Annotated in this window: 68 protein-coding genes, 3 tRNA genes and 2 pseudogenes (2 of these 73 only partly in view); 37 read left to right on the top strand and 36 right to left on the bottom strand. The window is 44.3% G+C overall.

Going from position 1 to position 115,343, the window contains the following annotated elements:
• The 7 genes and pseudogenes from P5V12_RS12705 to P5V12_RS12675 form a co-directional block, all read right to left on the bottom strand.
• Positions 1-54, bottom strand: a pseudogene (locus P5V12_RS12705) (IS481 family transposase); its annotated part reaches 99 nt to the left of the window's first position; the annotation flags it as partial.
• Complete coding sequence (locus P5V12_RS12700; RefSeq protein WP_316953462.1) at positions 54-1,103, bottom strand: acyltransferase; 1,050 nt, start codon at positions 1,101-1,103, stop codon at positions 54-56. The gene P5V12_RS12700 and the pseudogene P5V12_RS12705, both read right to left, overlap by 1 nt.
• Positions 1,104-1,238: 135 nt before the next feature.
• Positions 1,239-2,416 (bottom strand): IS3 family transposase gene (locus P5V12_RS12695; RefSeq protein ID WP_316953461.1). Its coding sequence is split into 2 segments (ribosomal slippage): positions 1,239-2,158 and positions 2,158-2,416, totalling 1,179 coding nucleotides; the frame shifts between segments, so codons are not numbered across the junction.
• 1,488 nt (positions 2,417-3,904) lie between these two features.
• Positions 3,905-3,980, bottom strand: a tRNA-Asn gene (locus P5V12_RS12690).
• 106 nt (positions 3,981-4,086) lie between these two features.
• Positions 4,087-4,163 (bottom strand) — tRNA-Val (locus tag P5V12_RS12685).
• A gap of 80 nt (positions 4,164-4,243) precedes the next feature.
• Positions 4,244-6,655 (bottom strand): SLBB domain-containing protein, encoded by a 2,412-nt coding sequence (locus P5V12_RS12680; protein WP_316953460.1) that lies wholly within the window; start codon positions 6,653-6,655, stop codon positions 4,244-4,246.
• A gap of 112 nt (positions 6,656-6,767) precedes the next feature.
• Positions 6,768-8,309, bottom strand: a complete 1,542-nt coding sequence (locus P5V12_RS12675; RefSeq protein WP_316953459.1) for a capsule assembly Wzi family protein — start codon at positions 8,307-8,309, stop codon at positions 6,768-6,770.
• A gap of 238 nt (positions 8,310-8,547) precedes the next feature.
• On the opposite strand from P5V12_RS12675, the gene thrS reads away from it, so the two are divergent.
• The 10 genes from thrS (at position 8,548) to P5V12_RS12625 (ending at position 17,758) form a co-directional block, all read left to right on the top strand.
• Positions 8,548-10,467: a threonine--tRNA ligase gene (gene thrS / locus P5V12_RS12670; protein WP_316953458.1), complete on the top strand. Its 1,920-nt coding sequence runs from the start codon at positions 8,548-8,550 to the stop codon at positions 10,465-10,467.
• 140 nt (positions 10,468-10,607) lie between these two features.
• Entirely contained in the window at positions 10,608-11,150 is a 543-nt protein-coding gene (gene infC, locus P5V12_RS12665) for a translation initiation factor IF-3 (protein WP_410483340.1), read from the top strand.
• Between the two features lie 151 nt (positions 11,151-11,301).
• The gene (gene rpmI, locus P5V12_RS12660) at positions 11,302-11,496 is read left to right on the top strand and encodes a 50S ribosomal protein L35 (RefSeq protein ID WP_316953457.1); all 195 of its coding nucleotides are present in this window, start codon (positions 11,302-11,304) and stop codon (positions 11,494-11,496) included.
• Between the two features lie 36 nt (positions 11,497-11,532).
• On the top strand, positions 11,533-11,892 hold the full coding sequence (gene rplT / locus P5V12_RS12655; RefSeq protein WP_316953456.1) for a 50S ribosomal protein L20: 360 nt from the start codon (positions 11,533-11,535) through the stop codon (positions 11,890-11,892).
• Positions 11,893-12,111: 219 nt separating this feature from the next.
• Positions 12,112-13,125: a phenylalanine--tRNA ligase subunit alpha gene (gene pheS, locus P5V12_RS12650; protein WP_316953455.1), complete on the top strand. Its 1,014-nt coding sequence runs from the start codon at positions 12,112-12,114 to the stop codon at positions 13,123-13,125.
• A 22-nt stretch (positions 13,126-13,147) separates the two neighbouring features.
• Positions 13,148-14,479, top strand: coding sequence for a UDP-glucose/GDP-mannose dehydrogenase family protein (locus P5V12_RS12645; protein ID WP_316953454.1), 1,332 nt, complete (start codon positions 13,148-13,150; stop codon positions 14,477-14,479).
• Between the two features lie 93 nt (positions 14,480-14,572).
• A complete protein-coding gene (gene pheT, locus P5V12_RS12640; RefSeq protein ID WP_316953453.1) occupies positions 14,573-16,963 on the top strand; it encodes a phenylalanine--tRNA ligase subunit beta in 2,391 nt (796 codons plus the stop codon).
• A 1-nt stretch (position 16,964) separates the two neighbouring features.
• Positions 16,965-17,270, top strand: a complete 306-nt coding sequence (gene ihfA, locus P5V12_RS12635; RefSeq protein WP_316953452.1) for an integration host factor subunit alpha — start codon at positions 16,965-16,967, stop codon at positions 17,268-17,270.
• Positions 17,254-17,610: a MerR family transcriptional regulator gene (locus tag P5V12_RS12630; RefSeq protein WP_316953451.1), complete on the top strand. Its 357-nt coding sequence runs from the start codon at positions 17,254-17,256 to the stop codon at positions 17,608-17,610. Before ihfA ends, P5V12_RS12630 begins: the two co-directional genes overlap by 17 nt.
• A 71-nt stretch (positions 17,611-17,681) precedes the next feature.
• Positions 17,682-17,758, top strand: a tRNA-Pro gene (locus P5V12_RS12625).
• Between the two features lie 523 nt (positions 17,759-18,281).
• Here the strand turns inward: P5V12_RS12625 and P5V12_RS12620 are convergent.
• Positions 18,282-19,220 carry an integron integrase gene (locus tag P5V12_RS12620; RefSeq protein WP_316953450.1) on the bottom strand — a complete coding sequence of 313 codons (939 nt, stop codon included), beginning with the start codon at positions 19,218-19,220 and terminating at the stop codon, positions 18,282-18,284.
• Between the two features lie 948 nt (positions 19,221-20,168).
• On the opposite strand from P5V12_RS12620, the gene P5V12_RS12615 reads away from it, so the two are divergent.
• Positions 20,169-20,474, top strand: coding sequence for a hypothetical protein (locus P5V12_RS12615; protein WP_316953449.1), 306 nt, complete (start codon positions 20,169-20,171; stop codon positions 20,472-20,474).
• 694 nt (positions 20,475-21,168) lie between these two features.
• On the opposite strand, the gene P5V12_RS12610 is transcribed toward P5V12_RS12615, so the two are convergent.
• Positions 21,169-22,137, bottom strand: coding sequence for an IS110 family transposase (locus P5V12_RS12610; protein WP_316953448.1), 969 nt, complete (start codon positions 22,135-22,137; stop codon positions 21,169-21,171).
• A 475-nt stretch (positions 22,138-22,612) separates the two neighbouring features.
• Between P5V12_RS12610 and P5V12_RS12605 the strand changes: the two genes are divergently transcribed.
• The 3 genes from P5V12_RS12605 (at position 22,613) to P5V12_RS12595 (ending at position 24,228) form a co-directional block, all read left to right on the top strand.
• Entirely contained in the window at positions 22,613-22,975 is a 363-nt protein-coding gene (locus tag P5V12_RS12605; protein WP_316953447.1) for a hypothetical protein, read from the top strand.
• Positions 22,976-23,288: 313 nt separating this feature from the next.
• The gene (locus P5V12_RS12600; protein ID WP_316953446.1) at positions 23,289-23,618 is read left to right on the top strand and encodes a hypothetical protein; all 330 of its coding nucleotides are present in this window, start codon (positions 23,289-23,291) and stop codon (positions 23,616-23,618) included.
• A 385-nt stretch (positions 23,619-24,003) separates the two neighbouring features.
• Entirely contained in the window at positions 24,004-24,228 is a 225-nt protein-coding gene (locus P5V12_RS12595) for a hypothetical protein (protein ID WP_316953445.1), read from the top strand.
• 70 nt (positions 24,229-24,298) lie between these two features.
• Here P5V12_RS12595 and lpxC read toward each other — a convergent pair whose 3' ends face one another.
• Complete coding sequence (gene lpxC / locus P5V12_RS12590) at positions 24,299-25,264, bottom strand: UDP-3-O-acyl-N-acetylglucosamine deacetylase (protein WP_316953444.1); 966 nt, start codon at positions 25,262-25,264, stop codon at positions 24,299-24,301.
• A gap of 144 nt (positions 25,265-25,408) precedes the next feature.
• Here lpxC and P5V12_RS12585 point away from each other — a divergent pair, with 144 nt between their 5' ends.
• From P5V12_RS12585 to P5V12_RS12575, 3 genes and pseudogenes are all read left to right on the top strand, one after another.
• Positions 25,409-26,452: an AraC family transcriptional regulator gene (locus P5V12_RS12585; RefSeq protein WP_316953443.1), complete on the top strand. Its 1,044-nt coding sequence runs from the start codon at positions 25,409-25,411 to the stop codon at positions 26,450-26,452.
• Between the two features lie 897 nt (positions 26,453-27,349).
• Complete coding sequence (locus tag P5V12_RS12580) at positions 27,350-29,116, top strand: ShlB/FhaC/HecB family hemolysin secretion/activation protein (RefSeq protein ID WP_316953442.1); 1,767 nt, start codon at positions 27,350-27,352, stop codon at positions 29,114-29,116.
• A 54-nt stretch (positions 29,117-29,170) separates the two neighbouring features.
• A pseudogene (locus P5V12_RS12575) lies at positions 29,171-51,778 on the top strand (YDG domain-containing protein); the annotation flags it as partial.
• A gap of 861 nt (positions 51,779-52,639) precedes the next feature.
• Here P5V12_RS12575 and P5V12_RS12570 read toward each other — a convergent pair.
• Positions 52,640-54,790 (bottom strand): glycosyl hydrolase family 18 protein, encoded by a 2,151-nt coding sequence (locus tag P5V12_RS12570; RefSeq protein ID WP_316953440.1) that lies wholly within the window; start codon positions 54,788-54,790, stop codon positions 52,640-52,642.
• A gap of 1,340 nt (positions 54,791-56,130) precedes the next feature.
• On the bottom strand, positions 56,131-56,739 hold the full coding sequence (locus tag P5V12_RS12565; RefSeq protein WP_316953439.1) for a PEP-CTERM sorting domain-containing protein: 609 nt from the start codon (positions 56,737-56,739) through the stop codon (positions 56,131-56,133).
• Between the two features lie 521 nt (positions 56,740-57,260).
• Between P5V12_RS12565 and P5V12_RS12560 the strand changes: the two genes are divergently transcribed.
• The 3 genes from P5V12_RS12560 to P5V12_RS12550 all read left to right on the top strand — a co-directional run bounded on the left by P5V12_RS12560 (position 57,261) and on the right by P5V12_RS12550 (position 60,351).
• Positions 57,261-57,836, top strand: a complete 576-nt coding sequence (locus tag P5V12_RS12560; RefSeq protein ID WP_316953438.1) for a hypothetical protein — start codon at positions 57,261-57,263, stop codon at positions 57,834-57,836.
• Between the two features lie 566 nt (positions 57,837-58,402).
• A complete protein-coding gene (locus P5V12_RS12555) occupies positions 58,403-58,744 on the top strand; it encodes a hypothetical protein (RefSeq protein WP_316953437.1) in 342 nt (113 codons plus the stop codon).
• Positions 58,745-59,214: 470 nt separating this feature from the next.
• A complete protein-coding gene (locus P5V12_RS12550; protein WP_316953436.1) occupies positions 59,215-60,351 on the top strand; it encodes a flavohemoglobin expression-modulating QEGLA motif protein in 1,137 nt (378 codons plus the stop codon).
• Positions 60,352-60,421: 70 nt separating this feature from the next.
• Here the strand turns inward: P5V12_RS12550 and P5V12_RS12545 are convergent, their stop codons facing one another.
• From P5V12_RS12545 to P5V12_RS12535, 3 genes are all read right to left on the bottom strand, one after another.
• Entirely contained in the window at positions 60,422-63,949 is a 3,528-nt protein-coding gene (locus P5V12_RS12545) for a translocation/assembly module TamB domain-containing protein (protein WP_316953435.1), read from the bottom strand.
• A gap of 11 nt (positions 63,950-63,960) precedes the next feature.
• Positions 63,961-65,709, bottom strand: coding sequence for an autotransporter assembly complex protein TamA (locus P5V12_RS12540; RefSeq protein ID WP_316953434.1), 1,749 nt, complete (start codon positions 65,707-65,709; stop codon positions 63,961-63,963).
• A gap of 208 nt (positions 65,710-65,917) precedes the next feature.
• Entirely contained in the window at positions 65,918-66,910 is a 993-nt protein-coding gene (locus P5V12_RS12535; protein WP_316957424.1) for a 2-hydroxyacid dehydrogenase, read from the bottom strand.
• A 307-nt stretch (positions 66,911-67,217) separates the two neighbouring features.
• Here P5V12_RS12535 and P5V12_RS12530 point away from each other — a divergent pair, with 307 nt between their 5' ends.
• On the top strand, positions 67,218-68,765 hold the full coding sequence (locus P5V12_RS12530; RefSeq protein ID WP_316953433.1) for a bifunctional GNAT family N-acetyltransferase/carbon-nitrogen hydrolase family protein: 1,548 nt from the start codon (positions 67,218-67,220) through the stop codon (positions 68,763-68,765).
• 85 nt (positions 68,766-68,850) lie between these two features.
• Here the strand turns inward: P5V12_RS12530 and P5V12_RS12525 are convergent, their stop codons facing one another.
• Positions 68,851-70,200, bottom strand: coding sequence for a mechanosensitive ion channel family protein (locus P5V12_RS12525; RefSeq protein ID WP_316953432.1), 1,350 nt, complete (start codon positions 70,198-70,200; stop codon positions 68,851-68,853).
• Between the two features lie 502 nt (positions 70,201-70,702).
• On the opposite strand from P5V12_RS12525, the gene P5V12_RS12520 reads away from it, so the two are divergent.
• The 5 genes from P5V12_RS12520 to P5V12_RS12500 all read left to right on the top strand — a co-directional run bounded on the left by P5V12_RS12520 (position 70,703) and on the right by P5V12_RS12500 (position 78,611).
• On the top strand, positions 70,703-72,547 hold the full coding sequence (locus P5V12_RS12520) for a sodium:proton antiporter (RefSeq protein WP_316953431.1): 1,845 nt from the start codon (positions 70,703-70,705) through the stop codon (positions 72,545-72,547).
• A 25-nt stretch (positions 72,548-72,572) separates the two neighbouring features.
• Positions 72,573-73,052, top strand: coding sequence for a hypothetical protein (locus P5V12_RS12515; protein ID WP_316953430.1), 480 nt, complete (start codon positions 72,573-72,575; stop codon positions 73,050-73,052).
• The gene (locus P5V12_RS12510) at positions 73,053-73,547 is read left to right on the top strand and encodes an ATP-binding protein (protein ID WP_316953429.1); all 495 of its coding nucleotides are present in this window, start codon (positions 73,053-73,055) and stop codon (positions 73,545-73,547) included.
• Between the two features lie 279 nt (positions 73,548-73,826).
• Positions 73,827-75,437 carry an autotransporter domain-containing protein gene (locus P5V12_RS12505; protein WP_316953428.1) on the top strand — a complete coding sequence of 537 codons (1,611 nt, stop codon included), beginning with the start codon at positions 73,827-73,829 and terminating at the stop codon, positions 75,435-75,437.
• A gap of 48 nt (positions 75,438-75,485) precedes the next feature.
• Positions 75,486-78,611, top strand: coding sequence for a Calx-beta domain-containing protein (locus P5V12_RS12500; RefSeq protein WP_316953427.1), 3,126 nt, complete (start codon positions 75,486-75,488; stop codon positions 78,609-78,611).
• Between the two features lie 115 nt (positions 78,612-78,726).
• Here the strand turns inward: P5V12_RS12500 and P5V12_RS12495 are convergent, their stop codons facing one another.
• On the bottom strand, positions 78,727-79,848 hold the full coding sequence (locus P5V12_RS12495; RefSeq protein WP_316953426.1) for a hypothetical protein: 1,122 nt from the start codon (positions 79,846-79,848) through the stop codon (positions 78,727-78,729).
• Positions 79,849-80,490: 642 nt separating this feature from the next.
• On the opposite strand from P5V12_RS12495, the gene P5V12_RS12490 reads away from it, so the two are divergent.
• The 3 genes from P5V12_RS12490 to P5V12_RS12480 are packed head-to-tail and all read left to right on the top strand — an operon-like array spanning position 80,491 to position 83,065.
• Complete coding sequence (locus P5V12_RS12490; protein WP_316953425.1) at positions 80,491-81,501, top strand: phosphotransferase; 1,011 nt, start codon at positions 80,491-80,493, stop codon at positions 81,499-81,501.
• A 48-nt stretch (positions 81,502-81,549) separates the two neighbouring features.
• Entirely contained in the window at positions 81,550-82,446 is an 897-nt protein-coding gene (locus P5V12_RS12485) for a 3'(2'),5'-bisphosphate nucleotidase CysQ (protein WP_316953424.1), read from the top strand.
• Between the two features lie 10 nt (positions 82,447-82,456).
• Positions 82,457-83,065 (top strand): sulfotransferase, encoded by a 609-nt coding sequence (locus P5V12_RS12480; RefSeq protein ID WP_316953423.1) that lies wholly within the window; start codon positions 82,457-82,459, stop codon positions 83,063-83,065.
• Positions 83,066-83,081: 16 nt separating this feature from the next.
• Here P5V12_RS12480 and P5V12_RS12475 read toward each other — a convergent pair whose 3' ends face one another.
• The 8 genes from P5V12_RS12475 to P5V12_RS12440 all read right to left on the bottom strand — a co-directional run bounded on the left by P5V12_RS12475 (position 83,082) and on the right by P5V12_RS12440 (position 91,296).
• Positions 83,082-84,629 carry an EAL domain-containing protein gene (locus P5V12_RS12475; protein ID WP_316953422.1) on the bottom strand — a complete coding sequence of 516 codons (1,548 nt, stop codon included), beginning with the start codon at positions 84,627-84,629 and terminating at the stop codon, positions 83,082-83,084.
• A gap of 304 nt (positions 84,630-84,933) precedes the next feature.
• Entirely contained in the window at positions 84,934-85,332 is a 399-nt protein-coding gene (locus tag P5V12_RS12470; RefSeq protein ID WP_316953421.1) for a RidA family protein, read from the bottom strand.
• Positions 85,333-85,529: 197 nt separating this feature from the next.
• A complete protein-coding gene (locus tag P5V12_RS12465) occupies positions 85,530-85,907 on the bottom strand; it encodes a hypothetical protein (protein ID WP_316953420.1) in 378 nt (125 codons plus the stop codon).
• Positions 85,908-85,948: 41 nt separating this feature from the next.
• Complete coding sequence (locus P5V12_RS12460; RefSeq protein WP_316953419.1) at positions 85,949-86,164, bottom strand: hypothetical protein; 216 nt, start codon at positions 86,162-86,164, stop codon at positions 85,949-85,951.
• A 59-nt stretch (positions 86,165-86,223) separates the two neighbouring features.
• Positions 86,224-87,600: a hypothetical protein gene (locus P5V12_RS12455; RefSeq protein WP_316953418.1), complete on the bottom strand. Its 1,377-nt coding sequence runs from the start codon at positions 87,598-87,600 to the stop codon at positions 86,224-86,226.
• Between the two features lie 58 nt (positions 87,601-87,658).
• Positions 87,659-87,982 carry a hypothetical protein gene (locus tag P5V12_RS12450; RefSeq protein ID WP_316953417.1) on the bottom strand — a complete coding sequence of 108 codons (324 nt, stop codon included), beginning with the start codon at positions 87,980-87,982 and terminating at the stop codon, positions 87,659-87,661.
• A 142-nt stretch (positions 87,983-88,124) separates the two neighbouring features.
• Complete coding sequence (locus P5V12_RS12445) at positions 88,125-89,462, bottom strand: DUF2130 domain-containing protein (RefSeq protein WP_316953416.1); 1,338 nt, start codon at positions 89,460-89,462, stop codon at positions 88,125-88,127.
• A gap of 64 nt (positions 89,463-89,526) precedes the next feature.
• Positions 89,527-91,296 (bottom strand): AAA family ATPase, encoded by a 1,770-nt coding sequence (locus P5V12_RS12440; RefSeq protein WP_316953415.1) that lies wholly within the window; start codon positions 91,294-91,296, stop codon positions 89,527-89,529.
• Between the two features lie 903 nt (positions 91,297-92,199).
• Between P5V12_RS12440 and P5V12_RS12435 the strand changes: the two genes are divergently transcribed.
• From P5V12_RS12435 to P5V12_RS12400, 8 genes are all read left to right on the top strand, one after another.
• Complete coding sequence (locus tag P5V12_RS12435; RefSeq protein WP_316953414.1) at positions 92,200-92,346, top strand: hypothetical protein; 147 nt, start codon at positions 92,200-92,202, stop codon at positions 92,344-92,346.
• Positions 92,347-93,259: 913 nt separating this feature from the next.
• The gene (locus tag P5V12_RS12430; protein ID WP_316953413.1) at positions 93,260-93,391 is read left to right on the top strand and encodes a hypothetical protein; all 132 of its coding nucleotides are present in this window, start codon (positions 93,260-93,262) and stop codon (positions 93,389-93,391) included.
• A 237-nt stretch (positions 93,392-93,628) separates the two neighbouring features.
• Complete coding sequence (locus P5V12_RS12425) at positions 93,629-94,888, top strand: HlyD family secretion protein (protein WP_316953412.1); 1,260 nt, start codon at positions 93,629-93,631, stop codon at positions 94,886-94,888.
• Positions 94,885-97,029 carry a peptidase domain-containing ABC transporter gene (locus P5V12_RS12420; RefSeq protein ID WP_316953411.1) on the top strand — a complete coding sequence of 715 codons (2,145 nt, stop codon included), beginning with the start codon at positions 94,885-94,887 and terminating at the stop codon, positions 97,027-97,029. The genes P5V12_RS12425 and P5V12_RS12420 overlap by 4 nt, the downstream gene beginning before the upstream one ends.
• Positions 97,030-97,097: 68 nt before the next feature.
• Positions 97,098-98,021: a glycosyltransferase gene (locus P5V12_RS12415; protein ID WP_316953410.1), complete on the top strand. Its 924-nt coding sequence runs from the start codon at positions 97,098-97,100 to the stop codon at positions 98,019-98,021.
• Positions 98,014-99,528, top strand: coding sequence for a hypothetical protein (locus P5V12_RS12410; protein ID WP_316953409.1), 1,515 nt, complete (start codon positions 98,014-98,016; stop codon positions 99,526-99,528). Before P5V12_RS12415 ends, P5V12_RS12410 begins: the two co-directional genes overlap by 8 nt.
• Positions 99,528-99,980, top strand: a complete 453-nt coding sequence (locus tag P5V12_RS12405; protein ID WP_316953408.1) for a hypothetical protein — start codon at positions 99,528-99,530, stop codon at positions 99,978-99,980. Before P5V12_RS12410 ends, P5V12_RS12405 begins: the two co-directional genes overlap by 1 nt.
• Before the next feature lie 153 nt (positions 99,981-100,133).
• Positions 100,134-101,024, top strand: a complete 891-nt coding sequence (locus P5V12_RS12400; RefSeq protein ID WP_316953407.1) for a bile acid:sodium symporter family protein — start codon at positions 100,134-100,136, stop codon at positions 101,022-101,024.
• Positions 101,025-101,127: 103 nt separating this feature from the next.
• On the opposite strand, the gene P5V12_RS12395 is transcribed toward P5V12_RS12400, so the two are convergent.
• The 11 genes from P5V12_RS12395 to P5V12_RS12345 form a co-directional block, all read right to left on the bottom strand.
• Complete coding sequence (locus tag P5V12_RS12395) at positions 101,128-102,633, bottom strand: alpha/beta hydrolase (RefSeq protein ID WP_316953406.1); 1,506 nt, start codon at positions 102,631-102,633, stop codon at positions 101,128-101,130.
• 363 nt (positions 102,634-102,996) lie between these two features.
• Positions 102,997-103,797 (bottom strand): transporter, encoded by an 801-nt coding sequence (locus tag P5V12_RS12390; protein WP_316953405.1) that lies wholly within the window; start codon positions 103,795-103,797, stop codon positions 102,997-102,999.
• 58 nt (positions 103,798-103,855) lie between these two features.
• On the bottom strand, positions 103,856-105,763 hold the full coding sequence (locus P5V12_RS12385) for an amidohydrolase (protein WP_316953404.1): 1,908 nt from the start codon (positions 105,761-105,763) through the stop codon (positions 103,856-103,858).
• 311 nt (positions 105,764-106,074) lie between these two features.
• Complete coding sequence (locus P5V12_RS12380; RefSeq protein WP_316953403.1) at positions 106,075-106,719, bottom strand: DUF488 domain-containing protein; 645 nt, start codon at positions 106,717-106,719, stop codon at positions 106,075-106,077.
• 128 nt (positions 106,720-106,847) lie between these two features.
• On the bottom strand, positions 106,848-107,684 hold the full coding sequence (locus P5V12_RS12375; protein WP_316953402.1) for a helix-turn-helix domain-containing protein: 837 nt from the start codon (positions 107,682-107,684) through the stop codon (positions 106,848-106,850).
• A gap of 45 nt (positions 107,685-107,729) precedes the next feature.
• Positions 107,730-108,725 (bottom strand): ketoacyl-ACP synthase III, encoded by a 996-nt coding sequence (locus P5V12_RS12370; RefSeq protein WP_316953401.1) that lies wholly within the window; start codon positions 108,723-108,725, stop codon positions 107,730-107,732.
• A 392-nt stretch (positions 108,726-109,117) separates the two neighbouring features.
• On the bottom strand, positions 109,118-109,675 hold the full coding sequence (locus P5V12_RS12365; protein ID WP_316953400.1) for a carboxymuconolactone decarboxylase family protein: 558 nt from the start codon (positions 109,673-109,675) through the stop codon (positions 109,118-109,120).
• 274 nt (positions 109,676-109,949) lie between these two features.
• Positions 109,950-111,896: a M14 family zinc carboxypeptidase gene (locus P5V12_RS12360; protein ID WP_316953399.1), complete on the bottom strand. Its 1,947-nt coding sequence runs from the start codon at positions 111,894-111,896 to the stop codon at positions 109,950-109,952.
• A gap of 309 nt (positions 111,897-112,205) precedes the next feature.
• Complete coding sequence (locus P5V12_RS12355; protein ID WP_316953398.1) at positions 112,206-113,141, bottom strand: helix-turn-helix domain-containing protein; 936 nt, start codon at positions 113,139-113,141, stop codon at positions 112,206-112,208.
• Complete coding sequence (locus P5V12_RS12350) at positions 113,114-114,112, bottom strand: ketoacyl-ACP synthase III (RefSeq protein WP_316953397.1); 999 nt, start codon at positions 114,110-114,112, stop codon at positions 113,114-113,116. The genes P5V12_RS12355 and P5V12_RS12350 overlap by 28 nt, the downstream gene beginning before the upstream one ends.
• Positions 114,113-114,662: 550 nt before the next feature.
• Positions 114,663-115,343, bottom strand: the 3' end of a protein-coding gene (locus tag P5V12_RS12345; RefSeq protein WP_316953396.1) for a diguanylate cyclase. The gene runs 714 nt beyond the window's last position; only the last 681 of its 1,395 coding nucleotides appear in the window; its start codon lies beyond the right edge, outside the window — the gene reads right to left on this strand; the stop codon is at positions 114,663-114,665.

Raw genomic sequence — 115,343 nt, 5'->3', positions numbered from 1 at the left:
CAAGATGCGCAGGATAGGAAGCTCTTGCTGTTCGAAAAAAGGAAGAGGGTAGTCTAAGTTATTTTGGGGTCGAATTTTTTGTCAGAAAAGCGCGCTAGTTCGCTCCGCAATGGGCTTGCTTGCCAGTAACCTCTAACTCTCTTCAGAGCCGGCTTTTCAATTAGTCTATACATTATAGTAGCAATACAAATACTTATCAGGGAAGGTGTTAATATAACACTTACACTATTTGCTAATTCATAATCTTCTAGTAGTTTTATTACTACATACCCAATATTTTGATGTGTCAAATACAAACTGTATGAAATGCTTCCCAAAAACACTAAGGGTTTAACAGCTATGAACTTAAGTAAGTTACAGGTAAAGAGAGTAAAGGTGGCATAAAAAGCGCAATGTAACCATATGCTTGTATCTCCGATATAGAGACCAATAATTAAGCTTAAGAAAGCGATAGATAATGAAATAAAGTTCTTTACTATCATAAACTTATAAAACATCATCCCTGCTATGAACAGGTAGCCGTGAGTGAGGAGCAGTGTTAGTTTGATTGCTTCATGTATAGTAACACCGGAGCGTGATTCTGCGGCGTACGCCGCAGTAATAAGTAGTAGCCATAGCAATGAAATCAGCTCTATTCTTTTTAACAAGTTTAACAAGTAGAGTGAAAACATAATCAAGTAAAACGCTAGTTCAATGGCCAGTGTCCAATAGACCCCGTCCACTGCGGGTATTCTTAACCACTTTTGTAGCATTGTCAGGTTTAATAGGGCATGCTCTATAGAAACCTCTCTTCCTGGAAGAGAAAAAATAGTCACAATACTAAAAGTCAATAAAACGGCTATCCAATAGGCTGGATAGAGTCTTGAGAGCCTGGATACTATGAAATCGAACGCACTTTTAGTTTTGTCGAGGGTTAAGAAAATCACAAAACCACTTACCATAAAAAATAGATGGACTCCGGTTTTTCCTAATTCGAAAGTAAATAACGGAATCGTTGTCGAATACCCTAGGGATTGGGCATGCCAAGTCGTGTAGTGGTAGAGAACAACCATTATTGCAGCTAACCCTCTAATCGCATCCAGCTCCGCGTATCTTTTTGTCATTATTTACCCGTCTTGTTATGAGTTAGGAGTCAACTGTATGTAAGGCTCAATAGATCAAAGTGTAAATGCTTTAACTTCAATTAAAAAGTGCTTATTCGTAAAGGATGTAGGTGGTTCTACTTCAATCTATAGTGGTCAAGTATTTTTGGCCACGGTTTTATAGTTAATCCAATACTGCTTTTCTTTTTCGTTCGGTGTCATTGTATTATTGTGTCTGTGAGGCCTTAGTTCATTGTAATACCGAGTGATATATTTGTTGATTGATTCTCTCACCTCTTCAAAAGATCGGTATCCATAGTTCGGAACCCACTCCGTTTTTAAACTTCTAAAGAAACGCTCCATCGGGCTGTTGTTCCAACAATTGCCTCTACGACTCATACTTTGTTCAATACGGTAGCGCCACAATAACTGTCTGAACTTTATGCTTGTGTAGTGACACCCTTGATCTGAATGGAAAAGAACACCACTCGGTTCGCCTCTAATTTGGTATGCCATCGACAAAGCCTTGCTCGTTAACTGGCTGTCTGGAGAAAGCGAGAATGACCAGCCAATGATTTTTCTTGAATACAAGTCAAGAACCACTGCCAAGTACGCCCAGCGTTTTCCAACCCATACATAAGTAACATCACCACACCAAAACACATTTGGCCGTTCCACACAAAACTTTCTATCCAGCGTGTTTGGTACTGTCAGATGCTCCTGGTTGGCCTTCCGATATCTGTGCTTGGGTGTTTGACAGCTGACTAGCGAAAGCTCTTTCATGAGCTTTCCAGCCAGGTAGCGACTCAAGCTGACTCCTTTAGCTGATACCATGCTCGCAATGGTTCTTGCGCCTGCTGACTGTCCGCTTTGGCCATGAGACTCCCGAACTAACGCTTTTAAATATACACGTTCTGGACGTTCGACCTGGGAACGGTGGCGCCAATATGTGTAGCTGCTTCGATGAACATCAAAGGTGTTGCACAAAAGCTTTACTGAATAACCCTCTCGTAAACGATCAACTAGCGCAAATTGTTCATCGAGTCTGACATCAAGAGAGCGGTAGCCTTTTTTAATATTTCATTTTCTGTTTCTTTGCGCTTGAGCTGCTGTTCAAGCTCACGAATCCTGCGTTGCTCTGGTGTCATTGGTGTAGCGGATGGTTTATAACCTGCGCGCTCATCTTTGAGCTGACGCACCCATTTATCCCTCGTGGATACCCCCACATTCATCGCCTGTGCTGCATCTCTTGTGCTGTAGCCTTTGTCTATGACTAACTCAGCCGCTTCTAACCGAAACTCCGGGGTAAATGTTCGACGGGTTTTCTTACTCATAGTGCTCAGCTTATTATCTCTGAAGTGATAATATCACCTCTAATCAGGTGGCCAATTTCACTATGCCACTACAGCTTCAGATGCACTGAGGTCACTGTCAAGGTGTATTCATGCAATATTTCTTGATAAGCGAGCGTCATGTTGGGCAATGGTGCTTGGCTGCTTCCTGTCTCGCGAATCGTAATCGCCGCCATGAGAAACCTGAAGCAAACGACATATCATTCTGACAGGAAAGGTATACGGCAGTGTTCGATAATGTGGTATTTCACTTGGGGTGCTTCGCGAAGTACGCTGTCGTTTCTCGTAAAAAATCCCGCTCTCGCTTTACTTCGGCTAACTCATACGAAGGTGAGTGACTTCCTCATCTCTTGGGTTGCCATTACTGGGGAACACGGTCTTAGTCGACCCTGAAAACTCTTTAACCCAATGCATGAGCAAGTTGTCATCAACGCCAAGACTATTGACTATATGGCTAATGCTTGTTTGGATTTATGTACAAGTACAATTGTTTCTTGTTTATACTCGCGAGTGTATTGTTTTCTTGTTCTTGTCATCTAACATCTCGTTAATGTGGATTATCCACTCTTAACCAAGTGTCTGTTATACCTGGGTAAAACCACCATTGATCGATTCCCAATGGTGCAAACCTTTTGTCCTTACTCTCCGTTATTTGTGTGCAGCAAAGAGCCTGATTACAAAAAAATAGGCACGTCGGTTCAATAATAGGTAATGGCCGCTTAAAGTGGGCCTTGCCAGAAGTGGCTACATTATTTATTCGAGGCAACGATTGCGCGAAAAAGTATTTGGAGAAATTGATAAACAAGTTTGGCTAGGGAAAGACGCTTTCTATTCTCGTGAATAAATTTGGGTGTGACGTGTACTATACTATATGATGAATCGAAACGATGTGTTTGAGATGAACCATTTCTTTCAAACAGAATAGGTTTTGAGTAGCATGTCAGAGCTTGCGTGTATAGCTGGTGGTACGGCGCTTAAAAATCCATAGGCAAAATCATCTGTCTAAGCCTTGAGCTCATTGTTTGCCTGATTTAAAAAGCAAATCCGTTCTGTTTTGATTAGACAATACACGCTACTCTCCTGACAACTAATTTGACTAACCCTTATCTGAGCAAGTGTATAACTGGATGCGTCAGTAAGCCCGAACCTGACCGAGAGTATCCCTGTAGTCATCCTACGGACAGCAAAGCGATCCAAATTCGTCCATCAAATTTGGATCGTAGCACTTAAACCTAAAAATGCCTAAGAAAACTGAGGTACAGACTCTCGGTAGATGTTTGGTGCCTAGCAGTCGAACTATTTTTATTAACTCTTGCCATGTGGGTGGGCGAGTGTTTTGAAAACCTATTAGTCTTTGACGGGTTCGGTTATATGGTGTTATGCCATTCCGGTGTTGGGGTTGCTAAAAAAGCTGGGGAAGCATTTTTCAAATACAAAAAACTACTTCAGGCAGTGATGTGGTTTTCTATTTGGCTCCGCCTGCTGGGCTCGAACCAGCGACCTAATGATTAACAGTCATTTGCTCTACCAACTGAGCTAAGGCGGAGTGATGTAAGGCTGTTGCCTTGAAAGAGCGCGTATACTAAACATCGTTTAGCTTGGTGTCAACCTTTTATTTCATTAGTTAACTCATTGATTTATAAAGAGTTAACTGGTAGAACCGGGCGGATTTGAACCGCCGACCCCTACCATGTCAAGGTAGTGCTCTAACCAACTGAGCTACGGTTCTAGCAAGCCTCTTATGCTGTGGCTATCATAAGAGGGCGCGTATTGTAATCATTCTTTTTTTTTCTGGCAACCTCTTATTAGTTATAGGCTAGCTATGGCTGCAACCCCAAGAGCAGCTTGGTACATAATGGTTGTTACACTGCTCCACATTGTTATAGGGTCGACCCTATCGGTGTCGACAGGAACAACAATAGTATCGCCGGGTTCTAAGTTATTGCCTTTTACTTTGAACCATGCTGAACTCTTGGGTAAAAACACCCTCCCATTTGCTTTTACTATGTATATTCTTTTTTTGTCTGCATTCTGTTTCGTTCCTCCGGAGCGTTCAACATAATCCATTGTGTTTAGCTTCCGATCAAAAAAATGGGATGTCGGATATTGTACTTCCCCTACTACCATTATTGAGGGTTTGTGTTTTGGGATTGTTAGCGAATCGCCGTCTTCAAGTGGGAAGTCGAAAGAGTTCGGTTCTGATAGAATTTTGGGAAGGTCAATTACCATACGACCGAGGGGTCTCACTTTACTTAGGTTTTCAATTATTTTTTGTGCTTCTTTGTCGTCGACTTTACCTGGCTTTAGGGAGCTTTCTGTTAAGTTTGTTGCGGCGATATCACTTTCTATCTTTGCTTTTAGATCTTGCAGTCTTTCTTCCTCTAGCTCCCTTAACTCAACTCTTGAAAAAACAGCCCCTGATGCATAGGCATGAGGTGTTAAGCCGCCGGAGCGATGTATTACGTCCATAAGAGTCTCCCCAGGAAGGATTGAGTAGGTTCCTGGATGCATGACTTCTCCTTGGAGGGTAATTGTTTCTTTTTCTTTCCACATCGGAACTTTTAGTATTCTTAGAGAGTCTCCTTCGACCAGCTGAGGGTTTTCTTGGAAAGGGTCAATTTTAAGGTGCATCACTGAGTTGTTTCGATTTTCGTCTAGTGTTCTTCGTGTGATTTCTGCTCTGGTTTCCAGTGCGTGCTCTAGAAGTCCTCCAGCAAGATGAATAAGGTCTTGAGCCTTCATGTTGTCCGCCAGGGGGTACTCCCCTTGAAATCGAACGCTGCCATCAACGCGGACTGTTTTTTCTCTTTCTTCAAAGCTTGCTTGAAGTTTCATTTGTGAAACTAGTTCTTTTAAAAGTTCGGTCCTGTCATCTTCGTAGTTGAAAAGAATTACTGAGTCTCGAGGGTGCAGAAGCGGGTTTTCCGCACTGCTGGGATTTCTAAATGCTTTTTTCGGAGAAAAGATGACAGTAGTTATTTTTCTAGTAAGCTTTTGTTCTCTTTTTATTAGGCCGATTTCTATGTCGGGGTTAGCGAGTAGCTCATCGACATCAGATACGATATCTGTGAATCTCATGTTTTGTCGCCAGGCAAATCCTCCTGGTCTTTTTACATGCCCGTCTAGCTTCACAATATCTCGCATTGTGTTGAGTGTAGAGAATATTTGTATTACATCTGCGTCTTTTAATTTAAAACTCTTTCCCTGAGGTGTTGATAGGTCTAAATTTACAAGGGTTTTTTCTCCTGCTTGAGTTATTCGTTCGATTCTTGATGCGGGCATATAGGCTGTAGGGAGTAATCCTCCAGCTAGTTTTAATGCATCTTCCACGCTCTTTTCACTTTTTAGTTCGTAGATCGCAGGCCGTTTTACGTCACCGGATAAGCCAACGGTTTTTCCTATTGGAGGGACAAATATTACGTCACCTGGTAATAGACGAGAGTCATCGCTAGTATCACCCCTAAGCAACAGGTCATATAGATCGAGGGTTGTAACAATTTTTCCGCTACGCTTTAGCTGTATATTACGTAGTGAACCTATTTTAGTAATGCCGCCGCTTGAAAATATTGCGTTGCTCATTGTCGATAGAGAGCCTATGACATAGGAGCCGGGGATTTGTACTTCACCTAAAACAAAGACGCGGATTGTACGTAATTCTGACATGGTTACGGAGCTGGTAACACCAATCATTTGTTTGGAGACGATTTCTTCAACTTTTTTTGATACTTGTGAGAAAGTTAAACCTGCAAGTGTTATTGGACCAATATCTGGCAGGAGTATGTTTCCTTCTCGGGTAATGCTAAGGGTTTCTGTTTGGTTTTTTTTGCCAAATAATTGGATAACAAGTGTGTCTCCGGGGCCAAGAACGTAATCTGAAGGGATGGGAATGTCTGTGGCTGGGGCAAAAGCTTCTCCTCCTAAATCAAATACGTTATACCCAAATAGTTCGATATCTTCGTCGGTAGTTTCGGGGCTTTCGTCTTCTTCAAGCGAAATGCCTTTTTCCAGATCCTTGAGCTGTTTTTCCAACTGTATTTTTTTTTGTTGTTGGATTCGATCTCCAGTGACTTTTTCTGTTGGAATGACTGAACTGGGGCTTGACCCACCACCTTCTAGCATGAATGCGTAGTCATCAAAATTGATACCAAGGCTCATGGCAAGTGCTTTTTGCTCCGCAGGTGGTAGTCGTTTGAACTTCTCAATTTGCTCTTTGCTTGGCATTTGTGCTTGCGTTGTTGTTGTAATACTGGCCAAGATTGCAGTGGCAAAAATAATACAAATTATCTGAGTGATTGTTCGAGTCATATGATTGCTGTTTTTATTTTGAGTAATATTAAAAACGAATGTTAAGTGAAGCGTGTACTTTTGATTCGGTAGCTTGATCCATTAAGCTGATTTTTTCGTCTACATAGCTGCCACCAACCCCAATTAGAGTGTTATCAGTAACGGGAAGCTTGAGTTCTATTTCGGCAAAATTATAGTCCACTCCAGTAGGGGAGAAGTTGCTGCCGCCTGGTGAGGCTCGATTTGAGTTGTCCCTATTGGATTCCACTTTTGCAAGCGTCCAGTATAGCGTTTGCCCCGACGATAATTCATGAAAACCGCTCAGGTTGATCATTCTTGAGTCGTTGTCAGTAGATGCGCCAATGGCTCTTCCATAGTGCCGGTATCCGCTTTTGTAGATACTATGCTCGTATACGACATTGCCTTTCCCTTCGCTTTTAAGTGCGTGAGTTGCGGTATCTGTGTATTCTACTGAAAACCGGTTGTTAGTGTGAGTGGTGGAAAAAGACACTTCGGTTCCCCAAAAGTCAATTGACTGAAATGGCATATAGTCTTTTTCATCGTCGCCAATACGTTGCTGGTATATTGCCCAGTTTACCCCGAAGAAGCTGAAATTATATCGCCAGTCATAACCAGCCAGCTGATTCCCTGGTTCGTTAGAGCCATCTTCATCTATGCCTGCTTCACCTTTATTGTCCTGCCCGACAGCGAGATTCCAAAGAGAATCAAGGTCTTGTGGTCGTCCTTTTCCACCCCATTGTGCCGTTCTAACGAGACCTACTTCAAACGATTTTAGAGGCTTTAAAGTTAGTCGTCCTCCAAGTAATTTTGCGTCTTTGATGTGTCGGTCGCTTTCCAACTGATTGCCGAATAGTTCAATGTCCCATGGGCCAAGCCATTTTAATACTGGCCAAGAGAAGGCTTTGCTTTGATTGCGTTTCAAAAAAAGCCCAGGGGCTGGACGTGCATTGTTGGATAGTATCAAGCTATTCTGCCATCCTGGGCCCCACCATCTATCAATTGCTCCCATGCCTAGAACCCAATTACCTGCGGTTACGGCAGCATAGGAACCGTCCATTCTGAACTTGTCGCTATCAGAGGGTTCTTGCACTGCATTACCCTGAATTTTTACCGCAAAATGATCGGTTAATCCTGTAGCAGATACGCTAATGATTGATTTTTCTCTGGAATCGGAAGAAAAGTTGGTAAGCGCAGGGTGGCTATTGCTGATATAGGTTGTTTTTTGAGCTGAGAGTTTTTTTTGGGCCCTTCTTAATTCATGCTTTATATATCGATATGACCACAGTTCCTGATCAGTCAGGTCCTCTATGCGCACTCTATCTAGAGCGGTGGCCACCCCAGACCACATCATAGGCCAAGTGGAGGTTGGCAGTTTTACTTTCCCTGAGTCTGCAAGCACTTGAATATGGTGCCGGGTTCTTTCATCCCCTGGCGATACCCAAGGATCCGCGAAGGTGTATTGTGCGGTTAATAGTGCAGTTAAGGTCACTATAAGCAGAGGTTTTAGCGGTTTTTTTTTCTTTGAGGACGCAAAAATAAGTGCTTTGTTGTGAAAGTGGTTATTTTCCATTCTGATCCTAAAAGCGGCGTGAAAAGCTGTGTAGAAGTATTATCCCCGAAGATGCAGCATCTTAGGCTATTTTCTCACTCAGTCAATGCTTTCGGGCTGATAGGAGTGTGACGAATTGTTACTGTGGCACATAAAGAGCGTGAGTTGTGAGTCGCTTACCTCTATAATCCGGCCCTTTTTAGCAGATATAACATTCAAGTGGCCTTTGGTAGGGGTCACCACTGATAAGGAGCCTTCTATGCCTAATATCACTCTTCCAGATGGATCAATACGTAATTTCTCTAATCCCGTGTCTATACTCGATGTTGCAACTGATATCGGGCCGGGGCTTGCCAAAGCTACATTGGCTGGCGTTGTGGATGGAAAACAGGTGGACGCATCCTATACGATTGAAAATGATTGCGAACTTTCCATCATTACGGAAAAGTCAGAAGAAGGTATTGAAGTAATACGTCATTCTACGGCTCACCTATTGGCTCAAGCCGTAAAGCAATTGTTTCCGGAAGCTCAGGTCACCATTGGTCCGGTGATTGAAAACGGCTTTTACTATGACTTTGCCTATTCGCGTGCATTTACGCCAGAAGATTTGCAAGCAATTGAACAGCGTATGTCGGACTTGAGCGATCAGGATATTCCTGTTTCCAGAAGAGTTTTGTCGCGCAATGATGCGGTGGATTATTTTAGGGGAATTGGTGAAGAGTATAAGGCTGAAATTATTGAGAGTATTCCTGTGGAAGAAGATCTATCGCTTTATAAGCAAGGCGATTTCGAAGATCTTTGCCGTGGACCCCATGTCCCTTCAACGGGTAAGTTGAAGTATTTTAAGTTGATGAAAGTAGCTGGGGCATATTGGCGTGGAGACTCGAACAATGAAATGTTGCAGCGTATATACGGAACGGCATGGGCGAGCAAAAAAGAACTCAAAGCCTATTTAAACCGCTTGGAAGAGGCTGAGAAGCGAGATCACCGCAAGCTGGGTAAGAAATTTGACTACTTCCATATCCAGGAAGAAGCGCCGGGCATGGTGTTTTGGCATCCTCGAGGGTGGACTATATATACAGCCGTTGAAGAGTACATGCGTAAAGTGCAGCGCGAAAACGGCTACAAAGAAATTAAAACGCCGCAAATCGTGGATCGATCCCTTTGGGAGAAATCCGGTCATTGGGATAAGTTCCGTGAGGGAATGTTCACTGTTGAATCTGAATCCCGTGATTATGCGGTCAAACCTATGAACTGCCCATGCCACATTCAGGTCTTTAATCAGGGATTGAAAAGTCATCGTGATCTTCCGCTTCGATTGGCTGAGTTTGGTTCATGTCATCGTAACGAGGCCTCGGGAACCTTAGCCGGGTTAATGCGTGTCCGTAACTTCGTACAAGATGATGCGCATATCTTTTGCTCTGAAGAGATGATTCAGGATGAGGTTTCGATTTTTACTGATCTCTTATTTGAGGTGTATCGGGACTTTGGTTTCAATGACGTGATTATCCGCCTATCAACACGCCCTGAGCAGCGAGTGGGAAGTGATGAGGTATGGGATAAATCAGAAAAAGCTTTAGCGGACGCCTTGAATGCGAAAGGCCTGGATTGGGAAGAGTTGCCTGGCGAAGGGGCTTTCTATGGTCCGAAAATTGAGTTTTCCTTGAAAGACTGCATTGGTCGAGTATGGCAGTGTGGTACGATTCAGGTGGATTTCTCAATGCCTGGTCGTTTGGATGCACAATTTGTAACCGAAGATGGCTCCCGTCAGACCCCAGTTATGCTGCATCGCGCAATCTTGGGTTCTTTTGAGCGTTTTATAGGCATTCTCATCGAAAACTACGAAGGGGCATTCCCTGCTTGGTTGGCTCCAGAGCAGGCTGTTGTGTTGAATATCACAGACAATCAGGCTGAATATGCACAAAAAGTCGAGAAAACCCTAAAAAACAAAGGCTTCCGGGTCGTTTCTGACTTGAGAAATGAGAAAATCGGTTTTAAAATTCGCGAGCACACCATTCAGAAGGTTCCATACCTGCTCGTAGTGGGTGACAAAGAGGTGGAGAACGGCACTATCGCTGTTCGAGCCCGTGGTGGTGAAGATCTTGGAACCCTTTCCGTTGACGACTTCGCTCAACACTTGGCTGATGATATTGCCAGGCGGGGGCGTAATAACGTCTAAACTCGTGTAAGTTAGGTCCTCACCCTAAGTTAGTGAATGGTAAGTTGGTTGCTGGCTTGAGCTGGATGCTCGTGAAAACTTCTAGTTGAGTGGGAGTGCCAAGTAATCAATTCAAAGAATTCGAATAGGAGAAAACAACTATCAATACCAGTGCAAATGCCAAAGGGCGTTCAAAAAAGCCGGCGATTAATGAGCAAATTGAAGCCAGTGAAGTACGCCTAATTGGAGCAGACGGTGCTCAAGTTGGAATAGTTACCATCGAAGAAGCCTTGTCACAGTCCAGAGCGGCCAGTCTAGATTTGGTTGCCATCGCCGTGGATGCAGATCCCGTTGTATGTAAAATCATGGATTACGGCAAGCATGTTTTCGAAGCCAAGAAAGCAAAAGCCGCTGCGCGGAAAAAGCAAAAGCAGCAGCAAGTAAAAGAAATGAAGTTCCGTCCAGGTACAGAAGAAGGGGACTATCAGGTCAAGCTGCGCAACCTCACACGTTTTATTGAGCATGGAGATAAGGCTAAGGTGTCATTACGATACCGCGGTCGGGAAATGGCTCACCAGGAACTCGGCATGGAGATGATGAAACGCATCGAGGTCGATTTAGAAGAAATTGCAACTGTTGAGCAGTATCCGAAAATGGAAGGTCGACAGTTGATTATGGTACTTGCGCCGAGAAAGCGTAAATAATCATAAACTGTTTGCAATGCCAGGCGATGAGTTTGGTATGCAAGCCAAAGACAGATGATGTTTTTGGTTCTGGGGCCGCCGGGCTTTTTAGCTGCCTAGGGGGCTTTCAAGTAACAACAGAGTGTTTCACTCGAAATTTTGGAGAAACAAAATGCCAAAAGCTAAAGTACACAGTGGTGCAGCCAAGCGGTTTAAAAAAACTGCTGCTGGCTATAAGCACAAACGCGCTTTCAAGAGCCATATCCTCACTAAAATGACAACCAAGCGTAAGCGTCAGCTTCGTGGTACCAGCGTTATGAATGCTGCAGATAAACCTGCAGTAGATCGTATGCTTCGTGCTAAGTAACCGTCAGTTTCTGTAAGAATTTAGAGAGGAAAAATCATGGCCCGTGTAAAACGTGGAGTTCAGGCGCGTCGTCGCCACAAGAAAGTTCTTAAGGCTGCTAAAGGTTACTATGGAGCGCGTTCTCGCGTATTTCGCGTAGCTAAGCAAGCTGTAATTAAAGCTGGTCAATACGCTTATCGCGACCGTCGCGTTAAAAAGCGCAACTTTAGAGCATTGTGGATTACGCGTATTAATGCGCAATCCCGTGCTGAAGGTTTAAGCTATAGCCGACTTATTGCTGGTTTGAAAAAAGCTGACGTTGCTCTAGACCGCCGAGTTCTTGCTGACTTGGCGATTCATGACAAAGTTGCTTTTGCTGCTATTGTGAATAAAGCCAAAGAGGCTCTTGCTGCTTAAGACTTTAACCGTAGGTTAAAATCTGCTTTAAACAATAGTTTAAGCAAATAAAAGGGGAGCGCCTCTTCTATCTAGAGGTTCTTCCCTTTTTTTATTTTCACGGTCATTGTGTTTTTATTTAAGCTGGCTCAATGCTGAATTAATACAATTGGGATAAAAGTGTCATAGGATTTTAAAAAACAAAATCTTCTGATTTAGAGCGAAAGAATAAGGTTCCTAATGGAAAATCTTGCAGAACTGACTCAAGAGGCTATAGACCTCGTAAAACAAGCTCAAGACTTATCTGGTCTGGATAAGGTCCGCGTCGATTACTTGGGGAAAAAAGGGCAAATTAGTGTTTTATTAAAAAACCTGGGCAAATTATCGGCTGAGGAACGACCAGCCGCTGGTGCGGAAATTAATAAAGCCAAAGTTGCTGTTCAGGATGAAATAAACCAACGTAAAATAGCGTTGGAAAATGAAGCGATTAGCAAAAAGCTTGAGCAAGAAAAAATTGATGTGACGCTTGGCGGGCGGAGTGGCGAAATAGGCGGTCGTCATCCCGTATCCAGAACATTACAGAGAATTGAAGCAATATTCTCTGCTGTTGGCTACAAAGTGGCGGAAGGTCCAGAAATTGAGGATGACTTCCACAATTTTGAAGCGCTGAATATTCCATCACACCATCCTGCAAGGGCAATGCATGACACCTTCTACGTAGATGAAAAACATGTTCTGCGTACACATACCTCTCCGGTTCAAATTCGTACTATGTTAAAGCAACAGCCGCCAATTCAGGTTGTGTGTCCGGGGCGAGTGTATCGCTGTGATTCTGATATCACTCATACGCCAATGTTCCACCAGGTTGAAGGCTTGGTGGTTGATAAAAATATCAGCTTTGCTGATTTAAAGGGGACGGTCGATCAGTTCCTGAAAGCATTTTTCGAAAAGGATGTGCCCGTACGCTTTCGCCCATCCTATTTTCCTTTTACAGAACCATCTGCTGAAGTTGATATTCAATGCTCGGGCTGCTCTGGTAAAGGCTGCAGAATCTGTAAAAATACCGGTTGGATTGAGGTCATGGGATGTGGCATGGTGCATCCGAATGTTTTTAAATCATGTGATTTGGACCCTGAGCAATATACCGGTTTTGCCTTTGGAATGGGGGTCGAGCGTCTGGCCATGATGCGCTATGGCGTAAATGACCTTAGATTGTTTTTTGAAAATGATTTGAGGTTTTTGCAACAGTTTTAATTTTTAACCATAGGAAAAATCTGTGAAAGTTTCTATTTTTGGTACAGGTTATGTGGGCCTTGTGACAGGCTCTTGTTTAGCTCACTCCGGTCATCAAGTGACATGTGTAGATGTCGATCAAGAAAAGGTTGCTCGTTTGACTGCCGGTGAAATACCAATCTATGAGCCAGGATTGGATAGCATTGTTAAGCAATCCGTTAAAGAAGGCCGCTTACATTTTTCTACCAGTGCTGAAGAAGCGGTTAATTTTGCAGAAGTCATTTTTATTGCTGTTGGAACCCCACCGGATGAGGATGGCGCTGCTGATCTACGTTATGTATTGCAGGTTGCTCAGTCTGTGGGTGAGCATATGCAGGACTATCGTCTTGTAATCAATAAATCTACGGTACCAGTTGGAAGTGCAGACAAGGTTAAAAACAAAATTGCGTCTGTATTACAAGAGCGTGGTGTGGATTACAAATATGATGTTGCATCCAATCCTGAGTTTTTAAAAGAGGGGGCTGCAGTTTCCGACTTTATGAAGCCGGATCGCATTATTGTTGGTACCGAGTCCGAGCGGGTGAAAAAGCTCATGCTCGAACTCTACGCGCCATTTAACCGTAACCGTGACAAACTGATGTTCATGACGGTTCGTTCAGCTGAGCTGACCAAATATGCTGCTAACGCGATGTTGGCTACAAAAATCAGCTTTATGAATGAGCTCTCTCGTGTGGCAGAAAAATTGGGTGCCGATATTGAGTTAGTACGTAAAGGTATTGGCTCAGACCCTCGTATCGGTTATAGCTTTATTTATCCTGGGTGTGGTTACGGTGGTTCCTGTTTTCCTAAGGATGTAAAAGCGCTGGTTCGTACAGCCAATTCCATTGGTGAACCTGCAGAGTTGTTAACAGCAGTAGAAAGTGTGAATGACTCACAAAAATTTGTTTTGGTGGAAAAGCTCAAAAAGCATTTCAATGGTGATTTGGCCGGTAAAACTATCGCCCTATGGGGATTAGCTTTTAAACCAAACACCGATGATATGCGCGAAGCGCCGAGTCGTGTGGTTATGGAAAGCTTATGGGAAATGGGCGCAAAGGTTCAAGCTTATGACCCGGAAGCAATGAAAGAAACCGGGCGGATTTATGGCGAACGAGACGACTTAGTCTTTTGTGAAAATGAGTATACAGCCTTGGAAAATGCAGACGCATTAGTGGTGTGTACCGAATGGTCTGCCTTCAGATCTCCAGATTGGGATACTGCTGCTCAAAAATTAAAATCGAAAGTTGTTTTTGATGGACGCAACTTATACGAACCTGACTTAATGGCGGATAGAGGTTACGTTCACTACGCGATTGGCCGACAACAAACCAACTAATAAATTACGCCTCCGTTGAAAGTGCTTTTGATATGGAAGCTACGTGAGGCATTTGACTTTGATATTAATAAAAACGACATTTGAAAAAGTACTATGAAATTTAGCGAAAAGTGGTTACGAGAATTAGTTAATCCAAAGGTCACAACACAAGAATTAGTAGACCAGCTGACAATGGCGGGTTTAGAAGTGGATGGTGTAGAAAATGTGGCCGGCGATTTCACTGGTGTCGTTGTAGGGGAAATTCTTTCCACGGAACAACATCCCGACGCGGATAAATTACGCGTATGCCAAGTCGCTGGTGGTGGCGATCAACTGTTGCAGGTGGTGTGTGGTGCGCCGAATGCGAGACCAGGGATAAAAATTCCGTTTGCACTTATTGGCGCAGAACTTCCTCCGGGAGATGACGGGAAGAAATTTAAAATAAAAAAAGCTAAGCTCCGGGGTGTTGAGTCCAATGGCATGTTGTGTGCGCAAACCGAATTGCAAGCTGGCGATGACGATGCCGGTTTGTGGGAGTTGGCGGATGATGCGCCTGTGGGCGAGGATTTGCGAACATATCTTGGCCTTGATGACAATGTCATTGAGGTGGATTTAACCCCAAACCGAAGTGACTGTTTTTCGTTGCGGGGGTTGGCTCGCGAAGTGGGTGTTTTAAATAGAGAGGACGTGAAACACGTTGATACTGCTCCGGTTAAAGCCGTAGCCTCTGATTCTTTTCCAGTAAGTTTGTCTGCGGGTGAGGCATGCTCGAGATATATCGGTAGAGTTATTCGCAATGTAGATATATCGAAACCAACGCCACTTTGGATGCAGGAAAAGCTTCGTAGGAGTGATGTCCGTTCTATTGATCCGGTTGTGGATGTGACCAACTATGTATTACTTGAGTTGGGACAGCCGATGCATGCATTTGACTTGGAGAAACTGAAAGGTGGAATAAATGTCCGCTTAGCATCAAGCGGTGAGAAAATTTCTCTACTGGACGGCCAGGAAATCGAACTGAATAACGATACGCTACTGATTACAGATGAGTCCGGTCCCATTGCGATGGCGGGTATTATGGGCGGGAGTAGCACAGCGGTATCGGAAGAGACAAAAGATATTTTCCTGGAAAGTGCGTTTTTCCATCCGGTGGCGATTGCAGGTAAAGCTCGTTCCTATGGTTTGCATACCGATTCTTCACACCGATTCGAGCGGGGCGTCGACTATGACCTTTGTAAATTGGCGATAGAGCGTGCTACGGAGCTCCTAATTGAAATTGTCGGTGGTACAGCAGGGCCGGTTATTTGTGAAGAGCTGGCTGATAAGCTGCCAGAAGAAAAAACTGTCGTATTAAACAAGGGCAAAATTGAATCTGGCCTTGGTTTTGCCATACCCGACAACGATGTTGTGGAAATACTGACCCGCTTGGGATTGACGTTACAGACTTCTGATAAAGACAGTTGGTCATTCAAGGTTCCGAGCTATCGTTTCGATATCGATATTGAGCAAGACTTGCTTGAAGAGCTGGCTCGTATATACGGATACAATAACCTGCCAACAACCGATATGCGCATACCTGCGCTGTTGCCAGTGAAAAGTGAAGCCGAGACGCCTGTTGAAGTGGTTACATCCATGCTTGTTGCTCGAGGCTATCAAGAGGCTATCACTTACAGCTTTATTGACCCAAAACTCCACAAGTTATTCGATGATGGGGAGGGGATCGCGTTGCTGAACCCCATCAGCGCTGATATGAGCGTTATGCGCACCAGTTTGCTTCCCGGGTTGGTAAGCACCTTGCAATACAACCTTAACCGGCAACAGCAGCGTGTGAGGCTATATGAGCATGGGTTAAAGTTTGTCCCAGGTAAAAAAGAAGGTGAAACCGAGCAAACTCCAATGTTGGCAGGTTTAATCTATGGTAGTCGTTATCCTGTTTCGTGGGCTGAGAAAGGGCAAGATGTTGATTTCTTTGACCTTAAAGGGGACTTAGAGGCAATCTTGGCTATTGGCGGAAAAGAGGTTCGATTCGAAGCTGCTCAATGCAAGTCTCTTCACCCCGGCCAAACCGCTAACGTATACGTAGATGGTGTGTTTGCGGGTTATATTGGTGCGTTGCATCCTCAGCTGGCGAAGAGTCTGGATATCGTCAAACCGGCTTATGTGTTCGAAGTTGACTTAAAAGCCGTGATCAAATCCAAAATTCCGAGTTTTGCGCCCTTATCCAAGTTTCCAGAAGTGAACCGGGATCTCGCTTTAGTTGTTGACAAACAGGTATCATCAGCCCAGCTTCAAGCAGAAATTGCTTTAGGCGCAGGCTCTTACCTCAAGAAGTTAAAGGTATTTGATGTCTATAGTGGCGAAGGCATTGATCCGCAAAGAAAAAGTGTCGCTTTTAGCTTGACGTTTCAGCATCCTTCGCGCACTCTTAAAGAGGAAGAAATCAGCGAGGCCGTGCAGAGTGTAGTAACCCGGCTAGAGGATGAATTTAATGCCAGTTTAAGGTGATATGACGTCAGATTCTTTAACCAAAGCGGATATAGCCGAAAAACTTTTCGAAGAATTGGGGTTCAACAAGCGTGAAGCAAAAGAGCTTGTCGAACTCTTTTTTGACGAAATCCGAATAGCCTTGGAGAATAATGAACAAGTTAAGCTCTCAGGCTTTGGTAACTTTGATCTAAGAGATAAGAAACAAAGGCCTGGTCGGAACCCTAAAACCGGTGAAGAGATTCCTATCACTGCCAGAAGGGTGGTAACATTCAGACCAGGTCAGAAACTGAAAGCACGCGTGGAAGCCTATGCTGGAACCGAGTAATAACGACGAATTACCCGTAATTCCCGGTAAACGTTACTTTACCATTGGTGAAGTTAGCGAACTGTGTGCTGTAAAGCCGCATGTTCTGCGCTACTGGGAGCAAGAATTTCCCCAGTTGAAGCCGGTAAAACGCCGTGGAAACCGTCGTTACTATCAACGTCAAGACGTATTAACCATCCGTCAAATACGCAGCCTACTGTATGATCAGGGCTTTACTATTGGTGGTGCTCGTCAGCAAATGAGTGGGGACGGGGCGAAATCCGAGATATCCAACTTCGACTCCCTTGTTGACCAGATGATCCAGGATTTAGAAGAAGTTCTGGCTGTACTGAAAACTTAAAAAATTGTAAATTTTTCTTGAAATAAGGCGCTCAATTCGTATGATGAGCGCCTTATTTGTTTCCACAAATACGGAGTGTAGCGCAGCCTGGTAGCGCACCACACTGGGGGTGTGGTGGTCGTCGGTTCAAATCCGGCCACTCCGACCACTTTCTTCTTTAAAATCAATAACTTATACGTGTCGTCTGTATTTGTTCCCCATAAGTTCCCCATAACTTCAGTACTCCTCCGAATCTATTAGTTTTTTAATGGTGTTAGAGAGATTTGTTTCCCAATCAATATGGGGAAAAATCTACATTTTTCAGTGAAAGACTTGCTGATACTTTTATCTACATGGTGAGATTGTCCATGTAACAGGCATCTCAGAGAACAATAAGCGTTTCAGACGTTATGAAATGGATTGGCTTGACATATCAATTTTATTCTTGATTGCGGTTAGTTCGGGGTGCTGAAATTGTTTCTCCACTCTTTCCCTCTAGAACCAGCAAGTGGGATATGGTGAAGATGCTAACTAGTACAGACTATTCTAATTGAATAGCACAAATATGTTTTTTTGGGAGCATGCTAACGACACAAAGCCGTCATTCAAAATAATCCAGTTTCAAAACGACTGAGCAGTAAAAGCAGACATTAATTTTTATAAACGCACATAAACAGATACAGTCAAAATAGCTATATCCGATCCATTGGACTTACCGTACCGGCTCTTCTTGATCCAATAACATGAGTATATATTTCTGTCGTCCGTAAATCCGAATGCCCCAATAGATCCTGGACGGTGCGAATATCTGTGCCGCTTAACAATAAGTTTGTCGCAAAACTATGTCGAAAAGTATGGGCTGTCACACGCTTGTGAATACCCGATTTTCTTACGGCAAGTCTCAGTTGTTTAGAATAGGCCGTATCATGAATATGGTGACGACACTCATACCCGTCATATGGGTGCACACACCGAGTGGTAGACGGAAATAAGTATTGCCATGAAAACTGTGATAAAGAGTGCTGATACTTTCGAAACAAAGCCGAAGGCACCGAAGAAAGGCCAAATCCCTCGGACAGATCAATAGCGTGAATGGATTTCACTTTTTCTATCTGTTTTTGAATTGGATTGATCAGAGATGTCGGAAGCAATGTGTATCTGTCTTTCTGTCCTTTTCCCCGAAAAACAAAAAGTGATTTATTGTCAAAGTCGATGTCTTTAATTCTGAGTCTCAGCGCCTCATTCACTCTTAGTCCGCAAACATAAAGGATCGCAGTAATAAGCCAATACTTACCTGATAAGCAAGAAAGGACTCCATTGACTTCCGAGTGAGATAACACCGTGGGTAAATTTCTTGGGGGTTTCGCATACTCATAATTTAATCCCTCAATCTCCTGGTTTATTACATGCCGATACATGAACACGAGGGCACATAGGGCTTGGTTTTGAGTGGCGGCTAAATAGTTTAAAAACCGTTCAATTTCTGAATTCCCCATATCTTTAGGATGCTTCTTGTTGTGGAAATGAATAAAAAATCGAACCCAGTAAAGATACGTTTTTTCGGTTTTCAAACTGTAATGGCGGGTACGTAGTTCAGTTCGAATACGCTCAAGAAAGGGTGAGGGTTTCATAATCGTTTCAATCCATTGATCTGTATGTATATACAGTTATATTGAAAAATAGACAATTTTTCAATAATGGGGTCTAATGAGAAACGAAAATGAATTCTGTGTTTTTCCAAGCGTTAGAAAGTAAGTTGTTGAAAACCAAGGAAAAACTGTCTCCTCATTGAGTGCATAGAAGACCCGGAAAGGTCTGTTATGTACTCAGGCAGCTTTTCCCCGGCCAAGAGCCTTCTTCAACCTAGATTTCAACTTGTTAACTCATTGAATTTAAATAAGAAATTTTATGGGTGAGAATTGTTCTTATCCGGGTATATACGGAATTCCGTATAATATACTGATACACGGCCTCGCTCGCTGCTCAATTTTTTGTCGCAGATAATTGTTCGCGCAGTGCCATTAATTGAGAGAGAATTAATTTTAAACTAAGAAGTGGTTGGCGAGAATAAGCGAGCGCGTCCGCCTATCAATCTGCTCCAAAAGTTCACTCCTGCGGGGTGACATTGAGCACCGACCCGTTAGGTGGGTATTCGAACTTGTGCATTAAAAGAGTCGGTGCCAAGTTAGGTTAGTGCCACATATTAGAAAGAGCGTGGCTCATAATCTGGGCAACACTTTTAAACATCACTGTAGTACTTGGCAAAAATGTGCTGAAGTTAGCAGTGAAGAATTAAGGGGGCAAGCAATGCTATTCCGTTCGCTCTTTTATGTGAGTTTCAGGTAGTTTGGCAGTAAATTTATAGTGGTTAGTTGCGTAGGGCAGGTTGGGTTTTATTCTTCAACTATTCTATAGCGCGCGGCCACCTAACAAGGCCATGTTGCCTCGCCAGCAAGCTGGCTGGACAAATTTTCCGTGGTTCGTTTTGCGCTTTAACGCTACGCAAGCACAAAACGCTCCACTCCAAATTTGCCGCAAATGGCGGCGTTAGATAAGTTCACGGTATAGGATAAGTAAATATGAAGGAAAGTGGATTTTTATATGATGGAGATCATTGGGAAGAACACAGAGGTTTCTTAGTGGGAGACGAGGTTGGATTGAGAAAGCTAAGAGATGCTATCGATATAGCATTAGTAAATGGCGAAAGTGAAATAGAGAATGTATCTAAATATATTGGAGTAAAAAACATGCACTCTAAATATTTTGATTCGAAAGTGAGGTATGACGAGATCGATATTGAAATCAATAGTGCTGTTTCATTCAGGTGGGTAATTTTATTCATATCGCTTTTAACTGCAGCTTTATTTAGCACGAAATTCTTTTAATGTGTTGCGTATCTAACAAAGCCATCTTGCTCCGCGCTTGCTGCACAAGCGCTGGACAAATTTTCCATGGCCCTTTTTTGTGGTTTAACGCTACGCTACCACAAAACGGTCCATTCCAAATTTGCCGCAAATGGCGGCGATACACGGCCTCGCTCGCTACGCGACCTCGGCCATGTATCGGGTCGGTGCTCAATTTTTTTTCGCAGATAGTTGTCTGCGCAGTGCCATAAATTGAGTAATAATTAAATTTAAATTATGAAGTGGTTGGCAAGAATAGGCGAGCGCGTCCGCCTATCAATCTGCTCCAAAAGTTCACCCCTTCGGGGTGGCATTGAGCACCGACCCGTAAGTCGCTTAATATGAAGAAAACTTGGAGTATATTTTTCGGTACGTTGTTCTGGTTTTTTGCCTGTTACCAATTATATAGGGCTTTAACAACTGGTACTCTAATATCAAGGGTATCAAATGCGAGTATCTCAGATTGGTCCACGCCGTTTTTTGTTATCATCTTTCTGTTGTGGTTAGGGGTTTTCCTGTTTCCGTTTTATTTGGCCGCAGTAAGGTTCCACAAAGCTGTAATGTCGTACGGTGGTACTTACAACAAAAACACCATAAAAAGAGTAATAGTGGGGCCTAGAAAGTAAATGCAACTAACAAGCGACTGTGGTAAAAATCAAGCCTAAACCAACGTATCTCATTTAATAAATTCGGCTTCTTGCCATGCTCTCCTATCGCGGATCATGGCATTTAAAATAGTCATCATTTTTCTCATGCATGCCGTTAACGCGACCTTTTTATGCTTGCCTTCAGCGACAAATCTGTCAAAAAATATTTTCATTACCGAGTTGCATTGTATGGCGCTCAGCATCGCCATATAGAGCACCGTTCTAATCGGTGCTCTTCCACCTTTTATTCGCCGTTTACCTTTCATGGCACCGCTGTCACGGTTGTAGGGTGCGAGTCCACATAAAGCAGCGACTTGTCGATTGGTTAAACTGCCTAGTTCAGGTAACTCACCAAGTAATGTGAAGGCGACTCCGTCACCAATGCCTGGTACAGATAATAAAATGTTGTAAGTCGCTTCCCATTCAGTGACCTCAGAAACCTTTTTAGCTAGCCGAATATTGACCCATTCAATCTCCTTGTTCAGAAATTTCAATATTCTGTTGAGGGTTGCTTGAAGACTTTTCTGTGCCTTTTGTTGGCGGTTTAGCTCCTGCGTTCTCATCTCCATAAGCTGGCGTTTTCGAGCCAATAAGTCTCTGATATGTCTCACTTTTTTACTGCTTATTGGTCGAATGTCTGGCTTCATAACTGCGCCAAATTGAGCAATTATTCGTGCATCAATTTTATCTGTTTTTGCCAATATCCCCTGAGCCTTTGCAAATTGGCGAATATTCATTGGCTGAACTACCACCACTGGCATTTGTGCACCTGCCAGGGCTTCCACAACCTTTCTCTCATATCCACCAGTGGCCTCAACAACAATGCGGGTGAGGTTGAAGCGTTTAAGGGTTTTTACCAGGTCATTAACCTCATCAGTGGTGTTGTGTATTTGCCAATGTCGATCCAGTTCAAGGACATGAATATCCAAGAAGGTCTTTCCTACATCGATACCGAAATTTCTTTGTTGTTTAATGTGCGCTTTGGTAGTTGTTTTCATGACTCACCCTTGCTACATTCGAGCTCGAGGCTCATTCGACTGTTCGAGTTAAAGTAGGATCAGCATAGCGCTCCAGCTTGTTAACGGACTCGGTTATATCGGTGCCTGTCAGTCATCGAGCTACTATGCTGAATGTCTGTTGCTGCAGACATGAGCCTCACCTTATCGCTTTTTAACGGAAAGGGAAATTTGTGTTAAATTAACCATACAAGTCAAGCAACACGGACGGCGATAAAGCCGCCGCCGGTTCTTGAGGCGATACACGGCCTCGCTCGCTGCGCGACCTCGGCCATGTATCGGGTCGGCGCTCAATTTTTTGTCGCAGATAGTTGTCCGCGCAGCGCGATTAATTGAGAGAGAATTAATTTTAAACTAAGCAGTGGTTGGCAAGAATAGGCGAGCGCGTCCGCCTATCAATCTGCTCCAAAAGTTCACCCCTGCGGGGTGACATTGAGCACCGACCCGTTATGCAACTATGAAACTACTAGCTATTGCTCTCATACTAATTTTATCTTCATGCGCTACGGTCAGTGGAGATAAGAAAATAATTGGTTACTGGAAAGATGGAGTCTGTAAGAATGAGATGGATCATCTATACGTAACCCGCTTCATCGATAGCGATGACAAATTGAAAGAAATACTCGACGAGGAAGCATTCAATAAAGAGCATGCCGATGGTCTATATCGAAAGCTAGTTGAGACAAAGCTCAGCCAAGGTGGCAGGTATGTAGAGATTTCTGCAACACGTAAAGCTTGGCAATCGTTGTATGGGGCTTGGGGGTTTGGTGTTGTTAAGAATCATTGTATTGTTGAGTTTTCTCCTTTTATAGTTAGCTAAATAATGCATAACAAAGCCAGCCAAAATCGTGCGCTACGCGAACTGGACTCGCAACAAGTTGCTCGCCTTTGCTGGCGGCGATACACGGCCTCGCTCGCTACGCGACCTCGGCCATGTATCGGGTCGGTGCTCATTTTTTTGTCGCAGATAGTTGTCCGCGCAGTGCTATAAATTGAGTAAGAATTAATTTTAAACTAAGAAGTGGTTGGCAAGAATAGGCGAGCGCGTCCGCCTATCAATCTGCTCCGAAAGTTCCCCCCTTCTGGGTGACCTTGAGCACCGACCTGTTAACTGTCCAGGGAGAAAAATAAATATGAGATCTAGTAAGGTCGCTTTCACTCTAATTCTATTCTTATTGGCCTCAAGAGGCTCTTTTGCCGAAGATATTGATGTCACTGTGTGTAAATTACAGGTGAATGATAATGGAAATGCATATATGTCCCCTTGTGAAGGTTGGACAACTAAAAATAACTGCCCATCAACAGCTCCTTGGATTACATGGAGTCTAGATAGCGTTGCGGGAAAAGTTATGTACAGTACTGCATTAGTAGGGTTGACCACCGGAATGAAAGTGACGGTTCGTGTAGATGGTTCCACGTGTAATGGTTACGATGTGACTTCAATTATCAAAGTGAGTAAGTAAGGGTTAACTAGTGTAGTCTTGCGATATTTTTTCTATTTCGCCTTCGGCTACATTACAAAAATACGTAAACTATAGGCGATACACGACCTCGCTCGCTGCGCGACCTCGGCCATGTATCGGGTCGGTGCTCAATGTTTTGTCGCAGATAGTTGTCCGCGCAGTGCGATTAATTGAGAGAAAATTAATTTTAAACTAAGAAGTGGTTGGCAAGAATAGGCGAGCGCGTCCGCCTATCAATCTGCTCCAAAAGTTCACCCCAGAGCGGGGTGATATTGAGCACCGACCCGTTAGTGCTCAATATGAATCTGCTACTTAAGTGGAAAATTTCGAGAATTGAAGCAGCTCTAAAGAACCTTGTGAGAGCTGAGGGATTCAAACTGATGGTTTGGTCTATATTGACCCGAAATACCTCGTATTTGTTGTGGGTGTGCCAAGCGATACCGCTAAAGAAACATTAAAGTCCAATAGCACTTTTACTGCATCAATGAAAGAGTTACTTGAAGCATTCAACTGGCCAATACAAGCAAAGTCAGAAGTAGTTTTTGATGTTGAGTCACAAGAAACAGTAGATAGAGAAAATAATGGTAACTGGTGGTATCACTACAAATAGCACCAACCGATTATGCATAAGTCATGAGACAGTACATTAATTAAAGGGCCCATAAAGTAGAGCCCGGCTCCTAATTCTGATAGCTAAATGGTACTGTGTCGTTTTCAGGTAAATACATAAGCCTAGACCAGTTTAAATAGGCATTTCTAACGGTGGTAAATACACGGGCTTCTTCATCAATCATAAGCTCATGCAAAATTGCATTATTTAGCTGATGCCCGCTAGCAACGCCTGTAAAGTGTCCTATGACTCGTGCGCCAGCCAGTGCCAAGTCTCCCACTGCGTCAAGATATTTATGGCGTACAAACTCATCTTTAAAGCGTAAACCTTCCTCATTTTTCACTTTGTCCCCGTCTACGAGTATGGCATTTTTAATAGAGCCTCCTTTACCGTAGCCTAGTGAAGCCAGGGTGTCTAAATGTTCTGAAAAGCCAAAAGTTCGAGCTTGGGCAATGTGCCGATGAAAATGTTCTCGGTTTAACGTCATTGATATATATTGAGTTCCAATCGCTTTGCTTTCGAATTGTATGCCGATTGAAAGCTTGGTATGTCTATGTGGTGAAAGTTGTACAAATTTGTGGCCGTCTCTTGCACTGATTTTTTTTCGGATAACGATCGCTCGTCGCTGCTGATTTTGCCTGCGTGTGCCGCTTTTCTTAATTAAGAAGGCAAAGTCTTTTGCGCTACCGTCCATTATTGGTACTTCCGGTCCATCTAAAACGATATGTGCATTATCAACACCACATGCGTACAGTGCGGCAAGAAGGTGTTCGACAGTACTGACTCTGACACCCAGGCTGTTGCCCACTGTCGTACATAGCTTAGTGTCGACAACGGTGTTCCATCTGGCAACGATCTTTGCTCGTGAGGGATGAATATCGCGTCTAACAAACACATAGCCTGTATCCGGTTCCCCGGGTAACACTGACATAATGGTCTTTATTCCTGTATGCAGTCCTCTTCCCATTACGGTGAATGATTCTTTTAGGGTATGTTGGTATAAGTAACTATTTGCTTCATCTGTATAATCCAGCATCACATTATCTCCTCTGCACGTTAGGAGCTAATTTAGCGCTGATAATGCTTTTGGGCTTTTCTTATGCCGACATTTGTTAATCGTATACTTGTCTTTTTCCGCCAAGCTTTTATCCTAAGGTCTCATTGCTAACAAGATGCAATTATGAGTGCCACTACGTTAACATCATGGGCTTTACTTATATGGCAATCCCTTCAGAACACAGGGGTTGATGCGCAAACATTATTCCAGGAGTCAGGGGTGGACCTGGAGCTTCTCGAAGACCCAGATGCACGATATCCAACCACGGCGATTCAAGAGCTATGGCGACGGTCAGTGAATGCTGTGGGAGACGACAATTTTGGTGTTGATGTAGGGATGCAATGGAGTCCAACCACTTTTCACGCGCTGGGTTTTGCTTGGTTGGCTAGCTCAAGTATGAAAGATGGTTTAACTCGCCTGGTTCGCTACTCATCCATGGTCAATGACTGTTTGCGGACATCATTTGGTACTTACCAAGGCGGCTATGTTATCAAATTGTCTCTCATGGGAGGGGAGGCGAAGCCTCATTATGCATCAACCGATGCTTCCATCGCGGCGTTGATAAAAATGATCCGTTTACTCGTGAGTGAAACCTATTCCCCGGAAAGTATTCGAATTCATGATACGCCTTCTCCGAGTAGGCTTGCATTAGAATCCTACGCTCGCTGTGCTATCGAGTATTCATACTCAAGCAGTATGCCTGTCGATACCTGTTGTGATGTTGAAATGATTGTCGATGCAAACACTGTGGAGCGAAAGCTTCCATATGGAAACCCAAGTTTGGTCGAAATCAACGAAGCTCTGGTGCTCAAGTACCTTCAGGCTCTTAACTTGGGAACGCTTGTTGAGCAGGTGTCCAATCAAATTGTAAGGTGTCTACCAGAAGGTTCATTTTCTGAGCGGGACATAGCAAAACAACTCAATATGAGTGAGCGAACACTCCAACGTAAGTTACTTGAGAGCGGGACAAGTTATAGTGTACTTCTGAACGATTTAAGAAAAGAGCTTTCCGTTAAGTACTTAGCTAACCTCAAATTTGCAATTGGAGAGATAGGCTATCTTTTAGGTTTCTCTGAGCAGGCAAATTTTAGTCGGGCATTTAAACGTTGGTACCAGCAGTCACCAACGGATTACCGGCAAAAAATAGCTGGCTTAGCAAAAGCCTAGTAGACAACTTCTGGTCGTTTTACAGTGCTAATCAGGGTGTAGTGATTCCATAGAAAGCAGACTCTGGTTCATTTTTATCAAATCTGTTGCTTTCTTTCCAGGTTCCATAGGTCATGCTCAATTGGCCATTCACAGTATTTCGAAGCAATAAATCCCCTTCCACATAGATTGAAGTTAGAGGGGGAGTGCATAACGCCATTATTGAAAACCACACATACATTTGTGAGAAATCCTCAAAGTACAAGAGTACATCTTTAAACCTGAGGTTATTGCCTATTGCTTTGTATGCAACCGCTTTTTTAGCGGCACTGTAGAAGTGAGTTTTTCAACGATCTATATTTTTAGATATTCCAACGGAATTTCGGTTTGTCTTTTGTCTTGATTTGAGGCAATTTATTGAAAGGGGGCGGTCTGTATAAGTTTTAAATAAAATGCCTAGTGAAAAATATGATTTTTTCCGGTTCTCTCCTAACTTACTAATTGGTGTTCTTTGTTTGATTTCTATACTATTTATGTCGGATGGCGTTATTTTAGGAGGGATATTTATTTAATACCGTCTAGTCTGTATAAAAATGTTAAAAAAACGCAATGTTTTATGCCTTCCCGAGTATTTTTTATTTGCCTGCCTATACTCAAATTAGCATTACTATCCGTATAAAAATAGATTTTTGATGCCTGAAATAGTGACGTCTTGGGATGTGAGATTTGAAGCGTGATTATTTGAGGTTTAATTTTAAGGAAGGATTATTCGGGCTATCTAATTGGGCATTTTTTGTTCATTTATTTTGCATCTTTGACAGGGGCGTATTTTTAAATTCATATCTAAATCATTTCAATTTCTGTACGGAAAGCATAGCTATAGTCGGTCATATCATAATTAGCTCGTAAGGGATGTGAATGTCTTCGTATAGAAAATACCGTATTCATCTGAGTAAACGTTTCTATTTTTTATCTAAACCTCTTTTTATCGGTCAGTATGTCAAGCATGCTTGGTGTAGTGTGTTGTTGGTCGTGTTGTTCTTTGGTTCTTTGGGGGCAGTAGCACAACAAGTTCCTGATGCTGGTGCGATTCAGAATGAAATTGAGGACGTTGAGAAACCCAAAAATGAAGAGATTCCTCCAGAAGAGGCACCATTGGCGGCACCAACTGAAGGTTCTGGCCCGAAGATCAGCGTAACCGAGATTTCTTTTCATGGAAATACACTGCTTACCGAAGAAGAATTGTTAGAGGTTGTCGAACCCTGGAAGAATAAACCGCTTAGTCTGGCAGAGTTAAAATATGTCGCAAATTTAGTCGCAGTTCGGTACCGCGAAGATAATCACTTGGTCCGTGTTTATTTACCTCAGCAGGATATACGAGACGGACACATTATTATAGCGATCGTTGAGGCCAAGTTCGGTCAAGTCGTGGTTCAAAATAGTCAAAAAATCCAGTCTGAAATTATTTCTCCCGATTTTGTAACTCGTGTTATGTCGTCTGACCAAAAACGTGGTGACACCCTTAATTTGAAAACGTTGGAGCGGGCGACTCTACTTCTGAACGACCTTTCCGGTATTAACGCTAAAAATGTCTTAGTCGCAGGGGAAAGGCAAGGGGAAACTGATGTGTCCGTGGATGTGGCATCTGAGCAGCGTTATGCAGGCTCGGTGACCATTGATAATTATGGTGTCGATTCCACGGGGGAAACTCGTGTAAAGCCTTCGTTTACTATTGCTAATCCCTTTCACAGAGGGGACAAAGCGCAATTAATTGGTTTGTTTTCTGAAGGGAATCAATATGCTCGAATGAGTTACACGCACCCATTAACTGCGAATGGTTTACAGGCTGATTACAACACCTCTTATTTGTCATATAGCCTGGGGGATGAATTTGAAGACCTTGATGCAGAAGGTGATTCTTTCACTGTGGGCACGGGTTTGACTTACCCGCTAGTTCGGCAGTTGAAACGGAACATAAATATTTCTGGTCGACTGGAACAGCGAGAATACGAAAACTCGCAACTGGGTGAGACCATTTCCGATAAATCCATCACGACATTACAACTAGGTTTAAATGGAAATTTGGTAGACAGCTTAGGTAAAGGTGGTGTGAGTTACTATGGAGCGAATTTAGTTTTTGGTGATCTGGACCTTTCTGGCAATAAAGAAAATGAAGCTCAGGATGCAGCTGGAGCTAAAACTGCGGGAAGTTATTCTGTCCTATCCTGGAACCTTGGCCGTTTACAACGCGTTACCGAAAAAACCACTATTTGGACATCCCTGATAGGCCAATTTACGGATGACAAGCTTGACTCTTCCGAGACGATTTCTTTAGGTGGTCCAAACGGTATTCGAGCTTACCCTGTTCTAGAGGCCACCGGTGATACCGGTGCCATTTTTACCTTTGAGTTACGATATCAATTCGATGACAGTATTTTGCTAACGGGTTTCCTGGAAGCCGGAGAGGTCGTTCAAAAACAAACTCAAGTACAAGCAGAAGACTCTCATAGCCTAAACGGTTTGGGTATGAGTTTAGCTTGGACTCATTCAAGTAATTTCTCTGCAACTATTGATATTGCCCGAAGAATTGGCAACAACCCTCTAAAAGACCCCGTTACTGGTAACGACAGTAATGGCTCAAAAACACTTTGGCCTATATGGATCCGAGTGTCCAAGAAATTTTAATCCCGAAAACGAGTTTCCGGCAGGTATACGACCGAGTATTGAGGTTTTTGAATTATGAAGCGAGCATCATTAAACCATGTATTTCGCTGTGTATGGAACGCAACATTAAGAATTTGGGTCGTCGCGTCGGAAAAAACCAAGGCGAAGAAAAAGCATTCCTTAAGTGCGGCCGTTGGTGTCGTCGCTTCGTCTATTATCGGGGGCGCTCAGGCAGAGGCACGGTATGGACCAAATATTCAAATTCCGCCTCCACCACCTGGTACGTCTACTTCACGGGCAATTGATTCTAGTACTTTGCCGACAGGAGGAAGTGTTCAGTATGGTTCAGTGTCGGTTTCGGAAAATGAAAATAGCTTAAACATAAAGCAATCATCAGACAGGGCAATATTAAATTGGGAATCCTTTAGTATTGGTAGTGATGCAAGTGTTAACTTTCTGCAAAATAGCGAGTCCTCCGTTGCGTTAAATAGAGTTTTGGGTAATGACCCTTCACTTATATATGGTTCATTAACTGCAAATGGCCAGGTGTTTTTATTAAATTCCAATGGCATCACTTTTGGTAAAGGCAGTCGTATTGACGTTGGTGGCCTGGTTGCCTCAACAAGTGAAATTAGTGATGAGGATTTTTTATCCGGGAATTATGAATTTTCCAGTAATGGCAATGATAAGGGAATATTAAATGAAGGGAGTATTGACGCAGAAGGGGGGTACGTTGCTTTATTAGCGCCTACGGTAGAAAACGAAGGCGTAATAAGTGCCATGTTAGGCACGGTTGCTTTAGCGGGCGGGGAAAAGGTCACATTAAATATTGTTGGCAATGATTTAATTTCTATCGCAGTGGACCCTGGTACAGTCAACCAGTTAATTGCTAACAGGCATTTAATCCGTGCCGAAGGCGGCAAAGTATTTATGCTGGCTTCTGCCGCGCAAAGCCTTATTGAAAGCGCAATTCCCATTGACCAAGCCGAAGCAGATATCCTCGTTGCAAACGAAGATGGTTCATTTAGCCTGACATCACAATCTGGTTCTATCGTCGCAGGGGAAGTAGAAATTTCCAGTGGTGCAGGTGGCGTAACCCGGATTTCTGGAATGATCGATGTTTCCAGTGATGCGATTGGTGGTCACGTAGAAATAACCGGCGGTGAAGTTACTTTAGAATCCACTACTCAAATTGATGCTTCCGGTCGTGATGGTGGTGGTTCAGTTTTAGTGGGTGGAGATTTTCAAGGTGCCAATGCCGATGTATTAAATGCAGATAATACTCTCGTTGAAAGTGGCGCAACAATTATCGCGGATGCGCAGGTAAGTGGTGATGGCGGGCGTGTTATTGTTTGGGCAAATGACCACACAGAATACGAAGGTGATATTTCTGTTCGAGGTGGTTCCGAATCTGGCGATGGTGGCTTTGTTGAAGTTTCCGGTAAAGAAACCTTGCGTTTTAATGGCATGGTGGATGCAGGTGCTGATAATGGTGAAGGTGGTTCATTACTGCTTGATCCAAAAAATATTACGGTTGCGTCTGGTGGCGGTGCAGCAAGTACCGATGTTGATCAGTTTACTGATACGCCCGCCGGTGATAGCACTATTGATCCGGACACAATCACAACGATCACCAATGCAGGAACCAGCATTACTTTACAAGCCAATAACGATATCACCATTGAAGATTCCATTCTCAGTAATAACATGGGCGGGAATGGAGGTACTTTAACTTTCCAGGCTGGGCGCAGTATCTCTGTGCAGGCAACAATTTATTCTGATAACGGTAATATTAATTTTATTGTTAACGATGACGCCGCTGATGGCGGAAACCGGGATGCGGGTAATGCGTCATTCCAAAACTTTGGTTTAATTAATGCGGGTGTTGGCTCGGTTACGATTACCGGAGATAACTCTGTAGCGAATGACCTGATAACGATTTCAACCGGTAGCGTAATTGCCGACAATTTAACAATTACCCATTCAGAAACAGATGCCGGTGGCAGTATTACTCTCGGTGGTATCACCATAGGTAATTCCGGTATATTTAATGCTTCAACGGGTAATGTCAATATTACCAATACCACATCTGACGGTGCGGTACGTATTCAAGGCGCAACGACAATAACGACCTCTGGTGATGTCGATATCCAGGGCGACAGTACAGATATCGAAACGCTTCAGGTCACAGCAAATAATGTGACACTTTATGATAAAAAATCCGTTCAGTTAGGGGCCTCAGTAATATCGGGAAACTTACTTCTTGATATCGTTGGGCCTATTGGTAATACCGGAATTGTTACCGTTGTTGGTGATGCCTTTATTACAACAACAGACGGTGGTTTCGGCATTTCTAATTCAGATATTAATCTGGGTAATTTTGCGAATGATTTTAATCGGGTAATTGTTGATCAGGATAGTACTGGAGCCGTTGCGACTTTTCGAGATGCCAATAACATAATTATTGGCGGTACGGTTGCCGATGATTTAACTATTACGACTGCTGGTGATATGAGAGATTTTACAGACGCAGAATTAGCTGCGTTTGTTGACCCGGTTTTTTCCAGTGGCCGCACTGTCGATGTAAGTGCTGTTGGCCCGTTGACGTCAATTTCCAATAGTATGTTTTTGACTTTAAATTCTGGTGCAACGGGAAATATTACATTTGACCATGCCAGTAACGATTTTGGTCAGATAACTATTAGTAATGCAAACAACGTCGTTATTAATGATGTTGATGATGTTGCGATATATAACACAAATGTTCAGGGAAGCTATAGCCTGACCGCCGGGAGTACAATTCGGTTTGATGATAGCGACACCATTGTTGTGGGTGCGGGTTTTACTGTACATAATACCTCAGGCAATATTTACTCAGATAACTATGTCGATTTTACGGTTGGTGGTAATTTTTCTATTACCTCAGATCTAGGCGCTTTTTACACTGGATATGATTCTGATATTACCGTTAACGACGGTAATTTAACTATTTCTGCCGCTTCAACAATTACCTTTGGTGAAGACGCCAATATTGATGTAAATGACGTAGATATATCTGGAACCGATGGCAATCTGGATTTTACTGCGGGCGGTACGATTTCTCAAAATGGTAGTGTTACTGATGATGGCACTATTACTGTAGATGGTACCTCTGACTTTACTGTTACAGCCGCAACAAGTGATTTGTTGGTCGGTGAAAATGGAAATAATTTTGCGGGTACAGTCACAATGGATGCGACTGGCTTGGGAACCTATCGCGATGTAAATTTCCGAAATGCCAATGCAGGTAATGCTGTTCTTTCTGGTTTGGAAAGTGCGGGCACTTTACGTAACGTGACGTTATATTTTGATAATGCCACGTCGTTAAATTTGCCCGGCATGACCATTACACAAAATTTAATCGTAGATGTTCCTAATGGCGCAGTAACACAAGCGAATGAGCTTGTTGTTGCGGGTGATACCTATTTTGATGTCAATCTTGCAGGAAATATTACGTTAACCCATGGTGATAACGACTTTAATGATTTTATTGTTGAGCAAGCCAACGACGTTACTGTTGTTGATAAGGACGACCTGAATTTTTATGCGTACTACGATGTAAATACATGGCGTGGTACAGATATAGGTGGCAGCCTGACGGTAACTGCCGGTGGTGACGTTACCCAAACCAATAACCCATATGGGATTCGTGTGGATGGTTTGGCCAGTTTTACCCTGGGGGCAAACAATCTCGTTTTAAATAACACTTCGTATAACCAGTGGAACCAGTTGCAATTTGTTTCGGCAAATAATGTTTTGCTTCATACAGAAACAGATATTCAAATTTTAACGTCCACTGTGAGTGGTACATTTGAATTAATTTCCGGTGCAACCTCATTGGATATTACTCAAGGTGGCGGTACAACACTTACCACTACAGGTAATACAACTTTCCGGTATTTTGACAATATTACCTTAGCCAACTCAGGCAATAGATTGGGTGATTTGTATATTGATGATAATAATTCCTCAAGTTATTCCGGTACAACATCCATTACAGAAAATGATGCCATTACACAGTACGCGGGATGGGAAACCTTTTACGATTCCATTGTTCTGCACACAGAAAATGATCAAGGGATTACCTTAACTCAGACGAGTAATAACTTTGGCAATATTATTATTACGCAAACCAATAGTGGCGCGGCATCCGCTGGTGCAGTTTCTATTAACGAGAATAATCATATTACTCAGGGTGGAGCCTGGACGACGCACGGTAATACTGCAATCTCAACAACCAGTCGAGCCTATGATGTTACCTTAACCAATACTTCTAACGTATTGGGTGATTTACAAATATCAGCAGACGATGTCTATATCAACGAAAACGATACTATTGGAGACTTTGCTGCATGGACAACAGATATCACCACTTTAAATGCTTATGCATTAGGTGTTTCTGGTAATGGCAATATTGTTTTAAATGAAGCTGGCAATGTGATGGGTGACTTACAACTCACCGCACAAAATGCAACGATTACAGAAAACCATGCAATCACTGACTATGTTACACAATGGAATACACCGGGTACCGTCATTCTTAATGCCGGTACTGCTGCAATCACTCTCGATGATATTGACAATATTCTGGGTGATATTGATATTAATGGCTCTCCCTCTTCAGTATTAATTACCGAAAACCATGATATTACCCAGTCCGGTGCCTGGGCCGTAGGTACTGCACCGGTGACATTAAATTCTCGTGCGAACGATATTTTAATTACCGAAAGTGGCAACACAATGGGTGGTATTACAATTACCACCGTTGATGGCACGCCATCTTCTGTCACTATCACAGAAAACTCCACCATTACTCAAGCTTCCGCGTGGGTAATTGCCGGTGTTCCAGTAACGCTCAATGCTGAAAATAATAATGCGATTACCCTAACCAACTCGTCGAATATCATGGGTAATCTGATTGTTACGGGTGGTGCGGTCAACATTACCGAAGCAGACAGTATTACCGATGGTGCCGCATGGACGACCACTGGAACTACAACGCTTAATGCGGGTAGCACAGGCAGTACCAGTATTATTCTGGATAACGCCAGCCATGTATTAGGGGATCTGGCATTCGGTGGTATTCCTCAAGCCGTCACCATTACAGAGAACGACAGCATTACACAGGCTTCGGCCTGGAGTCTGGGAAACACGCCTATTGTTTTAGCTGTTTCTGACAATAACGACATCACGCTTAATCAAACAAATAATGTATTGGGAACGCTGGATTTAACTGCGGGGGGCACAGGTAATGTCACGGTTGTTGATACCAATGCGATTACCGATTCCGGCGAGTGGACAGTTGGAGGAATCGCAACATTAACGGCCAACAACGGTGGAACTCTGCAAGATATTGTTCTGGATGCGGCTGGGCCTGCGGGCACGATTGGAACTTTGCGAGTTGTGGAAGCGGCAAATGTCGATGCCAGCGTGGATGTGAATACGCTACAAGTTGATTCCGCAACCAACGTTACCTTAACCGATGCAGACGAAGTGGATATCAACACCTCTTTTGTCACTACTTTATTTGAAATTGATGCCGGTGGTGCAATTACTCAATCCGGTGCGATAAGTTCAAATCAGTTATTGTTGGTGGGGTCTGGTTACGCCACTTTGACCAATGCGGGTAACAACGTAACTAACCTGGCTGCTGCCTTTACCGGCGGTGACTTGCGATATACCGATGCGAATGATTTTGCTGTAGCCACAGTAAGCGGTACCAATGGTATTGGTATCGGGGCAAACAACATTACCCTTACTTCGATTGCAGGCACCGTAACCGGCCTGCCAGATATCAGCAACTCCTCTGCATCACTCACTATCAATACGGGCACCGCCCTTGTGTTGCCCAATATGGTAATTGACGGCGCACAAGACTATACCGCAGGCGGCTCAGGCATTACGCTCAGCTCAAGCGTACAAAGCACTTCTTTAGGTGCAATTAGTTTCCACAGTAATGTTACTGCAAGTGCAGACCTGACAATCCAAAGTACAAATTCCAATATTTCTTTTGATGGCACCCTCGATGGTGGCGGAAATATTCTTACCATTAACGCCGGAGCAGGAACCAACACCTTTACTGGTGTAGTTTCCAATATGGGCAGTGCCGGTGACGCGCAAACCGCGTTGAATTTAACTGCGGGTGGAACGGGTTCTACTTTTCTCAGCACCTTAAGTGCAAACAACGGGATAACTGGCACGGGCTCTGTTGTATTCCGGGATAACGTGACCCTTTCTGACGGTACAGTAGGTTCAACGTTTGCCGGTCAGGTGACGTTAGGTAAAGTCGGTGGAATGAACCTTTCCGGTTACGACACCCTGAGGTTTAGCGGTGGTGTGGTGCTTGAAAACGGCGCGGCGGAAATCAACTCCAACAATAGCCTGCTTACTTTTGAAAACAACGCGATTCAAGGGCCGTATGATTTAGTTCTGAACTCCGGTAATGCCCAGCTTTACGGGTTGGAGTTGGTCAACCCGGATTTAACTTCGCTGGATGTCACTGCTCAGCTACTCACCATTGAAGCAAGTGGTTTAGTCATCAATGGGGCGCAAACTTTTACCGCCACAAATGGAACCAATATTCGTTTGCTGGGTAATGTACAAAGCACCGCTGCTGGTGCCATTACGTTTAATTCTGCTGTGGATATGGGGGCTTCAGTCACTCCCGCCAGGGCTGTTACCAGCGTTGACTCCGCCATTAATTTTAACGGTGCAGTCGATGGTGCATTAGACCTTACTGTCAATTCCGGTACTGCTACTACAACCTTCGCTGGTGCCGTGGGCAGTACAACTGCCATCGGTGATGGCACGGGTGCATCTTTGATATTGCAGGGTTCAGGTAGCACGGTATTTTCTTCCACATTAGATGCCCGCTCAGGCATGACCAGTGTCGGCGGAGTAATGTTTAGCGATAACGTGACCCTGGCCAATGGTGATACTGCGTCCAGTTTAGGTGGCACAGTTATTTTTGATGGCATCACCTTTGATGGTTATGACGGCTTGACTGTGGCTGGTGCAGCCACACTATCAACCGGCGCGGTAACCATAAATACCAACGGCGGAAATCTGGAGTTACAGAGCACCATAGACGGCGCTCAGGATTTAACTGTTAACGCGGGTACAGGTGCCGTTACTTTTACGGGGGCAGTTGGCGGTGTAACAGATATTGGTGATGGTACCGGCGCGGCAATTAGTGTTGCGTCTTCCGGTGCAGTCGGTTTCCAATCAACCGTAGAAGCAAATAGCGGCATTGTTGTGAGTGACGCAACCGGTTCTGTTTCTTTCCAGAATGATGTCACTTTAGCGAATGGCGACACGGCCAGTAATTTTTCCGGTGATGTCGTCTTTGATGGTTTAACTTTCTCAGGCTTTGATGGCTTAACGATTGGTGGCAATACCACGCTTTCCACTGCGGCGGTGATACTGAACACCAATAATGGTGCCGTTGATTTCACCGGCACAACAGACGGTTCGCAGGATTTAACTGTTAATGCGGGTTCTGGTGCTGTGACCTTTACGGGTGCCGTGGGCTCTGGCTTGGGTACGGAGCTAGGTGACGGTACAGGCGCGGCCATTACGGTTGCCACATCTGGCCCCGTTGAATTTGCCAGTACGGTTGAAGCCAATTCCGGTCTTGTCGTCTCCAATGCGGCAGGCGATACCATTCTGCGCGGCGACGTTACTTTGGCCAATGGCGATACCGGCAGTAATTTCGCTGGAACCGTTACCCTGGATGGCCTGACGTTCACTGGTTTTGATGGCTTCAATATTGATGGTGCAGTGACGCTTGCTTCCGCTGCCGTTTCGGTTGATAGCAACGGCGGAGCCCTAAATTTTGGCAGCACAATTAACGGTGCTCAGGATCTGACTTTAGCAGCAGATGCAGGCTCAATTTCTGTGACCGGTGCGGTGGGGCAAACCACCGCCTTAAATAACATCACCATCAATGCTGCGGACGCAGTGACATTCAATGCCCCAGTGACCTCGGCCAGTTTTAACCAGGCGGTTACCGGCACAGGCGCTTTCACTCTAGGCGGTCTGCTTACAGCCGAAACCGGTGTCGTTGCACTGGATGCTTTAAGCCTGGATCTTAACGGCGGAATTATTACCTACGGTCAATTAATGGATTTGAATGCGGGTGTCGGCGGCATCGACTTGGCTGCCGGGCAAAGCGTAACAACCACAGCGACAGCGAATTCAGGGGCCACTTCCGGTGCGGTAGATATAGATAGTGTTGGCGGGGTGAACCTTGCAGGTGATATTAATACCCAAGGGGCCAGCCATATAGTGACTACAGGCAGCCACGGTGGTGCTGTTACGGTTGACGTAAGTGGTGGCGCATCAACCATCACGCTTGCCGGTGATATCACTACCTCCGGGGGAGCCACTACGGACGCCAATGCGGACGGTGGCAACGCCGGGAATATCAGTTTCAATACCGCGAGTGGCAATATCAATATACAAAACAGCACCATGACTGGAGCCGGAGGCATTCCCGCCGGGTTCGGTAATCAGGGTGCGGGAGCCAATGTCACCTTCTCAGATCCGGTGGTATTGCAAACCGGTGCAACGTCCATTTCTACCGGCGCTTCTAGCGGTAATATTCTCTTCACCGGCACGGTGGATGGAACACAGAACCTGACGCTGAGTGCAGGTACAGGCAATATCGACTTTGATGCGGCAGTAGGTAATAGCTCAGCATTAAGTGCATTAACAATTAATTCTGCTGCAAACACCACGCTGGATAGCACTCTGGATGCCGCCAGCTTTACCCAAACTGCTGGTACGGGAACCACAACGTTTTCTGGTGTAAGCACGCTAAGCGGAGCTTTTGATTACACCGGACAAAACCTCACTGTAAATGCCGCGATAAATTCTGCGGGCACTACCGAAGTGACCCAGGCTGGCACCTTTACTACAAGTGCGAGTGGTGACATCAGCGCAGATGCCGGATTTGTCCAAAACGGAACAGGTACCAACAGCTTGGCGGGTGATGTGGTTACCGCCAACAACGGAATTAGCTTTGCCACAGGCATTTCGTTAGCGGGTGACCTGCTAATGAACAGCGGTGCCGGGGCAGGCAATATTATGCTTAGTTCTACCGTGGATGGTGGTCAAAACCTTAGCTTAACTGCGGGCACCGGTGGTGTGACTCTGGGCGCTAATGTCGGTAGCAGCACCAAACTCGCCAGCCTGAATGCGTCAGCTGCAAATATCAGCCTGAACAATGTAGATACCACAGGTACGCAAACCTATACAGCCAGTGGTGCAATTACCACCAACAGTAGCTACAGCTCTGAAGGTGGAGCAATCAACTTTGCCGGTAATGTTATTGCTGAGGATGTACTCACTGTAAACACCACTGCCAATGCAGCGGCGGGGGCCAGCATTACCTTCGGCGGCACTTTGAATTCAGCCAATACAGAAACCAACAATGTCACCTTAACTGCGGGTACAGGCAATATTGATTTTGATGGCGCTGTGGGTGCAACTGATGCGCTGAATGACTTACTGGTAAATTCAGCGGCCAATGTCACTGCTGACTCAACCCTTAATGCGTTCAGCTATACCCAAAATGCAGGCAGCGGTACTACAACGCTTTCGGGTGCAACAACTTTAGGCAATAACTTCAGTTTTACCGGGCAACACCTCACAGTGAACGCCGCGCTTGGTACAACTAATACGACTTCAGTTGTGAATGCTGGCACCTTTACCACGGGTGCATTAGGCGATATCAACGCTGGCGCGGGCTTCAGCCAAACGGGAACGGGTACTAACACCCTGGCGGGCGATATTACTACAACCAATGATGATATCGGCTTTGCTACAGCAATCACCCTTACCGGCGATGTAGCGTTAAATACGGGTGCCGGTATTGGTGGTGTAACACTAGGCAGTACCGTGGATGGTGGACAAGCGCTCACTGTAACTGCCGGTACTGGGGATGCCACTTTAAGTGGTAACTTGGGTGCGTCCACAGCACTTGCCAGTGCGTCTGTATCTGGTGCGAATGTAAATTTGCACGATGTGACCACCAGCGGCGCGCAAACCTATACCGCCACAGGCGGTATCACAACTAACAGCACCTACTTAAGTGAAGGTGGTGCAATTACCTTTGCTGGTAATCTGATTGTCGAAGATGCCTTAATCGTAAATACAACGGCTAACGCCAATGCCGGTGCGGCGATTGCCTTTAACGGCACAGTGAATAGTGCAACGTTAGAAACCAATGCCGTTACCCTGACAGCAGGCATTGGCAATATCGACTTTGATGCTGCCTGGGGTGCAACCGATGCACTTGGCGCAGTAGCCATTAACTCCGCTGCAAACCTCACCCTGGACTCTACTTTCAATGGTGCAAGCCTGGTGCAATCTGCCGGAACAGGCACAACAACCTTTGTCGATAACCTAACCACCAGTGGCATAGCTGGTGTGAATATTACCAACACCAATATTGTGCTGGACGGCTTAACCGTTAACGCTGAAACCGGCAATGGTGTTGTGCGTATGGCGGGTGTCACCACACTGAATAATGATCTCATTATTACTCGTGGCACGGGTGCGGTTACCTTTGCATCGACACTGGATAGCCAAGTGGCAGAAGCCAACAGCCTGACAATAAATGGTACCGGAAGTGGTTCAGTAGCCTTTACTGGAGCAGTAGGTAACAACGTTGCTTTAGGTACTGTACTTATTCAAAGCGCCACCGCAATTACGGCGGGCAGCTCCATTGATGCTGCGAATTTGGGCCTTGAAGCTTCCAGTGATGTGACCTTAACCGATGCAGGCAATGACGTTGATATTTTAGCGGCGACACTTTCCTCTAACGCCGCGCTTAGCTTTGTTGATGCAGACGGTTTAACCATCGGTGATGTGGGTACGCTATCCGGCTTGAATGACGGAGCTGGTACCTCAAATGTTTCTTTGACTGTTAATGGTTTATTGAATCAATCCGTTGGATCGTTAATTTCTCTGGCGGGTAATTTAACCATTGATACTTCCGCGTTTAATGCGGGCAATGTTTCTGTTACCAATGCCGATGTTGGTGGTACAGAGCTGGGCAATAGCTTTGTCAGTGGCGATTTCACGTTAGATTCCGCTGGTGATATTACCCAAAGCGCGGGTGCGTATTTACGTGTGGGAGGGAATTTTAATACTCCTACGGGCACGTTTGTTGAGGGCGACACAAGCGATAATTTCTTTGCCGGAGGCGGAGGTATCAGTGCAGATAATGAAATTCGCTTAAACGGCGTGATTACTTTGGAAATGGTCGGTAATGACCTGCGGGCAACGGACCACAACGCCAATGTCCAGACTGTTGTTGAAGCCGATCTGGCTGGTGGAGTTTTAGTTGTGAGTGATGCCGGAGGTGAAAGCATTACCCCGGCTGCGGATGTGTCTGCGGTTATGCTCACCGAAAATAACCTGATTACCGGAGCCTTAAGTATTATTACGGACGGCACCTATACCTCGGGTGGGGCAACCAACGAAACCGGCATTCTGCAATCCTCTGCGCTGAATTTACCCGGTAATATTTCGCTGGTCGTACAAGAAAGTGCAGCCAACACAGACGGCAGTATTGTTGCCGGTGAAGGTCTGTTTGTTCTGGATAATGCCGCAAACGTTTTCGCGGGTAGTGTGAGCGTTGATGCAGAAAATATGGATGTGCAACTGGCCGGGGAAGGTGCTGGCGCGTCAGCCATTCAATTAGGGAACGTTAAAGCAGGCCAGTTCCTTCTTGATATTACTCAGGGGGCAACCCAAGCCGCGAACACGGCTATTCGAGCTAATGAGCTGGTTGTTCGCGGTGCCGGTGCGACATTACTGGACGGCGCCAATCGCATTGATGACTTTGCCGCAAATGTGAGTGATGCCTTTACGCTAAACATCGGTGCAACCTATACCGGTGCCGCCACAACAGAAGTTATTACCATTAACCCCTTTGATGCAGGTGGTGCGGTAGTCGGTTTAACAACAAGCGACGATGCAATCAATATCAGCAGCGGTATTGATTTGGATATTACCAATGCCATCAATTCCGGTGCGGCTCAAACCTCTATCACCGCAACAAATAATCTGAATATTAATTTGTGTAGTGCGGCTTCTACCTGTAACCCTGGCCTGACTATCAGCAACACCGAATTAGCTTTGGTTAGTGCAGGGGCGACTCGTTTTATTACTCAAAATAACCAAGACATTTACCTTTCTGGCGTAACGGAAGCAGGAACGGCCAATACAGGTTTAATTGAATTGGTGAGCGCAGATGCGATTGATTTTGCCACTTTAGCTGGTGCAGTCAGCCCCGCAGATAATTTGTTTACCAGTGGTGTAAACGCGACAGCGGTTGGCAGCGTCAATGTTGGCACTAACCGTTCGATTGAAACCAATGGCGCCGCTCTGAATCTGACTGGTGCTCAAGTCAATCTTAATAACGGCAGTACTTTAAACTCTGAAGGGGGTAGCCAGACATTAACCGGTAGCGTTCAGGTTGGTGGTACCGTTCTGCTTACTTCCGGTGCTGGGGCTGGAGATATCTCAATTGTTAATTCAGTTGATGGAGCCGCTGATTTAAGTGTGACAGCAGGCACTGGCAATATAGATTTTCAAAGTGATCTGGGCGCGACGACTGGGCTTTCCAGTATGACAGCCTCTGCCGCAAATATTGCTTTAAATAATGTGAGCACCAGCGGCAACCAGTCGTATACCGCTGCAACAGGCATTACCACTAACAACAGTAACTATGTGACTCAAGGTGGCAGTGTTGCCTTCGCAGGTAACCTAACCCTGAATAATGCTATGACCGTGGACACCACCAACAGTGGTGCCAACGCTGCCGGGGCAAATATCACTTTTACCGGTACGGTAAACAGTCAGGCCAGTGAAGCCAATGCGCTAACACTGACTGCGGGAACCGCTGGCAATGTAGATATGCAAGGCAACGCAGGGCAGGGAATCAACGGTGAGCTGGGTGCGGTTCAGATTGTTTCTGCCAATCAGGTGGATATGCAAAATATTGTGGCCGGTAGCCTGAGCGTGATGGCTACCAATATTGATTTGAACTCCACCACCTATGATGCCAATACCGGAGCCATTAGTCTTAACGGCACTGTTGATCTGGATTTAGGTGCGGCGACAGCAAGTCTTACCACCGCTAACCAAAATATTACGCTAGGCAATGTCAGCGATGCCGGTTCAGACAGTGCTCTCAGTTTGAATGCCGGTTCCGGCGTGCTTGCGGCCAGCGGTGTTTCTGGCGTTACCACATTGACTGTGACTCAAACCGGGGGCGCGAGTTTCTCCAGTAATGTTGCAGCAACAACCGTTACCCTGACAGATACCACAGGCGCGATTGTCTTTAACGGTGACTTAACCGCCGACACCCTGAACACCGCAGCTCAGGATTACAGTGTTTCACTATTGGGTGGTGCAACTGTTACCAATGATGCCACTCTCTTGAATACCGGTGCAGTGACTCTGGGCAATGCGGCTACCGATACCACAACCTTCACAGGCGGTCTGGATACCACCGCAGCTTCAGCGACAAACGTGGCGGGAACCCTTGCCACCACCAATACACAAATGGACTTGGGTGCAGTTACCTTAGGTGCTGATACCGCTTTAACTTCTGGCTCTGGCGCAATCAATATCGCCTCGGTTACCGACGGAGCAAGCAGCTACTCACTGGACTTGGGTAATGGTACGCAAACCGGTGCCATCACAGTCAGTGGTAACCTTACAGTCAGTGATTTGGATACCTTTACCAGTGCCTATGATCTGATTCTTAACGGTAGCTCCAATACGGTTGATACGGATACCACCTTGCTCAATACCGGTGCGGTGACCTTGGGTGATGCGGGTACGGACAGCTCAATATTTGCAGGAGGTTTGGATACTACAGCCGCTTCCGTGACAAATGTGGCGGGCTCCGTTGCCACCACCAATACACAAATGGACCTGGGTGCGGTGACTTTGGGTGCTGATACTGCATTAACTTCCGGCTCAGCAGCAATCAATATTGCTTCAGCCACAGATGGCGCAAGCAGCTACTCCCTTGACTTGGGTGACGGAACCCAAACCGGGGTGGTCACCATCAATGGAAACCTTACAGTCAGCGATCTGGATACTTTCGCCAGTGCTTATGACTTGACTCTCAATGGTGCATCCAACACCGTTGATACGGATACCACACTGCTAAATACTGGTGCGGTAACCTTAGGTGATGCTGACACTGACAGCTCTACTTTTGCGGGTGGCCTGGATATCACCGCTGCATCCAGCGCAAGCCTGGCAGGCACCATTGCTACTACAGATGCGCAACTGGATATTGGCACTGTAACCTTAACTGCCGATACCACCTTGGCTACTGGTACTGCTGACTTGAGTTTGAACAGTACTGTAAACGGTGCTTTCAACCTTGCTCTCAATAGTTCAGGAATCACCACTCTGAATGGTATTTTGGGTGGGGTTAGCGAACTGGTTTCTCTTACCACAAATGCGGGTGGCACCACCGAAATTGGTGGCAGTCAGCTTTCATTTAGCGGTGCTTTGACCTTCAATGATGCCGTGACAGTGAATACCGGGACTGCGTTAACTGCTGGCTCCATTACTACAGGTTCAACCCTTTCTGCGGGGGTGAATAATCTCACCTTAACCACAGACGCCCTTAGCCTGGGCGGAAATGTTACAGGCTCTGGTGACCTGATTATTGAGAACGAAACCGCTGCCGCCACTATTGGTTTGGCCAGTGGTGCGGGTACTCTGAATCTGGATGCGACTGAGTTTGGTTACTTGCAAGACGGCTTTAATAGCATCACCTTTGGTAATGTGAACTCCGGTGCGATAACGCTTGGTGCGGGTAGTGTCAGTCTGGCGGATACCACTATTCTGAACTCTGCTGGTGCAGTGAATGCATCTGGCAGCCTTGTGTTGAACGGGGATTATCTGCAAGTAAATGCCGGTGCAAGTAGTGAGCTGTCAGGCAGTGTTTCCGGCACTGGTGACCTGCAAACCATTGGCGCGGGTGAACTTAACCTTGCTGCGGCAAACACCTATAGCGGCCAGACAACTATTGGTGCAGGCGCCTCTCTGAGCGTGACAAATACCAGCGCTTTGCAAGGCACTAGCAATGTTGCCAACAGCGGTAATTTGGATGTTTCCGGTGCAACTAATGTCACAATAGCATCCGTTGCTGGCTCTGGTGATGTGAATTTGGGCGGTGAATCCCTCACGCTAAGTAATAACTCCGGTGAAATCTCTGGCGTAATTTCTGGTACTGGCGGCAGCCTCGCTCTGGGTGGTGGTTCGCTTACATTATCTGGAATCAATACCTACACAGGCAGTACCTCTGTAAATGGCGGTACGCTCACTGTTACAAATAATGCGGCATTGGGTACTGCAGATGCCGGTACTACAGTGGCGGATGGTGCTACTTTACTGCTCGATGGTTCTGGCTCAAACCTTACTATTGCAGATGACTTAACTCTCGCTGGCACTGGTAATGCCGGAGCGGGTGCAATACGTAACCTTACTGGAGATAACACTCTAAATGGCAATGTGACCTTAACTGGTGATACTCAAATCGAAGCCGCTGCGGGAGGTATGCGCTTTAACGGTGCTATTGATGCCAGTATCGACGGAGCCAGCGCATTAACCATTAACAGCTCTGGCGCTGTTTCATTAACTGGTGCAGTTGGCGGTACAACAGCATTGACCAGTCTTACCACTGATGCCGGTGGCAGTACCAGCCTTGCCAATGTCACCACCACAGGAATTCAAAACTATGGCGATAACGTCAGCCTGGGTGGCTCTTACACCGCAACGGATGCCAACATAAATGTTGACGGAACCGCCACGTTAGCTGGTGCCACAGATATCAATTCTGGCAGTGGTAATGTGACCTTTACCGGTGCTGTTAACGGACCCCAAACCCTGGCTGTAAACAGTAGCGGCACCACTACCTTCAGTAGCGATGTAGGTGGCAGCACTGCGCTAACCAGCTTGACTACCGACGCGGGCGGTGATGTCAGCCTGCAAAATGTAACTACCACTGGAGCACAAAGCTACGGCGACAATGCCAGCCTTGCTGGAACCTATACCACTACCAATGCCAATGTGAGCGTTGGTGGTGCAACCACACTTGCTGGTGCGACCAATGTGAATGTGGGCAGTGGCGGTGTGAGCTTTACTGGCACAGTAGATGGTGCTCAAACCCTGGCGGTAAACAGCAGCGGCAGTACAACGTTTAGTGGTGATGTAGGTGGTACAACCGCCTTAACTAGCTTGAGCACAGATGCAGGTGGCAATGTCAGTCTGCAAAATGTGACCACAACAGGTGCACAGAATTACGCAGATAATGCGACCCTTAATGGAGCCTACACCACAACCAATGCCAACTTGACTGTTGGTGGTGCAACTACCCTTGCTGGAGCTACCAATGTGAATGTGGGTAGCGGTAATGCGAGCTTTACTGGTGCCGTAGACGGTGCACAAACATTGGCGGTAAACAGCAGTGGTACAACAACCTTTACCGGTGATGTGGGTGCAACAACCGCCTTAACCAGCTTAAGCACAGATGCCGACGGTAATGTCAGTCTGCAAAATGTGACCACAACAGGTACTCAGAATTACGCAGATAATGCGACCCTCAATGGAACCTACACCACAACCAATTCCAATCTTTCTGTGGGTGGTGATACCAGCCTGGCTGGAGCAACATCCGTTAATGTTGGCAGTGGCAACGCAACCTTTACCGGTACCGTGGACGGTGCACAAACCCTGGCAATAAACAGCTCTGGTAGCACAATCTTCAATAGCGAGCTTGGTGGTACTACAGCGTTAACCAGCTTAACCACAGATGCTGGCGGTAGTGTGAGTGCGCAGAGCGTAACTACCTCCGGGGCGCAAAGCTACGGAGAAGACGCAACCCTGAGCGGCACCTACACAACCACCAACGCCAACCTCAGTGTGGATGGAACAACCACTTTGGCGGGCGCAACCAGCATAAATACGGGTAGCGGTAATGCAACCTTTACCGGAGCGGTAGATGGTGCAGCAACTCTGGCCTTGAATGGTTCCGGCAGTACAACCTTTAGCAGCAATGTGGGTGAAACCACAGCCCTGACTAGCGTTACAACCAATGCTGGTGGTGATGTGAGCCTGCAAAACGTTACCACGACAGGAGCGCAAAGCTACGGAAATAACGCCACTCTAAATGGCAGCTACACAACAACCAATGCAAGTTTTGATGTTGCAGGCAATACCGGTTTAGCCGGAGATACCAGCATTACCACCGGTTCCGGTGACATTGCTTTTGACGGCACCATTAATGGTTCGCAATCACTGCAAGCCAGTACCACAGGTGCTGTTAACCTTGCTGGTGTGGTGGGTGGAACAACAGCGCTTACCAGTGTTGACCTTGCCGGTGGTTCTATCTCTGTTAGCGATGTGGATACAACCGGTACACAAACTTACACAGCCTCAACCATTGCAACCAACAGCACTTATCGCTCAGATGGTTCGGCCATTACCTTTGATGGTGATATGACAATCAATGGCGAGTTAATTGTTGATACCACCAACAACGCATCGGCTGGTGCCAATGTTCAAGTGACAGGCACTCTGAACAGCCAAGCCTCAGAAGCAAATAATGTGACTGTGACTGCTGGTACCGGGGCCGTTGAGTTCGCTGGTGATATGGGAACAGCTACGAACGGTCAACTGGGCAACTTGCTTATTACCTCCGCAAGCCAGACAGACTTGGCCAGCGTAACAGCAGCAAGCATCAATATTACGGCAAACAATATTGACCTGAATGGTACTGGTTACCAAGCATTTTCAGGGGAGATTACTTTTGCTGGAAACCTTGATTTAGACGCGGGTTCTGTCACCACAGCCATTAATACAAATAACCAGAACATCACCTTTGAAAATAGTGTAACCAGTGCTTCCAGCGGCGCTACATTAGCCGTGAACGCAGGTTCTGGAAATGTGGAAGGCCAGGGCGCGCTTTCATTCAGCAACCTGAATGTAACCGGTGGAACAGTTACCTTTAACCATTCAGGAAATGCAATTTCTGCCGTTACAGCCAGCGTTGGCGCTGGCGGGCTTTCATTACGCAACAGCGCAACATTGACTGTGGCTGCTGGAGGCGTAACCAGCTCGGCGGGTGATATTGATCTGCGCAACAGCGCGGGCAATATGGTGCTGGATGGTGCCGTCACCAGCACTGGTGCAGGGGATATCTTAATTGCCTCTACCGATAACTTTATTAACAACGCGGGTGCATCTGCGTTGCAAACCAATACCGGTCGCTGGTTGGTGTACTCCTCCAATCCTGGCCTGGATACCCGTGGCGGCTTAACCCCGGACTTTAAACACTACAACGCTAACCTGTTTACTGTGCTTCCCGGTGCAACCAATGGGCGAAACGGTTTTATATACGAAGTCTCTCCACAAATAACCGTCACCCTGACAGGCAGTGTTGGGCGTGTTTATGATTCAACTACTAATGCCGTACTAACGTCAGCGAACTATGATGCAACAACCGGTGCAATAGACGGTGATGTAATCACCCTTAACTATCCTGTAAACGGCACTTTTGATACCAAAAATGTGGGTGAAGGCAAAAACATTACCGTCAATGGCCTGCAAATTGTGTCTGTAAGTGAGGGCAGTGCAGACGTTTACGGTTACACCCTTACTTCCACATCTGCCGTTGGTGATATCGGTACTATCACCGCCGCCGACTTGATTGTGAGTGGTCTGGTTGCCTTTGATAAAGAATACGATGGCACAACCACGGCACAAATCAGTACTGCTGCCGCCAGTGCTGTCGGTGTTATTGGCTCAGATGATATTGCTTTTATCAGTGCATCCGGTGTGTTTGACTCTGTTGATGCAGGCACAGGTATTGGCGTTATAGCAACAGATATTCTGCTTTCCGGTAGTGACCGCAACAACTACCAGTTAGTGCCGGTCACCGGGTTGAGCGCAGCGATTACTCCGAAGGAATTAACTCTTAGCGCAAGCGCAGTAGACAGAGCCTACAACGGAACTGTGCTTGCTACTAACCAAGTGAGTTTAACTGCGGACCTTATCACTGGTGACGATGTTAACTTTACTTTCAACGCGGCTTACCTTGATTCCAGCGCAGGGCAAAACAAGTTTATTGATGTGACCGACATTCTTATTTCGGGTACGGATGCGGCAAATTACCGTGTGACTTCAAATACTCAAGCCTTTGCAGATATCTTGCCGGAACAGCTCACCGTCTATGTAAATAACGATGCCCGGTTTGTGACAGAAACGGATACTGTCGGGTACAACGGTGTGAGTTATGCCGGTTTTGTCAATGGTGAAAATACCAATGTCCTGTCCGGTAACTTAGTGATAACTCGTACCGGCAACCAAAGCACTGCGGGCAGTTATACCGATGTGCTCGTCGCTTCCGGGCTTGATACCGACAACTACCATATTGTGTACGAGCCAGGGGATTACCAGATTGTTGGTGCTGACACTTTGCTGGTTCGCATGGACAATGCCAGCGTTACCTACGGCGAAACCCCAAGCTATCAGGTTGCCGATGCACGCTATCTGGACGGGGGAAGCAACAATATTGTTGATCTGACTTCCATGATAACCGTGACCGGAAACAGCCTTAGCCTGAATGACAGCACAGGTGGCACAGCCTCTTTAACCTTGAGCCTGCTCAATACAACCAACAGCAGTGCCGGGGAAATTAACGCGGGTAGCTATGTTGTTGAAGCTGCGAATATTCAATCCGACAGTGCAAACTTTAGCGATGTTTCCTTAATTGGCAACTTGAGCGTGACGCCTCGGGCAGTCACCGTAAGCGGAATTACTGCGGCCAGCCGAGTATACGATGGCACAACCGATGCTGAACTGGATACCTCCGGTGCCGTCTTCAATAACATCATATTGGGCGATGACCTGTCCCTTGTTTCTTATGCTGAGTTTGAAGACAAAAATGCAGGAGCGGATAAGCAAGTAATCATTACCAGCGAATACTCCGGTATTGACCTTGATAACTACTTTATTACTGATCAGGCAACTGCTTTGGCAACCATTACCCCAAGGAGCTTAACCGTTGCCGGGGTGACTGCGGATGATCGAATCTACGATGGAACGACATCTGTTTCACTGAATACTGACAACATAACTTACACCGGACTTGTAGAAGGCGATATTGTTGCTCTAAGCGTGACAGGTGCCTTCCGTGACCGTAATGTTGGCAACAACCGCCTGGTTGATCTTACCAATACCTATACCGGAGCCGATGTAAATAACTACGCAATTAGCAGTCAACTAACAACAACAGCAGGCATTACCCCAAGGAGCCTGTTCCTTAGCGGCAGCGCCGGTGAAGACCGTACCTACAATGGCACCAATGTCCTGGCTGCGGGTTTGGGGTACGGTGAATTACTGGGTGTGCTGGTTGACGACGAAGTCAGCATTGTGGGCTTTGCTGAATACGACTCTGCCAATGCAGGTGCTCGCACCATTGAGCAGGGAACCGTTGCACTAAACGGTGGTGATAGCGGCAACTACTCTCTTCACTGGATAGATGGCAGCGGCACCATTACACCCGCGGACTTAACCGTCGTAGTGGGTAACGATGCGAAATTTGTGAGTGAAGCGGATACCGCGGGATACAACGGAGCAACCTATTTGGGGTTTGTAAACGGTGAGAGCATTGCTGACCTGGATGGTTCGTTAGCAATAAATCGAGTGAATTCAGAGATCAACGCAGCGGGTGTTTATGGTGATGTATTGGTGGCATCCGGTTTAACTTCAACAAACTACGCGATTCAATATGTTGCAGGGGATTACAGTATTGTTGGTGCGGACGAACTACTTATTAGCTTTAACAATACCGCCCACGCATACGGTGATGCCGCAAACTATGTGGTAACCGAGGCTCGATATTTAGATTCCAGCGATTCATCCATTATCGATTTAACAGGTAACGTGGTTGTTAACGGTAATCGTGTGAGTTTAACCGATGGCTTTGGTGGCTCTGCGAGTTTTGAGTTAACACCCATGAGTGCTCAGTTCAGTAACGCTGGTGAACTACAGGTGGGCAATTACGATTTGGGTGCGATTAATGTCGCCGTGACCAGCGCTAACTTTGATAGCGATATCACCGTAGTAGGGGGGCAGACTGTTACTCCGAGATCGGTATTTATTTCATCGGTTACTGCGGAAGACCGTATTTACGATGGTACTACTGCTGCAACAATCAGCCTTGTGGATACCGGTGGTTTATTGGCTGGTGACCTTGTCGATGTGAATTTCTCTGGTGTTTTTGCAACACGTAATGTTGGAACAGACCTGGAAGTATTATTGGTTGGTGAGTTCAGTGGTGTAGATCTTCACAATTATCGGATTGATGCCGTTTCCACAACCACAGCAGATATTTTGGCGAGACATTTAACTATTCGTGGTATTACAGCAGAAGACAGAGTTTACGATGGAACGCGCGATGCCACAGTGGTGACCACCGACATGGTATTGGATGGGTTGGTAATTGGTGATGACGTGAATGTGGGCGCCACCGGGGGTTTTGCCAGTCGTAATGCGAGTGCCGATATCCGTGTTGATCTTGACCTGAATTATTCTGGCAACGATGTGGGTAATTACATAATAACTGATCAAGCCAGCACATCAGCAACCATCACTCAGCGTCAACTTACCTTATCAGGCATTGAAGCTATAGATCGTGTTTATGACGGTACAACTGCGGTTGAGGTTGATGGTAGTCGTGCAATTTGGGATGGGTTGGTCGCGGGTGACGATTTAAATTTGAGTGTGACTGGCACACTGGAAACGAAAGACGCCGGTGTTGATCGAACTGTGATTCTGAGTTCGGCGTATACCGGTGCAGATCTCGATAACTACCTTATTACCAACCAACTCACGAGCACGGCGACTATCAGCCAAAGAGAGATTACGGTAACAGGTTTGGTTGCGGAAGACCGTATTTACGACGGTACAACCAATGCTTCTGTTGATGTAAGCCTTGCCAACTTCGAAGGTTTAATTTCCGGGGATGATATTCGTGTGACGAGTACGGGTGAGTTTGAAACTCGTAACGTGGGGAATGATTTGTATGTTGCGTTAACAAACTCATACAGTGGCAGTGATGTTGCTAACTACCATTTTGTTAACCAGGTTTCTTCATCGGCAGATATAAGCCAAAGAGCGTTGACGGTTACTAATGTGATTGCCGACGATAAAATCTATGACGGTACAACAGCGGTCACGATAAATCCTGAGTTAGCAAATATTACAGGGTTAATTGATGGCGATGACGTTACCATCGAACTGTTTGGTGAATTCTCAAGTAGTCATGTGGGGGTAGACATTGACGTGCTGCTTGATGGCAGGTTCACCGGTTCAGATGCCAGCAATTATATTGTTTCATCGGATTCGGTTTCCCGAGCGTCCATTACCCCCAGAACAATTCTTGTGTCTGGAATCACTGCGGCGGATAAATTATTTGACGGTTCAACCTCCGCAACTCTAGACCTTTCACAAATGACAATGGAAGGGCTGATTGAGGGGGATGACGTAACCTTAGGCGCTGCGGGTTACTTTGCAAATGCCAATACCGGGGTTGAACGCAGAGTAATGATTACGACTCACCTAAGCGGAAACGACCTAAACAATTACATCGTTGTCGCACAAGATCAGGCCTATGCGGATATTCTTCCCGGTGTGTATACCCAAGGTTCAAGAGATATTGCCGCGGTTGTTGAGGCTGCATTCCCTGTTCGCACCATCTCAAGTATTGGAGCGGAAACGGCCATAGAACAGAATGATGAACAACACCAATTTGCGGTTTCTACACCAATGGATTACACCCTTGCTGACACGCAAGAACCGATAAAACTCTCGGTGGCAGAATATGCTCCAGTTAGTTCATTGGTGTCGATGAACAAGCATGATGGGTTTATCAGCGTGAAGCACTTTAATCCGTTAACGGTTAAAGGTAATCAGCCATTTGTTATTAACTTACCGGAGGATACTTTTACACACGCGGGTCAATATACGGTTGAAGCGCAGCTTGTTGATGGAAGCCCTCTACCTCAATGGCTAGAGTTTAATGCCAAAGAACTGCAAATATACGGGGTTGCTCCCGATAATAAAACGCTGATTGAAATCGTGTTTATTGCGCGTGATAGTCTCGGCAATGTGGTGACCTCTAAAATGGAAATCACACTGTTAGCGATAGAAAACGGGATGACTTTGGTTTCGAATATGTAAGAAATTTTCTTTTAGGCTGCCAAGGATGGCCGTAGGTCAGAGACATGGATAGTGGAGTTTGGTTGGCCATGAATGACAACAATTCAAAAATGCCAAATTTCTTCTAAAAGAAACATCAGGAAATAAAATGGTCTTTGCTGTTTTTATTCTTTTTTCTTCAACTATAAATAAAAAAAAGGCGACCATATGGCCGCCCTTTTTATTTTATTAGCAAACTAGCTATTAAATGTCACAAACTTTAGTCCAAGAACCGTCGCTGCCTGGAACAGATTGAGTCCACCAGCTTGCGCGGTAAACCACACCACTGTTAGACATCATATCACCGCCAGAAGCATGGCTTGGGTTACCCGCCCAGTCGTTTTGCGTCCAGTTAGGGTAAGCATTTATTGCAGTTGCATCAATACCTTGGGCAGCACATCCGCCAGTTCCGCCAGAAGAGCTGGAGCTGCTTGAAGATGAACTTGAAGAGCTAGAGCTGCTTGAAGAAGAGCTGCTGCTTGAAGATGAACTTGAAGAGCTAGAGCTGCTTGAAGAAGAGCTGCTTCCAGTACAAGTTCCTGGAGCTGCTGCTGTCCAAGCGTAAGACCACGCCCAACCTACACCAGGTTCATAAGCACCATTGCCGTTTGAACACCAGCCACCAACGGTACAAGTGTAAGAACCACCTGCATTGGTTACGCTGTCGCCAGTTGCATAGGTTGCACCTAGAGTGAAGGCAGGGCAAGTGCTACCGCCGCTAGAACTTGAAGAGCTAGAGCTGCTTGAAGAAGAACTTGAAGAGCTAGAGCTGCTTGAAGAAGAACTTGAAGAGCTAGAGCTGCTGCTTGAAGAAGAACTTGAAGAGCTGGAGCTGCTTGAAGAAGAACTTGAAGAGCTAGAGCTGCTAGAAGAGCTGCTTCCACCTAAGGCCAAGCCGTCGTTTAGTGCGTTAGACATGCGTGGGTTGATACCAGTACAGATAGGCATCTTATCGGCACTGTGGCCGCCTACACATTCGATTTCGCCTTGAGCAACCCAAACAATCGCACCAGCAAGACCTTGGTTAGCAATGTACTCACCTTTAAGTTTTACGGAGCGCTCGTCGTCGTAGCTTAGGAAGAAACCATCTTTAGTTAAGTATGGAACCTGAGCTTGGGCATCCCAATGTTCAGTCCAGCCTTGGTTTTTAACTTGCTCAATGTAGCGGTACATTGGGGTACCATCAAACACGTCAAAGTTAGTTTTATCCATAGCGGAAGAAACAGGGCCGTCTGGCTGAACAGTGATGTTACGCTTGATCGTTGGTGTACCTAAATCAGTAGGTAGTTCGGTCTGTACAGAACGACCGTAGAAAGCAACACCCAAGTTAATTTTTTGAGCAGGAATACCTTGGCCAACCATCCACTTAGTAATGCCGTCTAAGTTGAAATGACGGTAGATATCTTCAGCAACAGGATCGCCATTGCCGTCAAGTATGCTCAAGTCATAGTCATAAAGAGGCGAGTTGTGACCAGCATGATTAGACCAACCACCGTGGTAGTCGTAGGTCATCATGTTGTAGTAATCCATGTAGTTGTTCAATTCGGTCCAGTTAAAGTTTTCAAGGTTGCGCTTGTCTGCCTTGAATGCCGAAGTGATTAGCTTGTCAGGACCAATTGCAGTACGGATTTCCTTCACCATGTTAAGGAAATTATCGAAGTCTGCTGGGCTGTTGTTTTCAATGTTCATACCGAAGTGACCAGGGTATTCCCAATCAAGATCGATACCATCAAAACCAAGAGCCATAAGACGCTTACAGTCTGCGATGAAACGAGCTAGTTTTACTGGGTCAGCAGCTACTTCTGGGAAGTGTTTACCCATGGACCAGCCACCCAAAGATGCCATAACTTTTGTGCCGTGTTGGTGAGCGTATTCGATGATACCTGGTGCTCCGCCAGCTTTACGAAGAGGAATTGGGTATTTTCCACTAACGCCAGACGCAGCGTGCTCCCATGAGGAAGTTGCGTTGTCATAAGTGATGCCTTGCTCGGTGAGACGCGCTTGCAATGCAGTGTCAGCATCGCCAACGTACTGGATTAGTTCCAGTTCACCCCACAGCATGTAGTAGTCCCAGCTGGAGTACGGGTCTGGGTGAAACAATGGACCAGATTCCTGTTGTACGCCTGCTTGGTAGATATTCTTATTACGCAAGTCGCCCGAGTGTAGGGAACCATCTGCAGCCACACCGAAGAATGACCAGTTAACGATAGAGTAGTTGTCCATCGCAACGTTCAGGTGGTTGAGAAGACCTTTGGCTTCAACGCCGGCTTTGGCGTCTTTCCATTGATCCCACTGGGTAACATAACCGATAACAGTCTTGTTATGCGCATGTTTATTCGCTGCGTTCGCTGTCATGGATAAGCCCATTGCTAGGCCTAAACCTGCCGCGAGGGCAGTTTTCGTAAAAGTCGACTTAATCATCTTTGGTCTGCCTAATTTAACTAGATAGATAGTTTCAAAGAAGGTTCGACCAATAACGTATGCATCGCAGCTATGAAAGGGGCTCTCTCCCAATAATCAGCCGATCAATCGGAAGTACTTCTTGCTACTTTTATAGCCTTTAGATACTGAAGTTATCAGAGTTAACACTCTGTATCTCTCACTTATTGTTATTGGTTAATACACTTCAGTTATTTAGTCCATGGGTGGACCCGTTGCCCTCGCGCTTTATTGTATTTTTTGGCGCTTTATGTGGGCAATGTAGAGACTAACCGATTTGGGTAAGGATGTGAAAGCCAAAATCCGCAAAAAAGCAAAAAATGAGAAATAAGGGAGTAAAAAAAGCAAATAAAGACTATAGCGTTTGAATTTAAAAAAAATATGTTTTTATAGCAATTCAAAATAAATGAAAAGTTGCATATGGCTGCAGGCCTTACCGATAAAGGGTGTTGTAGAAATAATAACGTTTACTGAAAAAACTCGCGCTACCAATTGCGGATAAAAAATGTTCGGTTAGAAAATTTTAAAACTGTGACCAATTTTGTTGATTGCAACAAATACTTCTAGTTGCTTATCGGTATGTTTATTGTCTTGATCTACATCTATGTATTTTTATTTAATATATCTATTCGGCTTGGTGGTTCTGTAATAGGCGGAAATATACATCTGAGTTCTCGGTGGGTTTTCCTGTGTATGCATAGGTCGTGGTGAATGTGACAACACATATAAGCTCACATGATCAACTCCGTAGTTCGTTTGAATAATACACGAGAGTCAGTGTGTTAAGTATTTAACATTAAAAAACTGATTTTCTTTTAGTTGTTGTTGGTGGTGTTGATATCTATCTGTAAACCTCCGTTAAGATAAACGCATTCATATTTAGAGTTCTTCAGCGTAGTCTCGGTAATAACAGAGAAAAAATGAAAGAAATAGAAACTCGCATGTTAGTTAAAAATGTCTACTACGAATAAAGTATTACTGAATTTGCCTGTTGAAACTCGAAAAGCTAATGCGGTGGTATGTGATTGCCTGATGTTATAGGTTTAGAAGTGCTAGAAGAAAAATAGATATCTTAACGTTGTATACGCAGGCATAGAGATAGAGAACGATATAAAGAAGCCAATAGTTTTTTGTTCGAAAACTTTTTCTCTTGATGGGCTACTCGATTATTTTTGTCTTTTTTATAAAAATCGAGATTCATTATGAGTGCTATCAAAAACGCCCCAAACATGGGGCGCTTTATTGATCGAATCTATTTAGATTGAATGTGCTTTCCGTTGTCTTATTGATACAGCAAGCAAGCCTAAGCATAGAAGAATAATTGAGCTAGGTTCCGGAACTTCCGCACTCATCTTACTGAGTGAGGTCAAAGTACCGAAAAGCGCATAATTGTGCTCAGAGAACCCACGACCGACGCCATCATAAAAACCATAATCACTTGCGTAAAGTCTTAGTAGTGGCGAGTCGAAATCTGAAATAAGCAATTCAGAAGGAATCTCGGTTCCGTTAAACACGGACTGTGTAAAATCATTTAACCCGAAATCCAAAGCCATATGCGGCCCAGCTTCGGGTAAGTTAGTATCCATAGCGTAGCTCTCACCCCAGGTGTTCACTGCAACTAAGTGAAAACCGTCGAAAGAATGGTAGTAGTAGTTGTTGAACACACCCATGCTCATACGGCCACTCTGAAAACTATAACCCGTTCCATCTATAGAGAACGAAAGTGAGTTGTTGGGGCTTGTATAGTCTCCATGAGTTGGGCCGAAATCCCATCCGGTGGTAGCTTCAGTATCGTAGGTGAATTGTCCTCTAAACGTCATTCCCTGTGGTGAAGATTCAAAAAAGTAATTTCCATAATCTGACACACTAGAGAAAATTCCTTCAAACTCATAGGTAATAGGAACTGCCGTAGCGGATATGGCAGTAAGATTGAGTATTATTCCCAATGCGAGGTTTTGTATGTTTTTAGTTATTAATGTACTACTCCTTCGTTTTTGTTTGTAAAGCGATAAGCTCAATGTTGCCAGGGGTAGCCATGGTCAAGTGCTGGCAGATTAACAGAGGCCTTGAAACAGAATATGGACTGAGGAGAGAATGCTTTAGAATTACGTGCCATTATAGCTAGGAGGCGGATGGATCTACTTGCTTCCGTGGCTTGTTATTTGGATATCGAAGGCTCTGGTATTGTGTTAGCCTATTTGATAAGGCGCAAAAAAATTCTAGTGCTGTTGTCGTATTAATAATATTTATATAGAAATTTTTATAGTGGTATAAAAGAAGGGTTACCCGCTTCCTCATTGAGTTAAAATGATGTGAACTTTAGACCGCTAAGTGGAGAGCAAGACTAAGCTTTCCTTAGGTTATTAATATTCTTAGGTGGGATACTTTGAACATTAGGTTGGGCATGGAAAATCAGGATGACCATGAATGGCGAGTCTGTGTATTAGTCATCAGTATTATTTCAATTCTATTTTTCTTCAGGTTACACATATTTATAACTATTATCCCATTCGAGTGTTGGAGTGTGAGTGATATATGGGAGCATAAACCCTATCTACTCAGTCCGTTTAGCAGTTATCTTCTAATAAGTTTGTTATTGATGATTTGGACAGTGGCGGAGGTTGTTATTGGATACATGGTTTCCAAGTCAGTTGTAGCTAAGTCTATCTCTATTGCTTCGATGATAACTATGATGGCTTTTCTTGTTGGGCTATTTCATTTTTGGCAGCACTTCAGAATAGTGGAAGGCAGTATGGATGCTGAAGAGTATCTGATTAAGCTGGGGAATATGACAAAACCCTATGTGTCTGAGCCTTATGATGATTTTCCTGATTGGAAGGAATTTGTCGTTCAGGAGCGATGTGATAAAGGAAAAGCAATCTCCACTATGACTCAAGAAGAAAAGTGGATGTTAATGGATAAATATGAAGAATTATCTATCAGGTATATGAAACAGAATTAGGATGGTTTTAAGTTCTATTCGGCCTCAAATAATTCTGATTGTGATTTTCCGTAGTAGATCACGCATAGATAAAGTTTGGATGAAATTGTAAGGTTTTCAACTAAGTATGTAGAAAAATGAATATTGTGGTGTGTTAAATTATTTTTATCGAATAGTTGCATAAGAAAAATATTTAATTCAATTAGTCGGTTGTTTTTAAGGAAAAAAGTAAGGTATATGTTTTTCATGTTACTTGCGGCGAAGTTCATGAATAGTATAGTCTGAGATGAGATTAACTCAATCGGGTGCTTCTGCGAATATAATTCGTTATTAAAATGCCTAACTTAATCAAGAATACTTTTTAGTGTTACTTTTGACTTGTTTTTTGTTGCGGATGTTTGTTTTTTCGTATTGTGTGGGAGATGCATGATTATGTATGCTGAATTGGGGCTTGATTAGGTGCTGTAGTTCTATGGCAGTAAACATGGTTGTTATTGAATTTAAGCTGATGAATGAATAACTCTGTTTGGTTCTTTAGTGTTCATAATTTTAAACTGATAGTTGATTTTTAAATGGAGTAATATGATATGAGTTCTATGATAAAAACTGCATTGTTTATATTGTTGTTAGTCTCAATGGATGTACTGGCCAGTCAGGAAACAGGAAGAATTGAGAGAATATTAATTAATAAAGATATTCCCAATGCTGTGATATTAAATGTTGCATCTGATGTAGAGCCAACTAAGGCAACCTGTGTTACTGGTTGGGAGTGGGTAATCGATATCTCAACTGAAACCGGGAAGGCTCAATATTCACTGGCCTTGGCATTATATATGTCAGGTAAGACTATCGTGATACAGGGGAATGACAATTGTGATGCTGGCTTGTATGGACACGCTGAACTTGTACGTTATATATATCCTAAATAATCAAAAGATCTCATGAAAGGCATTCTGGAGCGTTAATTGAATCTAGGTAATGACCTGAGTCCACACACTGTGAGTGTTCTGTCATTCTCTGTTCTATTGGAGAGGTATGGTAAAGTGTCGGAATGCTAGTCAATTTGGGCGTTCATAGCTGTTGCTATGGCGCCGTTCATATAGAAAAGCAGGTTTTCACAGCAACCTTGACTGGAAGCAGTCGTACCCTTCCGGTTTATCCTTCCTCACTCTACACTTTTTGTTGTGTAACCTTTGAAATTCAGTAAATAATAGCTAGGTTTTGTAGCGGCTAATGTCGATATGAATACTCGGTTATGGCCGGCTGTATTGTGACAGGGTAAAGGCCGTAGACGGTAGGTTCGTACCTGGAGGTTTGGTCGAAAACACGGCAAGCCCTGGTTGGAGAAGTCTCCCTTCGGGGAAATAGAATTCAGTATGAGTTATGTAGAGATTGTAAAATGGTAAAGAAGATTGATCCGCAAGTCAGTATGATCGATGATAGCTTGCATCGACTCGTAAGTTATATCGATATTTTGGATGCCATAGGGCCTCTGAACTATAAGGAACAACAAAAAGAGTTCTTTGCCAATCACTATTCTCAAGACCCTAAGTTTATCTATCGGCAACAGGATGTTTACCCGTTTGCGTTCAAACGCAACCTCTATAACTTACCGGTAGATGAGTTACTGGATGATGACTTACGTACCTTGTATAGCGATATTATCGACTCTTATGCTGATAAGGTAGACCAGTATAAATCCATTGGTTCCACGGATTTTTTCTACGATTCTCTGCGCTATTACGGCGAGCCTTCAGCGAAAGATATCGCTAACGCTCATTTCGTTTTGCATTTACCCGAGTCTGACGAGGCAGGGGAAGAGGTGTTATATGATGCGGAAGCTCTTCGGGTTTTACTTGAGCAATTTGCTGAGAAGGAAGGCTATCAGTATCAGCTGGTGACAGACGATTCTATGATTGCCAATGCCTTGGTGGCAGGTACAAAAGTGAAATTGAACAGCGCAGCACGTCTGAGCAAAATGGAAGCTGTTGCTCTGGCACATCACGAACTTGGCGTGCATTTGGTTACAACCTTAAATGCGCGTATCCAACCGCTCAAAATTCTGTCAGTAGGTTGCCCCGCGAATACCATGACCCAGGAAGGCTTGGCGTTGCTGTGTGAATACCTTTCCGGGTGTATGACCATCGGGCGTTTAAAAACTATGGCGTTACGTGTCCTGGCGGTTCGATCCTTGATTCGGGGCAATAGTTTTCGCAATACATTTTTGTTATTGAAAGAACAGTATCAGGTCAGTGATGAAAGAGCGTTTACTATCACAGCTCGTGTGTATCGAGGTGGAGGCTTTACTAAAGACTATTTATATTTGAATGGCTTCCATTTGATATTAAATGCTTATGAATCGGAACCGGATTTTCTTCATTTGTTAACGGGTAAAACATCCATTAAATATTTGCCGTTGATTTCCAGATTGGTAGAAAAAGGCTATTTGGTTCCGCCCAAATTTATTTCTCCTGCCTTAAGAAATCCTGCCCCCTGTAGCAATATTGATCAGTTTGTGGTCCATGCAATAAAATAACAGTACCGAGTGGCCTGAATGAGTGTTCAGGTCACCTTTTGTGTCTAGTTTTGTGGATGAGGTGGTACCGTTAGTAATCTTTTTTCCACTTTATTTCAGCCCCTTCAAGGCCGTTGCTTCCACCAGCCGAGCTTTCCAGGCTAATATTTGGAGTCAGTTCAATTTCCAGGCTGCCACGCCAGGGGTGAGTTGGGTTTGGCGTTCGCTCTACTTCCAGATACACGTTTTCGTTAAGGTATTTTCCCATACCGACATTCATACCACTTTCGCCTGAGTCTGTAGTGTCTGATTCAATCGATAGCGTGTCCACTTTGAGTATGTCTCGTGCGCTGCCAATCGGGTCAATGGCGTTGCTGCCACCTCTCAGAGTTTGTACGGCTGTCGCCAACTGTATGGCTTCGACAGGGGTAATATTTTGCACTGCTTTTCCAAAAATAATAAACGCCAGTATTTCATCATCGGGCAGGGCAGGCTCTGCACTGAGGGAGACTTTAATATCTTCATTGGTGCCTGAAATATTGGCAATAACTCGCTGATCCTTTTTATCATACTCTCCGGTTACATACAGGCTTATGGCGTTGTTTGCGAAGTCCACTAACCCTTCGGTTAAAGTGAATTTTTTTCCGAATACTTTAAATACACCGCGAACAGTACGAAATTGTCCGTCGTAGCGCGGTTTTTGCAGGTTTCCCTTTAAGTGAATATTTCCCACTAGTTCTGCTTCAAGACCGCGTCCACGTAAATAGGCCTGTCGCTTGGCTGCGAGAATAATATCCAGGTTGACGATCGGCACAATGTGTTTTTGTGTGTTTCCATTTGCGTTTTTCGATTCATCAATAGAGTGAACTCGCTCAACTTGAATTTTGGGTATGTTGCTGGCCGAGCTAGAGACAAGATGCACGGTTAATGGAGAAACGTCTAAATTACCCTGGGCGGTGAGTGTAGAAAAATCACCGAACAAACGTAAGGTGCCGCTAAGTTCACTTTCTATATCTGGACGGTTTATTAAGCTGGCTTTGTCCGCATCCAAAGTAATGTCCACTGCGCCCATCTGCGCTTTTGGTGGGGCAGTAATGTTGCCTGAAAGTTGATAGCGACCTTGATCGTCGTCTGTTGCATGACAGGGTGTCATCGTAAATGTTTGTTGTTCGATATTTATCACACACTGAATGTGATTGATGATGGTTCCGGTAATCGGGTTTTCATAGCGAGTATCATGAATATTTATAAAACCCTTTAAATCAATTTTGTTTCGTGTGCCTTTGAATTCCAGGTGTGAGTTCATGTTGCCGTATAGGCGGTGTTGTTCCGGGTCGAGAAAAAACGAGATGGTTTGCGCGTTGAGTTTTGCATCCAGAATGGCGGCTGTTGGTATTGGAGCATTGTCAAATCGTCCGCGGGTAATGTAATCCACATAGGGTTTTGCCGGAAGTTCGATCGTAACTTGTCCGGGCGGTTGTTTGTTTCGGAAAAATTCAGAGGTAAAACGAAACGCGTCTTCGTTATTGGATGTTTTTTCAGTTTTTATGTGTGTTGTCCACTGAAAGTCAATATCCTCTTGTCTGCCTTGATCGTTATAACCTGGAAGTTTGGTCTTATAGAATATTTCACCGTTGAAGCTTGGGGAGGTTTCGTTGCCCTGAGCGTGGATTTGAGCATTGAATTCACCGGGCGGTAGCGGCCAACCTACTGTAGAAAGCAATTGGGACGGCAGTTTTTGTGCGTTTAGCTTTATGTCATATGCCCCTTTTTCCAGGCTGCCTTCAAGGTTTAATACCTGCTCATTGTAGGCGTGTAAGGTTAGGGTATCTATGTCGATGTGTTGGTTTTGATATCCACCTTGGGCGTTTATCAGGAAAGGCATTTCCTGTAGGTGACCATAAAGTTTTGCGGCTCCTTTTATATTGGGTTTGTTTAAGTGACCGGCAATGGCAAGGTCACTGTCCAAATGTGCTATGAGCCCGTCGGGCAACGCGATATTAGCAAGCTCAAGTAATTGTAGTGGCAGCTCTCTGGAGTGTAATGACAGGTTGGCATCGTAGCTGCGTAAGTTTATTTGGCCACTGACGTTTGCTTTACCGTTTTTTTTTTGCAGTATTATTTCTGAGTGTTGAATAGCGATATCGTCTGCTGTTTTTTGTATTTGACCCGTCGCCTGGAACGTTTCCTGTTTATAACTTCCAGATGCCTGAAAGGTAAGGCTGCCATCCGGGTTGAGGATGTTTCCGGTTAGCAGGGCCTGGCCACTTTCGAGTTTTGCTTCGAGCGTTTCGGGTAATGTGATACCAAAAGTTTGTAAGTGCCCCAGTAGAATATTGGTTACACTCAGGTTGAGTTGGCTTTGCTTGCCAGTAATATCCATTTTCCCCTGGGCAGTGATAACGCCCTTATCGAGGTTTAACGTAAAGTGCTTTAAATCGATTTTGTCTCGTGTGCCGTTACCTTGTGCTTTCACTGAAAACGGTAGATTTTTATATTGCGAAACCGCATTGATATTCACATTGGCTGTTGGCTGGGTTGTCGTGCCCGCAACAATCACTTCTCCTGTCAGCTGGCCGGTTTGCACGGGAAGGTTAAAAGGCGAGAAAACATCGAGTGGAAACTGGCTTGCATTCAGTTTGAGGTAAATGTTGTGTGCATCTTTTGTTTTATCCCATTTGCCCGATATTCGATGTTGGGTGTTATCGATATTCACCACCAGGTCGGAAACTTCCGCCTGTTCAATAGTCTTTGCCAGAAAGAAAGAACCGGTTATGTCAACGCGCCTTTTGGCAAGTGGAAAAAGTAATTGTTCCAATTGCATGCGAATGCCTTTTGCCTCTGGTATTACGACAAATTGCGCTTTGGCATCAATAGCCTGTTTTATTGGGAGTTTTGCCAGTGAACCAATAATTCCGCGGGCGGGTTCTTTAAACGTACCAGTAATGTGAACAGGTGGTATTGTTTCTTGTGTTTGTGGCTCCTGGGATATAGACAAGACAATTTCAAATGCCGGAGCGGTATGGGAACGCAATGCCAAGTGGCTGTATAAAGGGGCGTCTTTATGGAGTTTTATTTCACCTGTCAGGGAAAGTGTTGGAATCGGTTGCGACTTTTCGTCAATAAGTAGCGAATAGTGGTGTACGTTCACCTGTTGGATATTCACATCGTCTACGGTTGTGTTCAAGCCAGGTGTGAATGCAGAAATATCTGTGGGTAAAGCCGCTGTATCCTTCTGCTTTGGTGTCTCTTTTTGTTCTGGCGGATAGTAGTTAATTTCAGCAGCATGTAGCTTGGTTATATGCAGATGTTTTTGCAGAAGTTGTTTAGGTTGCCAAGCTAGGTGCGCATTCTTTATATCGACAATGGTGCTGCTTTGGTTCGCCAGAGTAAGCCGTTCAAAAGACCAAACGGATAACTCTGGCGTAGAGAGGCTGTGTATATTTACCCTTATATCGGTTACGGTGTGCAGCGTGTTAACTGCAATGGATACTAGGCTGAGCCTGCCTTTTTCTGTGAACAGCAGGGCGCTGACACTGATTGCACAAACTACAACGCAAGTAGTAACCGAGAGCAATATTCCCAATGCTATGTGTTTTACATTTCGCTGTTGACTCATTTTATCTGCCACTAAAATGCCTGCCCAATACTGACGTAAATTTGAAATTCATCATCGACGTCCCGTCTTTTATCCAGTGGTACGGCGATGTCAAAACGAATCGGCGCAAAGCTGGTGTAATAGCGAATGCCCAGCCCTGTACCCCAGTGTAGATCTTCCCCTGCTTGCGGGGATTTTTGTTCATAGGCCATACCGCCATCAAGAAATACCACGCCTCCCCAATTTTGGCCCCAGCGTAAGCGAGTTTCAAAGGAAACTTCCGATAGTGACAGCCCGCCTACGGGCTTTTTATCGACAAGTGGGCTGAGAGATTGATAGGGGTAGCCACGTACCGAGCCGCCGCCGCCGGCATAAAAGCGTATATGGGCGGGGATATCCTCCTGGCTTGCCCCCTGAATAACCCCTGTTGCGGCACGAAGTGCGAATGTGGGGTGCCACGGCCAGTTTTTAAAAGTTGAGTAGGCACTGGCGGCCAAAACATTTTTAGAGAATTGCGTTGCGGTTTCATAGGCGTCCCAATAAGGGCTGACATGAGCCGAGACCACCCAGCCCTTTTGTGGGTCTAGCGGCGAATTTCGTTCGTCATATTCTATGCCCAAAGGAAGTGAAAGCAGGGCGTAGTTATCCTCTTGTTTATTTTCAATAATTTTGGCAAAGGAAACCTCTCCGCTTAGCGTGGTTTTGACGCGCCGGTTTAACTGCCGGGTCAATTCTGTACCAACGTCAACATTTTCAGACACATACGCATTACTTTCCAAATGTTCTGCTTTGGTATAAAAAGCAAACGTCTGGCTGGGGTGCATAAAGTGTGGCCATGCCAAATCTGTTGAGATGGATTGCAGCTTTTCGGCGACCTTTAAATCGACTTTCAGCCGTTGGGCTTTTCGCATCAGGTTTCTATGTTCCCACCCCAGCGATACACCGAGCCCTTCTGCGGCCTGATAACCCCCACCTACCGTTATCGAACGGTGTGCCCGTTCCCTTGCCTGAAAGCTCACGTCGACTTTACCGTCGTTTGGCGGTTGAATTGTAGCCACGACACTGCTGAGCAAATTGGTGCCGATTAAATCGATACGTGCTTTATCTACCAATGTGCGTTTGAAACAGTCACCGGTACCAATTGGCAGCTGCGCCATAAGGTATTCTTGGTCGACGGTGTGAATACCTTCGATTGTCACATCGCCGAAGACCACATGGGGTTCGTCGGCCACGGCAAAGGTGACATGACCAGCTTGAAGCGTTGTTTCCAGCAACACGCGATAGGTAACCTCCACCCGATAAAGGCAAAACCTTGAGGAGACCAGTTCGTGTAACGTATTTTTGGCTTTGAGTATGGTTTCCGCTTTGAGCGGCGAGCCTTCCTGAATGTCTAACAAATTTGGTTGTATTTGCACGTGTTCGGGAAGTTGTAGGGTAATGGAGCCAATACGATACTGAGCACCGGGTCGAACCAGATAATGAATGATTTTCTCACCCAACCTGAAGGTGACTTTTGCATCGTAATAGCCCTCGGCGTTCAGCCTTGTCTGTAGCAGCTGTTTTTCGTATTGGGCTATTTTTGTACGTTTGGTTGTATGCTGAAGTTTACTGTTGTACTTGCGTTGGGTCTCTATTTCTTTTTTTAGAAGTTTCATTAACTCCGGGCGTTGTTCCTTGCTGGCGCGATCCTGGCTTATTTCGAAGGCGGGTTCTCCCCCTAAAAAAGGAAGGGTGGAAGCAAACACATTCTGCCCTGTAAGGCTCAAGGTTATAAGCAGCATGGCGAATATATGCCACAGTGTTGTTAAGTGTTTAATAAAAATAACCTTTACTATATTTGTGCTGATGGCGTGCTTTTCGTTGTTATCGGTTTGTTGATGTTTTTTATAAAGCGTTACTAACGGTTCATTATTGTAGCAGGCTCTAATCTCCGGACTAACAGATTTTTTTGGCTCTAACGCTTTGATAGTTAGATTGTTTTATTGTTCCTTATTTACTTTTTACCAAATGAATATCATCCAGCTTGCCCGATGCAAAATTGTCAATATTCTGAATGGTGGCAGAGGCGATAGCGCTCAATGCCTCTTCGGTGAAGAAAGCCTGGTGCCCGGTTATGATGACGTTGTTAAATGTTTTTAGTCGAGCGAAAACGTCATCCAGTAATAGATGGTTACTATTATCATCAAAAAAAAGTTCTGACTCTTCTTCATAGACGTCCAATCCCAAATAGCCTATGTGTTTTTGTTTAAGAGCGTCTATTACTGCCCGTGTATCGATCAGCCCTCCACGACTGGTATTGATGAGCATTACGCCCTTTTTCATTTGGCCAATCGAGTTACTGTTAATTAAATGTCGGGTTGCGGGTACGAGGGGGCAGTGCAGTGACAGAATGTCAGACTCGCTCCAGATTTTTTCGATAGGCAGATATTCTATTCCAAGTTTTTCAACTTCCGGGTTCTTAAAAGGGTCATAAGCAAAAACCTTGCATCCCAGGCCTTGCATAATCCTGGCAAACGTGGCTCCTATCTTTCCGGTTCCTATTACCCCGACAGTTTTGTTATACATATCAAAACCCAGTAGTCCATTCAGTGAATAATCGTTCTCCCTTACCCGGTTGTAGGCGCGGTGTATGCTTCTATTCAAGCTCAGTATCAGGGCCAAGGCATGCTCGGCAACGGCGTGGGGAGAGTACTCTGGTACTCTGCATACGGTAATGCCACAGGACTCCGCTGCCTGCAAGTCGACGTTGTTAAACCCCGCACAGCGCATGGTAACCAGAGATATACCCGCGTTCTTCAATGCAACTAAAGTATCACTGTCTAAGGAGTCGTTAACAAAACAACAAACGGCTTCATAGCCTGATGCTAATGCCACAGTTTTACTATTGAGATGAGGTTCAAAAAACGTGATCTCATGAATGGAGTTTGCCTGGCAAATATACTTTTCATCGTATGGTTTGGAACTGAATACCGCGACTTTCATTTTTTCTCCCGAGAAATGGGCCGTAAATCCGCTCACAGTTTATCCGAGCAGAATACAGATCTACAGCGTTTTTCATCACAAATGCTAACCTTATGTCGTTTCTTAGCTGACCGCCTATGACGAACAAAACAGCAAAAAATGTGCTACGTTATATGAATAATATTTAATACGCGATGTTTCACGAATAAAAATGCTTTTGTTATGGATATTACATAAAAAAGGCTGTTCAACGCAGTACATTCATACTGTCCCGATCGACTTTTATTGGATCTAACACTCTCCAGATGTTTTTGATAAGGTTAATTTCATGGCAATAGAAAAAGTTACCGACGATTCTGAACATAGTTTACGTTTGCGCAATTTGCAGTTGAATGACTATGCCGATCTCAAGGAGCTGATGGACATTCTGTATCCCAATATGGGAGGAGCCTGGCCGGAAAAGAAATTTCGTGCACAGTTGTCAACTTTTGCCGAGGGGCAAATCTGTATTGAGGATCACGGCAAGGTCGTTGCTGCTGCATTTTCGTTGATCGTTGAATACGAAAAATTTGGAGACAAGCATACCTATGATCAAATTACCGGAAATGCGTACCTCACGACACATGACCCGAAGGGGGACACGTTGTATGGTATTGAAGTAGTGGTGCATCCTGATTACCAGGGAATGAGGCTCGGCCGAAGGCTTTATGAAGCGAGAAAAGAACTTTGTCAAAACTTGAATCTAAAATCCATTGTCGCCGGAGGCAGGATACCTAACTATCAGGACTATGCGGACAATATGTCGCCACAAAAATACATTGAACAAGTGAAGAAAAAAGAAATCTATGACCCTATCTTGACCTTTCAATTATCAAACGACTTTGAAGTTAAACGGGTTCTTCGTGGTTATTTGCCGGAGGATAAAGAATCCAAAGGTTATGCGACACTTCTGGAATGGAATAATCTATATTACGACAGCGAAAAAACACCGCTTTTCGGTGCGATAAAAACATCTGCCAGGGTGGGCTGCGTTCAATGGCAAATGCGACCTCTTCATAGTGTTCAGGAATTGATCCAGCAAGTAGAATTTTTTATTGATGCTCTGTCAGACTATCAATGTGATCTCGCGCTTTTACCTGAATTTTTTAACGCGCCCTTAATGGGAGTGACTGCGCATGACACATCTCTGGATGCGATTAAAGCGCTCGCCGAATACTCGACAGAAATTGTCGAGGAAATATCCCGTTTAGCGGTGTGTTACAACATCAATATTATTGCCGGGTCTGTTCCGGTTATAGAAGATGGCCAGTTATACAATGTTTCCTATTTCTGTCGTCGTAATGGCACTATTGAATCACAATATAAAATTCACCCGACGCCCCATGAAAAACGTGCCTGGATCATGCAGGGTGGGGACAGTTTAAATGTATTTGAAACGGACTTTGGCAAAATCGGAATTCTTATTTGTTACGACGTGGAGTTCCCTGAGTTGGCGAGGCTTCAATCCGAGAAGGGCATGCAGTTGCTGTTTATTCCGTTTTGGACAGATACAAAAAATGCCTACTTACGTGTGCGCTGCTGTGCTCAGGCCAGGGCAATTGAAAATGAATGCTACGTTGTCATCGCCGGAAGTGTTGGTAACCTGCCGAAGGTGGATGGTGCGGATATTCAGTATGCACAATCGGCAGTATTTTCTCCGTCCGATTTTTCTTTCCCCCATGATGCAATTATGGCCGAAACCACACCGAATACAGAAATGACACTAATCGTCGACCTTGACCTGGAGAAGTTGGATAAATTGAAAAACGAAGGGTCGGTGAGAAATTTTCTGGACCGACGACGCGATCTCTATGGCATAGACTGGTTCGGAGACTGATGTAAAGCTTGGGCTATCGGTTTTACCCCTTCGTTAGATGAAGGGGCTTCTATTTTTTGACCGATATCTAAAATTGGTTCGAGTTCTACCCTTTGCTTATTTTGATTGGGCTGTCCAACACACGTACCTCGCGTTGAGGGAAGGGGATGGTATAGCCGTTTTCTCTCAGTGTATCGAGTATGGAAAGCAGCAAGTCTCCGCCAACGCGGTTTCGTCCATCGTCGATCCCTTCCATCCAAAACTCGACAAACATATTAATACCCGAGTCACCAAAACTGCAGATTTCACAATCAGGTAAATATTCGAAAGGAATATCGCTGCCGCTGATTACCTGTTCGTGGGCAGAAACCGTTTCTTTAATCAGCGGTACAAGCTTGTGTATATCTGAATCGTATGCCACAGAAAAATCAACACGATAACGCTGCTTTTTATCCTTGTGTGTCCAGTTGGTAAATGTACTGGTAATGAACTTTTCATTGGGCACCACAATGTCCTTGCCATCAAAGGTTTCCAGTGTTGTTGAACGAAGATCCATTTCCCGAACAATGCCGCATTTTCCATCTTCGAATTCCACATAATCGCCAATAGAAACTGAACGATCTAATAGGATAATCACACCAGATATAAAGTTCGACGCGATTGACTGGAGGCCAAAGCCTAAACCAACACCCAAAGCACCACCAAAAACCGCCAATGTGGTCAGGTTAATACCCATTATTTGTAGGAATATAAATACAACACTGATAAATATAAATATCTCGAAGAGCTTGGCTGCAACCTCTTTGGTTCGAATGTCTAAATTCTGTTGTCTTCGAATGACGTTCTTGCCGGCCGTATTGGATGCTCTTCCCAGCCAAAATAGTAACGCACCAAAAATTGCAATTCGAAGCGCACCATATAAAGAGAACGAAATATTGCCGAGCTTAATGGAGATAGATTCAAGAAAAGTAATAATCGATGGTAAAGCGCCAACCAAATGGAAAAAGAGGATAGGGATAGCAATCCATTTCAGCGCAGATGCCGCGATTGAATTTTTGACCAACTCATTGATGATAACGTTTAATACAATAATTGCAGCAATAGTGTATGCCGTGTTTACCAACCAATGATGCTCAAAGTAATTGCCGGCAAACTCATTGGCTGCTTTTAACAGAACAATGGTAAGTACAGGGAAAAGAATTTTACAGCTATGATAGACAACCGAATTTTTTAAGTGCGTGAGTATGGAGGGCTCTGTGGTGGAACCGCCTCCCTCTTTCTGTGCATGTGCACTATAGGCATTCACTTTGTTCTGTATCGCACTGGATAAAATATATGCCAAAGCATAGATGAGAGCGATGATACCTAACTGCCAATATAATTCAGGTGACTCTAATAGATCAGAGGCTTTTTCTATCTGAACCCAAATGTTTTCGCGTAGTGATGAGGTATTCATAGTCTCAATGTCCATGCAAAGAAGCGGATGTACTTGTTATATCTGTTACGTGTTTCTCTGAAACTATAATAGCCTAACAGATGGCTGACTTTTTATCTGAGGAGCAATACTAAGATAGGTTCACCCCGATTCTTCCTCGCGCGCTTTTTGCCAGGGTTTTATCAGCGTGTCAATAAAAATTGACCGTCATATGTGGCACCTTAATAGTGCTGCGGATAATGTGGATTAAGAGACGTTTTAAGGTGAAAAAGGGTTTAAAAGTCGGCCATTCAACCATAAACGGCGAATGTAAAATTATTTCCTCCATCTGGTTTTATCTCAAAACTGACCCCATACTGCCCCTCCTTTGCTGGTTGCTGATGAAGAAAGCAAATAAATATACGCCAAATTCATTGGAGAAGCGTAATTCTTCAACTTGACTGTGATAGACAGGCTATTTTTTCAAAGACGGCGAGTGGTTGAAGCGAGCCTGGTTCAAAACGGAAAAAACGGAACAGTATATATGTCGACTCTTGTTACTTTGGGCATGGTGGCGATCTTGGGCTTTGCCTGCCAGTGGTTGGCCTGGAAAACTACTAAACCGGCAATTTTGTATTTATTGATGACGGGGATACTCATTGGGCCGGTAAGTGGCTTGTTGGATACCGACGCCTTACTGGGGGAGCTGCTTTTCCCCCTGGTATCCCTTTCTGTGGCGGTCATTCTGTTTGAGGGCAGCCTTACGCTGAAGCGTTCCGAGTTGAAAGATATCAGCGGTACCGTGCTTAACATGGTGACCTACGGTGCGTTGTTGAATGTGGTCATCGTGACCCTCGCCACGCATTATCTTGCTGGCCTCGATTGGCCCCTGGCTGCGCTATTTGGTTCCTTGATGGTAGTAACGGGCCCAACGGTTATTGTTCCTATATTACGCACTCTGCGCCCTAACGAAAAAATATCCCGCACACTGCGCTGGGAGGGGATTGTTATCGATCCTCTGGGCGCTTTATTTGCGGTAATTGTTTTTGAGTGGATTATCGTTCAGGGAAGTTCCACTGAAATCACAGCAGTGATTGGAGTATTTCTCAAAACCCTGGCTACCGGTCTGGGGTTGGGTGTGACATTGGGTTATGCCTATGGTTTGCTTTTACGCCACCATTTGCTGCCAGAATATCTGCACAATTTCTCCGCTATTGCCACCGTGGTTGCTGGCTTTGTGTTATCCGATACCCTGAGCCACGAATCTGGCCTGCTAACCATCACCGTAATGGGCATCTGGCTTGCCAATATGCCAGGGGTAGATACACGTGGCATATTGGAGTTCAAGGAAAGTCTGACCCTGATTTTTGTTTCCAGCCTGTTTATTCTACTTGCCGCCCGTATTGATTTTGCCGCTTTCAGAAACCTGGGTTATGGGGCTCTGGGTGTATTGCTTGTGATGCAATGCATTGCCAGACCGGCGAAGATTCTACTTAGCACACTCGGTTCCAGTTTTACCTGGCGAGAGCGAACTTTATTGGCCTGGGTCGGGCCAAGAGGAATTGTTGCCGCGGCAGTGACTGCACTGTTTGCATTACGCCTGGATCAATTGGGTTATGCCCAGGCGAGTTTGCTTGTGCCGCTGGCATTTAGTGTCATTATCGGCACCGTTGTTATTCAGAGTATGACGGCACGCTCCCTCGCCAAGTGGCTTGATGTGTGTGAAGACGAAAGTGCCGGCTATCTGGTAATTGGGGCGAATCCGGTGGCAATCGGTATTGCCTCAGCTCTTCAGGGGGCAGGTATAAAAGTTGTACTGTGCGACAACTATTGGGAGAACATTAAAGCTGCGCGCATGGCAGGGTTGTCGACTTATTATGGCAGCCCCGTATCAGACCACGCAGACTTGCATTTGGACACCACCGGCTTGCATGGTATGTTGGGCTTGTCACATCAAGCGGAACGCAATACCTCTGCTGCGCTGCGTTTTCGGGAGGAATTTGATCTCGGTGATATTTATACCTTGGCGATGCCGGGAGATCGGGAAAAATTTCGCACCAGTGAACAGCATGGCGGTAAGTTTCTGTTTGAATCATCAATCAGCTATGGCAAATTGGCTTCCTTGTTTTCCAAAGGTGCTGAAGTACGCAAAACGCGGTTAACAGAAAGTTTTGTCTACAGTGACTGGCAAAAGCAAAATCAGTCATCCTCGACAATTGAATTGTTTGCCCTGGACCCGGACAATAAAATTCACTGGTTTACATCCGACAACAAACCTCAACTGAATGCCGGTTGGATTATCTACGCGTTGAACCTGCAGACAAAAACAGAAGGGGAGTTGGCAAAAAATCAGACCACGCTGGTTGAAAATGTGGAAACGGCGAAATAGTGTTTCCGTAAATGTGTTAAAAATTATGGCAGTAAACTTGAATCTAAATACTATGCCTATGCTAAAACTTGCCTATAGGTTCATCGTTGTTTTGTTACTGTTTTTAGCTTCAGCATATGCTTTTGCCTGTAAGGTACTGCCGTTACCAAATGAATATCCAATACAAGAGCTTTCGTACCGTGATGAGTTGGTTGTGGTATATATCAATCGTGTTGCGAATGTACACTCTGAGATGTATGCATATACCGATAAATTTGAAGGAAAAATTGTTAAATCCTATCGTGGTACTTTAAATGTAGGGGAAAACATCGTCGCCAGCCATATGTTAGAAGAGGCTCAAGCTGCTTGTCCGGTTCATCTGTTAGAAGGTGAAGCTTATCTTATGGTTTTGAAACCAATTTCAGGACAGCTTAAATATAGTCGTTTTAATCTTTATGTTAATTCTAAAAGCAAGCTGTTTACGACTTATGTCAATGCGTTACAGGCTAATACTCGGGGTAACTAAGTGAGCGAAATAAATGTAGGAACATTGGTATTTTTCTGCGGAAAAATGGGGGCGGGAAAGTCCACGAAAGCACAGGAATTTGCTTCAGAAAGAAATGCCGTCTTACTTTCGGAAGATGAATGGCTCGAATCGCTTTACCCAAATAAAATTTCGTCGTTAGATGACTATATAAAATATTCCAGACGACTCAAGCCACAAATAAAAAAACTCGTTCAGTCAATATTACTCACAGGCACCGATGTGGTAATGGATTTTCCTGCTAATACCGTCTCACAACGGGCGTGGTTCAAAGGAATTTTTACTGAAGTTGATGCGCCCCACAGTTTGGTTTTTATTGATGTGGGCAATGCAACCTGTCTGGAGCGGATCGAAAAAAGGCGCATTGAACAACCGGAAAGAGCGGCAACCGATACGGTAGAAATGTTTGAGCAGGTTACCAAGTACTTTGTTGCACCGACCACGGAAGAAGGATTTCACCTTATCAGAATTTCTTAGGTTTTCTCCGTGTTTTTATGCACGGATAATATTGAAGTTTGTTCAACAAACAAAAACCATTGCCTCTCTGCACGTATGTCTTTGTTCGTTTGGGGCGATTTTCTTAGGTTTTCCGACGAAATCGTATGACTTTTGTCATCTATTTAATTTATGATTTACCGTCTCCAAAGATTGGGCGTGGACAAAAATAATAACGCCTGCTCGAGTGCTCGGGAACGAATTTTCAGCTATTTTCGTATTTCCGCATATTCATAACAAAATGACGTTGAAGTTGGTCACATGGAAAAATTAGCCTTTCTTATATTAGTAGTCTATTTACTCTTGGGCTCAAGCCTGGTTCAGGCCGCACCACCAACCGCGAACGCGGATGTGCGAACCATCCCGACAAATAGCAATATCACGATCAATGTGCTGTCCAACGACAGCGACCCCGACGGCGACGCGCTCACGGTAATATCCATTACCCAACCTGCGGTCGGTAGTGCCACATTAAATGCCGATGGCAGTGTGTTTTTTCAAGCTGACCCCAGCTATACCGGAGGGACACTAGCGTTTACCTACACGGTGATTGATGTCAACGAGGAACTATCGGTTGGGGACATTACCATTATTGTCCGCAACAGCGATATTGCCGAGCAGGTAACTGAAGGCAATAGCGAGAACATGGCGGAGACTCTGGATGGCTTGTGTAATGACTTACGTAGCCAGAGCGATGCGGAACTAGGCGCAGCCCAGGCTGAGTTACTGGCTCATTGTAGTCAACTGGAAACCTTGACCACCAGCGACCCGGAAACACTCGCCGTCGCTCTAGGCCAAATTACACCAGAAGAAACCGTTGCCCAAATGCGCATTGTTGCCGATTCCAGTCGGCCTCAAATCACCACCGTTTCCCAACGTGTGCAACAACAGAAGCTTGCCAGTCAATATGGCAACGCAGCGTACTCGCCCTATAGTTTTGCATTGAACGGCAGTCAGTGGCAGGGCACCAGTATTACCGGCGCAGCAGCGGGGGATGATGTGTCCAACGCCTTACCACGCTATGGCGTATTTGCGAGCGTTATTTTGGATGATGCCGATCGTGATCGTACTTCTCTGGAAAGCGGTTACGACTCAAGTGCAACGACATTGACTCTGGGTGGGGACCATTTCCTGAATACCCGTTTTTTAGTGGGTGCCACCGCATCGTTCAGCGATTCGTCGCTGGATTACAAAAACAACGGCGGCGAACTGGCAACCGAAGTCACTTCCCTGAGTGCTTTTGGAGCCTATTTTAATGGCAATTTCAGTATTTACGCTCAGCTAGGGCAAGGTTGGATCGATATAGATTCGACCCGAAATATTCAATATGGCAATCAAGATTTCACCGTTAATGAACAGGTTAAGGGCAGCACATCTGGAAGCCAAAGCATGTTCAACACGCGAGCTGAATGGACATGGGAGCGAGAGGCTCTTTCGGTGACGCCGTTTTTACGTGCAGATTATATGCTCAATAAAATCGATGCCTACGGTGAGCAGGGTAACAGCGCATTTGCCATGAATTTGGGCAAGCAGGAAATGGATCAGCTAAGTGTGGCGTTGGGCGCGCAGGCTTCTTACGTATTAACACCAAGCTGGGGCGTATTTATTCCGACAATGTCGTTTACTTATTACAGCGAAGCGGAATCCAACCGAGACCCAATGACCGCACGCTTTGCTTACGACATTAATTCATCCCGGTCATACATGATTGAAAACGATGGTGGCGACAGCGCATTTTACGAATTTTCGTTAGGTGGTTCTGCGGCATTTATTCACGGCATTTCTGCATTTTTTGAATATACCCAAACCGTGGGCTACGACCACTTAAACGCCTCCCAATTTCAGTTGGGTATTCGTTTCGACGCACTATAAGAAGCCAGATTACATTTGCCTTTTGTTAGTCATAACAGGGAAATAATAATGAACACTTTTTTTCGACACTTATTTTTTGTTTTTTTGCTCTGCGCGAGCTTTGTCCTCGTTAGTTGTGGTGGCGGGAGCAGCTCCACGGCCTCAGACGATAGTTTTCAGTCGCCAGTACCCCAAGGCTTTGATGAAAACGGTGAGCCTGTTACAGGTTCGCCCGGTGCGGAACCCTCCACTGACGAACAGCTTTCTCAGTTACCAAAAGTTTCTGCCGGGGAAAGGCAATTTTCTGACCCGAACGTGATTGTGTCGTTATTGGGGGAAGTTGAGCTGGTTGCAGGAACTACCCTGCAAAATGTGTACTGGCAACATATCAGTGGGCCGGAAGTTCGCATTATTAGCCCCAAAGAATTAACTACGCAAATTGTGGTGCCGGATTTACAGCATGAAACGCAAATTGGTTTTCGCCTGAGCGTGGAAGACAGCAACGGCAAAATTAATTCCGCCACAACATTTTTATATGTAACGCCTGTGCCAGCCTTTGTTCGTGTTATTGGTGATGTGGTAGAAGAAAACGATAAAGAAGCCATATTTACGCTGCGATTACTTGCACCCGCAACTGAAACATTATCTGTGGCCTATACCACATTGCCGGGGTCGGCAGAGGCGGGGTTGGACTATATGCCAACCAGCGGGTCAGTTATTTTTGAAGTAGGTGACATTGAGCAACAAGTCGCGGTAGCACTCATTAACGGTGACGCTAACGAGACAAGCGAATTTTTCAGCTTGCAAGCCACAATCAACACAGAGCAGATTCAAGCAACCAACACGGGTGTTACGTTAATAAACAACAGCCCTCAAGTGGTGACCTTTACGCAAGCGGTCACCACATTAAAAATTGGTGAAGTACTAAGTAACCCGGTCGATGAAACAACCATACCAGGTGTTGGTACACTAATCTATGAATCCAGTGACCCAACCATTGTTTCCGTAAATGCAGCGGGTGAGTTAACACCGTTACGCAGTGGTGTGGTCATTATCTTTGCCATATTGGTTAGCGAAAATGGTGACAGACAAATTGTGGGAAGTTATCAGGTCGTTATCGACAACCTTCAATTTAATCCACCACAGCTAGGAAATATCGCCTCACAGGTATTTGCTGTAGACGTACCCATTACGCCGTTAAGTTTCGCTAATAGCGGTGGCGGAAATCTGATTTCGTGTGATGTGGTTGGTGCAGGTTTACCCGCAGGTTTATTGTTGGGGGTGTCGGCGGATCTCTCTACTTGTGAAATTACTGGCACGCCTAGCGTGGTAGTTGCTACCGCCGATTACAGCATTCGTGCAACAAACGAAGACGGTAGTGCAGAAGCAACAGTAAATATTTCCACGGTATTGAATACGCCTGCGCTTGCGGATACCAGCCCACAGGTTTATACCTTTACACGAGCCATTACACCACTTGTCTTTTCTAATACCGGTGCCGGAAACCTGACGTCGTGCACTGCGGTTGATGTCTTGCCGGAAGGTTTAACAGTTTCTGTCACCACAGATTTAACTTCGTGTGAAATATCCGGGACACCTGCGCAGATAGTCGCGAGTGCTGGTTACACTATTCGTGCAGTCAATAGCGCCGGCTCCAGCGATGCTGTCGCGTTTATTACCGTTAATGATTTAACCTTTATCGATCCTGTCACGCTACCTTTTGTTAGCCTGCTCAACACTGCTTCAATCGGTTTGGCTTTGAACTCGGGTTATGCTGAGGTGGATTGGAATGACGGCACAACACCCACTCGAATAAATAATCAGGATCTCGCACAACTTACCTCGGCTGGTCGTGCAACACATACCTATGCCAATGGTGGTACCGGTATCACAGTGAGTTTTTCCGACGGTATCGGTTCTCTTACTGGTATTAACGGCATTGGTGTGGCCTATCAATTTGATACCAGTATTTTAAGTGGTGCCAATAATCTGGTTGTGTTGAATATTAATAACCAAGCGGTGCTGACCACGACATTTGCCGGGCTTGCAACCAATCACAGTGCATTGGAAGAATTAGTGCTTTCTTCACGAAGTGATGTGAATGGGGATGTATCTGAATTACCTGCAAGCCTTCGAATATTTACCCTAAGCGGTACTTCCGGCGGGCAGGGTAATATTACCGGCAACCTACAAAACTTGCCCTCAGGAATGACCCAGTTCTTAATGTACTACGCTAACGCTGTTAGCGGTGATATTGGTACTGTGCCTGCCACGATGACGAATTTAACCGTCTCCAATGGCAGCAATACTATTTCTGGTGATGTGCAAACTATTCCAACAAGCCTCGCTTCAATGAGCATTGCTGGACAAAATACATTAAGTGGCGACATTCAAAACCTGCATCCAAACTTCAACTACCTGAATGTCACGGGGCAAAACACAATCTCGGGTGATATAGGGTTGGTGCAAAATAATAGTACCGTTTCGTTATATATCTTAGGTAGAAACACCATTACCGGTGATGTCGGTTCGATACCAAACACGATCACAGCTTTATCCGTCTCTGGTAATAACACGCTGTCCGGCAACATACAAACGCTTCATCCAAATATGACTAGCTTTAACATAAATGGGGTGAATACCATCAGCGGCAATTTGGATCTTCTGACAAATAATGGATCGATTTACCTCAGTGTTGGTGGTCAAAATACTATATCGGGAACGGTTGCAAATATTCCTGCTGCTGTCAGGTCGCTTACTTTAAGTGGTAATAATACCCTGAACGGAAATGTTCAGGATATGCATAGCCAATTAACCGGTTTTAATATTTATGGTGTCAACACCATTACCGGGGATTTAGGTTTAATCAATAATTCTGTTCTTAGCCAACTGATGATTGGAGGACAGAATAGCATTTATCTGTTTACAGCCAGTGGCGGATGGAACCCCGTAAACCTGTATCAATTCTCTCTGACTGGCGGAGCACCAGAAGTGGGGTTTTCTACCACAGAAGTTGATTCGTTGCTGGTGTTTTTCAGTGGCGTATTATCTTCCAGAGTGGGGAGTACACAAGGTAGCGTCACTATTATGCGGGAGTTTGACGGTATTCCAAGCCTGGACGCAGCCACGGCTATTACGGATCTGGAAAATAAAAACTACCGAGTGCAAACCAATGTGGCAGTGCCTGTACCATAAAAGATATGGCGCATAGTGTTTGTGAATGAACATGACTTAACATATTTTTTGATAAAAAAACGCCAGCGACATTTGTCGCTGGCGAACTCAAAAAATAATATTTTTCGTGTATGAACTAAGGCATCAGCTTTTTAATTGCACCAAATTTACTCGGTATTTCCAGCTCATCCAAATTCAATTCCACACCATAGGGCATAAACTGTTCTTCCGGTGATTGGTCATTATATTTCTTGCCACGTTTAGCTGCTTTTTTGCTGTACTTCCTCAGCTTGCCGTCTTTCGCTTTCATTGCCGTATCGGTCATTATGGCTTGATAACGGCCACGACCACCGGCACGAACAAAATTCGCTAAATGACAAAGTGAATCCGCCAAAAATGGATCAATGGTATCCACCCCAAGCCAAACACGGTATGCGAGTATATCCAATTGCTGTTGGGTAAACTTTCTTGCTTTGTTATGCGAGAAAAACTGGATAATGCGTGGGTAACTCCAGTTCCATATTTCATCCACAATATATTGATCGGCAGAATCATCGGTTTGTATATCCGGGTAGGGCATCTTATAAGACAAGCGCCAAATACCGCGGGAGCGATAAAGCTGAAGCGCCCCAAGTTCCGGATACGTTAATAATAACTGCTGGGTACGGGTACTGCCGAAACGGGGTAAATCACGAATATTCACATCCGTACTTGAACCACCGGGATAACCAAATGTTTGAAATATGGTGGAAAGCTCTGTTTCTTTTTCTAACGCCAAAAATTCGGCTTTAAGTTCCGGTCGGTAAGGGATGCTTGAACGGCTACCAAAAATTTCCGCTAAGTGCGCTTCACGAATCTTTGCATTGGTCACATAGGGTTTAACTTCCCCGTCACCGATTAATAATAGCGCTGCCTGAATGTGCTTCTCCACTTTCGGTGGCGGGTTTAACGTTCGGGCACGCTCAAGAATAGAACGAAAGCGTTGGTCTTTGGTTTTGCCAAGTAATTTGGCTAACCACGCCTTGGCATCTTCATCCAAAATCGGGTTTTGCAAAGTATAAATAAGTTGGTCTGCCGCGAGTTTAGCAATAATGGGATCAGACTCCGGGGTAAAACGAATTAACCTGCCTGCCAGCCGTACTCCGTCGGAGGTGTTAGAGGAGAGAAGCAGGGCTTGAATATATTCATCATCGGTCAGTGCATGGACGGAGGATGAAATAAAAAGAATAAATATAAAAAGATACTGTTTTATCGACACGTGACTTTTCCATGTGCATGTTGAGTGGGGGCTAAGAATAGCATTTTTAAGGGATAGTTGTTGGCGTTTTCTTCATGTTTTTGAAACACGCTGTAAATACATCCCTGTACGCTCTTTGTCGGCATCCTGCCTCCAAAGGTTTCAAAAACAAGAATAAAACCCCTTCGGGTAAATTGCCTGACGATATGCTTTTGTTTAGACCAAGGGGGCTATATATAGCTGTTTGAAGTTGATCTTTAAAAATCGATTGTTCGGGAACGATTAATAATGAAGTTCATAGACGTATTTATGCGGTTTTTGGCAAACATGCCCTAATGTTTAAACCGTAATAGATCATTTTGTTTAGGTTACCTTTTTTACAAAAGGCTTGTTTAAAGAGTAAATATGTTATCAAAAAAGTACTCAATTCATTATAGGGTCGTGAGGTAGATAAATTTTGATAAACCATATGTTATCGCATTGTTCGAGGGGTTGGGGTAGCGTGTCAAAAATCGTCAATTCAGGGATGAATTGACGAAGCTACATGGATGTATTTATGCGGTTTTTGACACGCGGTCTAACCTCTCCCCATTTTTAGATTACCCATTTCTTTTCAAAAACTGCGGTAGAATACCCAACTCACCACTCAATAGTAAAAAGGTTATGGATACAAAAAACACAGTATTTGATGTCGAAGCCCTAATCTGCAAAGCCTGCAATGCCGATTCGGCCTTTGCCCTGGAAGATATCCAATCACTGTGGAGTGGCTACGGCGTTATCCGACGCTACGCCGTAAATGGCGCATCGGTGCCCAGTGTGGTGGTCAAACATATCGTGTTACCGGAACAGAGCCAACATCCACGGGGATGGAACACTGCCTTCTCCCACCAGAGAAAACTCAACTCCTACAGAGTAGAAAGCCATTGGTACCGAGACTGGAATCACTTGTGTGATCGCGGCTGCCCAACAGCCAAAGCCTACTGGCTGGAAGAGCGAGACAGCGAGACTATTATCATCATGGAAGATTTGGATGCAGCGGGTTTTGCGCTACGTAAAGACGATGCAAACCTAAACGATATGCAGCAATGCTTAAGCTGGTTGGCCAGCTTTCATGCCTGTTTTATGGTTGAAGCACCGCAGGTGTTGAATGTTAATGGGCTGTGGGAGCAGGGCTGCTATTGGCATCTGGCAACCCGCCCCGATGAGTTGCAAGCCTTACAAGATAGCTTACTGAAAAAAGCTGCACCGTTAATTGACAAGGCATTAAATGCTTCGCCATTTCAAACCCTTGTGCATGGCGATGCAAAATTGGCAAACTTTTGTTTTGCCGAAAATGGGAAAAACGTGGCTGCTGTGGATTTTCAGTACGTGGGTGCCGGTTGCGGAATGAAAGATGTCGCCTATTTTATTAGCAGTTGTTTAGATGAAAGCACCTGCGAGAAAATGGAAAAAACCTTGCTCGATTTTTATTTTTCTGCCTTAGGCAAAGAACTGGTTCGGCGCAAAAAAACGATTGCAATCGAAAAGCTGGAAGCAAACTGGCGGCCATTATACGCTTATGCCTGGGCAGACTTTTATCGTTTTCTAAAAGGTTGGAGTCCAGGCCATTGGAAAGTCCATCGTTACAGCAATAACTTGTGCAGACACGTTATACAACAACTCAATATAAAATAGTGTTTATACACCCCCTGAACTTTAAATAACGGAAAAAAAGAATTCCCAATGACACTCTCAACCCACGACTTGGATAACCTTCTTCAACACGCGATTGATGCCGCAGTCAATGCCGGGCAATTCATTTCTCAATTTAATCGACAAGAGTTGGAAGTAAACGCAAAGCAGGGCGGTGATACCTTAGCCTCGCAAGTGGTCAGCAATGTGGATATACAAAGCCAGAAAATCATCGAGCAATATCTACAACCCAGTTGTGAGCAGTATGATATTGCTTTGCTTGGGGAAGAAAGTGACAATGAAGAGGATGAAAAACAACATGCCCGCCACAGCAAAGCGTATTTTTGGGCGATAGACCCCATCGATGGCACGTTATCGTTTATTGATAATACTCCGGGTTATTCCGTGTCCATCGCGTTAGTCGCTCACGATGGTACACCTGTATTAGGCGTGGTATTTAATCCGGTCGACAACACACTGTATTCCGCGCAAAAGGGAAAGGGTGTGTTTAAAAACAATGCACCCTGGCAATTTGAAAACAACACATCGGGCAAACTGACACTCGCCATTGACCGCAGTTTTACCCACCATGCCTATTTCGAAAAAAGTGTTAAACAACTTACAGACTATGCCAAGCGCATGGGTTTACAAGGGCTGAATATAATCAATACCGGTGGTGCGGTAATGAACGCCATATGGGCACTGGAATACGCACCGGCCTGTTACTTTAAATACCCCAAAGTGAATAAAGGTGGCGGTGCAATTTGGGACTTTGCCGCAACCGCGTGTATCTATGCCGAAGCGGACGCGTATGTGAGCGATATCCACGGGCAACCGCTTAACTTAAATGATTCGCTGTTTATGAACCACTGCGGTGTAATTTACGCGAGCGATAAACACCTCGCAGAAAACGTTCAGACGCTATACCAAACCTGCACTACACCCTGAGTAAAACGGCATGAGTAAACTATTTATTGTCAGCCTGCCGCGTACCGGCACCACCAGTGCCTGTGCCTATTTACTCGAACTCGGTTTTACCGTTGCTCACACCGCTTATACCCGTAGCGTATTTGAACAGGCTGATGTCGTTGCCGATACTCCCGTTTTTATCGATTACCCAAAACTGCTTCAACAATACCCGAATGCAAAATGTATTTATCTGGAACGTCCAAAGGAATTATGGCTGCTTTCAATCCGGCGGTTACTAAAAAGCATGCGCAAACAATGGGCGCGAGATAAACACGTTTTTGAACCTGCGATACAGCGGTGTTTTCAAAACGCATTTCCTGATTTTGAAAATAAAACCGATTACAGCGACCACTACCTGAATCACTGCTACCAAACCCATCATGATGGGGTGATGGCATACATGTCCAACATGCCAGAGCGGTTTCTAACAGTGGACATCACAGAGAGCAATGCGGGTAAAATACTTCAACAATTTTGTTTGGGGTATACGTTGGAAAACGAAACCGGCAATCCGACATTCCCCCATGTGAATCAAGGGCGTCGGATAACCTATTGGGAAAGCATTACACACAAAAATAAAATCGAATCCAGGTTGTAATCGCGTCGTTAAGCAATTACAAATTAATCAGCCCAACAAGGTCGATAGATAACATGGGTTTGCCGTAGCGCCAACCCTGACCATAATGCACACCGAGTTTTTGCAGCAACTCATGTTGATCCGAGGTTTCCACACCCTCGGCAATAATTTTCAGATTGTACTTTTGCCCAATATCCATTATCTGCGGAATAATCGATTTTTTTAGCCCTTCGGTTTCAATATCTTTGACAAAAGAGCGGTCAATTTTCAGGTAATCAAAATGCATGCTGGTTAAGGTTTTTAAATTACTGTAGCCCGTGCCAAAATCATCCACAGACAGCGCCATACCTTCATTCTTCAACGCATTTAAATATTTATGGGCAACCGGAGTATCCAGATATTCATCTTCCGTCACTTCCAGGCAAACCTTAAAGCGCGTTTCTTTTAAACCTTTAATATCGCGAATACGTGCAACGGCACCGCGTTCAATATCGTAGGGGAAAATATTCAGCGATACTCGAAAATCATCGGGAAGAGGCTGGGCATCCAGGTCTTTCAGCACGTACTCAATCATTCTGGAAGTGAATGTCCAGGTTAATTGCATCTCGCGCAACATAGGAATAAATCGGTCCGGAGTGAGCGTGCCATACATATCCTGAAACCGGGCCAGTGCCTCACAGCCAATCACCTTGCCGGTTTGCATATCAACAATGGGTTGATACAACCAATAAAATGAGCCCTGAGTCAGGCCTTTGGTAATCCGGCTGCGGATCGAGCGGCGGTGGGTCATATTGATTCTGACGGCGACAGCTGAGACAAAACCAAGAATCATCGTCAGCAAGCTGTAGAGAACTAACTCATGACGGCGATAAGACAGCATTTGCTTCACATCCATCAGCACTGCCACACAGTGATTCTTATTAATGCGCATGCCTTCCACTTTGGCGCTCTGACTGCACACCAGCGCAGAACCACCGAAACGCATGGGGTGCGCCTTAACCGAGTCATATACGCCTTTGGTGCCGGCCAGGTTAAGCGTCTTGTCACCTCTGTCGTATACCGCCTGCCATTGCACATAAGGTACATCCAGAATATCCATTCTGGTCGGGTCAATCACCGTCTCAAATTGGCCACGCCTCACCAAAACGGCATCCATGGTGTAATTATCAAACAGCAGTAGATTCATATTCTCCCGAACGTAAACCTCGGAGTTATTCGGCCCCACATAATCGGGTTCACCCGTATCAATGGGCTTTTCCAACCTGCCAGTACCAGTAGTACACACCAGACGGTCATTTTCGAAAAAACCGATTTCGATTACATAAGGGGAAAGGAATATTTGCTGCTGCATTACCCGACGAGTGACGTCGTCACATTGGGTTAACCCCCGGTTGTTCAAATTGAACAGAATTTGCAGCGCATCAATTGCCATGTTATCCATGCGCTGAACCAGCTTGACCGCATAGCGTTCAGACTCGCTGCGGAGGGAAATACTCAGGAATAAGGCGGCCAGTAAGCCGGAGAGGACAAAAACCCCAAGTCCGGTGAGGAAGGGCGCTATGATCAGCTTGTAACGACCGCGCATGGCATGTTGGTTCCGTTTCCGTTGTGTTCACCCTACATAGGCAGCTAGGTAAAACAAGCTGTGCAGAGGCTATATATCGCTCGGTTGGATACAAACCGGCTACCTTAAAAGATAGCATGGGATAACGAAAACGGCGTAACAAAGGGCGATTCCGTGAGCTGAATCGTGACAGTGCAACCAAATAGACAACGGGGGCAGGTTCAAAAGCAGAGAAAGCGTGTTTGAGTTTGCCCTATAACAGTGCGCACTGCCCAATTAAAAAATTAACACCAGTTCAATCGGGCAGTGAGGGCTAGGCAGAGCATTAATCCACGTAAGCAATCGCTTCCATTTCAACCTTGCCGCGCGGGTCAAACAATTCCTTCACATCAATAATTGTCATCGCCGGGTATTCCGCACCAAAACGTGCGCTCCACAACACCGCAATTTCGGTTTTCTTAGCGTGGTAAGTTGGGAAATCGGTAATAAACACCTTGAGCTTGGCGATGCTGTCCGCGGTGCCGCCTGCGGCTTCAACCACCTTAAGCACATTATCCAAACATTGACCAAATTGTGTTACCAAGTCATCGCTTTCCAATACACCTTCAATATTTCCAGAAAGTTGCCCGGAAATAAACATCATTCTTTTTCCGTTAGGGACAATAACACCGTGAGTATAGCCACTGGGATTGTGGCGGGTGGGTGGGTTCACCTTGTCGAACATAGTGCTTACCTACTTTTCCAATTCAAATTAATGACATCAAAACATTCGCTTGATTGTGGCGCGCATGTTCCTCCGATTGGGCAGTGTGAGTAAGCTGTAAAAAGTGACAGTGAAAAAATGACAGTGAAAAAATGTGTGGGATAGGGTGTGTCAAAAAACTGAAATATTAAATCGCTCAGGTTAAGCGAAAATACATTTTATACCTTGTTCGATAGAATTAATAACGTGCAGAGCGCCCAGATAATCACGGCCACCGACCATAGTTGGGCGTCTCCAAGTACGCTGAAAGATTTAATGCCGTCTGAATAAGGGCCATATTTATCTGCTAATGCTAACTTCAACTCCTCGTGTATTCCCCGAAATACAAGGTAAAATTTTTGAATCCCCTGCGTTAAAAAATAAAGGAACCCACCGATAAGAAGAGAGTACACACATACCTCAATATTTGAGAAAGGCTCCTGGTTGGCATAACTCCAACCAAGAGTTAATAGTGGTATACCCATTATCATCTTCCAGTAGTTGAAAGATTGTTCATGCATCTTTTCCAATCTTTCTGACCAAAATGCATACTCCATAAAATTCTCCCCAGTTTTACTTTTCAGAATCTTTTACTCAATTACCAAATGTCTTCAATAAAATTACCGACATCCGCTTCAAATTTTTTGTACAGAGTTTTCACTTCCGCATAAAGCTGGCTAACTTCAACCAAGTATTCTTCGTACTCATCTCGGTTTCTAAGAGTTTCACTTTGTAAAAGTTGTTCGTTGTAACGAACAGCATCCCTCAAAGCGTGAACAAGAAGTGGTATTACTGCGTCAGATAGTTCTAGCATTGGGTCATCCTGGCAACAAAGGGTAAAGGAACTGGCTTGGTGTAATAATACACGCTCACTTAATACCCCCCACAGTCTCCCTGGCCCTGTAAGCAAGATTGCTTGGATTTATCCGGTGACAGGCAATAGGGCGATGAGAAATCCTTACACTTGTCTATCTTACCGCCGCAAGTCCAAAACCCTTTGTAGCTGCATTTGCACGCGGTATTGGGTACGGCGGCTTTGCTAATGGTGCAGCCGCCTTTGTGGTAATCACAATCGCATGTCACATTTTTATAGCCTTGGCAGTCACCGCCACCTTGTACGCAGGAATCAATCGATTTGTCGGGTTCTTTACAGAAGGGCGATTGATCGTCCAGGCAAGTCACCGTACTGCCTCCACATGTCCATGCGCCTTTATAACTGCAATCACAGGCATACCCGGCAGGGGCGGGTTTACTAATCGTGCAGCCGCCAGGGTGATAGTCGCAGTCACACTGCTTAATACCTCTAACAATATCGGTACTGGTGGAAGAGGGGATTAAACTCCCAGGGGCTGCTTTTTTAATCTTCTGTTTTTTCAGAATGTCATCCAGCCGGCCAGGGTGGTTGGTCATAATGCCCAAGGCGCCACTTCGAATGTACTTTTTCATTGAGCCCGCTTTATCAATCGTCCAGATATACACACTACCGACCACGCCCTGGCGCTGGTTGGCGTTACCCAAGGTAATGGCTTCGTAATATTGGCCTGCCGCACAGGCAGAAATGCCCGTGCCGTAAACCCGATTACTCGTGGCCGGCTCCAATGAAATTAACTTTTCTATAATGCCAACTGTATCGTCGCCACCCTGGTCAATACTGAAGTAATACCTCGCAGCATAAGAAGACTTTTGAGCCTGTAGTGCAGCCGCTTGTAAATACCCCAATGTGTCTGGCTTGGCCACACCAACAATCACATTGCCGGTAAAGCCCTTATCAAACAGCTCAGCGTCCAGAGTTTTAACCACGTTAGTGCCATAGGTATTTAAATTATCGGATTTAGAGACCTTGCTATCGATAACAACCAACGCCAATTGTTGTTTACTAGCAATATGGTTCAACAGTCGCTTGGCCGATTCCCCGGCCAGACAGCCACCTTCATTCGACAGCACCGTACACACACCTAAAACGCCACAACTACAATCACAGGGCGCGCCATGCCGGAATCGATCCGGCACACCGTTTTTATCAAAGCGCAAATCCACCTCAACACCATTAGCACCATTTTTTACGGCGTAATTCACCGCATTGGTTGTATTGGTCATATGGCCGATATTAAAGAACCCCGCTTCCGTATTCGCGCTGGACTGAATGGGAAGGAAGGAAAGAATTACAGCAAACAACGTAAAACTCAGTGAGAACAGACGGGTATTCCCATCCACTAATTTTCGATTGTTTAATTCCAGGTTAGTCGTCATATCTTCACCCTTTTTTATGGCGTAAGTTGTGATGAAATGGATTCTTGATTTGTGCGAATTAAAAAAATAACTTGGCAACGCTATAGATAGTTGGTGGAACAAGTACAACAATAATAAAAACACTCAGGCACCCACCGCGAGTATCGGCGGCGGTTTGCCTGAAAGGGTGGTCTTTTAACCATTGACTATGGCAGGTATAACAATAGAGTCGGTCATAGCCCCTGCGCCAGGCATTAATGGTGCGGGGGGAATACTTCTCCTGCTTATTGCAGCGTGCACAGGTAAAGGTTTCCGTGGGTGGGTTCTTTTTATCTTTTAGCAAAATAAATAACCCGTAAACAGATGCTAGAAGTAGGAAGATGTAGAATTCGTTGCCTTGCATATTTGCTCCCCCCAAAACTAAATAAACGAAGTCTCTAGTTATTTTTTCTACTACTTTAGTCTGTTAACGGCTAGTAGTTAACGTAGATATTTTTCGAAAACGAACGTTCTTTCTATAAATGGCGACAGATTACAATTTATTATTAATTAGATGTCTCATCGTTCTCAAGTTCAGCAAATTTTTCGGCCATCGTGGGGTTATTTTTAGTTAATTTCTTGAGTGTTAAGTCATCAGCTTTGTTGTTGGCTAGGCGGAGATTGTTTTCAGATCCAAGCAGAGCATCCTTAGTCTTTTGAAGATGATCGATAGTTTTATCAATTTCCTGTATAGCTGTTTTAAATTTCTTGGATGCTAGTTCGTAATTTCGAGCAAAACCCGACTTAAAGGTATCTAATTCGTTTTCGAAATTTGTAATGTCGATGTTTTGAGCTTTAACTATTGCAAGTTCTTTTTTGTATTTTAGAGAATTCTGCGAAGCGTTTCTGAGTAAAGTAATCATTGGAATAAAGAATTGTGGTCGTATGATATATGTCTTTTGGTGGCGGTGAGAGACATCAACAATACCCGAGTTATAAAGGTCGCTATCCGGTTCAAGAAGAGATACGAGAACCGCGTATTCACAATTTTTGTCAGTACGATCCTTATCAAGCTGTTTCAGGAAATCCTCGTTTTTCTTCTTGGTGGCTGTTTCGTCACTCTGATTCTTCATTTCAAACATTATTGATACAATTTCTGTATCGGTATCATCTAAGTCGCGAAATATGTAGTCGCCCTTGCTACCAGTTTGTGCGTCATTGTCTTTTTCGAAATATGCATTGGGGAAAGCGGTTGCACGAATTCGGTTAAACTCTGTTTCACAATGCTGTTCTAGGGTTTCACCAACCATTTTGGTAGATAGGCGAGCCTTCATATCACGGAGACGCTCAATTGCATCATCACGATCTTTTATTTGTGTTTCGTACTTATCTCTAAGGGCATTTTCAGCAAGCTGTTTTTCTAACTCCGCCTGTTTAATAGTATTTTTTAATTCGTCTCGCTCTATTTCAACTTTAGTTATCGCCTCTTTAATGGCTAGTTTTTGCTCTACATCTTTAGAGTTAAGTTTTTCCTCAGCTAGAGCCAAAACAGCTTGATGATCTTTTTTTGTGTTCTTGAGCTCATTGGCAAGTATATCACGCTCTTTCTCAACGGCTTTAAGCGCTTCCGCTACGGCTAGTTGTCGTGAAACCTCGCCAGCATCCAACTTTGCTTTCAGTTCCTTAATTTCAGCATCCTTGGTTGCAGCAGCTTCCTGCATATCATTTCTGACATTACTCTTGGCAAGTTCTACTTCCTTCAGTTTATCCTTTTCAGCAAGCTCAAGACGCTCATGCAGCTGTTGATCAAATTCACTGTCGCGAACCTGTTTTAAAATATCCGCGTACCCAGCTTCGTCAACTTTGAATGCTTTTTTACAATGTGGGCAAATTATTTCATTCATTATTCTTTTCCTTCAATAGAAAATCATGTTTTAGGGTGTAGCCCTAATCTTGTTCTGATGAAGTCTACGTATTATATATACGCGTAATTTTTTCTATCATTTCAGGTCGCAGAACAAAATCGCTTGAAGTAATATGATTTAGTGCTACATATGGCTTACTAGAACCTCCATTTGGCAGGCTAAGCTCTTCCTCAATATCATTTTCTAGAACAATGGAAGCGCCTATATCATCACGGATCTCATTTTCAATTTTCTCAGTTGATTTGTCTGCGCACACGATTGCATCAGCATTTTTGTGAGCTTGGTGGTCTTTATCATAAACTGCAATATACGGAATAGAAAACTTATTCATTAATGCAATGTATAATGGAATGTTGTCTTTTGAACCACAATCAATAAGGGTGTGTTCGTAGTTGAAAACACCCAACTTTTTTGCCAGGAGAGGAATAACAGTTTTCTCTGTGGCTCCCTCCAACAGAATCACCTTACTGGCAAAAAAAAGCTCACCTCTATCAGGATTTATCCAGTATGATAGATTAAAGTCCTTCTTAGAATCGCCTATAAATAATTCATCTGTGCATTGCTTGACTTTAGTCCCAGCATCTTCATTCTCTTTAGTTGCTATATATATAGATTTATATCTTTCAACATCAATAAGGCCACTAGAATGGGTACATAAAACAACCTGACTTCCAGACTCAGATAAACCCACGAATGAATCAAATAATGACCTTTGTGCTTGAGGGTGCAAATACAGTTCTGGTTCCTCAAATATGAAATATCTAGAATTCGATGATTTTCTATTGCTCTGATTTTCATCATCTTCGTTTCCAGCAGAAGCAATAGCCCTCTTAGCTACCACCTGTATCAACGCAACAGTTAGCGCCCTTTGTAGTCCATGGCCTTTACGTTTTATGTCTGTTCTAACGCCATCATCGACCCAGACTTGGGTATTGGCTTTAAACACGCTTTCAATGTCAGGAGCACTAACTTCGATATCTACTTTTGCACCCCAAGACACTAACTCATCAGCTAATTCCTTCTCAAAATCAATTAGTTGTTGTGGGCGCTCGATATTATCATTTCCTTCGTCGTCTTTTTTATTTAGCATGGAGAACAACTTTCCAAGCTTTGTTTTGGTATCTTTCCATTCGTCATTACTTTCTGACATTAAGGAGACAACATCAGCGTACATCTTCCCAAAAATACTAGATTCCTTTGAGGTAAAGTCATCGGATGCCTCTTTAACTGCGGGAATAAAGAAAACTTCACCAAATATTCCTTTTGCAACCGTTTTTAATCCAAGGAAATTGGTGCTTTCTAATTCAAACTTAAACTCAATTTCGTTAAAATTTTCCTCAATATATGAGTTTTGAGCATCTATGATATTTTGTTTTGTTATACGGCCTGAATCTGGAATAAATGGATAGAGCGGTAAGCTACTCGCAAGTTCTCGTTTTGTATAGGCTGATGCATTTACTTCTTGCAACCATTCTTCAGTTGGATTTTCAATATAACCACGATATTCAAAGCTACCACCTAAAAAAGCAGATTTCCTAACAATAACTTTTTCTTCAGATGTTAGATATTTTTTAAACGTCGTTTTGTCAGTTTCATCAATATCTCCAAACGTTAGTTCAACAAATAACTCTGTCGATCCGTGAAAGAAGTCTAAGTCTTGATGTTTTATTTCTCCAAAGAAAAATAAGATAGAGGATAGTATATTTGATTTCCCGTGATTATTCTGGCCAATAATTACCATTAAATCTTGTGCTTGTAGCATCTCTTCTTTTACTGATCGCCAATTTTTTATCCATATTTTTTCTATTTTCATAGTTTGCCTTTAAGACCAAGATCGGATTTTTTTTGCAACTCATCTATTCCTCCTTCCTTTGGATTTCACTTTTAAGTTGTTAATAGTCTAACGTAAGTGCCTCTGGTAATTACTGCAATATTTTGTTTTCTATCTTTAAAGTTGTATTCCAGTTAACGCTTGAAATTTCTTTATAATTAAAAAATACGCCACCTTTCCCAGTTGTAAATAGCGCCATATTAATAAAAGCAAATATTGGCACTGTATCGAATAAACTGACGTATAAATTAAAGTATGAATATGTATTAGAGGGAAATTTTTAATATCTTTTTGTACATTTTTCGCATTATCCCGGTGCGCTTTTAGTTAAAAAGTATTGGGATTTGTCGATATTGGCGCTTTAAATATCCGTCTGTATATCTACTTTGGTTTGTTTTTATTCTGCTTTTTATTTCGTATAAGAATTTATTGTGGCGCGCGAAGTTGTAACGTTGAGTTTGTTTTTGCTCGCCTTTCTGTATCGAGTTTTAGTGTTTTTGTATTCTATGGGTTCTTGTTAACGTTCTGTTTTTGTCGGATTGGCACATAAGTTTTGTATGGGGTGGGGGAATATCCGCAAAAAAATAAGCTGTTTTTTTGCGGGATAGCGAATTGAAATACTGATTTAAAATAAGCGCTTTGTTGCTAATTTCATTTTTTCTCATTTGTAATTATTTGTACAAGGGGTTGATTTTTAGATTTTGAAGTTGTTTTTCGAGCGATATTCAGTTTTTGTAGAAGTTTTTATGAATTCCATTTTTTAATTTTTCTTTTTAGTTGGCGTTCTATTTTGTTTTTGACATAAAAATTTAATTTTCGTAGTGTCCGCTCGCCTGTGGTGTTTAGGTAAAAACAGTTTTTCAAATTAATTAACGGAGTGTACGAATGAAAGAATTAGATTTCGAAAAGACAGAAGAAATTACTGGCGGTTTTGGTTATTCACCTTATGGCGGTGAAGAGGGGAGTGAAACCGGTGGCGGTTCTACTGGTGGTGGATATACCGGCGGCAATTACGAAGACCATGAAGGTTAGTCTCGCACTTAAATACTGGGTTTTTTGCTTGCAATAAACTCGGTGTTGTATTTGAGCAGCTTTCCTAGGTGGCTGCTCTCTTACAAAACAGTTTTTTTGTTCGTTTTAGTTTTGTTTTTTTGATTTTTTTGGTGAGAAAAAAGCGACCGTGGTTACGCTGTATAAAAACTGCTCTCTGGTGGGTTTTTCCTATTTGTGTATCGAACGTGTGTGAGTCGTTTTACGCTTTGTTTGGTGGATACGTAGAGTGTGTTTTTGCTGTATTAGTAGCAGTATTTGTTAATGTGTTTTTGTTTTTTATTTGAAAGAACGCTGTTTTTTTATACGCCTTTTGGCTATTGGCCGGCCTGTTTTTTAAACATTATTTGTTTTTCCAAGGGCGTTACCACTAAGGTCTAATTTACTTTTTTCTGATTGTTTTTTGCTCTTTTTTGCTGTGTTTTTCGTTTAATTTTGTTTTTTGTCGCCTTGATTTCTTTTTAGGGTGGTTGGTTTTTTACGACGATTAGGTATCTGTTTTTACCTTTGTGCCGGGTTGGGTTGTGTTAACGCGGTGCTGTGTCGGATTGGCGCATAAATTTGTAATTTGGTGGACGAATATTTGAAAAAAAAAACGCAATTTTTTCGCGAAAGAGTGAATTGAAATAATTATTTAAAATAAGCGTATTTTTTTTTATTGCCATTTGTGGCGTTTGTAATCGTTTGTATAGGGGGTTGATTTTTTCAATTTCTACCTGTTTTTCGAAAAAAAATAGGTGTTTTTTGGAAACCGCTTAGTTAAAAAAATTTCCAATTTGTGAGTTTGTTGCGACTTTTGGATTTGTTGACACTAAAAATTAATTTTCGTAGTGTCGATTCGCCTAACGCGGTTAGGCAAATAATTTATCAAATCATTTTTGATGGAGTGTAACGAATGAAAGAATTAGATTTCGATCAAGCAGAAGAAATTACTGGTGGTTGGGGCTACTGGAACACCGGTTACGAAAGTGGCGGCGGTGGCGGCAGCACCGGTGGCGGTTCAGGTGGTGGTACTACCGAAGGCTAATGCCATATTGAAAATATAGAGCGGAATTAAAGTACGCTGGTATTTTCAATGTTGGGGCAGTTTTCCTAGGCCGCTGCTCCAACTCATTTTTTATGCAATTTTTTACAATAAATTACTAAGGGAATTTTTCTGAAGGAGCAGGGGAGTAATTCAATTACTATTCGTTAATAGTATCGGGGTGATTGTGTGATCACTTCCTTCGGTCAATTATTTATTTCAATGCGGGCTGTTTGAGCTATGGAAGAAGGTCTTTTCCGTCAGCAAGCTATTGATAACGCTTATGAGCGTTTGCATGGTGATGTCCTCGTCAAACCCAGTTTTTCCCATAGCCTGGTGATAGGCTTTTTGGTTATTTGGGTTCTTCTTATTCTTTTCTGGGCGTTTAATAGCCGCTTTGCCTTGCGGGAAACGGTTCAGGGCTGGGTGGAAACGCCTGACGGTATTGTCCGCGTGTATGCCAAAAATTCTGGTGTGATTACCTCCATTCTTATTGCCGAGGGCGATAAGGTTACCGAAGGCCAGCCTTTGCTGCTGGTCAGCAGTATTAAAACCATGGCCAATGGTGATTTGCTGGAAGACAAGTTACTGTCTGAATATCGCGCACAAGGTGTGATTTTGGATGATCAGCTCAGCAGTTCCAGCCGTATATACCAGCAAAAACGCACCAACCTGGATAAGCAAATTGCCTCGCTGGAATTAAGCCTGAGTTTGCTGGAAAAACAGAATAAAACACAGAACCAGATTTTTTCAATTACCACTTCGCAGCTGGAGCGTTATGAAGCGCTGAAGGCGGAAGGGTATGTGTCGGTGTTGGATGTGGACAATCTAGTGTCCAAAAAGTTAACCCTGGAAAATGATTTACAATCGAATTTAATTCAGCGGGTAACCTTAACCAATCAAATTGAGCAACTTAAGTCTGAGCGGGCGTTATTGTCGGAAGATAAACAGAATGAAATCGGCAATTACAAAAAGGCGCTAAGTTATAACGACCAGCAGATTTCCCAGTTGCGCAGTCAGAAAACCTATTTAATTAAAGCCTCGAAAGCGGGCACCATTAGTAATTTACAGGTGAAGCAAGGTCAGCAAGTGGTTGCTAACCAATCGGCACCGTTACTTAGCCTTGCACCGGAAAGTAACCGTTTATTAATTCATTTGCTGGTGCCTATTCGTTCATCGGGTTTTGTCAGCGAAGGGCAGGATTTATCGGTTCGCTATGATGCGTTTCCGTATCAAAAATTTGGTATGTCTACGGGAAAAATTACCCAACTGTCGAAAGCGACTTTGTTACCGAGCGAAGTATTAAACGCGCCCATTACCGTGAATGAACCGGTGTACCGGGTAACGGCCAGTATGGATAAAACCTATGTGGAAGCGTATGGCCGACAAATTCCGTTAAAACCGGGTATGACATTAAGTGCGGATATTACATTAGACCAGCGCTCGGTAATGGAATGGCTGCTGGCACCGGTGTATAGCTTAAAGGGGCGGTTGCGATGAGTTTTTCCACCTCTTTAATTCGACAACCGGAAAGTTTGCTGAATTTTAAACTGAGTAAACGTGTGCCCACGGTATTGCAGGCGGAATGCACCGAGTGTGGGTTGGCTTGCCTGGCGATGGTGGCCGGCTATCACGGTTACGATGTGGATATGATTGCCTTGCGCCGACGGTTTTCGGTGTCGAGCCACGGCACCAGTATGCGCCAGATTATTTCCATGGCCGGGCGTTTGCAATTGTCTTCCCGGTTGTTAAGGCTGGAAGTGGAAGAAATACAGCACTTGCAATTGCCGAGTATTTTACATTGGGATATGAACCATTTTGTGGTGCTGACCAAGGTGAAAAAGAATTCGGTGGTGATTAATGACCCGGCTTCCGGTGAGCGAGTATTAACTAAGGAACAGTTTTCGCAGAGTTTTACCGGCATTGCATTGGAGCTTTCGCCTACAGATGCCTTTGAAAAAAAGAAGGATAAAACCGAATTAAAAATATCTCACTTCTGGACGCGCATTGTTGGACTTAAGCGCAGCCTGTTGCAATTGTTTGTGTTGTCTCTGCTATTGCAATTGTTTGCCATTATTACGCCGTTTTATATGCAAACGGCGATTGACGATATTGTGTTTCGTAAGGACACCAATTTGTTATTGGTGCTGGCTTTTGGTTTCTTTTTACTGTTGATGATACAGGTGGCCACCTCCACCCTGCGGGAAGTGATTATTTTAAAGCTTTCCACTCGATTATCGATGCAGATGTCGTCTAACCTGTTTCGCCACCTTATTCGTTTGCCATTGGATTATTTTTCCCGCCGCCATATGGGCGATGTGGTTTCCCGCTTTAGTTCGCTGGCCAGTATTCGGGATTTGTTAACCACCAGTTTGATTTCGGCCATGGTGGATGGCTTTATGGTGATTATTACCTTGTCGGCCATGTTTTTTTACAGCGTCAAACTCACCGGTATTGTGCTGATTATTGTGTGCGTGTACGGCGCAATTCGCTGGGGGTTGTATCGACCGTTTCGTTTGCTTTCTGAAGAATTTCTGGTCAGTGAAGCAAAAGAAAGCAGCCATTTTATGGAATCGGTGCGGGCGATTCAAACCATTAAATTATTCCAGGGGGAAAACCTCCGGCAAAATGAATGGCAAAACCGCTTAGCGGATTCGATTAATAAAAACATTCGTATCTCCCAGTGGACCATTGGTTATAACACCATCAATGGGGTGTTGTTTGGCCTGGAAAATATTCTGATTGTTTATTTTGCCGCGATAGCGGTAATGGAAAACAGTATTTCGGTGGGGATGCTTTTTGCCTTTGTCGCTTACAAGACCCACTTTATTGCCTCAGCCGATAATTTAATTACCAAGTGGATTGAACTCAAAATGCTGGGGCTGCATTTGGATCGGCTGTCGGATATTACCTTTACCCAAGCGGAAGATGTGGACAGTTATTTGGATAAGGAACTGTCGCTCGACCAGAACGATGATTTGGTAGCCAAGGTCAGTACTGCCCTGGAGGGGAGTATTGAAGTGAAGAATTTAAGTTTTCGCTACAGTGAGTCGTCACCATTTTTATTTGAAAATCTGAATTTTGTGATTGAGAAAGGTGAGTCGGTGGTGATTACCGGCCCAAGTGGTTGCGGTAAAACTACCTTGCTGAAAATTATGATGGGCTTGTTGCAACCCACCAGCGGCACCGTGTTAATTGATGATATTGACGTTACCAAATCCCGTCGTTATCGCAGTCAAATTGCCAGTGTGATGCAGGATGATGATTTACTCTCGGGCAGTATTGCCGACAATATCTCCTGTTTTTCCGCCAGTGCGGATATGAATAAGGTGATGGAATTCGCCGACATGGCCTGTATTCATAACGAGATTATGCACATGACCATGCAGTACAACACACTGGTGGGGGATATGGGCAGCAGTTTAAGTGGTGGCCAGAAACAGCGAGTAATTTTAGCGCGGGCACTGTACCGCACACCGCGCATTTTGTTTATGGATGAAGCTACCAGTCACCTGGATGTGAATAACGAAATTGCGATAAACAACAATATTAAAAACTTGAATATTACCCGCGTCATGGTGGCGCACAGAATGGAAACGGTGAATTCCGCTGGCCGTGAAATTGCTTTGGCTGCGGAGTAAGTATTCATTGTCTGACCACAAATTGTCTGACAATAACATTGTTGGATCACAAGTAGATTGGAGGGAATATGAATAAAACGCCCAAGTTGAGCGTGATTGTGCCAACGTACAATCGTGCGGCGTTATTGCAGTTAACGCTCCGGTCGCTGGTTGAGCAGACTATAAACAAAGACGACTTTGAGGTGATTGTTGTCGATGACGGTTCCTCTGATAACAGCCCGGATATTGTTCGTTCTTTTTCCGGTAAGTTGAATATTGACTACCTGTGGCAGGAAGATAAAGGCTTCCGCGTGGCGGGTGCGCGAAATAAGGGGGCGTTGTTAGCGAAAGCACCTTATTTGGTATTTATTGACAGTGGTGTTTCGTTAGCCTCATCGGCTTTGGCAAATATGCTTAACGCATTTTTAACACCCTTGGCAAAACCGAAAGCCATTATTGGTTTTATTCACGGCTTTGGCGTTGAGGATGAATACACTTTAAATCAATTTCGTCATTTAGCACGCGGCAGTGCTGACCACTGTATTCGTTGGTTGAAAAAACACAGCTTATATGACCCACGAAAAGTGCAATACGATGAGTTGGGTTCGGAGATTGATTTATGGCCTGCGCCTTTTGATATTTTTTGGGGCGGCTTAATGGGCGTTGAGCGAAAACAGTTTCAAGAGTTGGGTGGGTTTGATCAGAGCTTTAACAGTTGGGGCGGGGAGGATGTCGACCTGGGTATTCGGTTGTTCCTTCAAGGTTGTCAGTTTGTGTTAGCCGAGAAGGTGGAGTCCTATCATTACCCGCATATTACGGATTCCAATATTCAAAAAGAATGTACGGCGTTAGCCTGCGCCAAAAAACTGCATGACAAATACGGTTTGTGGCAAACGGATTATTACAACTACAACCAAGACGATGCTGTAATGACCCCGTTAAATCTTATGATTACACGAATGAAGGCACGCCTTGTTCGCCAGGAGTATGTAAAGGTCAGTCAGAATGCCTAATTACGATAATTTGAGCCAGCATACGTTTCTCCCTTTTGAGGTACATAAAATCACGACCGCCAAAACATTTTGGGTGAATTATGATTTGGTGCGAGAAACGTTTACCCAATGTAACACCATGAACGATGCGCAAGTGGATGACTTCCTGATTGATAATTTTGCGTACATGGTGCCGCCGGAAGGTGTGGATTTCGACAAGCATTTTAGCCAACAAACCCAAACCTTTTATGCCGAACGTTATGGCAGCCACAGCGAACGCAGCAATGGTGGTGGTGTACGTTGCGGGAACCATATGGGGGTTCAGATTAAGGGTACCGGTAAAAACCTGTTAGCCAATGGCTGGATGGATTTTTGGCATACCCACGGTGGGGCTTCGTTGGAAGAGGGGGTTCGCGAAGCCATATGGGGCGAATTTTTCCATCAGAATGCGCCCTTTGGTGCGGCGAGAATTTTAGCGGTCATTCGCACCGGAATGGATATTGATTTTGATTACAACCTGGAATCGAAAGAAGACAACAAAGCGCCGGGCGCGTTAATGCTACGGCAACCGATTGTGCGACCCGCGCATTTCGAACGGGCGCATTTTTTCCATAATGAATTGCCGTTTGATTTTTACCGGGTTCAGGATAATTGTGAAAAGCTGAATCAAATTACCGGCGAGACGGAATCGAAAGCCTTTATTCAGCGGCAAATTGCTTACTTTTCTTACCTTTCCGCCTGGCTGAAGGTGAAGCGGATTGCCCACGGTGCGATTACCACCGGGAATATTGGTGTCGATGGTACGATGATTGATTTTGGCACCACCACCTCGTTTCTGGACCATGCCAATTATTTGATTTCTCGTGGCTTTCCGCCGTTTTGGGGCGACCATGTATATTTTTCTAATATTTTGTCCACCATGAATTTCTACTTGGGCAAATACCATTCTGAGTGTTTTGATAAGCCGAAAGAAATCGAAGAATTATTTTTTGATAGTTTTAATCGCTATTTATCACAGTTTTGGTTGTACCAAACCGGGTTTGATGGGGCCTTTTGTAAAATAGAAACGCCGGTGCATAAGCGTTTTTCGGCGGGCATTAACTTGTTAGCTAAAGCCTGTGAAGAAACCCAGCACACACCACAAACCTTCAGGGTGCCGTTGGCCAGGTACAATGTGGTGAATATTCTCAAAATTTTGGCCGAGGAAAAGCAAGGTATTACGGTTGAACATTTAAAAACAGAAATCCCTGAAGAGAAATACGCACAACATATTGTTGAACGGTTTCTGGATGTGCTTGCTGCTTACGATGAATGGCAAGCGGCAACAGGGCAAACCGGGTTAAAGCCCTTGCAGGTGGCTTGTGAAGAACGCAATCGCGATTTAATTCGTCTGACGCGTAATGAACTGTTTAAAGACATTACTAAAAAAGTGGAACAGGACGACGATGTGCGTGGTTGGATTAATGAAATTTTGCAGGACTCTAAATTAGAGCCGGATAATTTGCCGTTTGAGTTGGAGGCCTGTTAATGCTGACATTAAAAAGCGAAAACCACTTAAATAATAACGTTGCCCGAATATTGGGGTTGGGGTTACAGGTTTTTCCCGATTCGGATTATTTTGTGTCTAAAGCAAATGATGTTCGTAAAGCCGTATTGCATGACCAGTTAATGATTACTTACGAACCTATTCAGCAAAACCCACAGAGCTTTGTTTGTTGGGCGCTGGTGAATGATCAAACCTTCGATAAAATTAAGCAAGATGAAAAATATGTGTTAAGTGGCTGTGAATGGTTTGAAGGTTTTAATCTGGTAATTTATTGTGCCCACCTGCAGAAAGATAACCCTCTTGATATTAAGCGGGAGATTCTTGACCGGGTGAAGAAGAAAATCGGCGACAATAAAATAGGTAAGGTTTTGGTGATGAAAGGCAAGGATAAAACACCGTTTGAATGTGATTTATCCAAATTCTCCAGGTTATAACGCGGTTCACTTCACAAACTAAGTATTCACACGTCTTGCTTTGCTCTGGCATTGGCTTAGCCCTTCTGGTATAAATGCCGCCTATTGCTTTACTCGGTCTGTAAGTTGTTACGGAAAAACGAAATAACCATAAAAAGCGAAGGCAAATAGAAGATGCAAACCGATTTCCTGTCACAGGTTTTTTTACCTCTTTCTTTATTTATTATTATGCTGGGTATGGGCTTGTCCCTGACTCTGGCGGATTTTTCCCGTGTATTAAAAGCCCCCAAAGCGGCATTGATTGGTATTTGTTGCCAGATGTTGCTGCTGCCCATTGTGGCTTATGTATTAATTATTGCGATGGGTATTTCCGGTGAGCTGGCAGTTGGCTTAATGATTTTGGCCTTTTGCCCCGGTGGTGTCACCTCGAATATGTATTGTTACTTGTTTAAGGCCGATGTTGCGCTTTCTATTACATTAACTTCCATTGTCAGTGTGGTCACACCGTTTACCATTCCGGTGCTAACGTTGTTGGCAATGGATGCATTTATGGGGGATCAGCAACAATTTACCATTTCTGTAGGGAAAGTGATTGTGCAATTGGTGGTGATTACCTTGGTGCCAGTTGCGATTGGCATGTGGATTTTTAACCGTTACCCACACTTTGCCCAACGCTTGGAAAAAGGCGTTAAGCCGCTTTCTATTGCCTTGTTGGTGTTAATACTTGTGCTGATTACCATAAAAGACTGGGACAATATTCCCATGTACGCTGCGCAGGCAGGCATTGCCGCGTTTAGCTTGAATGTGGTGACTTTAGCCCTGGGCTACCTTATTGCCAAGCTTGCGCGGTTAAACCGGGCAGAGGCGATGAGTATTGGTACGGAAGTGGGGTTGCAAAATGGCACCCTGGCGTTACTGGTTTCCGGTACGATTTTGGGCAGCTCAATTATGACGATTCCCGCAGTGACTTATAGCTTGATTATGTTTTTTACCGGCGCGGCGTTTGGTTGGTTGATGAACCTGGAAGCTGGGCCTGTGAATTCAGGTTCAGAACAGAGTGCTTAGTATCCAAATTATTATCATGTATCGCACCTTATTATCCCTGTAAGGTTAGTGGTCATAAGCTTAAGTGACCAAGTGAGATTACTTCATCACTTAAGCTTGCTGTTTAGTCGTTAATTCTGTCGTCAATGTATTCAATGGCATCTTTAAACGCTGGTAGAGCAATTTGTACATGCGTCAGATGACGTTCTTTTAAATGGATTTGCAGCCCCGGCAGTTGGTATGAGTTCATACGGTTGTAGTATTTTTCCACTTCAAACACTAATCCGGCTGCGCTTGCAGAATCCAAAAATAGATTTACACCAGAACCCGACCAGCTGGGTAATAGTGCTTCCTCAACGGCTATATAGTCCGGTTGAAAAAGCTGGTATGCACCTTCGGAAGAAATATAGTTTTGGAAGGAGGGGGTTGTGTTGTGATCGTAGAGGAATGAAGAGACAATTAGGCCACCGAGTGAAGCCCCTTGAACTGTTCTATTCTTATCTGATATTCGATATTGGCTTTCGATATATGGCATAAATTCTGTTTTAAAAAACTGGATATAATCGTTAGCCCCGGTGATTGTATAGTCAATAATACGTCTGTTGTTTGGCCCCTGCTCAATCGCAACGAGTATGAAATCGTAGCCTTCCTTATCTATTTCTCTTGAAAAGTCCCAGAAAACCCATTGTCCATCAGTTGCGTAAATAACAGGATATTCTTTGTCAGTGTCATAATTCTCTGGAAGGTAGACCCTGTATGGATAACTTACTCCGGTTATTTGAGAAAAGTAGGTTTTTTTATCAGCAATTGTACCCTTGTATTTATGATTTGTTGGTGGGTTGATAAGGGTGTACGTGAAATTTCCGGAGATGCTTGCTTCACTACCTTCTTCGGTCATTTTCCATATGCCTGCGCGCATATTCTGGTAGGTAAACGTTAGCGTATAGTTTAGATTTGAATGTGGAAATTTGACATCTAGACTAGTGGAATTGTCTTGTTGTCTATTTTCTTTGTATTTTGCTTCGTACTCCCATTCATCATATTGCTCTGAACGAACAAAAACTTTATTTTTACCGAAATAGTGATTAAGCATTTGATCAAAAGGTGGCAACCCTTCAACAGGAAAGCCTGGATCTTTCTGTGTGACTACCATGCTAAATCCGTTATTTTTTACTGTTTCTGGTGCCAACCCGGTAAGATCGGTTTCTCTGATTGAAAAGGTACCTTTCATGGCACCTAAACCATTGCCCAAATCATACACAAAGGTTCCCTGCTTGCGACTTGTAAAGGTGAGAACATTTGTGCTGAATTCACTTTTATAGGTTGCTGTACTTTGATTGAGAACGGTGTAGGTGTATTCGGAATAGTAATCGATAAAGTGGACATCAAAACCTCTGGATACGATGTACTGCTCATCAAATCGTTCTATCAATGTTCCGGGTTTTAAATAATTTAGCGGGAAAGGTAGACCTTCTTCGGGGGTTATTGTTTTGACTTCGAGGGTAAGTTGTTTTCCGTATAGTGTTGCTGGCGGGGAGAAGTTTGAATGCTCTTTATCGTACTTAACTTTCTCTGCAAAAGCGTGGTTTATTGTAAAAATACTAATTATTATAAAAAGTAGGGTTTTCATGTGTCAGATCCTCTGATATGTATTTTCGACCTTTCTTTGGTCTATATACTAAAACGTATTTGCTATCCACAACACGACATATTATTTAATTCTGTAGTGATTTTTTTGTTGCCCTGATGATTAAGGGTTACCGTTGCGTTTTAATTTCAGGCTCTCTTGCCATCTATTAAAACCGGTAACCCTTTGTTTATACAAGAAGGGGTTGGTTTTGGCCTGACATAGTCCGCATCAACGGATCGTCAGTAATATACCTTCGAAAAAAACAGGTAGGTTATTCCACCACTTTCAAAGTTGGGAATGCATATCCGCCTTCTTGTATTTCTTTGCTTGGGCCATACATACGCAAAATGATATAGGCGTCTTTTACTTGGGAAGCAGTAGTGTAAAGATTACTCTAAATCCCCAGCCTTCCGGTGACTGTTCAGTGGATTCTGCCCAGTAGCGAACACCAGCACCCACACTGATGAGTTGATTATTTATTTTGGTGACTTTGCTCACCACTGCATTGACGGGAACATTCCATTGTTCTCCTTCCCAATCGTAGGTACTTTCTGTATTGATGGTATAGGTAACCGCACTGGATGTGGTGTAGGAAAGAAAGGGTTGTAAAAAAGTGGAATCAACATCTGCCCGATCACTATCACCGGCAATGGAGACAATATGGTTAGCCAGTGCACCGTAGGTCCAGCCACCATCTTGCTTTAATGCGACGGCGGTTGGCCCAATGCCCCATTTGCCTGCAGAAAGTGCATCTTCCGAACCGGTTTTGAGAAGAAAGGCCGGGCCGACACCGAGAATCCAGCCTGATTCTGTTGGTTCCTTGGGTGATAAAAATAAACTCTGTACAACATCACCAATACCGAATTGGCTTTCGTTGGAAATAACATCGTCCTGAGAAATGACCGGCAGTATGGTTCGGGAGATCAGGTTCCAGTCGGAATTAATTTCCATTGGTACAACCGGCTGAACGTTTAACGTCCAGCGCGAACCGTCGTCGGCCGGGCCAATATTTTCATCGTAATTTAATTGTAGCGGTACGCTAATAAGTGCAGCAACGGGGTTGGCAAGTTGTTTGGCGAGCCCGGCTGCGCCTTCGTCTGACCAACTTGAAAGCGGCAGGGCAGCAAGAGAAAAACCCATCAAAAATAAACGATAAAATGGCATAGTAACCCCTTTAATTTATAATTTGATTTTTGTTATTTTCACTATTCGATAGTGTTTTCTATTGTTTTAGATTCGAACTGTTTATTGCCTGGTAGATTACGTTCAAGCCTTCGCCAAAGCACCCATCACCATGAAGCGGTGGTTTACCGTTAATAGTTTCGTGGTGGCTATGGTCATGGGTTTTTGAATTTTGTAAAAAACCAAATACGGCGGGAGAGGATATAGCGCTCACATTTGCCGGACGCTGGTAGATCACGTTGTCTTCTTTTATGGTTTGAAGAACTTTAATGTTTGCCAGTTGCTCTTTCGGAATTTTCATTGGGTTTTCCGATAAAACAACAAAGTCCGCGAGCTTGCCAATTTCGATGCTGCCTTTGGTTTTTTCTTCAAAACTTTGCCATGCAGACCAGAGAGTCATAGCTTTAAGCGCTGTCATGACCGGAACCCTGTGGTTAGGGCCGAGTACTTTGCCACTTCTGGTGGTGCGCGTGACGGTAGCAGATAAAATACGCATGGAATCTGGCAGGGCTACCGGGGCATCGTGGTGGGTTCCGAATTTCATACCTTCCTCTAATACCCAGCCGGTGGGGGAAATATCTTCCGCACGCTTTGGCCCCAAGACGGAATCCCGATGCCAGTCACCCCAGTAATAGGTGTGCATTGGAAACAGGGAAGGGAAGATCGATAACGCTTTTAATTTGGTTACTTGCTCACGTCGTAACACTTGCCCATGAATTAACACGGGCCGGTTATTTAGTTCTGGGTATTTTTGTTTTGCTTTGGTGATGGCTCGAATAAGGCTATCACTGGCGGCATCACCATTGGCATGGGTGAGTATTTGCCAGCCGTTGGCATAGGCTTTTTCCACCGCATTATCCACGGTTTCCTGATCCACTGCGGCGTAGCCCCGGTAACCTTTGCCGCGCCCTTCTGGGGAAATGTAGTAGGGCTGGCTAAGCCAGGCGGTTTTGCCCTGTGGGGAACCGTCAATGGTTAATTTGGCTCCGCCCACACGAAAGCGCCCGCTGTATTCCATAGAAGGCTGAATATTTTCAACTTCGAGAATGTCTGGGTAGGCCACCAGATCAATATTTAATTTGCCGGCTTTGGCGACCCGCTGCATAGCTTCCACTGCGGGGGCTGTGGCTCGCCCTTCTTGCCCCGTGGTGTAGCCGAATGAGGCGAGTTGCTTCGCACCGGCTAGAACAAGTTCTTCGTTGATTTGGTCATCGAAACGTGCGGCGAGTTGCTTGACCAAATAGAAGAAGGCGTATTCTTCGGCTACGCCATTCGGTTCTTTACTGCCAGGGCGATGACGGAAAACACCGCCTTTGGGGTTTTCTGTTTCTGAGGTTACGCCTGCTAGTTCGAGCGCTTTACTGTTGGCTACACCAAGGTGCCCGGATTGGTGAATGATTAATACCGGGTATTCGGTGGAAACCTGGTCCAGGTCATCCCGTGTGGGGTGCCGTTGTTCGGCTAGTTGCGAATCGTCATAGCCGAAGCCGACAACCCAACCGACTTTCTCGATGGATGCTTTATTGTTGGCTGCCCAATCTTTAAGTAAAGCGATAAGTGTTGGAATATCGTTACCTGTTCCATCCGGTGCTGGAAGCAGGTTGGCGGTGGTTGCCTGAATACCTTGTAAGTATGCGTGGCCGTGGGAATCGACAAAGCCAGGAATGAGTGTTTTTCCTTGCAGGTCGACCGTTTTGGTTTCTGGTCCGTTGAATGAATTAATGTCAGCGTGGCTGCCTACTGCAATAATTTTGCCGTCTTTAACGGCAATGGCTTCTGCTGCGGGTTGAGCATCGTTAATTGTAATGATGTCACCGCCTTGATAAATGGTATCTGCACTTACTGCGGGTTTGGTTGTTGCTTTGTTATTGGGTTCTTTGTTTGAACAGCTGGCAATAAACGTGGAAATTATTATTAAAATGAAAGGAAATAGAATACTGGCTTTCACAGCTTGCCCCCTAAAAAAGTGGAATCAGTCGAAAATCAATATACATCTGCCTCCGAATATAATGAGTTTACTCATTTGATTGAAGAAAATATTACAAAAACATGTCACTTTGGCATGTAAAAATACTTTTTTGGGGAATCTGTACCGAATTAAATGAGACGCTGTTCTGAAATGGGGGATTTTATTGACAGTGTCGCATAGTTTTTTTATGACTAATCGATTTATATGAAGGTTGGCTAATTGATATTTAATTCAATAATGGTAAAAGTATGATAATACTATGTGATTGCTATTACATTGAAAATAAACTGCTACAGCGGTTTTGATTTTTTAAGTTCTTCGTTAATAAAGGACGTTTTGCGCAATTGCATTTTATACGCTTCGTATTTGGCTTCTTCTTCCGACATAAATAAATCTTTATGCTGACTGTTTAATTGGGATACGCGATCTTCTAAATCGTTTTGCGTTTCTATTTCGCCATTATGGTCTATGTGCAACAACTGGGTTGGTAGTGTTAATTCGGGGTTGTTTTTCTGCAAGTGGTGAGCGAGGTAGTAACCAATTAATAAACTTCTATGGCAAGTGGCAGGGTCTTTTTCTGCACACATTAACGCGATATTAAATTGTTTTTCGACACCAGCGCTTAAACGTTCCAGACCTTGTTTAAAAAGGTCAGACATCATCAGGCGGTCGAATTGTACTTGTCCGCATTCGTCATAGTGCGTTTCATCTTTTGAGCGTGGGCCCAGTTCATCTCCGAGATACACATATCTAATTGCGTGTTTTTTCAATTCGGCAGCAATATTCTCTTTGTGGTAGTCGTGAAAGATTTTGCTGTAGGGAACAGACCGAACGTCCGCCACGGCATTAATGTTGTATTGCTTTAATTGAGCGATAAAGCTGGTCAGTGGTTTGGTTGCATAGCCAATGGTGTAAAGTTGGGGAGATGTGGTCATACGAAATATGTGTTATAGATTTGCTTCCGGGTGTGTTGTGTTAACCACATTATTCTAAAAGTAGGGAGTTAGTGGCGTTGAGATTTCAACAAGAGAAGGCGTACTACTTCGAAAACCACTGTTTGGAATTAAACGTTATTCTGTTTTCTATATAAGGTTTGACGTGATACACCAAGGAGCTGAGCAGCCTTTTCCCTATTTTGCCCCGTGACCTGCATTGCCCGGTTTACCATTTCGGATTCCAATAAACGTTTTGCTTCTTTTAGACCTAATGCTGGGTCGGCAAAAAAACGGCTTAACTCCTGCATAGATTTCCATTCGTCGGATCTGGGGACTTTTGCTAGGAGGTGGAATACGTTTTCTTTTTTCTCTGTGTACATCAACGCCCAAAGTGTGACGCAGACTGCAAGAGACATAAATACGGAACCATTTATACGAACTCCCATTTGCATCATCGTGATAACCAGTAATGCGGTAATGATGCACGGCACAATGGAAAGCATAAATACTAGAGAACGGCGTTGTTCAGTATGTTCTTTGGCGTTTTTGTATGTGGCATAAAGGGCAGAAAAAGCGAAAATAACCGATGACAAGAGACCAAATTGAATAACAAAGTAATATTTACCTGGAATACGAGTAATCGAATAGCCAATGCTTTCAACCCCAGCTAGCCCTGCGTTGGGTATAAAAATGGCTAATACTGTTGGAACTAAGCATATTGTTACTACGCTTTTGGTTAACCACTTAAGATCCTGAAACGCGGACATTCCATATGCCGCCATGGATAGAGCGGAGGTTAAAGCGAAAAGATAGTACAAACGCAACAAAAGCATATGGTGTGTTTCGTTAGCGTAGAAGAAGTAAAAGATCTCAACGAGATTCAATGCCAATAGACTACCGAAGAACGCCTGTACTGAGGTACGGGCGTTTTTAAATGAGCTTCCATTTGCTGCTAGTAAAAGCACTTTCAGAGAAAGTGCCAGTACACTCGGTATAGCGAAAATTGGCATCTAAAATTGAAAAGCACTTTGGCTTACTGTTGCGCCACTCCCGGCTCCCAGAAGAAGTACTTTCTCTCCCTTTTTGGGTGGATTTAAGCACATGTTTACAGCGAATGTTGCACTAGTCAAGTTCCCAAACATGTCATATGTCTTAGGAAGTTTTTCCACGGGTTGTTTTGATACTTTAGATAACTTTTTGTGGGGTTTTGCGCCAATTTGGTGGCAGTAAATCCTGTCGACGGTGTTGGGAGTCCATCCCGTACTTTCGTAGGTTTGGTTAATTAGTCGTTTATGAAGGTCTATCATGACGCTGCTTAGTTCTGTCATTTTCATTTCAAATTCGACCCCTTTGTCTGAGGACTTAATATAGCAAAGGTCTTTGTACTCGCTGGCAGTCAAAAACTTGTCATAAATGCAACCTTCCTGATTGTTGGACTTAGATACCACAAAAGCTCCCCCCGCATCGCCAACAGTAAATGCACCTAAAAGCTTCTTAAATATTTGCTTATCGTTGGAAACTCTTAATTGGCGCATAATCTCCTTTGTTAGTGCGCTTGGTCTTTCTCCTGTGCAGACCAGAACATTCTCAGCAGATCCCGACTTTATGAAAGCTGAGGCGATTTGAAGACCATTTAACAGTCCTATGCAGGCATTACTAACATCGAGCGCGCTGGCATTTATGGCACCCAGCTTGGATTGAATGTCGTGTGCTTGAGAGGGTTCGTATAAATCCCGGTGTATACCGCAGAAGAGCACCCAATCCAGATCTTTGGGGTCGATACCCGCATCGCGAATGGCGACCATTGAGGCCTGGACGGCCTGGTAGGAGATTGATTCCTGGTCGTCAGAAAACCGGCGTTGGACAATGCCGCTTGCGCGCTCCAGGAAGGACTCTGGAACACCAAATTTTCTGGAGTTGACTTCATGCATTAGCTCATTAGTGGTTACGACTGTTTCGGGAAGGTATGCACCAATACCAGAGATTTTTGATTTAAGTGAAAACATTTTTGTACCTCTTAAGATGTTAAATGTCGTGTGAGAGTTTAATAGGATGGTTAGCTTGAGTAACGATTAAAAAACGTGCGGTTTTGTAGAAATCCACAGCATTTCTGGGTTAAATATTAGATGGTACTTAATGTCGTCACATTCAATATGTTTATTTTTGCGACAAAAGATGAAGAGGATTTTGGTTGAGTTGGTGCGGGGAATAGGGCAAACAATTATGCCGGTGAGCAGCGCTACAGTTTTTAAAACAATTAATTGTTGGTGTTTAAGGTGGATTTTTTATGAGAAGTAAAAGCCTGTGTTTATTGGTTGGTTATTAATAAATGTGAAAAGGCTTAATACGTTTAAATAAACCATGCACCCTTTGGGGTGCACAGTTGGTAATTTCTCGTTTAGTCTGGTTTTGCCCAGTACTCAGATTCCAGTTCTTTGTTAACCGTCGTTCCTGTGATATGGCTACTGTAGTTGCTCAAGGTTTTTAAGGTAACACCGAGTACAACATCCAATACTTGTGCTTTATTAAAACCGGCATCGATAAAGCTCTGAATATCTTCTTCTGCCAGCCAGCCTCGTTTTTCTGCAACTTGTCGAGAAAAAACAGCCAGGGCTTCCAGTTTTGCATCCGGTAATGGCGTGTTGTTTCTCAATGCTTCAACAATTTTGCTGTCGACTTTAACAAACTGTTTGGCGATGACCGAGTGTGCTGATACACAAAATTCACATTGGTTGTACACGCTAACGGCAAGTAAAACCACTTGCTGTTGTTCCGGGGTTAAACTGCCTTGCTCCAATAATCCACTAAGGGTGACATAGCTTTTTAATGCCGCTGGGGATTCAGCCAAATAGGCGTATAGGTTAGGAACAAAACCGAGTGCTTTTTTTGACTGTTCCAATAGTGGCTTTGCGGCCTGTGGTGCTGTTTCGATCGAGTAGTGAGTAAATAATCCCATGGTATATCTCCTGTTTCTGTGTTGCTAAATAATGTGAGGAAAATATACCGGACCTGATTTGGTGAAATACGTCGTATAGTCTTTGAGTTCGTGCCGATCGTATTTTTTGTGTTTTTTAAATCTACGCCTGTGCCTGTTTTGTCCGTAAAGAAAAAAAACAGACCTATATGTTGGTCTGTTTTTTTCGGTTTAGCGCGCGGGTTCGGTACGCATTTTTATTATGCTGATTAAACCCGCGTTAACGTAAGTTCACTTTTGGATACCATTTAATTATTTAATGGCATATTCCGAGTGAATCCCATGCATACTGCCATGCCCAACCAGTACCGGGTGCATAAGCGCCACCGAGAGAACACCACCCACCGACTTTACACAGGTATTCAGTATTCGATCGCTGAACTTTGTCGCCCGTACTGTATGCGCTGCCTTCGTTGTAAATTGGCGAGGCACAATTATTGCCACCGGATGATGAGCTGGAAGAATTGGACGAACTAGAACTGCTGGAGGAACTGCTTGAGCTTGAGGAGCTGCTCGAACTGGACGAGCTACTTGTACTTGATGAACTGCTGGAGCTCGAGCTACTGGAGCTGGATGAGGTGTTGCCGCAGTCTGTGAGTTCTGTCCAGGCGGTTTGCCAGTAAAGACCAGTACCGGGGGCATAGGCCCAGGTTGCTGATGAAGAACACCATCCGGCTACATCACATCGGTATTCGTAGCCAGTGTTTTGAACTCGGTCGCCAACTTGGTATTGCGTACCGGTCTGATAATTCGGGGATATACAAACTGATCCACCGGATGAACTGGTGCTACTTGAACTGGAACTGCTCGAGCTGCTGGATGACGAACTGCTGCCTTCTTTTTCCAATGTCACATCCAGTACGGTTTGAGTTTGGTTGTTTGTGGTAACTGTGCGAGTGTGAGAGAGGTAACCTGGAGCGCTCACGGTGACGGTGTAATTACCTGTCGGAAGCAGCCGGTAGTAGCGACCAAAAGTGGCTCGGCTTTGGTAAGCGTTGCGTGCACCGGCAGTGTCGATTTCCTGAACTTCAACGGTGGCAACGATAGGGGTGTTGGTCTCTGCGTCCTGCACTATACCTGTAATCGTGGACTTTAATGGTCGAGCCAGAAAATCCAAAGCTGGTTGCAGGTTAGATTGGCACAGGTTTTCTGTGACTGATGCGCTGGGGCTGTGGGATGTGCCCAACTCTTCTCCCAGAGCAATTATGCCGTAGCGGCCGTATTCGTAATCGAGGCTGCCGCCGAGTACTCGGCCAAATAAATCATTAATGGATGCGACGCGGTAACCACCCATTGCATTGCCAATTTGATTACCCAGTTCGCGAAAGACCGCGATGTCCTGAGGGAGAGAAGCGCTATTTCCCCAGGGGTACATCACCATTTGACCATAGGTGTGTAAATCCAGCCCGAGCACAAAATGATGTTGTTCCAAATTATTTACGATGGCGCGTGTCTCCGGTTGGGATGGTGCCGGCGTCTGACCGGGTTGCCAGCTTTGTGGAAAGCTTCTGTTTAAGTCGACCCCATTATTATTTGTACGCCGGTTGGCGTTATGGCCATCGGGGTTGGTCATAGGGATAAACCACATTTGCGTTTCATCGACCAATTTCGTGACTTGTGGGTTGGAACCATAGTTTTGTGCGATATGGTTTAACACATAAAGTACGACTTCCGGGCCGGGACGTTCGTTGCCGTGTATTCCTCCTGCTATGTACGAAGAGGGTTCGTCTTCTTCGCTGTTTACGTTGTCGGATACTTTTATTGCCCATACATCGGTTTGTCCGCTGGCGGCTTTACCAAGGCTTACGACTTGAATAATGGAGGGGTATGTGGCGGCGAGGTTTTGTATTTCCGTTAACATGGTTTGATAGGTGTGGTAGCTGAAGCCACTTTCAGAAACGCTGGTAAAGTTTTTTTCCGCTTCTTGCGCCGTTAGGGTGATTTCTATTTGGCTGCTCGAACGTGTTTTGGAGTCAAACTTCGCTACAAGTGCTTCCAGCTTCTGGTATTCCAGTTGATCGTTAATGTAGATGTCTATTGCTTCTGCACTTAAATGATCAGTGGTAAAGGTGTTTGCCAGTATTGTCAGGTTGTGTTCTGTGGTGTGTACTCTGACGCTTGCAGGGAAGACATGTTCATTTTTTTCTGCCGAAGCAGATAAGGATAGAAGGCCAAAAAGTAAGATGAGGATGGCGTGTCGCATTGTATTTTTCTCGAGTGAAGGCGTTTACATTATTGTTGTGCTTAAAACGTTATTGCTCATCATGTAAACGGCTATTTGTGCAAAGTCCTCAATATGGCGTTGAATTTTTATTCCCTATTAGGTATGCGTTGCATTGTGGCGGGAGCTCTTTTGGTAAGTATCTATGCCAAGGGAAGAGAGTGGTTAGTATGGGTGGCTAGCATTGACTATCGAGGATGTTAAATAGAAAAGTAGGAATAGGGCGGCGTCTAATCGCTACTGTATTGAATATTTTAATATTCGGTGAATGCGAAAAACGTACATCGCTTCTTAAGGGGAAAGTGGTGTTTCTTCTGTTGATTTGTTTTGGCACTTCCTGCGCACGGTATGGCGTGATACACCGAGAATTTTTGCTGCCTGTACCAGATTGTTCCCTGAAAGCTCCAATGCTCTGCCTGCCATCTCAGCTTCCAACAATTCTTTTGCCGGTTTTAAACCAAGAGAAGGGTCTTGCAGGTAATTACAGATTTCCCGGAGTACTTTCTGTTCCCGAGTGTTGGGAACGTGACACATAAAATAGAAAAGCCGTTGGCTGTTGTCGGTATACATTATTATCCATAGGCTAAGGCATACGGCGAGGCTGAAAAATATTGTTGCATTTATTCCCATGCCTAGTTGCATAAGTACAACTACGGAGAGAATGGACAAAAACATTGGGAGTACGGAAAGTAGCAAAGCCAACATTTTGGCACGGAGGTCTGCATTTTTACCCAGTATGGCGCAAGTTGTTGTAATTAGCAGTGAGCTGACTAAGGGGACAACTAAACCAAACTGAACAATAAAGTACGCTGGGCCTGGAATTCTTGTCAACGAATAATTGATGCTTTCTACACCAGAGATTCCCACTCCGGGTAATAGCAGTACGCATATAGGCAAGAGGTAAGTTGGTAATACCAGCGGAATGGTGTAGGAGTTCCACAGGTTTGCGCTTTGTAGTGTAAAGACTAAAAACGAATTTAGCGCGGTTATCACGAAAATGTAATAAAGCGTCAGCAGAATGAGGGAGAACGAATTGATGCCTGGAAATAAAAAGCTATAGAGTTCGATCGAGTTTGCACCGAGTATGGCAAAGAAAAACGTCAACACAAAGTTGTTGACGTTTGGTTTTTGCGCTTTAAATAAAAGAATTATTTTAAGTGACAGCGCGAAAATGCTTGGAATAATGTAATACTCGATCATTAAAATTGAAAGGCTGCTTGGCTCCACGATGCTCCACTACCACCTGCCATAAACAGCACTTTATCTCCCTTTTTTGGTCGGTTTAAAGACATATTTACAGCGAAAGTTGCGCTAGTCAAGTTCCCGAATAAATCATAAGTCTTAGGCGCACATTCTGGCGTAACTTTCGACAATTCAATCATTTTTTTGTGAGGTCGCTCGCCTACTTGGTGACAATAAATTTTATTTACCTCATTTGGTTTCCATCCAACTTTGTCGTAAGTTTCATCTATCATTTCTTTGTGTTTGTTAACCATTACGCCACTTATTTCTTCCATCTTCATTTCAAAATCGATTCCGTATGGCGTGTGTTTGTAATAACATAAATCGCGCAATCCGCCATCCGATCGAGTATTGATGTACATGCATCCTTCGTTAATTTCTGATCGGGAAATTATCATGGCACCGCCCCCGTCTCCAACCGTAAACGCGCCAAGTAATTTTCGAAATAAACTTTTTTCTTTGGATTGTTTTAGCTGTCTTATCGCATCAATGGAGAGCTGGCTGGGTTTTTCTCCTGTACACAACAAAATATTTTCAGCTTTTCCTGCGCGAATAAATGAATCGGCAATTTCCAAACCACTGATCATGCCGATGCAGGCGTTGCTGATGTCCAGGCATGCGGCATTCCACGCTCCGATTTCTGCTTGAACTTCGTGTGCGGTGGAAGGTTCAGGTTTATCTCGGTCGATTCCGCAAAATAAAACCCAGTCTATGTCCAGTGGGTCTATTGATGCGTCGATTAATGCCTTGCGTGACGCCTGAACAGCGAGGTAACCGTATGTTTCGTCTGAATCAGAGAATCGTCGTTGAATAATACCGCTGGCGCGTCCTAAAAAGTTTTCTGATACGCCAAATTTTTTACTCTGTGCCTCACGCATCAACTCTTCCGTTGTTACAACGTTTTGAGGTAGAAAGGCGCCGACACCAGCAATTTTTATTTGTAGATCTTTTTGCATTTTTTTTTCCTCATAATTTTAATTTTGTCGCCTTGTTTGTCTAATTACTATAAGTGTATTTTTTGGGGTGGGATGGAATCGAAAGTTATATCTGAAGTTTTTTGTGGCGATTTATTTGGAGAGAGTGTCGTTACTATTTGCTGTTTGTCATGTTGTTTATGGGGACTGTATGTGATTTATACTGCAAGTAATTGTGTATTTATTTTTATATTTATTAACAAAAACAAGGAAAAAAAGCGCTTTTTTAAATTAAGATAAAAAGTTTTTAGGCGTTATAATTTTTTTGTTTTTTAGGCGAAATATTTTTCGTATTAATTTTTGTGTTTATGATCTATATCACAATTATTTTTTCTCAATATTTTGTCTGGTCAGTTGAGGGCTATGATTATTCTCCACAAAAAGTCGTGTAATTTTTCTTGTGGGTAAATAATGATCTTTATTGTTGTTTTTTATTATTAATAAAATTTATGCGAAAACTAAGGCGGTGAATTCAAATATTGTATTGATTGTATTTTTCGAAAGTGAAGGTGAGGAGTTTGCGTGGTGTTGGTTAAGCTTTTGAATTTTCGTAAACCGATACGCAGTTTTTGCTGGACCTTTTGGAACGGTATAGTGCTTCGTCCGCTCGGTCCAACAAACTGAGCTCGCTGTCAGAAAGTGTCACCAGTGTTAAACCGAGGCTGACGGTTATTTTTTGGCTTACTGAAAAACGATACGATTCTATCGATTGTCGAATTTTTTCAGCAAAAATTGTTAGAGATTCAATACTTGTATCACTGGCTATGAGAATAAATTCTTCTCCACCCCATCTGCCAAGTAAATCACTTTCCCGAATTTGTGACTTTATTAATTGGCTCAGCTCGACAAGAACCTTATCACCAGTGTTGTGCCCATATTGATCATTTATTTTCTTAAAATCATCAATATCGATCAGAATTACACCAAAAGGGCGGTGTTCTCTGCGAAAGCGTGCCAGCTCAATTTCGATAAACTCCTGAATGCGATAACGATTCCATAATTGGGTTAAGGCATCCAGTCGATAAAGCTGTTCCAGTTCGTTTTTGCGTTGTTCAAGCAGTGCTTTGCTTTTTGCTTTTTCCAGCCCAAAAATAGCAACGATGTAGAGCACGAGAGAAAAAATGGAGCTGAACATTTGGAGTTTCAGCAAAGCGATATGTGACTCATGTTCTGCAAACGGACCTTTGTTAAATGCCGTTGCTACGATCGCCAC

It is taken from the genome of Teredinibacter sp. KSP-S5-2 (genome assembly GCF_032773895.1).
GTDB lineage: Bacteria > Pseudomonadota > Gammaproteobacteria > Pseudomonadales > Cellvibrionaceae.
The sequence above is the reverse complement of the archived record's forward strand: the minus strand, read 5'-3'. Positions and strand labels throughout refer to the sequence as shown.

Coding starts and splice junctions, on each gene's coding strand:
- P5V12_RS12700 (WP_316953462.1), bottom strand. CDS start 1,103: ATGACAAAAAGATACGCGGAGCTGGATGCGATTAGAGGGTTAGCTGCA.
- P5V12_RS12680 (WP_316953460.1), bottom strand. CDS start 6,655: ATGCCAAGCAAAGAGCAAATTGAGAAGTTCAAACGACTACCACCTGCG.
- P5V12_RS12675 (WP_316953459.1), bottom strand. CDS start 8,309: ATGGAAAATAACCACTTTCACAACAAAGCACTTATTTTTGCGTCCTCA.
- thrS (WP_316953458.1), top strand. CDS start 8,548: ATGCCTAATATCACTCTTCCAGATGGATCAATACGTAATTTCTCTAAT.
- rpmI (WP_316953457.1), top strand. CDS start 11,302: ATGCCAAAAGCTAAAGTACACAGTGGTGCAGCCAAGCGGTTTAAAAAA.
- rplT (WP_316953456.1), top strand. CDS start 11,533: ATGGCCCGTGTAAAACGTGGAGTTCAGGCGCGTCGTCGCCACAAGAAA.
- pheS (WP_316953455.1), top strand. CDS start 12,112: ATGGAAAATCTTGCAGAACTGACTCAAGAGGCTATAGACCTCGTAAAA.
- pheT (WP_316953453.1), top strand. CDS start 14,573: ATGAAATTTAGCGAAAAGTGGTTACGAGAATTAGTTAATCCAAAGGTC.
- ihfA (WP_316953452.1), top strand. CDS start 16,965: ATGACGTCAGATTCTTTAACCAAAGCGGATATAGCCGAAAAACTTTTC.
- P5V12_RS12630 (WP_316953451.1), top strand. CDS start 17,254: ATGCTGGAACCGAGTAATAACGACGAATTACCCGTAATTCCCGGTAAA.
- P5V12_RS12620 (WP_316953450.1), bottom strand. CDS start 19,220: ATGAAACCCTCACCCTTTCTTGAGCGTATTCGAACTGAACTACGTACC.
- P5V12_RS12615 (WP_316953449.1), top strand. CDS start 20,169: ATGAAGGAAAGTGGATTTTTATATGATGGAGATCATTGGGAAGAACAC.
- P5V12_RS12610 (WP_316953448.1), bottom strand. CDS start 22,137: ATGAAAACAACTACCAAAGCGCACATTAAACAACAAAGAAATTTCGGT.
- P5V12_RS12605 (WP_316953447.1), top strand. CDS start 22,613: ATGAAACTACTAGCTATTGCTCTCATACTAATTTTATCTTCATGCGCT.
- P5V12_RS12600 (WP_316953446.1), top strand. CDS start 23,289: ATGAGATCTAGTAAGGTCGCTTTCACTCTAATTCTATTCTTATTGGCC.
- lpxC (WP_316953444.1), bottom strand. CDS start 25,264: ATGCTGGATTATACAGATGAAGCAAATAGTTACTTATACCAACATACC.
- P5V12_RS12585 (WP_316953443.1), top strand. CDS start 25,409: ATGAGTGCCACTACGTTAACATCATGGGCTTTACTTATATGGCAATCC.
- P5V12_RS12580 (WP_316953442.1), top strand. CDS start 27,350: ATGTCTTCGTATAGAAAATACCGTATTCATCTGAGTAAACGTTTCTAT.
- P5V12_RS12570 (WP_316953440.1), bottom strand. CDS start 54,790: ATGACAGCGAACGCAGCGAATAAACATGCGCATAACAAGACTGTTATC.
- P5V12_RS12555 (WP_316953437.1), top strand. CDS start 58,403: ATGAGTTCTATGATAAAAACTGCATTGTTTATATTGTTGTTAGTCTCA.
- P5V12_RS12550 (WP_316953436.1), top strand. CDS start 59,215: ATGGTAAAGAAGATTGATCCGCAAGTCAGTATGATCGATGATAGCTTG.
- P5V12_RS12545 (WP_316953435.1), bottom strand. CDS start 63,949: ATGAGTCAACAGCGAAATGTAAAACACATAGCATTGGGAATATTGCTC.
- P5V12_RS12540 (WP_316953434.1), bottom strand. CDS start 65,709: ATGCTGCTTATAACCTTGAGCCTTACAGGGCAGAATGTGTTTGCTTCC.
- P5V12_RS12535 (WP_316957424.1), bottom strand. CDS start 66,910: ATGAAAGTCGCGGTATTCAGTTCCAAACCATACGATGAAAAGTATATT.
- P5V12_RS12530 (WP_316953433.1), top strand. CDS start 67,218: ATGGCAATAGAAAAAGTTACCGACGATTCTGAACATAGTTTACGTTTG.
- P5V12_RS12525 (WP_316953432.1), bottom strand. CDS start 70,200: ATGAATACCTCATCACTACGCGAAAACATTTGGGTTCAGATAGAAAAA.
- P5V12_RS12520 (WP_316953431.1), top strand. CDS start 70,703: ATGTCGACTCTTGTTACTTTGGGCATGGTGGCGATCTTGGGCTTTGCC.
- P5V12_RS12515 (WP_316953430.1), top strand. CDS start 72,573: ATGGCAGTAAACTTGAATCTAAATACTATGCCTATGCTAAAACTTGCC.
- P5V12_RS12505 (WP_316953428.1), top strand. CDS start 73,827: ATGGAAAAATTAGCCTTTCTTATATTAGTAGTCTATTTACTCTTGGGC.
- P5V12_RS12500 (WP_316953427.1), top strand. CDS start 75,486: ATGAACACTTTTTTTCGACACTTATTTTTTGTTTTTTTGCTCTGCGCG.
- P5V12_RS12490 (WP_316953425.1), top strand. CDS start 80,491: ATGGATACAAAAAACACAGTATTTGATGTCGAAGCCCTAATCTGCAAA.
- P5V12_RS12485 (WP_316953424.1), top strand. CDS start 81,550: ATGACACTCTCAACCCACGACTTGGATAACCTTCTTCAACACGCGATT.
- P5V12_RS12480 (WP_316953423.1), top strand. CDS start 82,457: ATGAGTAAACTATTTATTGTCAGCCTGCCGCGTACCGGCACCACCAGT.
- P5V12_RS12475 (WP_316953422.1), bottom strand. CDS start 84,629: ATGCGCGGTCGTTACAAGCTGATCATAGCGCCCTTCCTCACCGGACTT.
- P5V12_RS12470 (WP_316953421.1), bottom strand. CDS start 85,332: ATGTTCGACAAGGTGAACCCACCCACCCGCCACAATCCCAGTGGCTAT.
- P5V12_RS12465 (WP_316953420.1), bottom strand. CDS start 85,907: ATGGAGTATGCATTTTGGTCAGAAAGATTGGAAAAGATGCATGAACAA.
- P5V12_RS12460 (WP_316953419.1), bottom strand. CDS start 86,164: ATGCTAGAACTATCTGACGCAGTAATACCACTTCTTGTTCACGCTTTG.
- P5V12_RS12455 (WP_316953418.1), bottom strand. CDS start 87,600: ATGACGACTAACCTGGAATTAAACAATCGAAAATTAGTGGATGGGAAT.
- P5V12_RS12450 (WP_316953417.1), bottom strand. CDS start 87,982: ATGCAAGGCAACGAATTCTACATCTTCCTACTTCTAGCATCTGTTTAC.
- P5V12_RS12445 (WP_316953416.1), bottom strand. CDS start 89,462: ATGAATGAAATAATTTGCCCACATTGTAAAAAAGCATTCAAAGTTGAC.
- P5V12_RS12440 (WP_316953415.1), bottom strand. CDS start 91,296: ATGAAAATAGAAAAAATATGGATAAAAAATTGGCGATCAGTAAAAGAA.
- P5V12_RS12435 (WP_316953414.1), top strand. CDS start 92,200: ATGAAAGAATTAGATTTCGAAAAGACAGAAGAAATTACTGGCGGTTTT.
- P5V12_RS12430 (WP_316953413.1), top strand. CDS start 93,260: ATGAAAGAATTAGATTTCGATCAAGCAGAAGAAATTACTGGTGGTTGG.
- P5V12_RS12425 (WP_316953412.1), top strand. CDS start 93,629: ATGGAAGAAGGTCTTTTCCGTCAGCAAGCTATTGATAACGCTTATGAG.
- P5V12_RS12420 (WP_316953411.1), top strand. CDS start 94,885: ATGAGTTTTTCCACCTCTTTAATTCGACAACCGGAAAGTTTGCTGAAT.
- P5V12_RS12415 (WP_316953410.1), top strand. CDS start 97,098: ATGAATAAAACGCCCAAGTTGAGCGTGATTGTGCCAACGTACAATCGT.
- P5V12_RS12410 (WP_316953409.1), top strand. CDS start 98,014: ATGCCTAATTACGATAATTTGAGCCAGCATACGTTTCTCCCTTTTGAG.
- P5V12_RS12405 (WP_316953408.1), top strand. CDS start 99,528: ATGCTGACATTAAAAAGCGAAAACCACTTAAATAATAACGTTGCCCGA.
- P5V12_RS12400 (WP_316953407.1), top strand. CDS start 100,134: ATGCAAACCGATTTCCTGTCACAGGTTTTTTTACCTCTTTCTTTATTT.
- P5V12_RS12395 (WP_316953406.1), bottom strand. CDS start 102,633: ATGAAAACCCTACTTTTTATAATAATTAGTATTTTTACAATAAACCAC.
- P5V12_RS12390 (WP_316953405.1), bottom strand. CDS start 103,797: ATGCCATTTTATCGTTTATTTTTGATGGGTTTTTCTCTTGCTGCCCTG.
- P5V12_RS12380 (WP_316953403.1), bottom strand. CDS start 106,719: ATGACCACATCTCCCCAACTTTACACCATTGGCTATGCAACCAAACCA.
- P5V12_RS12370 (WP_316953401.1), bottom strand. CDS start 108,725: ATGTTTTCACTTAAATCAAAAATCTCTGGTATTGGTGCATACCTTCCC.
- P5V12_RS12365 (WP_316953400.1), bottom strand. CDS start 109,675: ATGGGATTATTTACTCACTACTCGATCGAAACAGCACCACAGGCCGCA.
- P5V12_RS12360 (WP_316953399.1), bottom strand. CDS start 111,896: ATGCGACACGCCATCCTCATCTTACTTTTTGGCCTTCTATCCTTATCT.
- P5V12_RS12350 (WP_316953397.1), bottom strand. CDS start 114,112: ATGCAAAAAGATCTACAAATAAAAATTGCTGGTGTCGGCGCCTTTCTA.